The organism is Hymenobacter sediminis, assembly GCF_003231285.1.
Taxonomy (GTDB): domain Bacteria; phylum Bacteroidota; class Bacteroidia; order Cytophagales; family Hymenobacteraceae; genus Hymenobacter; species Hymenobacter sediminis.
In genome coordinates this window covers 627,513-742,855 of sequence record NZ_QKNS01000001.1, presented here as the reverse complement: position 1 = coordinate 742,855, position 115,343 = coordinate 627,513, and the positions used below count along the sequence as shown (strand labels likewise).

Here is a 115,343-nt window from a genome sequence, read left to right as displayed (position 1 = left end):
AGTAGCAATAGTTTCACGCGGAATCAGGGGGTAGAATAAGGTACGCCGTGAGCAGAAGCGAGCAACCTGATAATCAGCCGAAGCCAGGGCTACCCTCCTTCTTTCACTGGGTGAAATATAACCACAAATCGTGATGTACCTTTACGCCCTCGTAAACACCGAAACCCCATGAAAGTAGCCGTAGTAGGCGCCACCGGCCTGGTCGGGGGCGAAATGCTGAAAGTACTGGCCGAGCGCAACTTCCCGGTCACTGAACTCCTGCCCGTAGCCTCCGAGCGTTCGGTAGGCCAGGAAATTGAATTCCAGGGCAAGAAATACAAGGTGGTGAGCATGGACGACGCCATTGCGGCCCGGCCGGCCGTGGCCATCTTCTCGGCCGGCGGCTCTATTTCCAAGGAGCAGGCCCCGCGCTTCGCCGAAGTTGGCACCGTGGTTATCGATAACTCCTCGGCCTGGCGCATGGACCCCACCAAGAAGCTGGTGGTACCCGAAATCAACGCCAAGGAAATTACCGCCGACGATAAAATCATTGCCAACCCCAACTGCTCCACTATTCAGATGGTGGTGGCTCTCAACAAGCTGCACGAAACCTACAAGGTGCAGCGCATTGTGGTGAGCACCTACCAAAGCGTGACGGGCACCGGCAAGAAAGCCGTGGACCAGCTCATGCAGGAGCGCTCTGGCCAGGAGGTAACAAGCCAGGCCTACCCCCACCCCATCGACCTGAACGTGCTGCCCCACATCGACGTGTTCGAAGACAATGGCTACACTAAAGAGGAGATGAAGATGGTGAAGGAAACCAAGAAAATCCTCGGCGACGACAGCATTCGGGTAACGGCTACTACCGTGCGCATTCCGGTAGTAGGCGGCCACTCCGAAGCCGTAAACGTGGAGTTTGAGCAGGAATTCGAGTTGGAAGACGTGCTCCGCATCCTGCGCGAAACTGAAGGTGTGGAAGTGGTGGACGACGTGAAGAACAACGTGTACCCCATGCCCAAAGACGCCCATGGCAAGGATGCCGTGCTCGTTGGCCGCCTCCGCCGCGACGAAACCCAGCCCCGCACCCTCAACATGTGGGTAGTGGCCGATAACCTGCGCAAAGGCGCCGCCACCAATGCTGTGCAAATCGCCGAGAAGATGCTACAGATGGGCTTGTTACAAGCGTAGCCAGCAATTCTTATTCTACCTGTTATAGTTGATTATATGTTTTTTGGATTTCGGCAGCTGATTGTCAGCGGCCTTATACTAACGGCATGTGGTACTGCTCAGGCCCAAGCGCCTGAGCAGGCTCCCACCAATGGCGCAGTATACACCTATGTAGAAAAGATGCCTGTATTCCCTGGTGGACAAACCGCGCTATATCAGGCTATTGGCCAGTCTATTATTTACCCTACGGAAGCGTTACAGCAACGTCTACAGGGACGAGTATTCGTAAAGTTTGTAGTAGCGGCCTCAGGTAAGGTGCAAGGGGCAGAAGTAGTAAAAAGCTTACATCCGCTTCTCGATGCAGAGGCAGTCAGGGCCATTACCAGCCTTCCAGCTTGGGAGCCAGGTAGGCAAGTAGGCCGTCCCGTGGCAGTGTCTTATACTGTGCCTATCACCTTCCGGCTTCCCTTAAATGTAGAGGAGATTCTAGCTGAGCGGCTTGGTAAAGCACCAATCCAGCCTGAAAAGAGACATGCCCAATTTCCTGGCGGCCCGGAGGCCTTATATTCTTACTTGCGTAAGGCTCCCTACCCCGAAACGGCCCGTTCCGGCAAAATTGAAGGAAAGGTATTTGTGACGGTTGACCTTGATGCGGCCGGCCGAGTAACGAAGGCTACGGCTATTCTTCCTTCAGGCAAAGGCAAAAAGTTGAATGCTGCGTCAGCAACTCTATACGCAGCCGCTCAGGAATATCTAAGCCAAATGCCTACTTGGGAGCCAGCTTTTGCCAATGGTCAGCCAACAGCCAGCACGATTACTTTGCCTATCAACTACCAAGAAGACTCTGCTGATCTTTTAGTACAGCTTCTGGCACAGCCCATTTATCCGTACTTGGATGAGATGCCCGTTCCGCTGAAGCAAGACCTGATCAGCAGTTCATCTCACCATATCAAATACCCCGTTTCGGCCTTGCGTAACCAAATTCAAGGGGAAGTACTCGTGTACTTCGTCGTGAATGAACAAGGAAAAGTTACACAACCAACTGTCATCCGCTCTGTAGACCCTGCTCTCGATGAGGAGGCTTTGCGCGTAGTAGCCGGAATTGCTGATTTCACCCCAGGCCGCCAAAACGGCAAACCAGCTAGCATGTTTTTTATCATTCCAGTAACGTTTGCCATTAGATAGCCATCCTCAACTTTAGCAACTTCCTCTGTCTGAAAACAACGAATAAGTGGGTATAGAGGCTTCGTTGAAGGAAGGCTAGTTATCATAAACTCTTTGAAGCAACAACGCTGAGGCTAGAATGGCCTCAGCGTTGTTGCTTCAAAGAGTTTATGATAACTCAGCGTGCTACCTGTCTACCAAATACTAACTCCGCAAAGCCTTCAATAGCCTTGCGCGTATCGGTGGGGCGCTCCAGAAACCCTACGTGCCCTACGCTAGCCAACCAAAGCACCGTAGAATGATCGGGCAGCAGGCTTTCCTCGTGCGTTTTTTCCAGGGGCACAGCTTTGTCGTCCTTGCCAGCGATGAAGAGAACAGGATAAGTAGCCTTTTCCAGCACCGGACGCCGGTCGGGGCGGCGGGCCATAGCATCCATACTACCTAAGGCCGTTTCCAGGGGTACAGCAGCGCCAATGCGTTGCAGCATTTCCACATGGTGTTCCATAGACTCGCGGTGAGCAGCGGAAAATTGTGGCTTCAGAAAATCTTCAGTGAAAGCTGCTACCCCATTTTGCTCCAGAAACTCCCGGTTACGCTGCCGCCTCCCCTGGTCCTCTTCTGAATCGGGGAGGGAGGAAGAATGAAACAGGCACAAGCCTGCTACCTGAGCCGGAAACTTCTCGGCAAATGCCAGGGCCACGTAGCCCCCCATGCTATGGCCAACCAACAGCACCTGATGCACATTTTCAGACTTCAACTGGGCCTGCACGTAGTCGGCAGCAGCTTCAAAAGAATAGTCGATGTCAGTTGGCGGCTCCGGGCCGTAGCCGGGCAGGTTGAGCCGAAGGGTATGGTAGTGAGGCGGAAAGTCGCGCAGAAATTCGTCCCATATTTCAGCACTTTCCAAAAAGCCGTGCAGAAATACCAAGGTAGGCAAGGAAGTGCTCATAGGGTACAGGAAAAAACAGGGCCGCCCTGTAGTAGGGCAGCCCTGCTTTCTTTACGGCCTGAGCTGATTCGCGTTAAAGCTGAGCTACTTCGCTGCGGCACGAAATACTACCCCCGCAAAATTCTGCAACGCCCGGCGCGTCAGCTCAGGGGCCTCCAGGTAACCCAAGTGCCCAACGTTGCTGAGGAGCAGGGCGTGGCTTTGGGTTGGCAGAGCCATCTGGGGTAGGAGGCTTTCAGTGGACACAGCTACGTCGTCTTTGCCGGCAATGAACAGCACGGGGAACGTTGCTTCCTGAAGAACCTTGGTGCGGTCGGGGCGGTTTTTCATGGCCTCCAACCCGCCAAGTACGGTTGCTTCTGGCGTGGCGCGGCCAATGGCTTCCAGTTGCTCGCGCTGGTCCCGCATGGTGTCGCGGTTAGCGGGCGCAAACAGGGGCCGGATAAATGAATCCATGAACTTCCCTACCCCATGGCGGCGCACGAAGTCCTGGTTTTTGTCGCGGTTGGCCTTCTTCTCGTCCGTATCAGGAAGGGCGGTGGAGTGGAACAGCACCAATCCGGCTACCAGGTTGGGGTAGCGCTCCGCGAAAGCCAGGGCCACGTAGCCCCCCATACTGTGCCCCACCACCAAAACCTGGTCGGCAACCTCCTCGCGCAACTGTTCTGCCACATATTCTGCCTGAGCTTCCATGCTGTAGTCCTGCATGTTGTGCACGTTGGCACCGTGGCCAGGTAGGTCCAGCACCAGCAAGCGGTAGCCTTCGGGAAACTCACGGATGAATTCAGTCCAGATTTCCCGGCTTTCGGCGAAGCCGTGCAGGAAGAGAATGGTAGGAGATGAAGAAGGCATAAGAGCAGCGACAGTAGGTATCCTAGTTGAATGGGCCCAATTACGCACTTTTGCTTGGTTCATTTGGCTTACTTCCTCCCCTGCCTGCCCTCTATTCAGCTACAGCATCAGCACTACATCATTGCCGCTCCGACAGGGCTGTTCGGGGCTGTGCTAGGCCGGTTTGTGTTTGCCAGCAACAGCCTCAACGATGGCGAGACGAGTTGCTAATGCTCTGCTTTCTGATGTTGATTATCTCGCCACTTCTCTTAACCTCCTGACTGGGCGCATTCTTTGGGTTATGCTCACTAAAAACGAAGAGCCAGCTAACCACAGGGGCAGCCGGCTCTTCGTTTGAGCGCAATAGGCGTGTGGCAGATGCTGCTTATGCAGCTACTTCTTCTTTCTGCTTGATGAGCTGCACGCTGGCCGAGAGCTTCACATCGTCGCCCAGGACGATGGAACCAGCTTCGGTTACAGCGTGGAAGGTCAGGCCGAACTCTTTGCGGTTGATTTTGCCGCTGATTTCAAAGCCAGCCTTTTCGTTGCCGTAGAAGTCGGTAGCCACGCCGCCAAACTCCACATCAAGGGTTACAGGCTTGGTCACGTCCTTAATGGTCATGTTGCCTGCCAGCTTGTACTCGTCGTCGCCAGTTTTGGTCAGCGAAGTCGAAGTAAAGGTGATTTGGGGGTAGGTAGCGGCGTCGAAGAAGTCGTTGTTACGCAGGTGCTCATCGCGCTGCTCCTGGTTCGTGTCGATGCTGTTTACATCCAGGGCAAACGTTACCTGGGCGTTTTCGAAGCTGTCGTTTTCGGTTACGGCCTGGCCTTCAAACTTCTTGAACGAGCCCGTAACGGTAGAAATAACGAGGTGCTTGATTTTGAACTGTACTTCGGAGTGGGTGGGGTCAATTGCCCAAGTGGTAGTAGCCATAGTAGTAGGCGTTGCGGTTAGTAACACTGAAAGACTCTGGAGCATCTGCCCCGCTGAATCCGGAACAAATGTAGAGACATTTTTTAATTGATGTACCTACACGAATAAATATTTTTTCGTTCCCATATTCTACTAGATCCTGCGAGGGCAAACAACTGTGGCTAGCTCGGTTTACAGCATGACAGCGTCAGGGGAATTGTAGTGGGTAGAGTACGGAAGGCCATAGTGTTGGTCAGTATCAATGTAAGAAGCCCCACCAGACGAATCCAGCGGGGCTTTTCTATACCATCAGCTCCAGCTTATAGCAGCACCGTTTCTACCGAAGCCTGGGCAGCTACTTTGCCGGCCATTTCGCGCAGGGCGGTGGCAATACCGTCGGCGTCGAAGCCGCATTCTTTGTAGAGTTCGTCCTGGGTGCCGTGCTCCACGATGCGGTCCGGGATGCCGAGGCGGCGCACGGGTAGGGCGTAGCCGTGGTCGGCGAGGAACTCCAGCACGGCGGCCCCAAAGCCACCCTGCAGGCAACCATCTTCTACAGTTACAATGGCCTTGTACTGGCGGGCAATGCGGTGCAGCATTTCCTCGTCCAGGGGCTTGCAGAAGCGCATGTCGTAGTGACCGGGGTTGAGTCCTTCGGCGAGCAGTTTATCGGTAGCCTTCACGGCGTAGTTGCCGATGTGCCCGATGCTAAGTACTGCCACGCCTTCACCTTCGCGCACCACCCGGCCCGTGCCAATGGTGAGCTTCTTCAGAGGCTTGCGCCACTCCGGCATTACGCCTTCGCCGCGGGGGTAGCGGATGCTGAACGGACCGGCGTTTTCCGGTAGGGTAGCCGTGTACATTAGGTTGCGCAGCTCATCCTCGTTCATAGGGGCCGAAACCACCATGTTCGGGATGCAACGCATATAGGCCAGGTCGTAGCAGCCGTGGTGGGTAGCGCCGTCGGCGCCGGCGAAACCGGCGCGGTCGAGGCAGAACACGACGTGTAGGTTCTGCAGGGCCACGTCGTGCACTACCTGGTCGTAGGCGCGCTGCATGAACGAGGAGTAAATGTTGCAGAACGGCACCAGCCCTTGCGTGGCCAGGCCCGCCGAGAAGGTTACGGCGTGCTGCTCGGCAATGCCCACGTCGAAGGCGCGGGTGGGCATTTGCTTCATCATGATGTTGAGCGAGCAGCCCGAAGGCATGGCCGGCGTCACACCCATGATCTTGTCGTTCTGCTCGGCCAGCTCCACGATGGTTTCGCCAAATACATCCTGGTACTTGGGCGGCTGGGGCTTCTCGTAAGTTTTCTTGTGGATTTCGCCCGTCACCTTATCAAACAGGCCCGGGGCGTGCCACAGGGTCTGGTCCTTTTCGGCCAGAGCGTAGCCTTTGCCCTTTACCGTCACGCAGTGCAGGATTTTCGGGCCGGGAATGCTCTTTAGGTCGTTGAGGATGGTAGCGAGGTGCTGTACATCGTGGCCGTCCACGGGGCCGAAGTAGCGGAAGTTCAGGGCTTCGAACAGGTTGCTCTGCTTGAGCAGGGTAGCCTTCATGGCTGACTCTACCTTGCGGGCAATCTGCTGGGGGTTGGGGCCGAACTTGCTGAGCTTGCCCAGCACATTCCACAGCTCGTCGCGCACCTTGTTGTAGGTGCGGGAGGTAGTAATGTCGGTGAGGTATTCCTTGAGCGCGCCCACGTTGGGGTCAATGCTCATGCAGTTGTCGTTGAGGATAACCAGCAGGTTGGATTTCTCCACCCCGGCGTGGTTGAGGGCCTCGAAGGCCATACCGGCCGTCATGGCTCCGTCGCCAATCACGGCAATGTGCTGGCGGTCAAACTCCTTCTTGTAGTCGGAAGCCACGGCCATGCCCAGGGCGGCCCCGATGCTGGTGGAACTGTGGCCTACCCCAAAGGCGTCGTACTCACTTTCGCTGCGCTTCGGAAACCCCGACATGCCTTTGTAGCGGCGGTTGGTCGGGAACCGGTCGCGGCGGCCGGTGAGGATTTTGTGGCCGTAGGCCTGGTGCCCCACATCCCATACCAGCTGGTCGTAGGGCGTGTTGAAGACATAGTGGAGGGCCACCGTCAATTCTACTACCCCCAGCGAAGCTCCAAAGTGCCCGCCATAAATTGATACAGAATCGATGATAAACTGCCGCAGCTCCTGGCTAACCTGAACCAACTGGTCCGGGCTGAGCTTCTTCAGGTCGTCGGGGGAATTAATCTCCGCCAGCAGGGCACCAGGTTCAACAATCATGTGCGGGGGTAGAAAAAGAGGATAAGTAGCAAGGCAACAGGTAGCTGAGGCAAAAGGTTAAGCTTGCATTAGACTACCTGCACGTACAGTCAACAAAGTTACGGCTTTTCCGGTCGAGCGGTTGAACTGTCGAGTTACGAAATTCAGTGCTGAATGTTGAGGGGCAGGGCGACGGGTAAATGGTGATACACAATTCATCTGTTACTACCCCTTCTCACCTATTAACTACACTTTAACATCCTCCCCTACCCGAATCCGTACCTTTACTGTTCTTACCACCCCCTTCCGCCGCATGCCTCAACTCACCGAAACCCAGACCGAAGACCAACAACTGCTGGATAAGCTCCGTCCTTCGCGGATTATTCTGCCGGTACTGATTGGGTTAGGGGTGGTGGGGTTTATGTTCTGGCGCAGCTACAAGCCCGGCGACCTGGCTCCGCTGGCCGATGCCAAGCCCGAGTGGCTGCTCGTTATGCTGGCCGTGCTGGTGGCCCGCGACGCCGGCTACGTGTACCGCATCCGCTACCTTACTCAAAAAGTACTGAGCTGGCGGGCGGCCCTGGATGTAATTATGCTCTGGGAATTCTCCTCGTGCGTACTACCCTCGGCGGTGGGCGGAACGGCTGTGGCGCCGGTGCTGCTACACAAGGAAGGAATTCCGCTGGGCAAATCGGTGGCTTATATTATGGCCACAGCCATGCTCGACAACCTGTATTATGTGCTGACCGTGCCGCTAGTAGTGCTCGTTGGGGGCGACGCCCTCTACCCCCACGAAGCCCTACAAGGTGGGTTGGTGGCTACTCTTAGGGTAGGGTTCATCCTGAGCTACGTGTTCGTGACGGTGTATGCTTTGCTGATGATGTACGCCATTTTCATCAACCCACAAGCTGTGAAGCGGCTGTTGGTGCGCTTGTTCTCAGTACGTGGCATCCGGCGCTTCCGCAGCAAGGCCTATAAAATGGGCAACGAAATGGTGTTGGCCTCGGCGGAGTTGCGTGGCAACGGCCTGGCCTACTGGCTGCGCGCCTCCTTAAGCACAGCCTTCGTCTGGACGGCGCGCTACTTGGTTATCGGGTGCCTGATTGCGGCGTTTATCAACGTGACGTGGCCAGAGTTCTGGCTGATTTTCGGGCGCAACCTCACCTACAAGGTTATTCTGCTGATTGCCATTACGCCGGGCGGCGCGGGCATTGCCGAGGGTGCCTTCCCTACCTTCTTCGGTAAGTTCATCGGCACACCCACCATGACCAACTTCATGGTGCTGCTCTACCGCGTGGTAACCTACTACCTCTACTTAGTGCTGGGCGCGGTGTTCCTACCCCGCTGGGTAGCCCGCATCTTCGGCAAGCGCAAGGTAGAGCAGGTCATGCAGTCCTAAAGCACAGCCCAACCGTATGTCAGCTAAAGCGCCTTCCTGATAACTCCGGAAGGCGCTTTTCTTTTTACCGATCAGGGCCTAATGGCTTTCAATTCCTGGCTGGGCTGAGCAGGCATAGGGCGCTGGTAGGTTTGCCAGAACTCGGGGCGGCCTGGGGTAGCGGATACCTCCCAGGCACCGGTGCCAGTGCCGCGCAGCTCCGGATGCGCCCTGATGTTTTCTACCTCAGTAGCCGGCACCACTATGGGCGGTGTATAGTATACGTCGCAGGTTTTCTGATTATAGAACGGACTGCGGCCTAACACATGGCCCACCTCCACGGCTTGGGCTATACTAGCGGCAGCGTAGTAGCGGCCGTTGCTGGCTTGCTGGTACGTTACGACATGAGTGGTGCGGTGGTCCTGATATACAGCCGGGAAGTAGTGGCGCAGGTTGCTCCTGGTACCATAGTATTTGTGCGCTATGGCGTTTACTTCTGCCGTGTCGTGCTGCCAGAGGCTTTCATAGCGCACTACCGCATAATCCTGCTGCCGCACGTAAATTCTGCCAGAGTAGCCCTGAACGAAACCCATTCCGGTAGCTCGTTGGCTGGCCCGCTTGGCCGCGAAGCTAAGGACGTAATAGGCCTCTCCGCCGCGCTGCTCAATGCTATCCAGCTGCAACCGGAATTTGGTAAGGGTAGCGTCTTTGAAAAGGGGAGAAATCCGCACCGGGTCGAAGCCGCCCGAGAAACCATAGCCCGGCTCACTATAAACGCGGCCGTCACTATTCCCGGCCAGTATCTGCTTTTCCAGCACCCGCAGTACTGGACGCTTTTCCAGCATCAGGAAGCCGCCCGCCCAGTGATGATAACCGGCGGGGGTCCACTGCTGACCGGTATATTCTACCTCGTGGCGCAACGTATCGAACCCCATAATGCGGCGGTGCGTGTACGTTTGCTGGGTATAATCCTGCCGCTCATAATTGGTTTCAATGGCCTTAATTACCTTCTTCATGATGCGCTTTGGGTCCTGCGACTGAGCACTCACGCGCACGTTGGCCAAGGCAAAGGCGGCGGGCATGAGCCGCACACTCAGGGCGGTAGTTCGCTGGGCTGGCAACGTAGCAGGCTCATATCCAATGCTGCTCACCTGCACCACCTCTCCCAGGCGCGCCTGCAGCCGGAAACGCCCCTGCGCATCGGTGATAGTGCCCGCGCTCCGAGCCGGAATGGCTACGGTAGCAAAAGGTATCGGCTGCCCGGTTTTACGGTCGAGCACCGTGCCGCTGAGTGAGAGAGTAGCGCCACTTTGGGCCGCCAGGCGCGTGGCGGCGTTCGGCCGCCCCAGCACGGCTGGCGGGGCCAATGCTGTTGCCGGCTCTGCTATTGCAGCAACCGCCTCTTTTGCGGCAGATTGAGGTGGCGCTATGGTTTTCAGGTACAGCAGGCCATCTATTGCTTCGCTCCAGGGTCCGGAAATTGGCAGAAATTCAAAAGCGTACGTAGTGAGCCGGCGGCCCCGGGCATCGTGTTTCAAACTCACAAAGCTGTAGGGCTGGCCCAGCGCTAGTAAATCGGCTTCCAGGGAACCCGCAATAGGCGAGGGCACCAACTGATGCTTGCCCCAGTAGCCAAACCCATGCGTGCCGCCCCCGGCTAGTGTACTAAGCACATACACTGCATCCTCTCCCAGGGCTTCCTTTACCGTTTGTCCCATGGGCCGAAACCCGTTAAGCTCGGGGCTTTCCAGTCCGGCTGTCTTATCAGACAGGTGCCCGATGGCGCCCCAGCAAATCACCTTCTCCCGCGGATGTTTCCGCAGATACCACAGCAGATTATCGGCCATTTGGGCGTCACGCGCGTTGCTGTCGGCAGCCTTGAAACTAGCCGAATCCTTAGCGCCTGGGTCGTTGGTGGCATAATCCTGGGCTAGGGCCTGTATACTGCGCAGCTGCTGCAGCCAGAACTCGGCCCGCTCCCGGCGCGGGTTAGCGGCGCTGCCGACTACTTTCTCCAATATCTTACGCGCCTTCCCCAACTGCATATTGAACAACACCCGCTGATGTGAAGGCGGGAATATGTTATGCTCTCCCATGGTGCTTATGCACTCATCCAGGTAATCATAGGCAATATCACTACTGCCTTTTTCCGGCTTCAGAAAGGTTTCCAGCTCCTCCAGCATATCATCGTCGCCCCAGCCGACCTGGGAGTCGAAGCCCGCCACGTGCATCTTCCCTTTACCCAGCAGGGGTAGCAGGGGCTGAAACTCCTTTGTCTCCGTCCAGACCGGATAGACCGAGGCAGAAATAGCCGCCTGCACCGGAGCTCCGGCCTGAATTTCCCGCTCCGCGTGGTTTAGGGCATAAAAGCCGCTTTCAAAGGCCACGGTGTTAAAGCCCATCTGCTCCTTCAGAAACCGTATCAGCCGGATTTTGGCCTCGGTGGCAGTACCCACGCCGTGGGTAGGCTCCCCCAGCATTACCACCCGTGCGCCACCAATTTCCCGCCGCAGAAACTCCAGATCCTGGAAGCTGGTGTCAGCAGCAGAAATGGTTCGGATAGAATGAACGGGCCATTTTGGAGCCGGCACTTGCGCAAACAGGCCAAGAGGCACTACAACAACCAACAGCAACAGGCTGACTACCACAAAACACAGACGGAACATAGCAAGAGAATAGAGTAACCGTTACCGACGGTAATCTACATAGATCATCCGTGTAGCGCGACATTTTCCCTGTGAGCCCCTCCCTACCCCTCACTGCTTGTAAAAGGTGACACCCTCTACATTTCCGGCACCTTCCAGCTGGAGGTAGTACACGCCCGGTTTCAACTGCCGCACATCCAAACGGGTGGTGCTTGGTGCTGTCTGGCCGCGGAGTACTACCTGGCCCAGTGGGCTCAGCACGCGGTACTGTAGCCCCGCGGCTGCCTGAATGGTAAGCTCCTCCTGTACTGGATTGGGATAGAACGTAGCAATTGCCCGTTCCTGAATTACTGCTACCCCCGACCACTGGCTGGAACCGTTGGTATCTATCTGCCGCAGGCGGTAGTATACTGTGCCTTTGGGTGGCGCAGCATCCAGCCAGGTGTAGGCACGCGAGGTAGTGCTAGTGCCTTGCCCCAGCTGTGTAGCTACGGTAGCAAACTCCCGACCATCGAGGCTACGCTGAATTTCGAAGCGCGCGTTGTTCAGTTCAGTAGCGGTTGCCCAACTCAGGCGTACACCTTCGGGCTTACCTTCGGCCCGGAAGTGCAGCAGCGTCACGGGCAACGGGTTGGGGGTAGCTGCCGCGTCGGTGCTGGCTAGAGCGAATTGGCTAAAGGAAGTAAACGTGCCCGAAGTAAGGGTGCCCGCTACAAAGCTGCCGGTACTTGTGGAGCCGGAGCTGGCGCTCCGCCCGATATTCACCCAGCCGTTGCCGTCGTTTTTGGCAACTACCAGGGTGCTGGCACCGGGGTCCGCTGCTGAGGGTAATGGTACCGCTGAACCCATCGGAGCTGGTGAGGGCTGGTGTGGGCGTCACCGTGAAATACCGGGTAGCGTTCAGGCGGCGCAGGTCACCGGTCAGGGCCTTGGTGGCAAATCCGCCCTCGGTCTGGGTGGCCGTGAACGTGGTGGCCCGGCTGAGGCTACTGATGTTGAGCGTCAGGGGGCGGTAGGCGGGGCCCTGCGCATCTGTGCGGCCCAGGGGAAATGTAAGGGTAGCAGCTCCACTAGCTGCGCGAGCTACAGGGCCATTCACGAAGCTGTTATCGGAGCCGCCGCTAGGCTGGTTAAGCAGGGTCAGGATGTTAATTGCATCTGTGTTGAGCCGCCCTGCTGTCAGTTGCAACACATTGTTCACCGTAACGGGAGTAGCCAGCGTGACACCCTCGGGGCTGGTGTTATTGATTTGCAGGGGCACATCGGCAGCCAAGTACCCACCTGTTGGGGTAGTAGGAACCGTGCTACCCCAGGCTACTCCACTAATACGCTGGGGCCGGGTGCCATTTAACACCATTCGTACAGTAGTGCTACCGGGAGTTTGAGGTACGAAGCGAAAAGAACCCTGCACAACAATGTCGCCCGCCACCCGAACTTCGCTGGTCGTGGAGGCATTAAATATAGCTGCTGGCCCAATAATCAGGTTACCTCGAACTGTTAATGGATTGGACCCGCTGCCAGTGTAATTCGTAAAAGGCTGCCCTAATCGATTCCGAAAGATGAGATTTGGGTAAGTCCGTCCGGCAATAGAAGGAGTACTGCTAGTTTGGTTTTTAGCCCTAAACTCCCAGTTACCCGCCTCCGTGCCGGCTACGGCAGCTATGTTTTCCAGCAAGCCTACGTGGGGTCGGTCAGTGTAATGGCGGTAAGTACCACCATTGTATAGATAGAAGGTAGATGCCGTCCCTAAAGCGTCAATGCTACCGGCATCACTGCCGTTCGTCAACACACCTTTGTTATAGATGGCTAAAGCAGTTTCCACAGCTCCAGTCCGGTTCAACCGCAGTGGAGTAGTAGCCGTATTCAGCGCCGAAATTTCTACCAGAATAGAGTCGCCGGCGGCCGGGTTGATGGTCAGAGACCGAACTTCAGCTGTAGGGGTTACAGCCGGTGCTACGGCTCCGCCCGCATCCAGCACTACGGTGTAGCGACCCGCAACGGTGGCGTGGTCCAGCAACACGTCGTCGGTGGTAGTCGGAACCGCATCGGTGTCCCAGTTGCGGGCATCAAACCAGCTGCTAGTACCCGCGCCACCGTCCCAACGTACTACGGGCGTTACCACAAAATTGACGCTGCCCGAGGTGCCACCGCCCGGCGAGGGGTTTGCCACCGTTACGGGGTAGGAACCAGCCTGTATTACATCGGTAGCCGAAATGGTGGCTGTTAGTTGAGTAGCGCTTACAAATGTGGTAGGCCGGTCAGCACCATTGAAACGCACTACGCTGCCGCTAATAAACCCGCTGCCCGTTATGGTTAGCACAAAGCCGTTGCTGCCAGCCGCAATGCTAGTTGGGCTTACGCCCGTGAGGACGGGGGTAGGGTTCAAGGACGAAGTAGCTTGAACTTGAAAATTATCCAGCCGAAATGTGCCGCTAGTGGTGGTTGCTCCGCTTAATGACAACCTGAAAATTATGCTGCCTTTATTGTTCAGTGCCGTTACACCCGATAAATCAAGTAGCCGCTCACCAAAGCTGCTTTCAGGCACAGAGACGGAATTAGCTAGAGCAGTAAAGGTACTACCCCCATCAGTGCTATAAGACACCGTAATAGTAGTGGCACCACTGGCAGAGCGCTGTGTTTGCAGATATAGCTTATAAGCTGAGTAATTACTCAGATTGCTGCCACCCAGGGTAAATTGGTAGTATTTAACGTTGGCACCGCTGGAGTTGGCTATGGAAAGAGCTGGCCCTATTGCAGCTGCCACAAATGCCCCGGGGCCAGTTGCAGTGCCAGTGCTGGTTGCAAATGCGTCAGACGACGATGCTCTAGCAGTAATTCCCGTGGCAAGCACCGGCGTCAGGGTTTCGTAACTGGTACCCGCGTTAAAGTCGAAGGCAGCGATGGTGCCAACTGTCTGTGCCCAGCCCCACAGGGGAAGCATCAGAAGCATAAGCATGCTACAAAGCGACGCCCTTTGGCGCGCTGGTATAGTTGGTATCATATGCACGAAAAATGAGTAAGCTTAATACAGCCTGATCTTCCTCAGGCCCAAACAAAAATAAATATATCACCAACATATCCTACTATATTATCATAATCCTCAAGTAAGCTGTGTAAGAAGCTTACACCTCATTTGAGCATTCTGCCGTCCAATCAGGCTTGTAGAACATTTTAACCTGTGTTAAACCTGCATAGCCCACATGCTTGCAACACTCCTATAATCGCCTGAAATAAAAAAGCCCTTTCGCAGCTAAGCGAAAGGGCTTCTTTCTAGTGTTCGGATGGATTACTCTTTTTCCAGGCGCAGCTCAGCACCTTGGGGGCTACGCAGCGTGAGCTTGTCATCGGTGAGGGTCACTACATCGAAGGTATTGCTCTGGGAAGCGCCGTCGGGCGTCATCGTGATTTTCTTGCCAGCTTGGTCGAACTCGTACTTACCGTTTACAGCACCGGCGGGCGAGGTCATGTTGTACTGCTTGTTGGCGAAGAAGGTGATGCGCTCATCTTCCTGGGCATCGGTCTGCTTTACCTTATCACCAGCAGAATCCAGTTCCTTATCGGTTTTCCAGACTTTGCTTTCGGTGCCGTAAAGCATGTTTACGCCTTCTACTTTGCCTTCTTTGCTGCCGCAGGAGGCCGCAAAAAGGGTCACAAACAGGAGCAGGCTGGCCAGATAGCGCAAGGGGGAAGCGTGAGTTTTCATGGGGTAGGGAGAATGAGTAAAAGAGAGAAAAGTGGCCGACCGAACGGCTGACCTTGGGCTTCTTACGCGCCCTTAACGCAAGATGTTCAGCCTACCCCCAGTTGAGCTTCAACCCTATAACTTATTGCTGGCCTTGGCGTAATAACCGAAACCAATGCCCGGTATCTACCCCTTAGCGGGCGCTTTCCTCCACACTTACTTGACTTTACTGCCATGGGACTGTTTGATTTCCTCTCTAACGACGGCGAAAAAAAGCCTGTTCAACCTGCTGCTAAACCGGCTGCCGGCGGCGCTACTGATTTTTTTGGCAACGCTAACCAGCCCGCGGGCGCTCCGGCTGCTGCTCAGGGCGAAACCTATACGGTAGTGAGCGGCGACTCGCTTTCCAAAATTGCCAAGCATCATTACGGCGATGCTGCCAAATGGCACCAGATTTATGATGCCAACAAAAACATCATCGGCTCTAACCCCGACCACATCGAAGTAGGCCAGGTGCTGACGCTGCCCAAGTTATAAGCCTTAACCTCAGCTTCGAAATATCCTAAAAAAGCCACTCTACCTAGAGTGGCTTTTTTGCTTTTTAGCAGTCAGTTTTTGCAAACACCGAGTACTCAGATTGAGTACCGAGGGCAATTATTTTCATCAATGGGCAAGGGCCTACCCCTTAGCTCAGACTTAAACCCTGCTGATCTTTCACAGAATTTATCCATTGAAAACCAATCTATTAAATACAACAATCTACTGCCCTCAAACTCCACAGTAACCATAGCAAGCGGAAATAATATTTTTCAGCCACCTATTGCATATATCAAAAACAGCACTATACCTTTGCAATACCAACTCGGTACTCTCCCGCTCGCGGCGGGATAGTTTTCATAAGATTTATACAGAAGCGGCGAGAGAACAGGCTCCGTGACCCGCTGGCAACCTTCGACCGCGCGAAAGGTGCCAATTCCTGCCCGACCAAGCTTTTGCTGGCGGGGCATATAACTCAGGAGTACCATGGAAAACACTCTCGCTTTCGCCCTCTTCACCCCCACTGCCCCGGTCGCTTTGCCGCGTATCGCCTCGCCGTGGGGTTTCTGCGTTTCGGTAGCTGCTCCAGCTACTGCCGCAAACCGGCGAATTCGAATGCGCTGCTGTAGCGCCTGTTGTTGCTGTTGCTAGCCCTGAGCGGCTAGCCAACATCCCTACCCCTTCTTCCGGCTTGAACCCTCGGTGACCCACAACGGCACCCGGATTCTGCGCATCCCAACTGGCTTTCGGAGCAACTCCATGCTGGTTCGGGTGCGGCCCCCGCTACGCCTTGTCGTGGCTCTTCTTCAGCGTTTTCGCTCCCTCTTCCATACCCAAACGGCCTTTAACCCTGCCCTGCCATGTCCACGCAGAACCTCCACTTCGAGACCCTCCAACTCCACGCCGGCCAGCAACCCGACCCCGTAACCGGTTCCCGCGCCGTGCCGCTGTACCAGACCACCAGCTATGTGTTCAAGAACGCCGAACATGGAGCTAATCTGTTTGCGCTGAAGGAGTTTGGCAACATCTACACCCGCCTCATGAACCCGACCACCGACGTGTTCGAGCAGCGGGTAGCGGCGCTGGAAGGTGGCGTAGCGGCCTTGGCCGTTTCCTCTGGGCAGGCCGCGCAATTCATTGCCCTGAACAACATTCTGCAGGCTGGCGACAATTTTGTGAGCACCACCCACCTGTATGGCGGCACTTACAACCAGTTCAAGGTGGCGTTCAAGCGCCTGGGCATTGAGGTGCGCTTTGCCGACGGCGACCAGCCCGAGAAGTTTGAGGCCCTGATTGATGAGAACACCAAGGCCCTTTACCTGGAAACCATCGGCAACCCCAGCTTCAGCATTCCGGACTTTGAGCGCATTGCCGCCATTGCCAACAAGCACGACCTTCCCCTGATTGTAGACAATACCTTTGGGGCCGGGGGCTACCTTTTCCGCCCCTTGGAGCACGGCGCACACATTGTGGTAGAATCGGCCACGAAGTGGATTGGCGGCCACGGCACCAGCATTGGGGGCGTGATTGTGGACGGCGGCACCTATGACTTTGGTAACGGCAAGTTCCCGCAGTTCACGGAGCCCTCGGAAGGTTACCACGGGCTGGTGTTTAATGACGTGTTCGGGAAAGGCGGACCGTTCGGCAACATTGCCTTCATCATTCGGGCGCGGGTAGAGGGCCTGCGCGACTTTGGTCCCTCTCAGAGCCCATTCAACGCCTGGCAGCTGATTCAGGGGCTGGAAACGCTGAGCCTGCGCGTAGACCGCACCGTGGAAAACGCCCTGCGCGTGGCTACCTGGCTGGAACAGCATCCGCAGGTAGAGGCCGTGAACTACCCCGGCCTCAAGAGCAGCCCTTACCACACCCTGGCTCAGAAATACCTGAAGCGCGGCTATGGCGGGGTGCTCACCTTCGCCATCAAAGGCAGCAAGGAAACGGCCACCCAGTTTATTGATAACCTGAAGCTGATAAGCCACTTGGCAAACGTAGGCGATGCTAAGACGCTGATCATTCAGCCCTCGGCCACTACCCACCAGCAACTCTCCGACGAGGAGCAGCGCGCGGCCGGCGTAACGCCTACCCTGCTGCGCCTCTCGGTAGGCATTGAGCACTTCGAGGACATCCGGGCCGATCTGGCGCAAGCATTTGATGCTGTACGCAACGCGGCCTCGGTTTCCTCTGAGGATAACGGCAGCACCCTGCTGCCCGAACCAGAACCCGAACACGCCGCTACGCTGGAAGTCTAGCACTTGAGAGGGGTTGATTGATGCCTGGCGGCAGGTGAGAGAGCCGCCAGGTAGCAGCTTCCAGCACCGCGGTAAGCGGGTAGGCGCTGAAGTTTTTTGTGAGAAAGGAATCTTCAGCAGACAGCCGCCCGCGCTTAGCCGGGGCGGAGCCGGGCAGAATCGGCTCCGCCCGCGGGCTAGGTTTTAGCGCATTACTACCACCATGCGTCAGGATGACGCGGCAAGGATTTTCTCCTGTGAAGACGATTGATACTCCCGCGGCTCCTGTGAGAAGCTCCCTGGCGCCGCTTCGGCTGACAGACGCTCCTATTATGGCTGAGCCCGAAGAACCACACCTGTTCCGCCTACCCCGTCCTCTGCGACTGGAAAGCGGGGCCACGCTGCCCCGGGTAGAAGTTACCTATCATACTTACGGCCGCCTCAATGCCGCCCGCGACAATGTGGTGTGGGTGTGCCATGCCCTTACGGCTAATGCCGATGTGCTAAGTTGGTGGCCCGGCTTGTTTGGCGCCGGCTGCCATTTTGATCCGGCCGACTGGTTCATTGTGTGCGCTAATGTGCTAGGCTCCTGCTACGGCACTACGGGCCCGCTTACCCCCGACCCGCTGACCGAACAGGTAGCGTACGACGAGTTTCCGCTACTCACCATCCGCGACATGGTAGCGGCTCACGAAGCTCTGCGCGAGCACCTGGCCCTGACCTCTATTCATACCTTGATTGGGGGCTCTCTGGGGGGGCAGCAGGCCGTGGAATGGGCAGTGCAACGGCCCGAGTTGTTCGAGAACTTAGTGCTATTGGCTACCAACGCCCGGCACTCGGCCTGGGGTATTGCCTTCAACGAGGCCCAGCGCCTGGCCATCTTCGCCGACCCCTCCTACCCCACCGCCACGCCCGAAGGCGGTGCGGCGGGCCTGCGGGCAGCCCGGGCCCTGGCCCTGCTCAGCTACCGCAGCTACCAAGCCTACGGCCAAACCCAGACGGACACCGACGACACGAAACTGACGGACTACCTCGCCAGCTCTTACCAGCGCTACCAAGGCGATAAGCTAGTGAACCGCTTCAATGCCTACAGCTACGTCACGCTGTCAAGAGCCATGGATAGCCACCATGTGGGCCGGGGCCGGGGAAGCGTGAAAGCCGCTCTGGACCGCATCCGGGCCCGCACGCTGGTTATTGGTATTACCTCCGATGTGTTGTTCCCGACCTCCGAGCAGCAACTGCTAGCCCGCCACATCCGGGGAGCCATGTACGCTGAAATGGACTCGCACTATGGCCACGACGGCTTCCTGATTGAAACTGCCCAGATCACTCATTTCCTCGACCGATTCTACGTTCAGAGCTATGCCCACTAACGCTGCCCCCGCTTCTGCTTCCTTTGTTGCCCGGCCCTGGCGGGTAGGCCTGATTGGGTTTGGCTGCGTAGGCCAGGGCCTCTACGATATTCTGGATCAGCAGCCCGACGCTGGTTTCTACATAGCCCGCATTGTGGTAAAAACGCCGGACAAAATTCGGCCACTACCGGCTGAGCGGTTTGAGTTCGATGCGGAAGCCCTATTGAACGACGACACGCTGGACGTGCTGGTAGAAGTAATCGACGATGCTGACGCAGCGTTCCGGCTGGTAGCTGAGGCCTTGCGCCGCGGCCGCCGGGTAGTAACGGCCAACAAAGCCATGCTGGCCCGCCACCTCCCCGAGCTGGTGCAACTGCAGCGCGAAGGCCAGGGCACCTTATTATATGAGGCCGCCGTGTGCGGCAGCATTCCTATTATCCGGACGCTGGATGCCTATTTCAGCGCAGAGCCTTTAAGCCGCCTGACGGGCATCCTCAATGGCTCCTCCAACTACGTGCTTACGCGCATGGGCGAGGAAGGCTCGGAGTACTCATCAGCCCTGGCCGAAGCTCAGGAACGGGGTTTTGCTGAAACTGACCCCAGCCTGGACATGGGCGCTTTCGACCCGCGCTCCAAGGCCGTGTTGCTGGCCGCGCACGCCTACGGCGCGTTTCTGCAGCCGGAGCAAGTGCTTAACCTGGGTATTGAGGGAATTAATGCCGTTGATATTGCCTTTGCCGCCAGCCAGGGCCAGAAAATAAAGGTAGTGGCCGGCCTGCAACGCCTGCCCGATGGCCGCGTGACGGTGTTGGTAACGCCCCAGCTTGTCGGCCCTGAGTCGCCGCTCTACGCCGTAGACCACGAGTTTAACGGGGTAGTAATTGAAGCCGATTTTGCCGGTGAGCAGTTTCTGCGCGGCCGCGGTGCCGGCGGGCACCCCACTGGCTCGGCCGTGCTGGCTGACCTGGCGGCCCTCCGGCAAGGCTTCACGTATCAGTATTCCAAAGCGGCGAACCCGCCTACCTATGCCTCCGATCTGGAAGTGGAAATCTACCTCCGCACCGACGAAGACCGCATTATCGACCTGCTCGATTTCAGCGAGATTTCCGAAGAAGCCGATGAGGATGAATACGTAGTGGGCTACGTAGCCCTGGAGAACCTCATCCGTCACCGCGACACCCTGCGCAAATACGGCGCCTTCATTGTCCGGACCGGCCGCCTGCGCCCTATCAGCGTAGCGTCTCTCGCCGAGGAAATTTCGGCGTAGTAGCGCTGATCAAGAACCGAAAACCCCACCTGGCTGCGTCAGGTGGGGTTTTCTGGTTTAGGAAGTAAGCCCCGGCTTTTCCCTAGCGCTCTTGCTCTGATTTGCTACCCCTTGGAGGAGCAGAAACCGCCGGAGCGGCAGGAACTGCATCAGCAGCCGGTAGTGAGGGAGCTGGTGCAGTTGCACGTTGGGTTGAATCGGGTACGGCTTTTAGCAGATCCGGCCGCCAGGTTATTTCGGCGGGAGCAGGTAAGCCTTGCAAACCGATTCGGCGAGGCAGCAGCAAGGCGGTTACTTGTGCGGTGCGGCGGGGGTTAAGGGCAGCGGCCAGCAGAGGGCCAGGGGCTCCTACCCCTAGTAAAGGGCGCAGAAAGTCACGCATGGCAAAGAAGGCAGAATCAAGGTAAGTCGGCTCGAACGAGTACGGTACATGACCGGCCCCGCGCAGTCGGCGCAACACATTGGGCACGCCCACGGCATTGGCCCGAGCGCGGAGGGCGCCGCTGCCATACACCAGTTGCGGGGGTAGGGCCGAGCCTACTGTGCCCCGCCCATACGGCACTAACCCGTCGCGGGTGCCATGCACGCTACAAAGGGGCACGTCGCCGGCTTCCAGCCAGGAGGCTCGGGCCAAAGCGCCACACAGGTTAATAACCCCGCGGGGCCGACTGCTATACCCAGGATGGCCGCCGCTGCCTTCCAGGCCACCCAGGGCTTTCAGATCAAGGTAGGCGGGCACTTCAGCCGCTTTGTTGAGGTAGCCGGTTTGCAGGGCCATAAAGCCCCCGGCGGAGGAGCCGCCCACGAACACGTAGCCCGGATGCACTCGAAATTTCTTAGCCGTGGCCGCATCGTGCCGGAAAAACCGCACCGCCGCCCGCATGTCCTGCGTGGCGCGAATGGCCGCGCGCCCAATGCCCACGGTATCAAACGGAAAGAAGTACAGGCGATAATCAATGGTAGCCGCCACGTAGCCCAGCCGCGCCAGCCGGTTGCAGAGGGCCGTCATGACAGCATCGTCGCGGGTGCCGGTCAGGAAGCCGCCTTCATGGGCCAGCACCACCAGCGGCCGGCGGCGCACGGTATCGCCGGCCGGCTCATACACATCCATGTACAACGTTTGCGAGAGGCCGAGCAAGGTAGTAGCCTGCCCAAATTCTACGTTGCGCCGCACATTCACCTGCCGGAATACCGGCCGATGGTAGCGGCCCCGGGTGGTATCGGGGGCTACCTGGGCCCGCAGGCTGGCCGGCCACAGGCTCAGGCAAAGAAGGAGCAACAGAAGGTAAAATTTCATACGCAAGAGGGCACGAGCTACGCCCGCCACCACAAAGATACCACCAGCCCTACCCCCGCCCTTGCGTTGAGGTAGCGTTTTTGGCGCTGGGTTTATTTAGGTTTGTGGCGTCTGAATTCCCTACCTGCCTTATGCCTACCACTGCCCCCGCTCCCCTCCGCCCCGGCGACCAGGTTGCTATTGTCTGTCCTGCCCGCAAAGCCTCGCACGAGGAACTGGCGGCGGCTGTTGCCACGCTGGAAAGCTGGGGGCTGCGGGTCGTATTAGGAGCCAGCACCAACGTAGCGCATCACCAGTTTGGCGGCGATGATGATGTACGCCGCCAAGACTTTCAGCAGCAGCTCGACAACCCCGGCATCCGGGCTATTCTGTGCGCCCGCGGCGGCTACGGCACCCCACGCATCATCGATGGCCTCGACTTTTCACGCTTCGCGCAGGACCCCAAATGGATTGTTGGCTTCTCCGACATTACCACTCTGCATTGCCATTTGCTGAAGCTCGGGCACCAAAGTATTCATGGCGTAATGCCGCTGCTGTTTCATCAGGAAGAAGGAGCTGAATCCGTGGAAAGCCTGCGGAAGACATTGTTTGGGGAAGCGCTTCGCTACACGTTGCCAGCCCATCCGCTCAACCAGCTTGGCACCGCTACCGGCGAGCTGATTGGCGGCAACCTGAGCCTGCTACAAACCCTCACCGGCACCGCCTCCGACTGCCCCACCAACGGCCGCATCCTATTCCTGGAGGATATCGACGAATACCTCTACGCCATCGACCGGATGATGCTGCACCTGGACCGCACCGGCAAGCTGCGCAACTTAACGGGCCTGCTGGTAGGGCATTTCACCAACCCCCAGGACAACGCCGTGCCCTACGGCCAGACACCCAACGAAATCATTCAGCACTACGCCGGCAAGTACGGCTTCCCGATTGCGCACGGCTTCCCTGTCGGCCACGAGCCCCAGAACATGGCCCTAATCGTGGGTCGGCAGGCTCGCTTGTCGGTTGATGAGGCCGGCGCCCGCCTGGAATATCTGTAATCCCTACCCCTGTCTGGTATGTCTATCGTCCTTCGTCTTTTATCAGCCGCTGAGTTTCCGCCCTACCTCCCTGGCCTGACCGAACTGCTGCAGGACGCCGTTGATGCAGGCGCCTCGGTAGGGTTTCTGCTGCCCCTGGCTGCTGCTGAGGCCCGTGAGTATTGGCAGGAGATTGAAGCGCTGCTGCCGTCGGGCAACGTACTGCTGGTAGTAGCGGAACAGAATGGAGAGCTGGTTGGCACCGTACAACTGCACCTAGTTCGGAAAGCTAATGGGCTACACCGCGCCGAGGTAGCCAAGTTACTGGTGCATAGCAAAGCCCAGCGCCAAGGCATTGGCCGCCAGCTTATGCAGGAGGTGGAGCGCGTAGCACGGCAACACCACCGCACTACGCTGGTGTTGGACACCTTACAGGGTGCCCCCTCAGAGCAACTGTACCAGGGCCTCGGCTACGTACCAGTAGGCGCCATTCCTAACTTTGTGTATAACGAGAAAGGCGAACAGCTCGCCACTGTGTATTACTATAAGCTGTTGAGCTACTAAGTGCCTACCCCTACCAGAACGCAAAAGCCCTGACAATGCATATTGTCAGGGCTTTTGCGTTCTGGTAGGGGTAGGCTACTCGGCGTAAATAGTCGTCAGGAGAGTTTGGCCCACGGCCTTGAGCGTCCGCTTGTCGATGATGCTCATATTGTCCTGGGTAGTGTGGTGGTAGGGCTGAAACTCCCCGTTAGGCAGGAAGTCGATAACATCGATGGTGCGTACGCCGGCCTGGTTCGTGAACACGTGGTCGTCGGTGAGGCCGTAGCCATCCGTGAACAGGAAGTAGTCGGAAAAGCCAAGCTGGGCGGCGTTATTCCACACTTTCTCTACCACGTCGGCGGCTTTTTCGCGGGAAAGCTGCTCGCGGGTGAACTTGGCGTTTTTGGCGCCCACCATGTCCAGCAGAATGCCATAGTTAGGCTTGTAGTTGGTGGGTACCATGTTTTTGGCCCAGTGCTGCGAGCCTAGGCACCAAGTTTCCTGCTGGCCCAATAGGTTCTTTTTCTCGCTTTGGGTGCTGCCGTCGTAGCCATAGTCTTCTGAGTCGAAAAGAATAAAATCTACCCCAACTCCGGGTGCGGCCGCGTCCTTCTGCTGAGAAAGAATTCGAGCCATTTCGAGGGCAATGCCTACCCCGCTGGCGCCATCGGAAGCACCATCGAGGGGTTGGTTTTTGTGCTCCTTGTCTTTATCGGCGAAGGGGCGGGTATCCCAGTGAGTGAAGATGGCAATGCGGCGAGGCGCCTGCGGCATATACTGGGCAATGATGTTGCGTGATTTCAGCATTTTCCCATCAAACGCCATAGCCTCAAACGGCTGCTCCTTTACCGTCAGCCCGGCCTCCTTGAACTTGCCGATAATCCAGTCGCCAGTTTGTACGTGGGCCTTGGTATTGGGCACGCGCGGACCAAAAGCTACTTGCTTGGCCGTATAGGCATAGGCCGAGTCCGGATTGAAGTCCGGTGCCTTGGGTAGGGTAGGCTGACTGGCCGCGGAGGTTTCGGCTTCGGTAGTTTCCTTTTTAGAGGGGCAGGCCGTGAGCAGCAGCAAGGCTACCATTGCGGCCGGAGCAAGACGAGAAAGAAGGTTCATTCGGGGAGCATTACCAGCGGCACAAAGCTCCAGCTTCGTACCTCGTTGAACAGTCGGGGTTACTGCCGCCCGCACTCAGCGCGGGCACGCCGCGAAGCTGGAGCTTCGCGCTACTGCTTATTCTTCGCTATATGCCCAATCTACGCCGGCTTTGGTGTCTTTCACCACAATGCCCTGGTCTTTCAGAGCCGCTCGGATACGGTCGATTTCACCATAGTGCTTGGTAGCCTCTTCCATGTTGCCTTCTTCGCGGGCCTGAGTGGCGCTTTGCTTGGCAATTTTGTAGAAGTCGAGGGTCAGGCCCAACAGGTCCTCTACATTGGCGCGCGGCTCATCCTGCAGGCCCAGCACGTCCTGCACCAGCGTCCGGAACGTGGTGGTGGCTTCGGTCAGCGCCTCGGCGCTAACCTGCGCCAGCGTGGCTAGGTTGGCAGCGTAGGCGTTGAGTTTGCGCAGCAGGTTAAACAGGCTCGCAATAGTACGGGCCGTGTTCAGGTCATCGTTAATACCCGTGAAGCAGTCGGCCGAAAGCTTGCGCAGTTCCGCGTCAGCGGCGGCTGTGTCGGCGGTTTGCTCGGTTCCCTGGGGTAGCACTAGCTTATCGAGCAGGCGCAGGCCGTTCATAAGCTTACGGTACCCTTTGCGGGCTGCCTGCAGGGCATCATCGGTAATATCAATGGTGCTGCGGTAGTGCGCCTGCAACAGAAAGAAGCGCACCGTCATGGGCGAATAGGCCTGGGAGAGTGTACTGTTGGTGCCTTCGAAAAGCTGACTAATGGTGATGAAATTGCCGAGAGACTTGCTCATCTTCTGGCCATTCACCGTAATCATATTGTTGTGCATCCACACCTGAGCCTCGTTGGTAGGGTGGTTGCACGCCTGACTTTGGGCAATTTCGCACTCGTGGTGGGGGAACATCAAGTCTAGCCCGCCACCATGAATGTCGAACTCAGCGCCGAGGTATTTACGGCTCATAGCCGAGCATTCCAGGTGCCAGCCCGGAAACCCTTCGCTCCAGGGCGAGGGCCAGTGCATGAGGTGACGCTCATCGGCTTTTTTCCAGAGGGCAAAATCCAGGGGGCTGCGCTTCTCATCCTGGCCCGCTAGGTTGTCACGGGAGCCGGCCAGCAACTCCTCTACTACTCGGTTCGAGAGCTTGCCATATCCCCTACCTGCCGCGTTATAGGCTGGTACATCAAAGTACACTGAGCCGTTGATTTCGTAGCCAAAGCCGTTGTCGATGATCTGCTGGATCATGTCAATCTGCTCCGTGATGTGGCCACTGGCCCGGGGGGTAATATCGGGGGGTAGGCAGCCCAGAGCCTCCATGTGGTTCTGGTAGAGGTTGGTGTACTGCTCGGCTACCTGCATGGGCTCCAGCTGCTGAGCGCGGGCGCGTTTGCTGATTTTGTCCTCGCCCTCGTCAGCATCACCTTCCAGGTGGCCTACATCCGTGATGTTGCGCACGTAGCGTACGGTGTAGCCTAAGTGGCGGAGGTAGCGCGTGAGCACATCAAAAACCACCGGGCCGCGGGCATTGCCCACGTGCGCCTCGCTGTAAACGGTAGGTCCGCAGAGGTACACGCCTACAAAAGGCGCGTTAAGGGGCTGAAACGGGGCTTTGCGGCGGGTAAGCGTGTTGTAGAGCGAGAAGGTAGGCTGCATGAATACAAAAGTAACCGCAGATTCTGCAGAGTAAGCGGATTGCACAGATTTTGTAACCTGCGCGCTACCACCCATTCTAGGTTGCGGGCAGTACTAACAGAGAAGGATGGAAAATGGCTGCATCTGGCCCTTATTTTTCAGCAACTAAGTACAAACCCCATCCCAAACGGCACAAAAGCAGAGCAGAGTAGTCTATAAAGTTCCCCAGCCAGTTTATGAAGCAAGCTTTGTAGTATAAAACTACTCAGGGTCTCCGTCGCCGCGCAACTGGTAGGTAGCGGTGCTGGGGAAATGGTCGGAGTAAGGAATATTGTAGTGTATTTGAAAGTCCTCTATCCGCCACTGCGGCCCAGCAAACTGGTTATCGATGCGCACGAAGGGTAGGCGGCCATTGTAAGTGCTGCCCACGCCGTTGCCCACAGCAGCCCAAGCATTCTGGAAGTGGTCGGCCAATTGGTCGTAGCTGTAGCTGTAGGGCACGTCGTTGAGGTCGGCGCACAGCAGCAGGGGGTAGCGGCTGCGCTCAAAGCGGCGGACCAGGGTATCTACCTGCCAGTGTCGGGCCACGGCCCCGCGCTTAAAGCGGCGTAGTAGCCCCAGCCCTTTCTGCTTGAGACCGGCCTTGCTAGAGTAGCTGTCTACAATGTCTTTTTCCTCCATGCTCATGCTCTGCAGGTGGAAGCTGAACACCCGAATGGTATCCTGGGAAGGCAGACGAATATCGGCCCACATGGCGTGGTTCTGGGTGAGCTTGCCGAAGCTGATGGTACCCTTCCCCACAATCGGGAACCGGCTAAAAATAGCCATGCCAAACTCCGCACCGGCGCTGTTGGTCAGCGTCTTCGATAAGAAAACCTGCCGGCCCGACTTTCGCCCGATCTGGTCCACTGTGCGGAACACGTTGCCGTCAGGGGAGCGGGTGCCTACGGGCTCATTATAGAACTCCTGAAGGCAGAGAATGTCGGCGGGGTTTTCGGCCAGCCAACGTACCATCTCCCGCGAGGAGTTTAAATCGGCGTCGCGCAATTGCGGATACACATTGAAAATGCGCACGTTGGCCGACAGCAGTTTTACAATTGGCCCGCCGGCATTCTCTTCGACCGCAGAGGCCAGGTGGAAGGGGTGCACGGCTAGCCCCCGTTGGAAATGCGGCCAAGTAAGCACCGCCAGCCCCAAGGGCAATAGGGCCACTAGCCAGCGCCGCAACAGCCAGTACAAACCCGCCAGCAGGTTTAGCCCCAAGGCAAGGGGTAGGGTGAGGGCGCCGAAAATGGCAGGCCAGAAGGTGTAAGCCGGAATCTGGGCGCAGGCAATAGCTGCCAGCACCCACAGCATCAGCAACACGGTACACTTGAAGGCAAACGAACGACGCACAGGCAACCTTTTTCCAGCAACAGGATCAGGCACAAAGGTAGCCGTTCCGCACAACCTGCCCGCGTCTGGAAACGCATGGGTTTTGCGGCTGCTTTCCGTACCTTTCTTCCCTCTTATTTCTTTTGCCGATGACAATACGTATTACCCTCATTCTCTTATCCTTACTCCTTTCTCTTACAACCCAGGCTCTACCGCCCGGCAGGCCGCTTGTGCGTACTGCGTCGCCCGCTCCTACGCCTACCCTGGAGTTTGTGGAAAACCGGGGCCAGTGGGATGCCCGGGCCCGCTACATGGCCGAGCTACCCGCTGGCCGGCTCTTCCTGACCTCTACCGGCTTCACCTACACCCTCGCTGACCCGGCCGCGCTGCAGGCGGCCCACGAGCACACCACCGGTACGCCTGCCCCTACCCTGCGCAGCCACGCCTATGCTATGCTGTTTGAGGGCGGCAACTCACGCGCCACGGTGCAAGGAAACAAGCCCACCGCCGAAGTGCGCAACTACTACCTCGGCAAAGACCCCAGCCACTGGGCCAGCAAGGTTCCCGGCTTTCGGGAAGTGACCTATACCAATGTGTACCCCGGCATTGGGATTAAGCTGTACGAAAACGCGGCGGCCCTATTGGAGTACGATTTCACGGTGGCCCCTGGCGCCCGTCCCGACCAGATCCGGTTGCGCTACCAAGGAGCCGGCGCGGTTGAGCTGCGGGAGGGTATGTTGCGCATCAAGACTTCGGTAGGAGAAGTAATAGAGCAGGCTCCTAAAGCCTGGCAGGAAGCTCCCGGTGGCCAGCGCCAGGCCGTCAGCTGCCAGTATGAGCTGCGCAATGGGGTAGTAAGCTTCCGCCTTGGCACGTACGACGTGCGCCGGCCGCTTGTAATTGACCCAACCGTAGTCTTCTCCTCTTACACTGGCTCTACGGCCGACAACTGGGGCTACACGGCTACTTACGATGAGGACGGCAACATGTATTCGGGCGGGGTAGCCTTCGGGCCGGGCTTTCCTACCTCCCTGGGTGCCTTCGACCAGTCGTTTGCAGCGGCCATGGACATAGCCATTATCAAGTATGACACTCGTAAACAAGGTACCGCCGCACGGCTGTATGCTACCTACTTGGGTGGCGAGGCAGCCGACGCTCCGCACAGCCTTGTGGTAAACGCCCTCGACCAGCTGGTTATTCTGGGTAGCACCAGCTCGCGCAACTTCCCTACCTCCCGTAGCGCCTACGATGCCAGCTTCAACGGGGGCGCGGCTGTTGATCCGCTTAACGGCAATTTCGACAGCCCTACCTACTACCAAAACGGCTCCGACTTGGTGGTTTCTATTCTGAGCCCTCAGGGTAATGCGCTGGTGGCATCTACCTATCTGGGGGGTAGCGGCAACGATGGCCTCACGCTCCGGGCGGGCCTGCAGAACAACTACGGAGATGCCTTCCGGGGCGACATCATTACCGATGGAGCCAACAATGTGTACCTAGTTTCTACCACCCAGAGCACCAATTTTCCGGTTGGAGGCGGAGGTCGGGGTACGCTGCGCGGCGCCGCCGATGCCGTGGTAGCCAAACTCAACGCCAACCTCAGCAGCTTGCTCTGGAGTACCCTACTGGGTGGCTCCGCCGATGAAGGAGCCTGCTCCATTCAGCTCAGCACCGATCAGGCCGTGTACGTGGCCGGCAGCAGCACCAGCTCCGACTTTCCGGTAACCTCCGGTGCCTTCCTGACAACTACCCCAACAGGAACGAATGGATTTGTGGCGCGCTTTGCCACCAGCGGCAGCACCGTGCAGGCCGCCACGCTGCTCGGCACCGCCGAAAACGACCTTGCCTATTTCGTGCAGCTCGATGGCGCCAATAACGTGTATGTGCTGGGCCAGACGGACGGCCGCTACCCCATTACGCCGGGGCTATATGGTGTGGCTGGTGGGCAGCAGTTTATTCAAAAACTGACTCCTGATCTGAAAACCGGGCTATACTCTACAGCTTTTGGCAGTGGGCAGCCCCAAGCCCACGACCTCTCCCCCACCGCTTTTCTAGTTGATGATTGTGAGCGGGTGTACCTGTGCGGCTGGGGTGGCAGTACCAACCGCGGCTACGGGCCCTCCTTCATGGGTCGGCTGCCAGTAACGCCCAATGCCATCAAACCTTCCTCCGATGGCTCCGATTTTTACCTGGTGCAGTTCGGAGCGGGTTTGCGCAACATTGAGTACGCTACCTTCTACGGCGAAAACGGCGGCGCCGGGGAGCACGTCGATGGGGGCACCTCCCGCTTTGATAAGCGCGGTATGGTGTACCAAGCAGTGTGTGGCAGCTGCCGCGGCACCGGCGGGTTCCCTACCCCTCCGGGGGCCAATTACTTCTCGAAAACCAACGGCAGCATCAACTGCAATAACGCAGCCTTCAAAATTGACTTTGGTATTATCGTAGCCGACCCAGGCCCTACCCGCTACGTGTGCGCCGACAATGGCCCCATTGTATTGGGCGGACAGCCTGCGGGTGGCACCTGGCAGGGCCCAGGCGTAAGCCGCCTGCCTAATGGATCTTACCAATTCCTACCTTCTGCTGAGCTAGTAGGCCGCAACGTGCTGTACTACACAGCCACCACCACGGGCGTTTGCCAAAGCACCCGCCCCCTGCGCATGATTGTTACGCCAGTTCGCACTATTACCATTCCTCCAGTGCCAGCACTTTGCGCCGATGGCGCTCCGGTGACGCTGCAAGTGACGCCGGCAGGCGGCACCTGGAGTCAGGTGAAGGGCCTTACAGGCAATGTATTCAACCCTCGGCAGGCCGGGCCAGGCACTTACACGCTCACCTATTCCCTCTCCGATTCGCTGGGCTGTGGCAGCGCTACCCGCGTCATCACGGTGAATGCGCCGCCTACCCCTGTAGCGGGCCCCAACCTCACGCTGTGTGCTTACGAAACCCAGACTATTACCCTGACGGGGGCCAGCCCGGCCGGGGGCGTCTGGAGCGGTCCTGGCGTCACGGCTGATGGCCACTTCACCCCGCCCGACACCAAGCTGCGCGGAGGCATTTTCACGCTCACTTACACAGTCACGGCCAATGGCTGCCCAGCCACTGCTACCCGGCAGGTATTGTTGGCGCCTTCCCCTACCGTCAATTTTCCTCTGAGCGTGCCCGAATGCGCCATAGCTCCGCGCTACCCCGGCCAGCCGGTGCCTACTGGGCTAGCTCCCTTTTCTTGCCCGTTCGAGCCCGTACTAACCGGCGGCACCTACGAGTGGGACTTTGGCGACGGCAGCCCAATTTCGAAGGAAGAGAAACCTGTGCACATATTTACTACCCCCGGTACCTACCTGGTAAAGCTCACGGCCCGCTACTCTAATTGCACCGTGGAAACCAGCTTTGCCCCGGTAGTAGTCGGTGAGGTTTTCGTGCCCAACATTATCACGCCCAATGGCGATACTAAAAACGAGACCTTCATTCCGCACTTCAGCTGCCAGCCGGCTAGTCTGCGTGTGTTCAGTCGTTGGGGCGCAAAAGTGTACGAAACTACCACTTACCGCAACGATTGGAGCGGCGCCAACCTACCCGATGGCACCTATTACTACCATCTGCAAGACACGGAAGGCCGCACTGCCAAAGGCTGGCTCACGGTTCAGCGCTAACCCGCACGCAAGGCTTGTTTTGGGGGTAAAATTGTAGTATCTTTGCGCTTGCAAACTACAACACGTGAAGAGGGGACGGATAGTCCCCTCTTTCTTTTATCACCTGGTGCCTCGCTTATGAAACTTGACCGTGCCCGCCTCGCGGAACTGCTACAAGACAGCTTGCCTACCGATGGCAGCCTGTTCGTGGTGGACCTGACCGTTTCGGATGCCATCCGTCCTAAAGTTACCGTCACTCTCGACGGTGAACAGGGGGTAGGCATTGATGAGTGCGCCCAAGTTAGCCGTCGTTTGGCTCGCCGCGTTGATGAGGAGTACGGCGAAGACGCCAGCTATACCTTGGAAGTAACCTCGCCGGGTGCCGACCAGCCCCTGCGCGACCCGCGCCAGTACACCCGCCACGTAGGCCGCAACCTGAGCCTTAAACTCACCGACGGCAGCGAGAAAACTGGCGCTCTGGAAGCCGTTGAAGCCGATGGCATTCAACTGGCGGAGGAAGTAAAAGAGAAAAATAAAAAGAAAACCCTGCCAGCCGCCCTGGTGCCTTTCACTAGCATTCAGGAAGCCAAAGTGGTCATCTCCTTTAAGTAAGTCACTGATTTTCCTTGATCAGTTGGTCTGCTCTGTCAGCAACTGCGGTGCGCCGCTTGTTCTCAGAGTAGTTCAAAATCAACAGAATCAGCGTTAATCAGTGATTCAAAAACATCAGCTTAAATCAGCGTTTTATGAACAGCAACGTCCTGATTGAATCGTTTGCCGAATTCGCCCGGTCGAAGAACATCGACCGCCCCACGATGATGAGCATCCTGGAGGAGGTGTTCCGCACGATGATTCGGAAGAAGTACGATGATGACTCGAACTTCGACGTCATCCTGAACGTGGACAAGGGCGACCTAGAAATCTATCGGAACCGCGAAATCGTGGACGATAACTCGGAAGATATTTGGGACCTCGACAAAATTCCGCTGGCGGAAGCTCAGAAGATTGAGCCTGATTATGAGGTAGGCGAATCGGTAGCCGAAGAAATCAAGCTCGAAGACTTTGGTCGCCGGGCTGTGCTCATGGCCCGTCAAACGCTGATTCAGCGTGTGAAAGACTTGGAGCGCGACAATCTTTACCAGGCTTACAAAGACCAGGTTGGCGAAATTGTAGTTGGTGAGGTGTACCAGGTGTGGGGCCGTGAGGCACTCATCTTGGACAAAGACGAAAACGAGTTGGTGCTGCCCAAGGGTGAGCAAATCCCGAAGGACCGCTACCGCAAAGGCGACACCATCCGGGCCGTAGTACACCGCGTAGACGTGCTGAATGGCACTCCCAAAATCATTCTGTCGCGGGCCGCGCCGGCTTTTCTGGAGCGCCTCATGGAGCAGGAAGTGCCCGAAATCTTCGATGGCCTCATCACCATCAAGAATATCGTGCGCGAGCCGGGCGAGCGCGCCAAAGTAGCCGTAGAAAGCTACGACGACCGTATTGACCCCGTAGGTGCTTGCGTAGGGATGAAGGGTTCTCGTATTCACGCTGTTGTGCGTGAATTAGAAAACGAGAACATTGATATCATCAATTACACCGACAACCTGGAGCTCTACATTGCCCGGGCCTTGTCGCCGGCCAAACTGACGTCGATGAAAATCAACGAACAAACTGGACGGGTTTCGGTGTTCTTAAAGCCAGACCAGGTTTCACTGGCTATCGGCCGCGGAGGCGCCAACATTAAACTGGCTTCCCGCCTCGTAGGCATGGAAATCGACGTATTCCGGGATGCCGGCGACTTCGAGGAAGATATTGCTCTGGATGAATTCCAGGACGAAATCGAAGGTTGGATTCTCGATGAATTAAAGAAAATCGGCCTCGACACGGGCCGCGCCGTATTGGCAGTCAGCAAGGAAGACATCGTTCGTCGGACGGAGCTGGAAGAAGAAACCGTTGAGGAGCTTTTCCGCGTAATCCGTCACGAATTCGAAGACAACGAAAGCGACGAGCCAGAGGGCACCGAAACACAAAATTCCGGCGGCGCGCAATGAGTGCGCGGCGGCCGGTACGGCAAGGGAGTTAAAATCAGGCCGGGTGGCTTGATTTTGACCCCGCCCGGCAAGATTTAATATAGTACCTTTGCAACTGAATAAGAGTATCGTTCGCGAGCATAGAATGGCGGAAGCAGCAACCAAACGGCTGAATCAGGCGGCCAAAGACCTGAACGTTGGACTTTCTACGATTGTAGATTTTCTGGCGGGAAAAGGGCATAACATCGAAAACAAACCGACGACCAAGCTGACGTCGGAGCAGGTTTCCCTGCTCGAAAAGGCGTTTGCATCGTCGGCGCAGGACAAGATGGAAGCCGCAAAGCTCAGCCAGGCCAAGCGCCAAAGCGAGCTGGAAGCTGCGGCGGTGCAGGCTGCTCAGGCCCGGGCAGCCGAAACGGCTACGCCCAAACCTGCCGCTCCTGCTGCGCCGGCTCCCAAGCCCGCTGCTCCGCAAGCCCCTACCCCCGCTCCCGCCGCCGAGGCGCCCAAACCCGCTACGCCAGCTGAAGAGCCGGCTCGGGTTCCGGGCCTGAAGGTGTTGGGTAAAATCGAGCTTGACTCGAAAGGGCGTCCCGTGCCACCCCGGCCCGTTGCGCCTGCTCCTACCCCGGCTCCGGCTGCGGAAGCTCCTAAGCCTGCTGCGCCAGTAGCACCAGCTGCTCCCGCTCCTAAGCCCGCGCCCGTGGCAGAAACTCCTAAGCCTGCTACTCCGCAAGCTCCTACCCCAGCTCCGGCTGCTGAGGCTCCCAAACCTGCTGCGCCAGCTCCGGCTCCTCAGCCGGCTCCGGTTGCACCCAAGCCCGCGCCCGTGGCAGAAGCACCTAAGCCAGCACCGGCCCCTACTCCAGCTCCGGTCGCCGAGGCTCCTAAGCCGGCGGCACCAGTAGCACCTGCTGCTCCTGCCGAAGCTACCCCGGAAGCTCCAGCTACTGAGGAAGGCACTATCGTTGCGAAGGCAGATCAGCTCAAAGGCCTAACGGTACTGGGCAAGATTGAGCTTCCGCTCGATTCGTCCCGGCGTGGTGGCGGTGGCCGTGGGGCTCGTCCTGTGGCTTCGTCTGATGTTCGCAAGAGCGGCATCAGCCCTGATAAGAAAAAGCGCCAGCGTATTCCCATGAGCGGTCCGGGCCAGCCCGGTCAGCAAGGTGGGCAGGGCGGCCAAACGGGTCAGCAAGGTGGCAACCGCCAAGGTGGCCCCGGCCAGCAAGGTGGAGGCAACCGGCCCGGTGGGCAAGGTGGCAACCGTCCGGGCCAGCAGGGTGGTAACCGCCAGGGCCAAGGCCAGAACCAAGGCGGCAACCGCCAGCCGGCTCCGGCACTTACCCCTGAGCAAAACGACAAGCAGATTCAGGAGCAGATCAAAGCGACGCTTGCTAAACTCAGCGGCGGCCGTGGTGGTCAGCAACAGAATCGAGCAAAGTACCGCCGCGACAAGCGGAACATGGCAGCCGAAGACCGTGAGGCTCTGCGTGCTCAGAACGAACTGGACGCCAAAACGCTTAAAGTAACCGAGTTCATTTCTGCCAACGACCTCGCGTCGTTCATGGATGTATCGGTGAACGAAGTAATCAAGGTGTGCCTTAACATGGGCATGTTCGTTTCCATCAACCAGCGCCTCGATGCCGAAGCCATCACCGTTATTGCGGATGAGTTTGGCTACGACGTGGAATTCCTGAGCGCGGAGGAAGAGGAAACAACCATCGATATTGAGGACGCACCGGAAGATCTGCAGCCGCGGGCTCCTATCGTGACCATCATGGGTCACGTTGACCACGGTAAGACCTCGCTGCTTGACTATATCCGCAACGCGAGCGTAGCGAAAGGTGAAGCCGGCGGTATCACGCAGCACATTGGTGCTTACGACGTGATGACCAAATCGGGCAAGCGCGTAACCTTCCTTGACACCCCAGGTCACGAAGCGTTTACCGCTATGCGTGCCCGTGGTGCTAAAGTGACTGATATTGCCATCATTGTGGTAGCTGCCGACGACTCGGTAATGCCGCAAACCAAGGAAGCCATCAACCACGCGCAGGCAGCCGGTGTACCGATTGTAATTGCGCTGAACAAGATTGATAAGCCTGGCGCTAACCCCGACAAAGTGCGGGAAGAGCTGTCGGCTATTAATATTCTGGTGGAAGAATGGGGCGGTAAATACCAGTCCCAGGAAGTGTCGGCCAAGACTGGTCTGGGCATCGACGATCTGCTAGAGAAGGTTCTGCTGGAAGCTGAGATTCTTGAGCTGACAGCAAACCCCGACCGTCATGCCGTGGGTACGGTTATTGAAGCCTCCCTCGACAAAGGTCGTGGCTATGTGACTACCGTACTGGTACAGACAGGTACCATGGAAGTTGGCGACATCGTGCTGGCAGGTCCGCACTTCGGCCGCGTAAAGGCCATGACGGACCACCGCGGTAAGAAAATGAAGAAAGCTGGTCCGGCTACCCCCGTACAGGTGCTGGGTCTCACTGGCGCTCCTCAGGCCGGCGACAAGATTCAGGTGATGGAAACGGAGCGTGAAGCCCGCGAACTGGCCACCCAGCGTCAGCAGCTGGCCCGTGAGCAGAGCCTGCGCACCAAGAAGCACATCACCCTCGACGAAATTGGTCGCCGTTTGGCTATCGGTTCGTTCAAGGAGCTCAACGTTATTGTGAAGGGCGACGTGGATGGTTCGGTAGAAGCACTGGCCGACTCCCTGCTGAAGCTGAGCACGCCGGAAGTGGCCGTGAACATCCTCAACAAAGGGGTAGGTGCCATTTCGGAATCCGACGTGCTGCTGGCTTCGGCCTCCGATGCCATCATCATTGGCTTCCAGGTGCGGCCTTCGCAGAGCGCCCGTAAGCTGGCGGAGCAGGAGCAGATTGATATCCGCCTCTACTCTATCATCTACAATGCCATCAATGAAGTGAAGGATGCCATGGAAGGCATGCTTGCTCCAACGGTGCAGGAGGTGGTAGTCGCCAATGCCGAAGTTCGCCAGGTGTTCAACATTACCAAGGTGGGCACTATTGCCGGCTGTATGGTAACAGATGGCACTTTCACCCGCAAAACCAAAGTCCGCCTGGTGCGCGACGGGATTGTGGTGTACTCTGGCGAAATTCAGGACCTCAAGCGCTACAAAGACGACGTGTCGGAAGTACGCCAAGGGTACGAATGCGGTATTTCGCTGAAAGGCTTCAACGACCTGCGTGAAGGTGACAACATTGAAGGTTTTGAAGAGAAAGAAGTAAAGCGGACCCTGTAATACACCGCTTTGCTATACATGAGAAGGGCCCGCGCTTAGTAAGCGCGGGCCCTTCTCATGTATAGTAGGACTGATACCACCAACCCCTACCCTATTTGGATTGCTCAATCAACTTTTCTTGCTCCCATCTATTAACGGTGTGTTAATGGTACTACACTACCTTCTGATATCTAATTATTCTTACTTTAGACGCGAAGCTGTAGCAGCTTAAGCTGTTGGGTGGCGCTGTTGAAGACTGTAATACGCCCGGGTGGGTGCAAACAAACGTAGATTTCCTCTTTATAGAGGATTGGGCGTTTGACCTCGCATCTCCGAGCCATCCATGGTGGGCTACCATACGAGATAGTAGGCTTTTGCAAAACGGCATGCTACCTAGTATGAGCGGCTTAACCTCTTGTATATGAAGCGAGCGTTACTTCTTCTGGTTCTGCTTTCCGGCTTGGCTTCCTGCGCCTTGGTGCCAGAGTTCGGCCGGCAGGCGCGCGGCGCGGCTGGCAACAGCCAAGCCAAAGACCTGCTTTCAGAAGTGCGCCCCTTGGCACAAAATGACTCAGCCGCCGTTCGCTCATCAATTGCGGCGGTGCTTTACTGGCCCTCACTTATCCGCTTACGACACTAAGTAGGGTAATTCTATCCAACTAAATACAAAAGCAAAAGCCGTGACGCAGTGCGTCACGGCTTTTGCTTTTGTATTTAGTTGGATAGAACAGGTTTAAAAGAAAAGAAAGTGCTTTTTCTTTTTGTGACTTAATGGCTTGCCTTTAGGATCCACGAAACCTGCGGGGCGGGTCTGCCCTCGCTTCTGCCGGGCGGTACCAATGCGGCTATCTTTAAACTTACGGACAGTGAAACCTCCCGAGCCTTTTTCAAACTGACGCGCTGGGCCCGATGAGCGGCCGAAGCTGGTGTTGGCCGTACTCATGCCTGAGCGAGCCTCAAGAATCTCCATTTGCTGGTCGCGCTTTACCTCATCGGGATTCATGCTCATGCGTTGTTGCATGCGGGCGATGTCGGTGGCAGAGGCTTGCCGCTTTTTACGTTGCCCTTGCTCAGCCCGCTTCGCCTGCCCGGAGTAAGCCGCACTGGCAGTGGTTTGCGCCTTAACAGCGGGAGCCGCCAGCAAACTAACAGAGGCCAGGAGTACAGCAGAAAGCAACTTCTTCATAATGCAAGACGGCAAAAAAACAGGGTTGTAAACCGTTGCAATTCAAGGCAAACGCAAACGATTTTGAGCGCCCAACGGGAGGCCGACAAAGTTAGTTCAAATCAGGTGGAAAGTGGCATTTGCACCTGATCCGCTGACCATATCAGCTTCTTCAAGAAGGGGTAGGGAATTGCCTGAGCGGCTCCTACGCGAAGTACGTTTCTTAAAGCCGAATGGATGGGGTAGACTACGTTTCAGGTTATGCGCTACACCGTGACTATTTGCGCAAAGCGTCCCGGATTTCCATAAGGAGCTGCTGATCTTTGGTTGGGCCGAGGTCAGCAACGGGAATAACCTCTTGAGGTCTTTTGAAGCGGTTGGCAATCTTAACCAGCCAGAAAATAGCAAAAGCCATCAACAGGAAGGTGATAACCGCATTCAAAAACAAGCCATAATTAACTGTAGCTGCTCCCGCTTTCTTCGCTTCTTCCAGCGTTTTGTAGGTCGAGCCATCAAGGGCCAGAAACCAATCTTTAAAATCGAGCCCCCCGGTTAATAGGGTCAGCACTGGCATCAATACATCATCAGTCAGCGACTTAACGATATTGCCAAAGGCCCCTCCGATGATAACCCCCACCGCGAGGTCGAGGACATTACCTTTAGAGATGAACTCTTTGAATTCAGATACAAAACCCATAGACCGGAACCAGTTGATAGTGAAGATGAAACAAGGAGAAGGCTAAATATATAAATTTATCAATTTAATTATCCACCTCATCAATTACCCAAAATCACCTCGCTCCACTTCCATAGTGAGCCCAGCCGTTACGCGAGCCGCGGCCTTGGCAATGCTACTGGGGGTAGGGGCCATTGGGCCGAAGAACACTAGCGGCGCAATTCGTTTTATCTTTACCGCTGTTCTCTGAGCCCTACCCCTTCTACCAACCATGACCTTTACCAACCTGCTCTATCAGCTGGAAGCCGAAACTGGCATCCTGACCATCACCATTAACCGCCCGGATAAGCTGAACGCGCTGAATGCGGCTACCATTGAGGAAATCAGGAAGGCTGCTCAGCAGGCTCTCGACGATCCGTCTGTGCGCGGCATTATCCTGACGGGCAGCGGGGAGAAGTCGTTTGTGGCCGGGGCCGATATTGCGGAGTTGACCCAACTGGATGAAATTTCGGCTCGGCGTGCGGCAGAACGAGGCCAGGAAGCATTTTGCCTGCTAGAAGAAAGCCCGAAGCCGGTTATTGCGGCTGTAAACGGGTTTGCCCTCGGTGGAGGCTGCGAACTGGCTATGGCCTGCCACATGCGTATTGCTTCCGAAAATGCCCGGTTTGGGCAACCAGAAGTAAATCTGGGCCTGATTCCGGGTTACGGGGGTACCCAGCGCCTAACCCAGCTGATTGGCAAGGGCAAAGCCATTGAACTACTACTCACGGCCGACATGATAAAGGCCGACGAGGCCCTACGCCTTGGGCTGGTAAATCACGTAGTGCCCCAGGCAGAGCTACTTAGCTTTACCAAGCAACTGCTCACGCGCATCCTGACCAAAGCTCCCCTGGCCCTGGGCCTGTGCATCGACAGCGTAAATGCCTTCTATGATAAGGACCGGCACGGCTACCAGGCCGAAGCCAATGCCTTCGCCCGCTGCTTTGATTCGGAGGATTTCCGGGAAGGCACTTCGGCTTTTCTGGAGAAGCGTCCTGCAGTATTCACGGGTAAGTAGCCTGCCTACCCCTTTCCAGAACGTCATGCTGCGCACCTGCTGCAGCATGACGTTCTGCTGTTCGGCGGGGCGTTTTCTGTATCATTTCTGAGAGGTTTCCTACATGAGTATAGCCAAGCGACTGGCTTCCCAGACGGCCGTGTACGGCATCAGCAGCATTGTTGGGCGGGTATTGAATACGCTGCTGGTGCCCATTTACACCAAGCGGTTTGCGGCGGCACAGTACGGTATCGTAACAGGGCTGTACGCCTATGTGTCGTTTCTGAATGTGCTGTTCACCTACGGCATGGAAACTACCTATTTCCGCTTTGCCAACCGCCCCGGCACCGACCGGCAAGAGCTGTATAACCGGGTGATGACATTGCTCATACTCACCAGCATTTTGCTAACCATAGCCTTAGGATTGCTGGCTCGGCCGCTGATGAGCTTGCTAAGCCTGCCACCAGGCCACGAGCGGTTTGCCATCTGGATTGCCGTAATTCTGGGGCTGGATGCGGTGGCAGCCATTCCGTTTGCGCGGCTCCGATTAGAGAATAAAGCCAAGAAGTTTGCGGCTATCCGGTTAGCTAATATTGTGCTGAACGTGGGGCTGAACCTGTTCTTCATCGTGTTCTGCCCCGATGTGCTGGCCGGTGACTACCTCACAGGTTTGCGCCCGTTTATTGAAAAGGCTTATGACCCCAGTATAGGGGTAGGGTACGTGTTTATCTCCAACTTGGCGGCCAGTGCGTTTACCTTGCTGCTGCTGAGCCGGGAGTTGCTAGATTTCAGGCCGAGCCTGAGCCTGGAGCCCCTACGCCCACTTTTGCGCTACGCCTACCCTATCATGCTGATGGGACTTGCGGGCATGGTTAACGAAACCCTGGACCGAATCCTGCTCCCCCGCTGGCTACCCGAAAACTTCTACCCTGGCCAAAGCAACCTGGCGGCCGTGGGTATCTACGGGGCTTGCTACAAAATCAGCATCTTGATGAGCTTGGTTATTCAAGCCTTTCGGTATGCCGCCGAGCCGTTCTTTTTCGCCCAAAGCAACGATAAAAACTCGCCCCGCACCTTTGCCCTGGTTCTTAAGTGGTTTACCCTGTGCTGCGCCATGCTGTTCGTAGGCGTAAGCGTGAACGTGGATATTGTGGCCCAGCTATTTCTGCGGCGGCCCGAGTACTTGCAGGGGCTAGCCGTCGTGCCGGTTCTGCTGCTGGCCAACCTTTTTCTGGGCGTGTACTGGAACCTCTCGGTATGGTTTAAGCTGACTGACAAAACCTACTACGGCACCTACATCGGGTTTGCCGGCGCGGTGCTCACAGTGGCCCTCAACTTTCTGCTGATTCCGGTGCTGGGCTACATGGGCTCGGCCATTGCTACCCTGGCCTGCTATTTCCTAATGGCTGCGCTGTGCTGGTGGCTGGGCGAGCGGCACTTCCCAGTTCCCTACCCTGTGCTAAAGCTCCTGGGCTGGTTGAGCCTTGCAGTGGGGGTAGTAGCCTTGAGTTGGTGGCTGCCGGTAACCGCAGGTTGGCCGCGCTACGGTTTTCACGCTTTGCTTACACTGGGGTTTGTAGGGGCTGTAGCGCTAATAGAAGGTCGCAGGCTGCGCTCCATCTGATGCAGGGTACCTCCAATAAATGAGTTGCTGGAAAATAGCTCTGCATCGGAATCATCCAGTAATTCCTCGTAATCCGGCAAAATAGTACCACAACCCATTCTTCCTTTTCTACCTTTGCTGCTGGCAAATGCCTGTGGCTCCTCTTGCTCATGCTGATTTCTGTTATCAACACTTCCCGCCACCCGTTGCCCGAATATCAGACAGCCCATGCCGCCGGAATGGACGTGCGGGCCAACCTCCCGGAGCCCGTTACGTTGAAGCCCCTGCAACGCGCCCTCATCCCTACTGGCTTATTTCTCGAAATTCCGGTAGGCTACGAGATGCAGGTGCGCCCCCGCAGTGGCTTGGCCTTCAAACACGGAATTGGCTTGGTCAACAGTCCCGGCACCATCGATGCTGATTACCGGGGCGAGCTGAAAGTTCTGCTCGTAAACCTCTCCGATGCGGAGTTTGTGGTGCAGGATGGGGAGCGTATCGCGCAGCTGGTAGTGGCCCGCCACGAAACCGTGGAATGGCAACCGGTAACTGCCCTGAGCGAAACCTCACGCGGCACCGGCGGCTACGGCAGCACCGGGGTACAGTAAAAGTTGCTACCTACATACCAGAGTTTACCTTTTCCTTCGCTATTTACCAATCGGCCCTTCGCGCCTCCGCTCCACCCTCTCACTTCTACATTTACCTTTCACGACTACACCTGTATGAAAATCATCGTCCCGATGGCTGGCATGGGCAAGCGTATGCGCCCCCACACTCTCACCGTTCCTAAGCCCCTGATTCCAATTGCCGGCAAGCCCATCGTGCAGCGTCTGGTAGAAGACATTGCCAAAGTATGCGGCGAGCCCGTGGAAGAAGTGGCCTTCATCATCGGGCGCTTCGGGGCGGAGGTTGAGAAAAACCTCGTACAGATTGCGGAGTCAGTAGGTGCCAAAGGCACTATTCACTACCAGGACGAACCTCTGGGTACGGCCCACGCTATTCTGTGCGCCCAATCGGCCCTTAATGGTCCGGTGGTAGTAGCTTTTGCCGACACCCTGTTCAAAGCTGACTTTGTGCTAGATTCTTCCGCCGAAGGCACCATCTGGGTACAGCGCGTAGAAGACCCCAAGCCGTTCGGAGTAGTAAAGCTGAACGAGCAAGGTCAGATTACCGACTTTGTGGAGAAGCCCGAAACCTTTGTTTCTGACTTGGCCATCATCGGCATCTATTACTTTAAAGACGGCGAGTACCTGCGCAGTGAGCTGCAATACCTACTCGACAATGACATCAAGGACAAAGGCGAGTATCAGCTCACCAATGCTCTGGAGAACATGAAGAATAAGGGCACCACGTTCGTGCCTGGCCGCGTAACTGAGTGGCTCGACTGCGGCAACAAAGATGCTACCGTGTACACCAACCAGCGCTACCTCGAGTATCTGCAGGAACGCGGCGAGAACCTGGTAGCCGAATCCGCCAAGGTGACCAATTCCGTACTGATTCCGCCCGTATACATCGGCGAGGGCGTAGTGATTACGGATTCGGTGGTAGGTCCGCACGTTTCACTGGGCAACCATACCAACGTACGCGCGTCCATCGTTTCAAACTCCATCGTGCAGCAGTCGGCCACGGTGTTGCACGCCAACCTGACCAACTCCATGGTAGGTAGCCACGCCACGGTAGCCAGCACCCCCAACGACCTAAGCCTCGGCGACTACAACACGCTGCGCGTGTGATATTTTTGCGTCTCCTGACGTTTCAGTGGCGCGGACCTTTGTTGGGCTCCGTCGTGTTGGGGTTAGGTTTCCTCTTTTCCAAACCGCGGCCATCAGGGTCCGCGCTACTGTTTTCATGAGTCGATTTGGTATTTTCTCCGTGCTTCTGCTGGGCCTGCTGTTGGCTGGGCCGACGTACGCCCAACAGGCAAAACCAGCCCCGGCCACTACCCCGGCCCCTGAGAAAAAGGCCCGCAAGCTCACGCGTAAGGAGCGAAAAGAGCTGGCCCGGCGGGCGGCCGTAGATGCTGCCGCCCGACAACGCAGTCCGCTTTCCGAGAAGGACCGTGAAATCAGCGAAGCATATTTCGTGGACGGGGTGCGGTTCGTGTTGCTGGAAGATTACAACAAGGCCCTAGAGCGCCTGCTGAAAGCTTACGCGCTGAACCCTACCAATGCGGCCGTTAACTACAAGATTGCCGAAACAAACCTCCTGAGTGGCAATCTGCAGGATGCTACCAACTTTGGGCAGGCGGCCGTGAAGCTGGATCCGCAGAATGCTTACTACTACCTGTTGCTGGCGCAGATTTATGCCTCCCAGAAGCAGTTCGACCAAGCCATTGGGGTGTATAACACCTTAATTAAACAGGTGCCTAACTCAGGGTACTACCTCTTCAATTTGGCTGACCTGTACATGGCGCAGGGCAAGCTGAACGAGGCACTGGCCACCTTTGACCAAGCCGAAAAGCAGTTCGGACCGCTGGATGAGGTTTCCTTTAAAAAGCAGCAGATTTACCTCAAGCAGAATAACCTGGACAAGGCACTGCAGGAAGGCGAGGTACTGATTGCCACTAACCCAGACGAAGTGCGCTACGTGCTGGCCCAGGCCCAGATGTACGCCGTGAACAACCGCTTCCCCGACGCCATCCGGGTATCAAACCAAGCGTTAAAGCTAGACCCCGACAACCCGCGGGCCCGTATGATTCTGGCCGATGTGTATCGGCAGCAGAACAACCCACAGGAATCAGAAAAGCAAATCAAGCTGGCCTTCGAAAGCCCGGCCTTAGATGTGGATGATAAAGTTCGCATCCTGATTGACTACATCAAGCAACTGCCTAACCCGGCTCTGAATCAAACCGCGCAGGATCTGGCTGGTATTACTACCCGGGTACACCCCCAAGAAGCCAAAGCCTTTTCCATTGCCGGCGACATTCAGACCGTGACTGGCAACCGCACCGCCGCCAGGGCCAACTATCTGAAAGCCATCAAGCTTGATAACTCCCGCTACCAGATTTGGCAGCAGGTAGTGCTGATTGATGCTGAGCTAAACCAGGTAGACTCGTTGCTTACCCACACAGAGCAAGCCTTGGAGCTGTTCCCGAACCAGGCACCTTTGTGGTTCTATAACGGGGTAGGGCATCAACTGAAAAAGCAGCCTACCAAAGCCATCAAATCGTTGGAATATGGCCGCAAGCTGGCCACCGATAACCCGGAGCTGCTCGCGCAATTTGATACCCAGCTCGGCGACACTTACCACGAGTTGAAGGACTACCCTAAGTCGGACGCCGCTTACGAGGCAGCCCTTACCTTTGACGCCAACAACGCCCAGGCGCTAAATAACTACAGTTACTACCTCTCTCTGCGAGGTGAGAAGTTGGACAAGGCTCGGGAAATGTCGGCTAAGCTGGTAAAACAGTACCCCGATAACGACACGTACCTAGATACGCACGGCTGGGTGCTGTACCGCATGAAAGACTATGCCGGCGCCCGCCAGCAGTTGGAAAAGGCCTTGAAAACCTCTTCCGACGCCACCGTGATAGAGCACTACGGCGACGTGCTGTACCAACTCGGCGAACCGGACAAGGCCCTGCTGGAATGGCAGCGAGCCAAAAAAACAGGCGGTGCTTCCCCGCTCATCGACCGGAAGATTAAAGACAAGAAATTATATGAGTAACCGCCTTTTGCTGGTGTTGCTAAGCGCCACCTTACTGTTGGGCAGCTGCAGCCGCAAACTTGTTTCTATCGGCTCCAAATCACCCAAGCCAACGGCGGCCATCCCGGAGTCAGTGAAGGCGGCTAACGTTGATTTCCGATTTCTGGCGGCGAAAGGCAAGGCGCAGTTTGATCAGCAGAGCGGCAACATCAACGTGCGCATTCGCAAAGACAGCGTTATCTGGATTTCGGCGTCTCTGATTGGGGTAGAAGGCGGCCGCATCTACATTACCCGCGACTCGGTACAGGTTCTAGACAAATTGCACCGCGAGTACTACGCCGGCGACTTCGCCTACCTCAGTCAGCGGCTGAATGTGCCCGTCACCTTTGATATGATTCAGGCCCTGTTGCTAGGCAACTACTTAGCGCCGCTGAACGCCGCCACCCAGCCCACGGTAGTTACCGAGGGTCCTGTGCAACGCGTAAACTATGAGCAGGCCGGCCTGTTGGTGCAGCAGCTCATCAACCTTGATCGTGGCCGGATTCAGCAGCTGCAAGTGCAGGCACCGGCCAGCACGAACAAGCTCACTGTCGATTACGCCGACTTCCGAGTATTGGAGCGCACACCCCAAGCCTTTGCCTACAGCAGCCTCGTGCAGATTCAGCAGGGCCAGACGCCCCCTACTACCCTCACTATCACCTACCGCTCCGTAGACATCGATAAGGAGCGTCTGCAGTTTCCGTTCTCGGTACCTAAGGGATATGCGCGGAAAAAATAAGGGCTGCCTGCTACTGCTCTCTGGCCTGCTGGTGCTAGGCAGTATTGATGCAGCGTGGGCTCAGCGAAGTGGCTCAGGAACGCGTAAAACCAAAGCCCAGTTGGAGCGCGAGCGGCGCCTGACGCTTAGCCGCATCAAAGAAACCAGCCGCATTCTGGAGCAAACCCAGCAGCAGAAACAAGCTTCTGTGGGCCAGCTAAATGCGTTAAAGGAAAAGTTAACGGCGCAGCAGGGCATCATCAAGAACATTAGCAGCGAGCTGCGCTATCTGGAAACCGACGTTCGGCAGACGGAAAATCAGGTGCAGCAAACCCGCCAAAGTTTAGAGCAGCTTAAGGCTGAATATGCCCGTTTGATATACACCGGCTCCAAAACTGCCAACGGGTATAATCGAGTGATGTTCTTGTTCGCCTCGGAATCGTTTAACCAGTTTATGTTACGTCTGCGCTACATCCGTCAGTACACGGAAGTGCGCAAGGCCCAAGCGGCCCAAATTACCCACACCCAGCAGCGCCTAAGCAACCAACTCAGCGGCCTTAAGGAAAAGCAGGAGGAGAAAGGCACCCTGCTCAACAACCAGCTTTCCGAAAAAAAGAACCTGCTCACCCTGAAAACTCAGCAGGATCAGGTGGTTACCAAACTTACGCAACAGGAGCAAACCCTCCGGCAAGAGCTAGCGGCCCGTCAGCAAGCCGTGGGTCGGCTTGATAACCTGATTGCTCAGCGCGTACGAGAAGAAATTGCCCGTGCCGCCCGTCTGGCCGCCCGCCGCGCCGCCGCGAAGGCAGCCGCTGAGCGGGCCAGTGCTGGGGCCACAGCTCCGGCCCGTAGCCCCGGCGCTACCTCCCGCACCAGCAGCACTGCTGCTACAGAAGCAGCAGCGGAGGCCGCTGCCGAACGGGTTGACCGCGTGACAATGACTCCGGAAGGCGCTGAGCTAGCAGCTTCCTTCCACGATAACAGAGGCCGCCTACCCTGGCCCGTGGGCCGGGGCTTTATCAGCCAGCACTTCGGGCGGCACAACCACCCGGTACTTAAGAACGTGGTAGTAGAAAACCGGGGCGTTGATATTCAAACCAACGCTGGTGAGCCAGTGCGGGCTGTGTTTAGTGGCAAGGTGCTTACCGTAGCCAGCGTGCCGGGCATGAACACCATTGTAATGGTCCAGCACGGCGACTACTTTACGGTATATGCCAAGCTGCGGAGCGTGAGTGTGAGTGAAGGCCAGACTGTAAGTGCTCGTCAAACTATTGGTACCGTTTCCACGGATGCGGAGGGCACTTCGGAGGTTCAGTTTCAGGTGTGGCACAACAGCGCTAACCTGAACCCCGAGAACTGGCTGGGTCGCAAGTAGGTCAGGGAGCAAAAAAAACACCGCACAGCATGCGGTGTCTTTCTGAGCTATGAAAACAAACTTAGCTATCAGAATCCCTCCCCCGGCCACCAATGTCAGGATAGGCATTGGCAACTGGGGTCATTCCCGATAACATGGCGAAAGATACACGCCGAATTATATCTGGCTTCCGCAAATTCGCTGAATAGGTTTTTTCCCTCGGCGAATCGCAGCATTCTGAACACTGCAGCTCACTGTTGAGCTTAAATCAGATTCAGGCGGCTCAGCAATCCTGCTTTGTAGGAGTTGCCAATAGGCACGGGCAATACACTGGTAGCCTGCTCAGCACTGCGCCCCGCTTCTACAATCACGGCATCGTTCTCAATGGCAATGATGCGGTCAAGCCGCACAATATACTTGCGGTGTACCCGTGCAAAATCCCGGATGGGCAGCTTAGCCTCCAGTTCTTTCATGGTGCTGTACACGGTGTACCGCTCCCGTCCAGAGTAAATATTCACGTAGTCGCCAAGAGCCTCCACGTAGCGGATATCGGCCGTGCTTACGCGCAGTAGCTTGTGGTCCTGCTTGATAAAAATTTCATTTTGCCCTCCGTTCAGGTAAAATGATTCGGCTGTATCGTTAGCCATTCGTAGTAACCCCTCCAACTTGTGTTTCTCCTCTTCTAATTGAATGCGGGCCCGCCGCAGCTCCAAGTGCGACACTACCTCCCGGGCCAAAATGCGCAGCGCATCGCGTTGTTCTTCCGTCAGACGGCGAGGCACTGTATCAATGGTGCAAATGGTGCCCAGGGCTTGTCCGTCGGGTGTGATAAGGGGAGCACCGGCATAGAACCGGATGTTAGGCTCACCCGTAACCAAGTCGTTTTGTTGAAATAAAGGATCCTGGGTGGCATCCTCCACTTCATAAACCTGATCCGAAAGAATAGCGTGCTGGCAAAAGGCCAGATTGCGGGCCGTGCTCTGAACATCGAGCCCTACGCGGGCTTTAAACCACTGACGCTCGGCATCAATCAACGATACCAAGGAAATAGGTGTGCCACAGATATAGGCGGCCAGGCGCACTAAGTCATCAAACGCCGTTTCAGACGGCGTGTCCAGAATTTGGTAGTTGCGCAGAGCTTCTAACCGCGCAGCTTCCTCAGCTCGACGTAGCGCGGGCTTGACGGGGCGGTCAGGGGCAGACAGGTTAAATGGCATTGGGACTAATGCAGGTGACAAGGCGCGTTACACTATAGTAGTTGTAAAGCACCTTCTAAATAGCGTATATAGACTCGAATTTCTCCTACTGACCCGCTAAGTGGCGTTGTTTACGGGCTAAAAGGCCCGATTCGCTGGGTAGGGTTATAGGAGATTTACGGTTCAGCACGCCCAAGTTAGCTCGGTGGCAGCGCACATCAGCAAGTTGACAGGGAACTGATTTTGAAATTATGCGGTACCTTTACAACCCTGATGCATACAAAGCTGCGTATATGGAGCTTTGCCACTTCATTTTCTGGCCTAACGGCTTCTTCTTATGAACTTTGCCACCCTCTTGCTTGGTATTGGCGGCCTTGGCGGTACTGAGCTTCTCCTGATCGGTCTCGCTATCATTCTGTTATTTGGAGCCAAGCGTATTCCCGAACTGTTCCGGGGCATGGGCCAGGGTATCCGTGAATTTAAGGACGCTTCTAAAGAGGAGAAGCCGGAATTCCGCGACCAGTCTGTAAATCCGAATGATCCTACGGCTCCGCGCCGTTAAGCCTTTTCTACCATGAACACTCCTCTCTTTCTTTTCCTGGGGGATTTAGGCGGTGGTGAGATTATGCTCATCATGGTCGTCATCCTGATTTTCTTCGGCGCCAACAAGATTCCTGAGCTGGCGCGCGGTCTGGGCAAAGGCATTCGGGAATTCAAGGACGCTTCGCGGGAAATCCGGAGCGAAATTGAAAACGCCGGTCAACCCCAGCATCCGCAGCAGCCTTACCAGCAGCAGTTCAATCAGCAGCCTTACCAGGCGCCTACCCCTACTCCGGTAGCTGAAGCCCCGGTTGCTACGTCCGTGGCTCCGCCCATGGATGGCGGCATTACTCCACCGGTTACGCCTACCTCTGAGGAGCGCCCCCGCCTCGACCAAACGCACTAAGTAGCAGGTGTTAGGTAGTAGGATATAAGAGTCAATCCTTCATCTTACTACCCACTACCGACTACCTTGTACCTACTCAAACCCTTTTCGTCTTGAGACGCTTCAACTCCCTCACGGAAGTTCGCCACGAGCTGACGGCAGGCACCACGTCCTGCCGTCAGCTCGTGGAGTATTATCTGGATAATATCCGCCGCAAAGAAAACCTCAACGCTTTTCTGGAAGTGTGGCCTGAAGAGGCCCTGGCCCAGGCCGATGCCGTGGACGCCAAGCTGGCAGCCGGCACGGCTGGTAAGCTGGCTGGTATGGTTATCGGCTTGAAAGATGTGCTGGCTTACGAAGGGCACACGCTGCAGAGCAGCAGCCACATTCTGGAAGGCTTCAAGTCGTTGTTTACGGGTACGGCTGTGCAGCGCCTGCTCGATGAGGATGCCATCCTGATTGGCCGCCAGAACTGCGACGAGTTTGCCATGGGTGCTTCCAACGAAACGTCGTACTTCGGCCCGTCGCGCAATGAAATTGACCCTGAGCGGGTGCCCGGCGGCTCTTCGGGTGGCTCGGCAGTGGCCGTGCAAGCCGATATGTGCTTGGCCTCTATTGGCTCCGACACGGGTGGCTCGGTGCGCCAGCCGGCGGCTTTTTGCGGCATTGTAGGCTTTAAGCCGACTTACTCGCGCATTTCGCGCTACGGCCTGATTGCCTACGCTTCATCCTTTGACCAGATTGGAACGCTTACCCGTTCGGTAGAAGACGCGGCCTTGCTGCTGGAAGTAATGGCCGGCCCTGATAATTTCGACAGCACCGCTAGCAAGCGCGAAGTGCCTGCCTACAGCCAACACTTGGCGCCGGCTCCGCACTACCGCATTGGCTACATCAAAGACTGCCTGGAGCGCCCTGGTCTAAACCCAGAAATCAAGGCTGCAACGGAGCAGGCGCTGGAGCAATTCCGGGGGCAGGGGCATGTAGTAGAGTCGGTGGATTTTCCCTACCTCGACTTTATAGTGCCAACCTACTATATCTTGACTACCGCCGAAGCCAGCTCAAACCTGAGCCGCTACGATGGGGTGAAGTTTGGCTACCGCGCCCCCGACGCCACAGATCTGGAGTCGCTATACAAGAAAACACGTTCTCAGGGCTTCGGGCCGGAGGTACAGCGCCGGATTCTGCTGGGTACTTTTGTACTGAGCGCCAGCTACTACGACGCTTACTATACCAAGGCCCAGCGTGTGCGCCGTCTCATCAAGGAGAAAACCGATGAATTGCTGCGTGAGTACGACTTTCTGGTGCTGCCGACCACCCCTACTACGGCCTTCCGTATTGGGGATGTGAATAAGGACACGCTGGCGATGTATTTAGCAGATATTTTCACGGTGCAGGCTTCTCTGGCAGGCGTACCGGCTATTTCGGTGCCGGCCGGGAAGGATTCGCAAGGTCTGCCTATTGGATTGCAGATTCTGAGCGGGGCTTTCCGTGAGGAGCACTTGCTTGCCTTTGCTAACTCGGTTACGGAGACACTGGCTCCGGTAGAGGCCTAGTCAGGCCCAAGAGTTCAGATACCCCGGAGTACCACTCCGGTCTTGGCGGATGGCTGCTTTCGGGCAGCTGCCTAGTGCCGGACCCAAGTGGAACTTCGGGGTTCTTATTCGCAGCAGGGGTAGCGTTTTAGCTACTTCGTGCTATTTTTGAAAACGTGCCGCGCTGAGGCACAGTATTTTGAGCATTCGGCTTACCTGCCCGTTTCCATGTAAGTATGAAGAAGTCGTTGCTGCGTGTTGCTGTTCCGGTGTTGTTTGCTGCTGCGGTAGCGCGGCCGACAGCCGCTCAGGTTCAGCCCTCTCTGCCGCCGGCCCCTCAGCCGCTGCCAGCCTCCGATGACTCCCTGCGCGTAAACCTGGAGCTCCTGCCCGACACGCTGGTGGCGGCGCCTACCCCCGTGGACTCCGTGAAACTGGTTTGGCTCCGGACGCCGCCCGAACTCCGCGACTTGGTCGGGGACCGAGTCAACTGCTTCGAGACGGATGTACCTCACGTTTTCAACTCGCACGTCATGGCTTTTGTGCGGCTGTTTACGGAACGGCAGCGCAGCTATACCCAGCGGGTACTGGAACGAGAAAACCTGTATTTCCCACTTTTTGAGAAGTACCTCGCCAAATACAACTTGCCCACTGACCTCAAGTACCTGGCGGTGGTAGAGTCGGCCCTGATTCCGACGGCTAAATCCAGGGTAGGCGCCACCGGCCTCTGGCAGTTTATGGGGCCGACGGCCAACGACCTGCGCCTGCGCCGCGACGATTGGGTGGATGAGCGCATGAACCCTGAGAAGGCCACGGAAGCTGCCTGCAAGCACCTGCGCTACCTTTACGGAGTGTTCCATGACTGGGAAATGGTGCTGGCGGCCTACAATTGGGGGGCGGGCAACATGCAGAAAGTAGTGCGGCGTACTGGCAAGAAAACTTATTGGGAAGTACACCCCCATCTGCCGGCCGAAACGCGCAACTATGTGCCCACCTTCACGGCCATCATGTACACCATGAAGTACGCGCAGGAGCATCAGTTGCACTCCCCTACCCTGCGCTACCAGTACGCCGAGGCGATGGACACGCTGCAGCTAGGTGGTCGCGCCTTCGATCTGACCCGTCTGGCCCGCGCCTGTGGCTACACCGATTCTATGGCTTTGGTGCGGCTGAACCCAGAGCTGCGTAAGCCGTGGCTGCCTCAGGGCTACCGCCCTTACGCCGTGCAACTTCCCGCCGCTGCCCGCCCGGCACTTGCCGTGGTAGATCGGGAAACGCTGTTTACTTATTGCCGACCTGTAGCGGAACTGCCGCAACAGCTACTACCCCGTCCGGTAATGCTAACTGGTGTCGAGCCTTTCCCGACCCGTAGTTTGGTGGCGGAAGGCAGTCCGAGAGAGAAAGCACGGGAAGCCCAGCCCCGGTTTCGTCGCGTGCGCCATACCGTTAAACGCGGTGAAACGGTAGCATCTGTAGCCGCTCGCTATGAGGTAAGCCCCGCCCAACTGCGTCGCTGGAATGGCCTAGGCAAAAGCGCAGGCTTGACTCCACGCCGGCAGTTGGTTGTATTCGTGCCTGTGCCCGCTATTCATACGCCTACCCCTTCTGCTGCTCCAGAAACCAAAACGGTATTGGCAACAAGCAATGGTCGGCCTGCGCCCGCTCCAGTGGTGCAGGCTGCTGCGGTAAAATCGCGGCCAGTAGCCAAGGCGGAGCAAGTTGAGGAAGCAGAGACGTCAGGACGGACGCCAGTTGCGCGGCAGGCTGTTCCACGGTCTGCGGCATCTTCCGAGCCCCCTACCCCCTCTGCAACGGCCGATGATTCAGTGCCGGCTACCTACGTTGTCCGGCGCGGCGACTTCCTGGAGAAAGTGGCCCGCACCCATGGCCTAACGGTAGCTCAGCTTATGGCCCGTAATAAGCTTACTTCCGTTGCCCTTACACCGGGTCAGCAACTAAACCTGCGCGAGATAGAAGAAACTGCCAGTGAAGTAGCGGCTGCAACCCGTGAAACCGCCGCGGCTGCTCAGGAGCCTGTGCGCCGGGCCGTACGCTCCGCTTCGCGCCCAACTATACCAACGCCACAGGTCCATTTGGTACAACCCGGCGACACCCTCTATAATATTTCGCGCCGCTACCAGGGCCTGACGGTGGAAAAGCTGCGGGAGCTAAACAACTTACAATCGGATGAGGTGAAGCCAGGCCAGAAGCTCATCGTAAAGAGTTAGTGCCCTACATCCTCTAGAAACCAGCAAGTGCAGAGCAAATCTCTGCACTTTTTTTATGCATGATAGTCAGATACATGAAAAAATAATCACACATAGGGAGGGCTCAAGGGAACTATTTCGAATGAGGTTGGCACAAGGCTTGACTTATGTCGCCTGCTCTAGTTCCTATTATCCTTTCCTACCATGTTGAAATCAGTACATATCCTTTCCAGCATCTTTCTTTTTGCCATTGCCACCGCCTGCCAGAAGGATAAAGAAATGGCAGAGCCCACCGTAGCGCCGCCCGTGCAGGAAGCCAATATCAGCTTTACGTACACGTATCCGGCAGCAGAAGCCGAAAATAAAGGGCAGACGTTTCTGGCGAAAGAACCAGCTGGCAAGCTTACAACTCAAAAGCTAACACTGGTGTTCGAGAAAGAGTCCCGCGCTGCTGGTGCGGGCACCGACGAGCACCTGGAATTTGTGCTACCAAGCAGTAAACAAACGCCAGGATTTGTGGGCTCATACACCATTGCGACGCAGCCAGACCCCGGCCAGGGCGACGTGCTGGCTACGTATGAGCGCCCCTTCTACGGTACAGGAGCCTATTTGAACCGATACTCGGGCAATACTGATGCAATGGATGGCAGCCTAACTATTACCGAATACAATGCCGAGCGCCAGCTAATCAGTGGTTCCTACTCCTTCTTGTTGAAGAACATAAAAGACCCTTTTAAATTTCTGGGCGTTGGCTCCCAATCCGATAGTCGCCCTGCCTGCGAGGTGAAATGCTACGGCACTTTCAAGGAAATTCCATTGCTGTAGTGCTTCTGAGTTCCTACCCCTTTGTGCGCCTCAAACCTTAGCTGGGTTTGGGGCCTTTTTTCTATCCGGGCGGGGGCTCGTACCTTTGTCGCGGGTTGATTTTGCCCCATCCCGCTTTCTTGCCGTTTAAAGGAAGCTCCACCCTAGCATTGTAGCATGCTGAAAATAAACAAACAGGACGCGCTCAACTACCACGCCCAGAATCCGGCAGGTAAAATTGAAGTCATTCCGACCAAGCCCGTCAGCACCCAGCTGGACCTGGCCTTGGCCTACTCGCCAGGGGTAGCTGAGCCCTGCAAAGCCATTGCCGCCAACAAGGACGATGTGTATAAGTACACTGCCAAGGGCAACCTGGTAGGCGTTATCAGCAACGGTACCGCCGTGCTGGGCCTGGGCAACATCGGTCCTGATGCCTCCAAGCCAGTAATGGAAGGTAAAGGCGTACTGTTCAAGAAGTTTGCGGGTATAGACTGCTTCGACATTGAAATTGACGCCACCGACCCCGAGGAGTTTATCCGCATCGTGAAGTCGCTGGAGCCTACGTTCGGCGGTATTAACCTGGAGGACATCAAAGCCCCCGAGTGCTTCCCCATTGAGACGGCTTTGCGCGAGCAGATGAACATTCCGCTCATGCACGACGACCAGCACGGCACGGCTATCATTTCGTCGGCCGCTTTGCTGAATGCCCTAGAGGTAGTAGGCAAGAAAATAGGCGAAATTCAGGTGGTAGTAAGCGGGGCCGGAGCGGCCGCCATCAGCTGCCTGCGCCTCTACCTGGAACTGGGCCTGAAGCGCGAAAATGTGGTAGTGTTCGATAAGGACGGCATCATCAATCCCCAGCGCACCGACTTGGCAGCCCTGCAGATGCAGTTTGCTACCCAACGCGACATCACTAGCCTTGCTCAGGCTATGGAGGGCGCCGACTTCTTCCTGGGCCTTTCAGCAGCCAACGTGCTAGCTCCTGAACTGCTGTTGAAGATGGCCGACAACCCTATTGTGTTTGCTCTGGCCAACCCTGACCCGGAAATTGCCTACGATGTGGCTCTGGCTACCCGCCACGACATCATTATGGCTACTGGCCGCTCCGACCACCCCAACCAAGTAAACAACGTACTCGGCTTCCCTTACATCTTCCGGGGAGCTCTGGACGTGCGGGCTACCGAAATCAACGAGGCCATGAAGCTGGCCGCCGTGCACGCCCTGGCCGAGCTGGCCAAGGAGCCTGTGCCCGATATGGTAAACAAGGCCTACGGCGACAACACCCTGTCATTCGGCCGTACCTACTTGATTCCTAAGCCCCTTGACCCCCGCCTGATTACTACTGTGAGTCCGGCCGTAGCCAAGGCTGCCATGGAAAGCGGCGTGGCCCGCACCCAAATCGACGACTGGTTTGCTTACGAGGACGAGCTGCGCGCCCGCCTCGGCGTGAACCAGAAGCTGATGAACCGCATTACGCAAGCGGCCCGCAGCAACCCTAAGCGGGTAGTATTTGCCGAGGGCGACACGTACAAAATTCTTAAGGCCGCCCAGATTCTGCACGATGAAGGCATTGCCCAGCCCATTCTGCTCGGCAACCGCGAGAAAATTGCGCGTATCGCCGCCGAGAACAGCCTGGACCTGGAAGGCTGCCAGATCATCGACATTCTGCAGGACGAAGCCAAGCGCGAGGAGTACGCTCAGAAACTGTACGAGAAGCGCCAGCGCCGCGGCATTACCCTGTACGAAGGCCGCCGCTTGCTGCGCGAGCGGAACTACTTCGGCAGCATGATGCTGGAAACCGGTGAGGCTGATGCTTTCATTACCGGTCTGAGCAAGGATTACGGCAAGAGCATTGTGCCTTCCCTGCAGGTGATTGGGGTAGCCGACGACGTGAAGCGCGTAGCTTCCATGTACATCATCCAGCACAAGAAAGGCCCGTATTTCTTCGCCGATACTACCGTAAACATCGACCCCTCGGCCGAAGAAATGGTGGAAATTATTGGTCTGACATCGCGGGCCGTGAAGTTCTTTGACACGGAGCCGCGGGTAGGCGTCATCAGCTATTCCAACTTCGGCTCGAACCCCGGCGAACTGCCCGACAAAGCCCGCCGTGCCACCGAACTGGCCAAGCAACGTTACCCCGACCTGATTCTGGACGGCGAGATGCAAGCCAACACAGCCCTGAACCCGGAGCTGCTGCGCGAGCAGTACCCCTTCTCGCCCCTGGCTGACAAAGGCGGCGCCAACACACTCATCTTCCCGAATGTAATTAGCGGCAACATTGCCTATAAAGTCATTCAGGAAATTGGCGGGGCCGAAGTAATTGGGCCCATTCTGATGGGTATGCGCAAGCCGGTGCACATCCTGCAGTTGGGTGCTTCCGTCCGCGAAATCGTGAACATCGCCTCCATTGCCGTGGTAGATGCCCAACATCCGGACGGCAAAGGGCTCTAAGCCTTCTTCGCTCCTGCGTACACAAAAAGCCTAGCTTCAGTCCGAAGCTGGGCTTTTTGCTTTTATGACCTTTAAGGTGTGGGTTTTGATTCCGGGCAAATTCGCGCCAACTTGCTTGTATCCCCGACCAGCGCACCCTGAGCTGGCTAATTTGATTAGAACGCCTAAGTTAATTGGCACAAAACCTCGTTTGGGGTTGTTCTGCCCGTTCTAACAACTACTTTAACCACCCCGCATGATTGCCTACGTTGACGGTAAACTCGCTTACAAAGACCCCACCCAGGCCATTCTTGATGTAAATGGCATCGGCTATGAAATCCGGATTTCCCTGGCTACCTACTCCAAGCTGCCCGCTGACGGAGAGAAGGCTAAGCTCTATACGTATCAGCACATTAAGGAAGACGCGCAGGCGCTGTACGGCTTTCTAGACCCCAACGAAAAAGCCTTGTTCATGCAGCTGATTTCGGTGTCAGGCATTGGGCCAGGCACGGGCATCGTGATGGTGTCGTCTATGTCGGTGGGCGAAATCCGCCAGGCCATCGTGAATGAGGATGTCCGCTCTATTCAGGCCATCAAAGGGGTAGGACCCAAAACGGCCCAGCGCGTGGTGCTGGAGCTGAAGGACAAACTGCGCAAAGATGAACTACTGGCCAAAGCCGGAATTGATACTGTTCCGCTGGCTAAAGCGCACAATACCAACCGCAGCGAAGCGTTAGCGGCTCTGGTAACGCTAGGCTTTGCGCGGGCCGCGGCCGAGAAAACCCTCGACCAAATCCAGCATAAGCACGGCAACGACCTGAGCGTGGAGGAATTGATTAAATTCGCTCTTAAGTCTCATTAGAAGCGTAGGTGCCCATTGGTTGAATCAGCCGGTTTTGCCCAGCGTGAGTTGAGCAATTCTTGGCTGGTTTACCGGGTGCGGCCTACGTGCAGTAGTATCCTCCGCCTTTCCCGACGATTATTGACGCTTGAATACCGGTAAGAAGTCCCTGGCCGCCTCCCTGGCAGCCGTTGTATCGTTGGTGACCTGGTGGTCGCAGGCAAAGCCGGTTGGAGGCATGGGCGCCCCATTTACCATGCAGCAGCTCTGGTCAGACTGGCTGCCTGCTTCCGCGCCCAAGCCGCATCTGTCGCTAGGCTTTTCCCCCGATACTCCGCGCATTGATACCACCCGTTATCGGTCCAGCACCCGCCCTCGGGTGGCTCCGCAGGACCGGCTGGGTACGCCGTTTTCGCCGCAGCGCCGCCGGTCTCCGCTGGTGCTACCCCTCCCCTCTAACGTAGAACTCGATGTGCAGGCTGACGACAGCCTGAAAAATTTCGATGTGCGCGAGAAATTGGGCTCGGACCTCGACTACCGCGACCCAAGCCGCATGACGTTTGAGGAGTACTCACGCTGGCAGCAACAGCAAGCCGTGCGCAACTACTTCCGTCAGCGCTCTGCCGGGGGGGTAGCGGGCAGCCCCAATACGCCCGCAGTTCAACGTTTGATCCCGAAAATCTACCTAGGCCCGATGGCTGACCGGATTTTTGGGGGTAGCTACGTAGACATTCGGCCCCAGGGCGCCGTGACGCTGCGCATGGGCGCCCGCTTCAACCGCAACGAAAACCCTACCCTCACCTTGCGCCAGCAACGGGTAGGCGACTTCCAGTACGACCAGAACCTCAACCTGAACCTGACCGGGCAGATTGGCGAGAAGCTCAAGCTGACCTTTAACTACGACACCCGCGCGGCCTTCGATTTCGAGAACAACATGAAGCTCGATTACACGGGCTACGAAACCGATATCATCCGCAAAGTAGAGCTGGGCAACGTTTCCCTACCCCTCAACAACTCGCTAATAACGGGCGGCCAGAACCTGTTTGGCATTAAGGCGCAATTTCAGTTTGGGCGCCTGGGTATTACCACCATTGCCAGTACCCTGCGTGGCCAGGCCGATGAAGTACGGATTCAGAATGGTGGGCAGAGCCGGCAGTTTGAGCTGAAAGCCAGCCAGTACGAGCGGGACCGGCACTTCTTCCTGTCGCAGGCCTTCCGCGACCAGTACGACGCAGCCCTGCGCAACTTGCCTACGGTGCAGAGTGGGGTTGAAATCAACAACCTGGAGGTGTACGTCACAAACGACAACCGCCAGAGCGACAACCTGCGCAACGTGGTGGCCCTGATGGACTTGGGCGAACCGAAGCGTCTGTACCGCAGAACCTTCCTGAAGCCCGCCGGCCCTAACGCCTTACCCGATAACAACGCCAATACTCTGCTGAGCCAAGTGTTAGCGGGGGGCGCACAGGCCCGCACCGAGCAAACGGTGGATGATTACCTGTCGGGGCCTGCAGGGTTGGCGCTACAGCGCAGCGTGGATTACGAGCACATCCGGGCCCGTAAGCTGGACCCGCGCGAGTACACCTACAACGCGCAGTTGGGCTACATCTCGCTGAACACGCAGTTGCTACCCGAGCAGGTGCTGGCTGTATCCTACCAGTATATCGACAACCGCTCCGCTCGTTCCTCCCGCACGGAGGGAAACCGGCCCAAGCAGGTAGGCGAAATAACCAACGACTATGGCTCGCGGGGGCAGAACGAGGTTATTTTCCTGAAGCTGCTGAAGGCGACCAATCCGGGGGTAGGCCTGGCCGACCCGAACCAGAACCCCAGCAACGAGAACCTGCAGACGCGCAACCTGCCGACTTGGGATTTGATGATGAAAAACATCTATCCCCTGAACGCCTCGCAACTTAACCGCGACAATTTCCAGCTTCAGGTAGTCTATAAGGACGATGTAACGGGGGTAGACTTGATTTCCTTGAAGGAAGGGCAGCGCATTGCTAACCGGCCGCTGATTGAGGTGCTCAACCTCGACAATGTAAACCCAAACAACGACCGGAACCCCGACGGCAACTTCGACTTTTTCCCCGGTATCACTATTGACACCGAACAAGGCCGCATCATCTTCCCGGAGGTGCAGCCGTTCGGCAATTACCTAGCGGCCCAGTTTGACACGGCTACCTCTACTACCGAGTTGGAGCTAGCGCGCAAATACGTGTACCGCGAACTGTACACCCAGGTGCAGAGCGATGCCCAACAGCGCCAGGAGAAAGACAAGTTCTTCTTGCGGGGCCGCTTTCAGGCTACCTCCACCGACGAAATCAACCTGCCCGGCATTGGCATTGCCGAGGGCTCGGTTCGGGTTCGGGCCGGTAGCACGCTGCTTCAGGAAGGGGTAGACTACCAAGTTTTCTACGACCAAGCTAAAGTAAAAATCCTCAACCCCAGCTACCTCAACTCGGCCAACGAGTTGCGGGTAGAATTCGAGAAGAACGCCCTGGTGCAGGTGCAGCCCCGCAAGCTACTGGGCGCCCGCTTCGATTACCGCGTTTCGCCGGACCTGTACTTTGGGGCTACCGTGCTGCACCTGCGCGAAAACCAGGCGCCCGGCATCAACCGCGTAAACATCGGCGACGAGCCGGGCAACAATACCATCTACGGCTTCGACGTGAACATGCGGCGCGAGTCGCGGGCCCTGACCAAGTACTTGGACATGCTCCCCCTGATTTCGACCAAAGAGGTTTCCTCGGTGGCGTTCAGTGGAGAATTCGCGCAGTTGCTGCCGGGCCAGTCGAGGCTGGGCAATGGTGACAGTGGGGGCGAAAACGGTGTTTCCTACCTCGATGATTTCGAGAATGCCCGCACGCCCTACACCCTGGGCGGCATCAACTCGGCCACTACTTGGCGGCTGGCTGCTACTCCGGCTCCGCTGGGCGGCAACGTACAGGGCCTAAAAGCCGGCTACCAGCGGGCTAAGCTGGCTTGGTACACCATCGACCAGACCTATTACACCAACGGTCAGAGCAAACCCCAGAATATTGGGGTTAACGATGTCAAGAACCACTATGTACGGGGCATCAAGCGCACGGAAATCTTCCCGAACCGCGACGTAGGTACTACTGGCAACTCCTTCGAGACGACGTTTGACTTGGCCTACTTCCCCAACGAGCGGGGCCAGTACAACTACAACCCCAACGTCAACCCGAACAACCCGCGTCAGTTCCTGAGCAACACGCCCACAGAACGCGCAGCCCGCTACGGAGGTATTTCCCGCGAAATCACCTTCGACACGGACTTCGACAACGCCAACGTGGAGTACTTGGAGTTCTGGATGATGGACCCATTCATCAGCGACGGCCCTAGCGGCAATAACTACAACGTCATCGACGACGGCCAGAACCAGACGCGGGCCTCGAATAACCGGGGGGGCGACCTGTACATCAACCTAGGCTCGGTTTCTGAGGACGTGCTCAAGGACAACAACCGGTACGAGTTTGAAAACGGCCTACCCGTAGAAGATGCCAACATCGACCTAGACGCGGAGCCAACAATTTATGGCCGCGTATCGCGCCAGCCCTTCCTGACGGATGCTTTCAACGCTACCCCCGGCGCCCGCGCCCGCCAGGACGTAGGCCTCGACGGGGTAAACGACGACGAGGAACGGGCCCTGCCCACCCGGCCCCAGTCAGAGGTTGCGCCCGTGTACGGCACACTTGCTGACCCTGCCGCCGACAACTTCCGCCACCACCTCGACCCTAGCTACGACCAGGCCGACGCCAAGCTACTGGCCCGTTACAAAGATTTCAACGGCATGCAGGGCAACTCGCCCGAAGGCAGCCAGCTCAGCTCCACCGCCTTTCCCGATAAGGAAGATCTGAACCGGGACAACGTACTCAACGACACGGAGCGCTACTACGAGTACCGCATGCAGATTCGGCCGGGTCAGATGGAAATCGGCCAGAACTTCATCGTGGATAAGGTTACAAACACTAATTCTGATACCAACAACGAACCCGTAACCTGGTATCAGTTCCGGATTCCGGTGCGACAGCCCACGGGCATTGTGGACCCAGCCCAGGGCCAAAGTGCTCAGGATTTCGGTTTTAAGTCGATTCGATTCTTGCGCATGTACCTGACGCAGTGGGAGCAGCCGGTGGTACTACGCCTAGTGCAGCCCCAGTTTGTGGCTAACCAATGGCGCCGCTACCTCACCAAGATTGCTGATCCTACCCAAGTGATTATCGGCGCCGATACGGATGCCGACGCTTTCAACATCTCCACCGTTAGCATCGAGGAAAACGGACTGACCAGCACGGCCGGTGCCGATGCTATTCCGTATGTGCTACCCCCCAACATCCGCCGTGACCGGGAGTACGGTTCCAGCACCGTAAACCGCCAACAGAACGAGCAGAGCCTCCGCCTGGTGGTAGAAGGCCTGCGCGACGGTTTTGCCAAGGCTGCCTACAAAAATGTGAGCATCAACATGCTGCGCTATAAGCGCCTGAAGATGTTCCTGCACGCCGAAAGCCAGGATGGCCGAGTTCTAGACAACCAGCTGCGGGGCTTTGTGCGCATCGGCACCGACTATACCCAGAACTACTACGAATACTCTAAGCCCCTTATCTTGACAAAACGCGGCGAGAGCAAAGTTGAGCAGGTATGGCCCGAGGCCAACCGCATCGACTTGAAGCTGCAGGACTTTGTGGATGCCAAGGCCCGGCGCAACCAGCAGGCCACGGGCAGCGCCGACTACAGCAAGCCTTTCGTAGTAACCCTCCCCGACAACTCAACCATTACGGTAGTGGGCAACCCCGATTTGTCGGCGGTGCAGGGCGTAATGATTGGTATTCTGAACCCCCGCGACGACAACGCTTCCAAGAGCCTGACGTTGTGGGCTGATGAGCTGCGGGTATCGGAGTTTGACACGGAAAATGGCTGGGCTGCTACAGCTCGCTTCAATGCCAAGCTGGCCGACATTGCCAACATCACGGCCACGGGCAGCTACGTCACCACGGGCTTCGGTGGCCTGCAGGACCGGGCCCAGCAACGCTCCCTTGACAATATTGCCCGCGGTGACGTGAATGCCACGGTGGCCGCCGAGAAGTTCTTCCCCGAGAAGCTCGGTCTGCGCATTCCGGTGCTGGTGCAAGCTGGCGTGGAAAGCCGCGCCCCCAAGTATGACCCGCTTGACCCCGATACGGAGCTAACCCAGTCGCTGCAGAAGTTCAAGACCGACGCGGAAAAGGCTGCCTACCGCAAGGAGGTTATCGACCAGACCAGCCAGCGTAGCATTTCGGTGCTCAACGTGCGCAAGGAGCGCACCAATCCCGAGAAGAAAGTACGGCCTTACGATGTGGAGAACTTCGCCCTGAGCTACTCGCTCACGGAGCGCCTGCACACCGACATCCGGACCGACCGGGACTACACCCGCACCTACACCGGGGCCCTGGCCTACGTGTACCAGGCAACCCCGCGCAACTACACCCCGCTGGCCAAGGTGAAGGCGTTCGACTCGCCCTACCTGAAGATGCTGCAGGAAGTCAACTTCACGCCCCTGCCCTCCCGCTTCTCTTTCCGCGCCGACCTGGACCGCCGCTACAATGAGCGGTTCTTGCAGCGCACCCTGGAGCCCGGTCAGGTGCCCGTAACGGCCGGCATTCCCGGTGTGTTCCAGAAGGCTTTCTTCTTCAACCGCATCTACGACCTACGCTGGGATTTGACCAAAGCCCTGGCCATCGACTACACTGCTACCAACCGGGCCGTGGTGGATGAAGGACCAGGCCGCAGCATCGGCGACGACGCTATTGCTCAGCAAAACCGGGAACTACTGCGCCGCAACCTGCTACGCGGCGGCCGGAACACCAACTTCAACCAGACGCTGGCCTTCACCTACCGCCTACCTCTCGACAAGTTCCCCCTCACCGACTGGCTCTCGGCAGATGCGCGCTACGCGGCCAACTACACCTGGCAGGCGGCTTCCACTGCCCTGACCGCTCCCGTGAATCCTGCCGACCCGAACAGCGAGGTAGTGCCTCTTAACCTGGGCAACACCATCCAGAACAACGGGGAGTTGAGCACCAACGGCCGGATTGATTTAGTGAAGCTCTACAACAAAGTGCGCTTCCTCAACATCATCAACAACGCCCCGCCGCCCCAGCCGCGCCCCAACCCGAAAGATGCGGCGGGCACAGCCGACCGCAAGCAGCCCGGCACCGATGCCGTAGCCGCCGCCGACTCGGCAAAAGGCCCGGAGCTGCGGGCACTGAAGGCCGTACTTCGGTCGCTGATGACGGCCCGCTCCCTCAACTTCACCTACACCCGCTCCAACGGCACCCTCCTACCCGGCTACTTGCCCGGAACCCGCTTGTTTGGCTTGAACAGTGACTTTGACGCTCCTGGTATTCCGTTCCTGCTGGGCCGCCAGGAAGACCTCGACGGTCTTTTCCGCCGCGCCTACGACCGGAACTGGTACACTCCCAGCAGCCAATACCTGAACACCCCGCTCAGTTCTCTGCTCACAGAGGCCCTGACCCTGCGCACGACCCTCGAGCCCTTCCGCGACTTCAACATTCAGCTGGATGCCCGCCGTAATAAGGTGTCAAACAGAGAAGTGTTTTACCGCTTGGCCGTGGATACCGTAACCCTGGCGCCTATCCCGAACACGGAGCCGCTGGCGAGCAATGCGCTGGGCTCGGGCACCTTCAGCACTTCGTTTATCTCCATCCAAACTTTGTTCGGCGACCTGGGCAACCGGGGTGAGACGTCCAAAGCCTTCCAGCGCTTTATTGAAAACCGCGTGTTTGTACAGCAGCGGCTGGCAACCGATAACCAGAACACGGATCCGGAGAATGGCAAAAGAGGCACTTACAGCTATAACTCTCAGGATGTGCTGCTGCCGGCTTTCCTGGATGCATACCGGGGCAAGTCGTCAAGCGGCTATACATCCAAGAAGTTTAACCCCTTCTCGATGCTCCCCATCCCGAACTGGAATATCGCCTATAATGGGTTGGCTCAGTTGCCCTTTATTCAGCGCTACTTCCGGTCTATTACTTTGAACCACGCTTACTCCTCGAACTACAATATCAACAGCTTCACCACCAACGCCATTTATACCCGGGAGCCCGGCAAAAATGAGTTACCTAACCGTGTAAACGCACAGACCAACCAATACCTGCCTTACTACATTCTGGGTCAGGTGACTATTGCCGAGCGCCTGGCTCCGCTGATCGGGTTGAACTTCCAGACCAGCGGCAACCTCACGGGCCGCCTGGAGTACCGCATCGACCGTAATATTGGCCTCAACATCCCAACTGCCCAGGTGACGGAGCTGCACTCTACGGAAATGATTATCGGGTTTGGCTTCGCTACTAACCGCCTAAAGCTGCCCTTCCGGATTGGGGGTGAGCAGCGCGTACTGCGCAACGAGCTCAACGCCCGCCTCGACCTGAGCATCCGCGACAACTTCACCATTCAGCGCACCATTTTGGATGTAGTTGATCCCGATGGTACGGTTGCCGGTTCTCAAGGGCGCGCCTCCAGCCAGGTTACCAATGGTACCCGCCAGGTACAGCTCCGCCCTACCGTCGATTACGTGCTGAACCAGCGCCTGAACCTGCAGTTCTTCTTCACCCAGAACATTACTGCTCCGCGGGTACAGAACGCTTTCCGTAATACGTCCACCGAGGGCGGCATCCAGCTTCGCTATAGCCTTTCACAGTAGAAGTAAAATAGTGAGATAGAGAAAGGGGAAGTTTTTGTTCGCGCTGCCAAAACTGCACGAACAAAAACTCCCCCTTTCTCTATCTCACTATTTCACCTTTAACCTGTACTTTTGGCCCGCGCACCTCGGTGCCCTCTATCTAATTCTCAAAACCGCACCCCATGAATCTGCCCGCCAGCCTGAAGTACACGAAAGAGCACGAATGGATCCGTGTAGAAGGTGACGTTGCCTTCATCGGCATCACCGACCACGCTCAGAAAGAACTCGGCGACATTGTGTACGTGGACATTGACACCCTCGACAAGGAAGTAGCTCAGAACGAAGTGTTTGGTACGGTAGAAGCTGTTAAAACGGTTTCGGACCTATTCAGCCCCATCAGCGGCACTGTACTGGAAGTAAACAGCGCCTTGGATGGTAGCCCCGAACTGGTAAACTCCGACCCCTACGGCGAAGGCTGGATGGTGAAAATGAGCATTTCCAACCCTGCTGAGTTGGAAGGCCTTTTGTCGGCCGAAGTATATGGTGAGCTGGTAGGCGCTTAGCCTACCCTTTGTATTTGGCCGTGTCTTCTACCGCGCCGCTCTCGTCTCGTCGTCGGGCCTTTGTGGTCCTGCCGCTGGCGTGGGCGGCGCTGGTATTTGTAATGACCCTTACCCCGGCCCAGGAAATGCCCCGCACTCCCCATTGGGAGCTGCTGGCTTTCGACACGGCAGCCCACGCCTTTGTATTTCTGGTGCAGGCGGTATTAGCCGTTTTTTCTGCTCGCCGTCAATCTTGGTTTCCTGCCTTAAAAGCTCAGGCGTTTCGTGTTGTGTTGCTGCTGACCGTGGGCATGGGTGCCCTCATTGAGTTACTGCAGATGACTATGAACCTAGGCCGCCAGGGCGAGTGGTCGGACCTGCTCAGCGATTCGCTGGGGGTAGTAGCTGGCTTGCTCCTGATGTGGCCGACCCGTCGTTTCTGGCAATGAAGCGTGGTAGTCACCAAAGGGAGTTCCGGCATCAACTATTTGCTGGGGCCTTGTACCTAACAGGTTTCCTACCCCCTTTAGCCACGCAAGCCCAAGACATGCCCAGGGTCCGGCAGACTATTGCTACCCTGGCCTCCCCCGCAATGCACGGCCGAGGCTACGTAAATCAAGGCGAGCAAAAAGCGGCCCGCTACCTGCAACAACGCTTTGAGGCCTTGGGGCTGCAGCCCTTATCATCCGGCTTTCAGCAACCCTTCAGCCTACCCATCAATACTTTTCCGGGTACGCTCAAGCTCCGGCTTAACCGGGCGCTGTTCCCGTTTCCGCTTCTGGGCAACCAGCTACGCCTGCAGCCCGGCCTCGATTTTATTGCGGCTCCCGACTGCGGCCCCGGCCGCTTAGGAATTGGTCGGAGCCTCGCTTACTTAGACAGCACGGTTCTTACGGATGAAACTGCTCGGCGGCAGTTTCTGCACCTGACCAGCTTCCCAAGCACGATTGTCTTATCGGCCCGCACCAAAGCCAGGCTAGCGCACTACCCATCGGATATCCGTCAGCGCCTCGACTCGGCCGCAGCTGTTATTACGTTGGTGCCGAAACTGACGGCATCGTTGGCAGCTACTCAAAGCCACCAGATCCGGCTGGAGGCACTGCCTCACCCTTGGCTAACAGGGGCCAACCATTACGCCAAGCTTCCGCCTGCCGCTACGGCCAAAATTCGGGTGGATGCCCAGCTGATCCCAGCCTACCCCACCCAAAACGTTATCGGCTACTTACCCGGCCGGGTCCAACCCGATTCGTTCCTGATAGTCACAGCCCACTATGACCACCTAGGTCGCCTAGGCCGGCAAACGTACTTTCCCGGTGCCAACGATAATGCCAGCGGCGTTGCCATGCTCCTGGAACTTGCTGCCTACTATGCCGCACCAGAGAACCGGCCAGCTTACTCCATGGTATTCATTGCTTTTGGAGCGGAAGAAGCCGGGCTGGTAGGCTCCCGTTACTATGTGGAACATCCGCTAGTCCCTCTGAACCGCATCCGATTCCTTCTTAACCTTGACTTAGTAGGCACCGGTGAGGAAGGCATTACCGTAGTGAATGGGCGCGTATTTGAACAAGCCTTTCAACAGCTAGTTCAGTTGAACACCGCGGGTCGTTACGTTCCATCGGTAGCAGCCCGGGGCCGCGCAGCCAATTCCGACCACTACCCCTTCTCCGAACGCGGAGTGTCAGCCTTCTTTATCTACGCCCGAGGCGGAAGCAGCGCCTACCACGATGTAGCTGATCAACCCACTCAGCTTTCCCTGAGTGGCTTCTCCGGTATTTTCAAACTAATCACCCATTTTTTAGCACAGCAATCTGGACATTAAGCTAGGAATTGACTTTGGCATCCTTCTACCTGACCAAAATGAAAAAAGCCCGGAGCAACTCAGTTGAGTGCTCCGGGCTTTTTTATAATTCAATCTACCCTCTGAATGGGTAAGTATTAGCTGTTGGCTTTAAACGAGCTCATGATCTGCTTGGCTACGTTTTCCCACTCAGGCTTCTGGCGGTCAGCGCAGGTAAACGTGCACATTAGAAGTTTACCTTCTACATCGGTGAAGAAGATGAGGGTATAAACCTCGTGGCCCAGCTCAGGCTTCATCAACTCCATGTAGCCAACCTTGCGGCTGTTCACTTCCTTCACACCGTGACCAAACCACTTCGCTTCTTTGAATTGCTTAGTGTAGGTTTTGTAGAAGTTGGCCGAATACATTTCGATCATGTCCTGATCGGCTGTGTTGTCGGTGTAGGAGAAAGCAATGCTGGCCTCTTTGTTATTCGTGTAGATAACGCTAGGACGGCTCTGGGCTTTAGCGTAGTTAAAGTCCATTTGCTGTTCGCTCATCACCTCGAAGCCCTTGGGGATGAGAATTTCCACCCGCTCGCTTAGAACGCGCTTTTTGATCAGCTCCACTTCGGCGAAGGGACGGGCAGCCATCAGCAACAGCATCAGGCAGAAGAAGGGGGCAGCTAGTAATACTTTTTTCATAAGTATGGACTGAAAAAAGGTGGAATTCAAAGTCAGGCTATTGGTCCGAAAAGCGAAGAGTCACTCTGTTTGGATAACACAAATTACGCACATTTTTTTAAGCCGCAAGTATTTTACAATAAAATAATTTTTAACCTCAGTAGCATATGTGCCAATACGGGGCTAAAAAGCGGCTTTTTGATGCATTAAAGTGCATTATCTAAAAAATAGAGCTTTACAGATACTGTTGTCCTACCCCTGAAAAATCCCAATAATACATTGGGAATAGCCTATACGAAATACTAGCGGCAAAGTTCAATTCTGGCTTTGCTACAGTCCGAAAATCGGCTTATGGTACTTAGAGAATGTTGTTGATCTGTTCCTTGATCTTTTCGAGCTCTTCCTTCATCCCCACCACCAGATGTTGGATGGTGGAATCGTTGGCTTTGGACCCGATGGTATTGATTTCCCGCCCAATTTCCTGCGAAATAAAGGCTAATTTTTTTCCAGTGGGCTCCGGCAGACCTGCCGTCTCGGCGAAGTAGTGCAAATGATTGACTAACCTCACTTTTTCCTCGGCAATGTCTAGCTTCTCAATGTAATAGAGAATTTCCTGCTCGAACCGGATAGGGTTGAAATGCTCACTGCTGGTTATCTCCGACAGGTGGTTCTGCAGGCGCTGCCGGACCTGCTCAATGCGGGTAGGGTCGTGGCGCTCTACTTCGGCCAATAGAATACGAATCCGATCCACATATCCCAGGATTTCTGAAGTCAGTGCTTGGCCTTCATCGCGCCGGAACTGGTTCACGCGGTCAAGGGCTTCCTGTAGCAGGGGCAGCAATTCTTCCCAGGGGGTTTCTTCCTCTTCTTCGGTGGCAGCGGTAGCATCAGCAGGAATGCGCAGAGCGCCAGGCAGCGCATGGGCCACGGCGGCTAGTTGCTTCAGCGACAGACCCACTATTTGGCTCAGTTCGCGTAACTCCTGGCAGGCTACCGTAAGGGCCTCCTTGTTAACAATAGAACCCTGCGCACCCGTAGCGCGCGGGCGCGCGAAGTCTAAGTTCAGGTTGACCTTCCCCCGAATAAGGCTTTTGGTAACCAGATTACGGATTTCCAACTCCCGGTCCATTAGGAAGCGGGGCAGACGCAAACTCAGGTCAAGAGTCTTAGAATTGAGAGACTTAATCTCGACGGTAGCGGAGTAGCGGTCGGTTTCGCGGTGTGCGATTCCGTAGCCGGTCATGGACAGCAACATGGGCAGAAATGGGCAAAGTGGGCGCAAAAGTAAAGGTTTCCCGCAGGAAGTGAGCCTGTTACCGAGGCAGTAACACAAGCATAACATGGCGGCAATATTAGCATAACAAGGCCAGTCTAGCTTTGTGAAACCTTTTTATTATTCGGCTATGCGTCGCTCAGCTTTACTGCTTTTCTTCCTGACAATAAGCCACTTGCTCCTTGCGCAGCAAGGTACTTTAACGGGAAAAGTAACAGACAAAAAAACCGGAGAAGGCGCCATTGGCGCTACCGTGCTGGTAACGGGCACTACCCAGGCAGCACCAGTAGATCTAGATGGCTCATATTCTTTGAAGCTGGCTCCTGGCACCTACGGAATCACCATCCAATCTATTGGTTACAAGCCGCTCACGTTTACCGGCATCAGTATCCAAGCGGATCAGCAGACTACCCTAAATGGGGTGCTAGAAGAGAATGCGCAGGCTCTGAAGGAAGTAGTGGTGACGGGCCAGAAGCAAACCGGCACGGAGGTGGCTATGATTCAGGACCTGAAAAAGGCCGAGGTGGTAGTAAGTGGCATGAGCAACGACCAGATTGTAAAAAGCCTGGACCGGGATGCCGCCGAAGTCGTAAAGCGTATTCCAGGCGTTACCATCCAGAATAACAACTTTATTGTGATTCGCGGCCTAGCCGAACGCTACAATACGGTATTGCTCAACGAAGCCCTTACACCTTCAGCAGAAGTAGATACCCGCTCTTTTTCGTTTGATATTTTGCCCTCGTCTGTAATTGATCGGGTACTGATTTTCAAATCGGGAGCTCCTGAGCTACCTGGCGAATTCGGTGGAGGTGTCGTAGAGGTATTTACCAGGAACTCGGTACTGGAAAATTCCACTAACATCAATATAACTGGCGGCTACCGCAGCGGAACCACGTTCACGAACAATTATCAGACAACCAACCATAGCTCTACCGATTGGCTGGGCTTTGATAGCGGTGACCGGGCTTTGCCTAACGCACTCCCTGGCTTTGGAAATGGCAACGACTTAAATAATCTGCCAGACGACCGGCTCAAACAGGTTGGCAACCAGTTGCGTAACGAATGGAAGCCAAGTTTAATAACGGCCCGACCAGATCTACGTCTTTCGCTAGGTTTAACACGCAAATTTGAGCTCGGCAAGCTGTACCTCAGCAATGTTACGTCGGTTTCCTATACCAACACGCTACAGCAATATGATACCCGGCGTAGCCGATATCAATCCTACGATACACTGAGACAGTCGGCCTCGCTGTTGACCGACTACAATGACCAGCGGACATTAAGCACTGCGCGCCTAGGTGTTATCCATAACTGGCAGGCCCGCTTCAATGACTATAACCGTCTAGATTTTCGCAACTTCCTTAATCAGTATGGTACCGACGAAGTTGTTCACCGTACTGGACCAAGCTATGAACAAGGTGGTCCTGGCCAAGGCCAAGACTTCGACAACTATTCACTGCACTACCAAAGCCGCACTATTTACTCCGGTCAGTTGCAGGGTACCCATGAAACAGGTGCTAACAAACGCAACACCTTCGTATGGGCAGGGGGCTACAACTATGTATTCCGTGATGAGCCCGACTACCGTCGTTTCCGTACTCAACGCTCGCAGGAGACCGATCCGGCTACCACGCCATTTGAAGTAGTAGTTCCTTTGACAGGCTCCCAACTAGATGCTTCGCACTATTTCTCCAAACTGACCGAAAATACTTACATGGGTCGGGGGCAATGGGAGAGACGCATACAGGGCCGTGACACTACCCAAGCCAACGAATACAAGCTGCGTGCTGGCTTCTATACCGAGTATAAAAGCCGCGACTACGACAGCCGTTACTTCTCATTCGTACGAACACCCGATACCGACCCGCGACTACGCAAGCTACCTATCGAAACCATCTTTAACCCGGAAAACATCAACAATCAGGATGGGTTCCGGCTGGATGAGGGTACCCAGGCTAACGACCGTTACTCAGCTAACAACCTGCTCGCGGCAGGCTATCTGAGCACCGTACTGCCTATATCAGACAAGTTTAATGTATCGGGCGGTGTACGCGTAGAGTATAACCGGCGCCAGCTGGAGAGCGGCGATATAGCCGTAGCTCCTTACGAGGAAAAGCGCACCTTTGTACTACCTTCCTTCAACGCTGCTTACAACTTCAACTTGCGCTCACTGGTGCGCTTGGCTAGCAGCATATCGGTGAACCGGCCCGAGTTTCGGGAATTGGCTCAATACCAGTACTACGACTTTGCTAACAGCTATTTCTTAGAAGGTAATCCTAACCTTCGCACGGCCAAAATCTATAACGCTGACCTGCGTTACGAATTTTATCCTACTCGCTCTGAAATGCTCTCGATTGGTGTGTTCTATAAACACTTCCAAAATGCTATTGAGCAAACTACCACTTCTACTGGCGGCTTGAACCTGTACCTGACCTACCAGAACGCCAAGAGTGCTTACGACATGGGCGTAGAAGTAGAAGCCCGCAAGTCGCTAGCCGAGCTAACAGGCAGTGGATTCATTGACCGCCTTTCGCTGGTAATGAATGCATCCTTAATCCGCAGCCGGGTGCAGTTGGAAGACAACGAGCGTAACCGCAACTTCGCCATCACTGATCGACCACTCCAAGGTCAGTCGCCCTACGTAGTTAACCTAGGCCTCTTTTATCAAGACAACGACCACGGCTGGCAAGCCTCAGCCCAGTACAACGTAATTGGGCCGCGCATCATGTTCGTTGGCGACCGAGGCACCAACTTCTCGGTGATTGAGTTGCCCCGTCACGTAGTAGACTTATCAGTTACTAAGAGTGTAGGCAAGCACTTACAGGTTAAAGCGGGCATACAAGATGCCTTTAACCAACTAGTACGTCAGTACTACGACTTCAACGGCAATAACAAGATTGACTCATTTGAAACCGGCGCGTTTGCTCGCTACAAGCGTGGTCAATACTCTTCGCTTGGCCTGACTTGGAATTTCTAAGTTGCTTTTACTTTGCTTGACGAAAGCTCCCTACATCACTGTTGTAGGGAGCTTTTGCATTTAGGGTCATTTCGAAACTAAACATTAAGGAAACATAACCCTAACAGAAGCACAACATTGAATTGTAGTACCGCATACAGCCGGTCCTGACCTTTGCCGTACCATTCTCATTCGCCCAACTCATTAGCTCTTGCCTATTATGAAAAAGATTTTACTCCCCGTGCTTCTGGCTTGCGCTACGCTGGTAGCTCCAGCGACTTTCACTAAAGCTCAGGCCCAAACGCCTTGTCCAGCAGCTCCTGCTACCGTGATAGCACCCAGCGAAATTACTGGTAAGGTTACTTGGACCAGCGATAAAATCTACCAGCTTAATGGCAACGTGTTTGTGCGTTCGAATGCTGAACTCATCATTGAACCTGGCACTATCATCAAGGGCAATGACCCAGCTAACCCAACGGGTGCAAAAGGATCTTTGATTGTGCAACAAGGCGGTAAACTGACCGCAAACGGCACGGCAGCCAAGCCTATTGTATTTACTTCGGGTAGCAATAACGACCAGCGTAAAGCTGGCGACTGGGGTGGAATAATCCTACTAGGACGCGCGCCCATCAACAATGCCGGTGGTACAGCCAACGTAGAAGGTATCCCGCAGGGTAACGGTACCTATGGTGGCACCGACCCAAACGACAATTCGGGCACACTGCGTTATGTGCGCATTGAGTTTCCTGGCATTGACTTTGGCAACGGCAACGAAATCAACGGTCTGACGATGGCAGGCGTGGGCTCGGGCACCACGATTGAGTACATTCAAGTTTCCTATGCTAACGACGACTCCTACGAGTGGTTTGGTGGCACAGTGAATGCGAAGTACCTGATTGCTTTCCGTGGTCTTGATGACGACTTCGACACCGACAATGGTTATTCGGGCAAGGTACAATACGCTGTATCGCTCCGTGACCCCAAGGTAGCCGATATATCGGGCTCTAATGGTTTCGAGTCGGACAATGACGCTACAGGCACCACTAACTCGCCGAAGACCTCCGCTGTATTCTCTAACGTGAGCATATTCTTGCCCGGTCCAGCTACTGGCCTCGATACTAACTACAGAAGGGGAATGCACATTCGCCGTAACTCGGCTCAATCAATATTTAACACGGTAATAAGCGGCTATCCTACGGGCATTTTGCTTGATGGCGCAGCTACTGAGGCCAACGCAACTTCTGGCTCGCTAGTGCTCAAGAACAATGTGTTTGCTGACATGGCCAGCAACTTTGCAACTGTTACGGGCAGCACATTTGATCTTGCTGGCTACTTCAACGCTACAGACCGGAGCAATACGCTTACTACGGTATCAGCGCTCAACCTGAATGCCGACAACTTCAATCTGACCAATCCAAAATTCCTACCTCAGAGCACTTCACCCTTGCTCACTGGCGCTGCCTTCACTGATGCTAAGCTAGCTGATAGCTTTTTCGAGAAGACCGGCACCTTCCGTGGAGCTTTTGGCACTACCGATTGGACTGCAGGCTGGGCAAACTTTAATCCCAAAATCACTTGCTACAACGCACCTGGCTTGACGCTTTCCAACAAAAAGTCAGACCAAGTGCAGCAACTTGCCGTTGTGCCTAACCCCTCTGCCGGTGCTGCTACGCTCTCTTTCGAACTGAAGCGTAGCGGTGCTACTACGGTGCAAGTACGTGACCTAACTGGGCGTCAGGTAGCATCTGTAATAAATGCAGGCAAGCTGGCTGCTGGCTCACATCGCGTAGCACTACCTGCTACCCTCAAGGCTGGCGTGTATACAGTTACTGTAACCACTCCTGAAACCAGCCAGTCGGTACGCTTTGTAGTGTCTAAGTAATTATCTATAGCTCGTGAAAATATCAGCCGGGTGCCGTAGGCATCCGGCTTTTTTTCTGCACTATCGGGAAGGCTTTCTGCCCGGCCCTAGTTGCCCTACCCCCACCTAGGCTGCTAAACCTGCCAGTAGTATTTTAGCTTTTCCTTTCACTGTTTCTGCTTTTGATGCGCATCCTGCACCTGCCCAAGTGGTACCCCAACCGCTATGACGACCAGGATGGTGACTTTGTAGCCCGGCATATTGCAGCTATTGCCCAAACGGCTACCCCCACCGAACCTCTGGAAACGGCCGTTCTGTTTGCCGCCGTGGCCCGAGGCCCCATTCCCTCGCTTATTAGCCTCGAGGCTGACCTGACCGGTGCTGTACCGACATGGCGCTACTATTACCGCGCACGCCTGACCGGTTTCGCTCCGCTGGATAAGCTCCTGAAGCTGGGGCTGTGGCTGGAATGCATGCGCCGAGGCCTGCGTGCTGTGCACTGGCACTGGCAGGGCCACCGCCCCGATATTATTCACGCGCATATCCTCTTTCGCACGGGTGTGCTGGCGCTGTGGCTGAAATACTGGCACCGCATTCCTTACCTCATTACCGAGAATTGGACCGTTTTTCTACCTGCTAACTCGGGGCGCCTGGGTTGGCTCCGGGGCAAGCTGGCAGGGCTGCTGGTCCGGCAAGCCGCCGCCTATACTCCCGTTTCGGAAGACTTGCGCCAAGCCCTGGCGCAGTTGGGCGGCCTCAGCCCGCATACGGTCATCATTCCGAATGTGGTAGACACGGACTTGTTCCATCCTCCTACCCCTCCGGCTCAGCGCAAGGGCCTCTTGAATGTAGCCGCCTTTAACGAAGCCGCGAAAAACCTCAGTGGCACCCTGCGCACCATCGCCCGGCTGCGCATCAGTGACCCTGAGTTAAATATTCATCTGCGCATTGCTGGCTACGGCCCGGCCCAGGCGCAGTTGCAACAATTGGCGGCGGAACTAGGGTTGTTGGCCGATGGTACCGTAGAGTTTTTGGGTAAGCTACCCCTACCCCAGGTGGCAGAGGAAATGCGGCGAGCCCAGGCCTTCGTGCTATTTTCAAATTACGAGAACCTACCCTGCGTGCTGATTGAGGCGCAAGCCAGTGGGTTGCCCGTGGTGGCCACCCGCGTGAACGGGGTGCCGGAACTGGTGCCCGCAGATGGCTCCCGCGGTTTGCTGGTTCCTCCCCGCGATGAAGAGGCACTGGGGCAAGCCCTTCGGGAAGTACTGCAGGCCCCGCCTGGTCGCTTCCCGGAGAGTGTGCTCCGTGCCGAGGCAGTGGCCCGCTTTAGCTACCCGGCGGTAGGGGCAGCTTTCCGGCGTGTTTATCAGCATATTCTGGCACACCGCTTTTAGCACCGGCCCTATGCTCCGCCGCATTGTCCATAATTTTGCTACCCGCCTGGGTACGGCCTTACTCAGCTTCGGAGTTGTTTGGCTGACAGCGCGCTACCTAGGCGCGGCAGGCCGGGGTGCCGTGAGCCTCTTCACGACGGATTGCGCGGCGATATTGCTCTTTCTTGGCCTGGTAGGCGGTTCGTCATTGATTTACCTGGCTCCACGCCGCAACCTCTGGCACCTACTGCTTCCCTCCTACGTGTGGGCAGTGGCGGTTTGCACGCTCGGAACAGTAGTAGTTGGGGTAGTACGCCATCCTGGCTCAGCGTACCTAGTGCATTTGGCTGGGCTTAGTACCCTACAAGCCTTTCTATCGATTAATACGCTGCTGGTACTGGGCCGTCGCCGCGAATCGGCTTATAACTTACTCACCATAAGCCAGGTAGGCTTACTGGCCGGCGGACTACTGCTATCTTTCTGGGCTGGAGGACGCTGGCTTTCGGTCCAGACATACTATCAGGTCTCCTACTTGGCGTTCGGGCTGCCGCTGTTGCTGAGCTTCATTCCTATACTCCAACAACCCGACCAGCACCGACACCTAGGTCGGCGGCTGCGCGCCACTACCCGCGAACTGGCCCGGCACAGTCGGGGGGCGCACTTCTCCAACATCTTAGCCTTCGCCAACTACCGCCTCAGCTACTACTTTGTCGTCCATTACGCTGATGTTCGGTCTATGGGCATCCTTTCGGTAGGGGTAGCATTGGTAGAGGCAGTTTGGCTGATTCCACGCAGCACGGCTCTGATTCAATACGTCGATCTGGTGCATGCTGCCGACGCAGGCAATCTTTCTGATGCAACGCTACGAGTAGCTCGCCTCACGGTGCTAGGTACAGGGGTAGCGCTGGGCACACTGGTTGCCTTACCCACCGAGTGGCTCACAACTTTGTTCGGCCCTGAGTTTGGCCCAGCCCGACCAGTTATGTTGTTGCTGGCCCCCGGAGCCGTCATTATGGCTACCCAAATGATGATGAGCAGTTACTTTTCTGGTGTGGCACGCTACAACATCAACAACCTGGCTTCAGTGGTAGGGCTCGGCGTTACTCTGCTAGCCTGTACCCTGCTGATTCCGCGCTTTGGCATTCAGGGGGCTGCTCTGGCCGCTACACTCTCGTATACGGCCTCTACCTTATTCCTCCTGCCTCGCTTCCTAAAGGCTACCGGAGCGTCCTTTGTGGCCCTGCTTCCCCAACCAGCCGATGCGCTTTACTTCTGGCAGCTACTGCGGCAGCGGCTAGGATAGCAATTGCTTCTAGCTGATAGGCACCTTGCGCAGAATGGCTTCAATCATGTCCTGGGTGCGGATGCCGTCGGCCTCGGCTTCGTAGTTGAGTAGGATGCGGTGGTTCAAGACATCGGTGGCTACCTCCTTAATGTCTTCGGGTAGCACGTAATCGCGTTCGTCCAGGAAGGCTACGGCTTTGGCCGCCCGGTGCAGGGCAATGCTGGCGCGGGGGCTCACTCCGAATTGCACGTACTGCTGAAACTCCGTTAGGTCGTACTCGGCGGGCTTGCGGGTAGCAAAAACCAGCTCAATGATGTATTTCTCCAGCGTCTCGGAAATCTGCACCTGATTGATTTGGTGGCGGATTCCGAAAATATCTTCCTTGGTCAGAACTGGGCTTACTTCGCCCACATAGCTCATGTTGGCCATGCGGCGCATTACTTCCAGTTCGTCGGTTTTCTTGAGGTAGTCCACGTACACCTTCATCATAAACCGGTCAACCTGGGCTTCGGGCAAGGGGTAGGTACCTTCCTGCTCCACCGGGTTTTGCGTGGCCAGTACCAGAAAAGGTAAATCCAGCGGATAGGTGGTTTCGCCAATGGTTACCTGCTTTTCCTGCATAGCTTCCAGCAGAGCGCTCTGAACCTTGGCCGGGGAGCGGTTCACCTCGTCGGCTAGTACCAAGTTGGCGAAAATAGGACCTTTCTTGACCTCGAATTCTGACTGATTCTGGTTGTAAATCATAGTGCCTACTAAGTCAGAGGGCAGCAGGTCGGGCGTAAACTGTACGCGCTGAAAATGCAGGTGCAGCACCTTAGACAGTGTGCTAATCGTCAGGGTTTTAGCCAAGCCCGGCACACCTTCCAGCAGAATGTGCCCGCCGGTAAACAGCCCAATCAGCAGCCGGTTCAGCATGTAGTGCTGGCCCACCACCACTTTGCCCACCTCGGCAAATACTTGCTTTATTTTCTGCTGGTAATCGGGAGCCGAAGCAGGCTGCGGAGGCATCATACGAAAGCAAAACGGGTGTAAGAAGCTTAAAGGTAGAGAAACCGGTGCATTACCGCTACCCCCTGGCCGGTGCTCAAAGCTTTCGGTGCGGCGAGTACAGCCTGAGGCTGCCTTTTTTAATACGCTAATTCTCCACTAGTATTTCTCTATTACATCCAAATATCTCACAACTAATTTCTATATTCATCTACCTGAAGCTGTTGATATTCTGTGCTGCCCCAGCCCTTCGTGCTGACCACCCCTTTTTGCCTGTTGCTACCCCTGCTTTTTAACCGAAGGCCAACTCTGCTTTGAGTTCTGGCCCTGGTTACTGCTGGGTTCGCCCTTCTGCTGCTTTTCCACCCATTTTCTGCCACCCGCATGAAAACACTTCTTCTATTTCTGTTACTATTAGGCTGTTACCCTACCGTTGCCCAAATAAACGGCCCATGGGTTCAGCAACTTACCGGTCCTGCGGCCACCGTTTCGGCCAATAACATTATCACTGATGCCGTAGGCAACAGCTACGTGACCGGCACCTTTACAGGCACAGCGAATTTCGGCAGCATCAGCCTGAGCAGTCGTGGCACCACCGATTTGTTCTTGGCCAAATACACGCCCGCCGGCCAGGCTGTATGGGCCACCCAAATTGGGCGCGACCCCAAAACAACTTCTTTCTACAATTCCCTGGCTATTGGCACCGACGTGTCGTTGGATGCAGCCGGTAACGTGTACGTGGTAGGCAGTTTTGCTGGGGTGGTATCCTACGGCAACGGCGGCAGCATTAGCAGCTTCGACGAAGCCTTCAACTCGGGCTTACTGGTCAAATTCGGCTCGAATGGACAGGTAAAGTGGCTGCAGCGCTTCGGGATTGACCAATATTCCTGCAACGGCCGGGCCATTGCCACCGATGCCGCTGGCAATAGCTACATAACCGGCTCCTCCGACTACGGTGGCATTCATTTCGGCAACCAGACCGTGGGGGGCAGCCGGCGGGTCATGTACGTGGCTTGTTATACCACCAACGGAGCCGTGGCGTGGGCCAAAGTATCGGGTAATTACTCGTCTTTCGGGGCCAGTGGCGCCGACGTAGCACTGGATGGTCGTAATAACTGCCTGGTAGGTGGCACGTTCACGAATGACATAACTCTGGGAGGCAAAGAACTAACTACCAGTGGTACCGACTGTTACCTCGCCAGCTTCAATGCCAAATCTGGCAGCCTGCAGTGGCTACGGCAAGGCGGTGGAGCAGGCAGAGTAGCCATGCGTATTCAAAGCTTGAGCACCGATGCTCAGGGCAATATTTACGTAGCGGGTGATTATTCGGGTGCTGCCTCACTGGGAGGCCAGCCGCTTATAAGCAATGGTGGCACTGACCAGTTTCTGGCTCGCTACACCCGCACGGGCACCTTGCAGTGGGTTGAGGGGGTAGGCACCAGCGCCCCTGAGTATAGCAGCTCCCTCGTGACCACCCTCACGGGCTCTGGCACCTTAGTCGGGCAGCGCTTGAACGTCGCCAACGAACCCAAAATCCTGCTCCATCATTTTCGGCCCGATGGCTCTATATACGCCTCAGAAACCTATGGTACCAGCGGGAGTTGCCGCCCCGGTGGCATTGCTCAGGACTGGATAGGCCGGCTGTACCTAGCCGGTACGCTCACCGGCACGGCCTCATTCGGCCGGATTACAGTGGCAACCGGTACCCGCACTAGCGGCTTCGTAGCAAGACTCAATGCTTCCCCTGTCCCGCCTGATCGAGCGAGCTCCGGTCTGCCTACCCTCGAAGTTTACCCCAACCCTGTGCATGGCCAGCTCACGGCCCGCCTCCCTTGGCCCCGGAATGGAATGCTCGTTACTGGCAAGGCATCTTTACACAACGCATTCGGCACGTTAGTAGCTACACAGCCGGTTCTTGCCACCGACCAAGCCCACGTACAGGCTACCTTCAACTGCGCCCAGCTTCCGCCGGGCATCTACGCCCTCAAACTATCCACCCCCGATGGTACTACCTACTCGCAGAGCGTGGAGGTGAAATAGCTTGATATAAACGAAAAAGCCTCTTAGCATACTTGCTAGGAGGCTTTTTTGTACCAGAGACGGGACTCGAACCCGTACGTCCGTGAAGACAAGGGATTTTAAGTCCCTCGTGGCTACCATTACACCACTCTGGCTTGTGGCTGGCTTGCGGCCAACACCGCAGTGCAACAAAGTAACTGCAAAATCAGCAAATGCGGAAGGCAGCTTACCCTTTTATGCACAAGTAAGTACCAAAGCTAATCTTAATGCACTAACTGAGTGGCTAAAATAAGTTTGAAGCAAACCTTAATATAAAGCAAAAGACCCTGCCGTTTAGCAGGGTCTTTTTTGGAGCGGGAGACGAGGTTCGAACTCGCGACCTCGACCTTGGCAAGGTCGCGCTCTACCAACTGAGCTACTCTCGCTTTCGATCTTGGCGCCGTAGTGGCGTTTTGATGTGACAAAGGTAGTACAGGAAATCCTGAAGTCAAGAGGTGCCCTCAAAAAAAACCGCACTTTTTCTGTCCATCGAAGCTTTTTTACTGATTTTCAGGCAGAAAAATTTTACTTGAAAAGTCTGTTTTTCCACGACTCAACTTCTTTCCACGAAGCAGACCGAAGAAAAAGCCCTACCCCCACCACCTTCAGAAAGGCAACGGGGGTAGGGCTTTGGTGAGAAGACAGTCTTTTATCGAGGGGCTATGGTTAGCTTCAGCTCATTGAGTTTAAGCAGCGCCTCAATGGGCGTGAGCGTATTTACATCCAGCTTCTCCAGCAGCTCCCGGATGCGCTCCAGAGCCGGATCAGCGGGCTCAAACATGCTGAGCTGAAGGCTGGGGCGCGGGGCATTATGTACGGCAGCCGCCGGCTGGGCCTTGGGTCCGCGCCGAGTTGCCTCTGCAGAAGCAGGCAGTACACCATTTAGGGGCAACACTTTGCCACCTACTGAGTGCTCATCCAAACCAGCCAACACTTCGTCGAACTCCGTGGGCACATCGATTTCAGCGCCCGTAGAAGTGCGCTCCTGCTCCAGGTGATGCATAATTTCGTTGGCGCGCAGCACGACAGAGGTAGGCATGCCGGCCATACGGGCTACGTGAATACCAAAGGAATGCTCCGAGCCACCTTCGCGCAGCTTGCGCAGAAACAGAATGCGGCCGTCGGCTTCCTTCACAGCTACGTTGTAGTTGCGCACCCGCGAGCAGTCGTCGGCTAACTGGTTTAGCTCGTGGTAATGGGTAGCGAAAAGTGTTTTGGCCCGCGCCTTGGGGTTGTTGTGCAGGTGCTCTACAATGGCCCAGGCAATGCTGATGCCGTCGTAGGTGCTGGTACCCCGTCCGATTTCGTCCATCAGAACCAAGCTTCTATCCGAGAGATTGTTCAGAATAGAGGCCGTTTCGGTCATCTCCACCATAAAGGTGCTTTCGCCCTTGCTCAGGTTATCGGAGGCACCTACGCGGGTAAAGATCTTGTCGATAACGCCAACGTGGGCTGCATCAGCCGGCACGAAGGACCCGATTTGGGCTAGTAGCACAATCAGGGCCGTTTGGCGCAGTAGTGCCGATTTGCCGGCCATATTCGGCCCTGTAATCACCACAATCTGCTGATCTTCCTGGTCCAGGCGAATGTCGTTGGGGATGTACTGCTCGCCGGGGGGTAACTGGCGCTCAATAACGGGGTGGCGGCCAGCCGTAATATCGAGGGTGGTAGAGTCATCAACTACGGGCTTAACATAGCGGTGCTGGCGGGCAGTAGCGGCAAAGGACGCCAGGCAGTCGGCCACGCCAATAGCGCGGGCGTTCTGCTGAATCTGGGCTACGTACTCGGCAGCGAACAGCACCAGGTCGTTGTAGATGTTCTGCTCAATGACGAACAGGCGCTCCTCGGCGTGCAGAATTTTCTCCTCGTAGGTTTTCAGCTCCTCCGTGATGTAGCGCTCCGCATTGACCAGGGTCTGCTTCCGAATCCAGGAGGCGGGCACCTTGTCCTTGTGGGCATTCGTCACCTCCAGATAGTAGCCGAACACCTTGTTGTAAGCTACTTTTAGGGAGCCAATGCCGGTTTCCTGAATGGCACGTTGCTGCAACTGGAAGAGGTAGTCTTTGCCCGAAAAAGCCATCTGGCGCAGCTCATCCAGCTCTTTATCCACTCCGTCATTCAGCACGCCGCCCTGGTTGGTCAGGATGGGAGCGTCTTCCTTAATCTTCGTGCGGATTTCCTCGCGTAGGGCGGCGCAGGGGTTAAGTTGGTCAGCCAGCTTCTGCAGGGCCCGGATACCCGAAGCGGCCAATTGCTCCCGGATGGGCCCGATGGCTTCGAGGGCCCGGGCCAACTGCAGCAGTTCACGCGGGTTGATGCGGCGCACGGCCACCTTGGAAATCAGGCGCTCCAGGTCGTTGATCTGGCGCAGGTGCTGCAAGAGGTTTTCCAGCAACTCAGGCGTTTGCAGCAGAGCATCTACCGTGTCGAGGCGGCGCTGAATCTGGGCGGGCTCCTTCAGAGGCAGCACTACCCATTTGCGCAGCAGACGCGCCCCCATGGGCGTCACGGTCTGATCCAGAATATCAATGAGAGGCACGCCGCCGGGGTGCTGGGGCTGCACAAGTTCTAGGTTGCGCACGGTGAACCGGTCGAGCCACACGTACTTGTCTTCCTCCAAACGCCCGATGCTACCGATATGGCCCACATCAGTATGCTTGGTTTCAGCGAGGTAGTGCAGGATGCAGCCCGCCGCCGTAATGCCCTCGCGTAGCCCATCAATGCCAAAGCCTTTGAGGGAGGTAGTATTGAAATGACGAGTAAGCGTATCGTGGCCGTAGTCGAAGCCGAAAACCCACTCATCGAGGGCGTAGTGGCAGAAATCGGGGCCAAAGTGCTCCTCGAACTCGCGACGGCTTTTCTTGCAGAACAGCACCTCGGCGGGCTGGAAGTTCTGGAGCAGCTTGCCCAGGTAGTCCACTGTGCCCTGAGCTACCAGAAACTCGCCGGTGCTGATGTCCAGAAACGAAATACCAGCCTCCTGCTTGCCGAAATGCACGGCGCAGAGGTAGTTGTTGCTTTTGCGCTCCAGCACGTTGTCGTGCAGGCTCACGCCGGGCGTCACCAGCTCAGTAATGCCGCGCTTCACAAGGCCCTTGGCCTGCTTGGGGTCTTCGAGCTGGTCGCAGATGGCCACGCGCTGCCCGGCGCGTACCAGCTTAGGCAGGTAGTTGTCGAGGGCGTGGTGGGGGAAACCGGCCAGGGGAGTTTCAGAAGCGGTGCCGGCGCCGCGCTTGGTCAGGGTAATATCAAGGATGCGGGAGGCCGTGACGGCATCCTCGCCGAAGGTTTCGTAGAAGTCACCCACCCGGAACAGCAGCACCGCACCGGGGTGGGCCTGCTTGAGCTGGTAGTACTGCTTCATCAGCGGCGTATCGACTACGGGCGCGGGGCCGAGGGAGCCGTGCGTGCGGATGGGCTTTTTGTTGGGGTCGGCAACTTTGGTTTTCACGGAAGGCGGTATGTAGCCCGAAGCTCCAGCATCGGGTATTGGTGGGCGGAGTGGCCGCGGTGAGGCACTAAATGCTGCGTGCCAGCCTGCGAGCTGGAGCTTCGCTTTGGGGGCTAGACAGAAGGCCAACAGCTGATGCGCGGCGGCGCGTTCCTACCTTTGCCGTCATGCGCAAACTCTCCATGGAAGAGCTGAACCGGCTGACGGTGGCAGACTTCAAAAATACGCGAAAATTCCCCCTCACCCTAGTGCTCGACAACGTGCGCAGCCTGCATAACGTGGGAGCCGCTTTCCGCACCGCCGACGCTTTTGCCGTTGAGAAAATCTGGCTCTGCGGTATCACTGGCCGCCCGCCCCAGCGCGAAATCACGAAGACCGCCCTAGGCTCTACGGAGTCGGTAGCCTGGGAATATACCCCTACCACCGTAGCAGCCATCGAGCAACTGAAAGCGGCTGGTTACATCGTCGTGGCCGTAGAGCAGACCACCGGCAGCCAGCCCCTACCCTCCTTTCAGCCCGAAACCGGCCGCCCCTACGCGCTGGTAATGGGCAACGAAGTATTTGGGGTGGACGACGACGTGCTGGCCCTGTGTGACGCGGCCGTAGAAATCCCGCAGTTTGGCACCAAGCACAGCCTGAACGTAAGCGTAGCCGCCGGAGTAGTGCTGTGGGATTTCATCAGCAAGCTAGGATGGAGTAGTGCTCAGTAATGCGCATTGCGGAATACAATGCTGGCAACTATCTGATTATTTACTTGCAAATACTCGCGCGAAATCAGCATTTTGTTATGTAGATTTGAACGGGCCACCCACTTAGGTGGCCTCTTTCATCTGCCCTTATCCTCATTTTACAACTCTACCCCTTCTTAATGAAGTCAACCTTTACTCCTACAGCACGGGCATTGGCGGCGGCCGCACTGCTGGCTGTTCCGGGTCTGGCCGCTGCTCAGTCTTCGGTGCTGCTCGATCAGGCCCGTAATGCCCTGCAGGCCCGTACCTCTGCTCTTGGTCTGAAGAAGACCGATGTGGCTGACCCGGTGGTGACCAGCTCGTTTACCGATGAGCACAACGGCATCACGCACGTTTATTTTCGGCAGCGCCACCAAGGGGTAGAAATTTATAACGCCGTAGCCGATGTGCACCTGAACGCTACGGGCAAGGTAGCCAGCCTGCACAGCAGCTTCGTGGCCAACACAGCTGATCAGGCCCGGCCTGCTACCCCTGGTCTTTCGGCCGAGCAGGCCGTATCGGCGGCAGCCCGCGCCCTGAAACTGCCGGCGCCCCAAGGGCTGCGGGTAGAGAAGCAGGGCACGGCAGCTACCGGCATCGAGTTTTCAACCGGCGGCATCTCCCTGGAAACCATCCCGGTTAAGCTCATGTACCTGCCCATGCCCACCGGCGAGTTGCGCCTGGTGTGGGATGTAACCATTTACCCCAAAGACGCTCGCAACTATTGGAGCGTGCGCGTGGATGCCGCCTCGGGGGCATTGCTCGATCAGCATGATCTGGTAATTCACGATGACTTTAGCCTGGCTCCGCTCACCGCGCCCATGGCTTATGTGACTACTCCTACCCCGGCCCCGGCTGCCCGCCCCACGGCGCCTAACAGCTACAACGTGTGGCCCATTACGGTGGAAAGCCCTAACCACGGTGCCCGCCAGGTAGTAACAGACCCCGCCGACCCGGCCGTGTCGCCCTACGGCTGGCACGATGTGGATGGGAAGCCCGGCGCCGACTCCCTACGCACGGCCGGTAACAACGTGTACGCCTACGAGGACCGCAATAACCGTAACAACTCCACCACAGAGCTGTGGCGCGGCGGCTACGCCCCGAAGGGTGGTCCTACCCAAATCTTTGACGCACCGTTCAACAACAGCGTAACGACTGCTCCTACCGCCAACCTCGACGCGGCCATCATCAACCTGTTCTATTGGAACAATATGATGCACGACGTAATGGCCCGTAAGGGCTTCGACGAGGCCAGCGGCAACTTCCAGACCACCAACTACAGCGGTAAAGGCCGGGGCAACGACGCCGTGTTTGCGGAAGCCCAAGACGCCATCATTGCGCTTTCGGTTGGGTTGAATAATGCCAACTTTGCTACCCCTGCTGAAGGCCGCAACCCCCGGATGCAGATGTATTTGTGGGACCAGAACATCACCACAGCCAGCGTGACGGCACCTGCCGACCTGGCCGGGCCCATTACAGCAGCTGAGGGCGTATTTACTCGCCGCCTCTCCATCAGTGGCCCTATCAGCGGCAACCTGGTGCTGGTAAACGACGGCACGGCTACGCCTACACTTGGCTGCGCTACCTACACCAACGCGGCGGCCGTGAAAGGCAACATTGCTTTGGTTGACCGCGGCGACTGCACCTTCGCAATTAAGGTCCAACAGGCGCAAGCCGCTGGGGCTCGAATGGTAGTTATTGTTAATAATAATGCAACGCAGGGTGCTGTTTCGTTTGGTGCCGCGGCTGATACTGTAGGCATCCGGATTCCAGGTGTGATGGTTTCTACGGCCGATGGCAACAAGCTGAAGGCTGCGCTGCAGGCTGGTACGCCGGTTACCTTCTCAGCTAGCGGCATTACCAACTACCGCGACGGTGATTTCGACAATGGTATTATCGCCCACGAATACGGCCACGGTATTTCTACCCGCCTGACGGGCGGCGCCTCGGCCCCCAACTGCCTGCGCAGTGCTGAGCAGATGGGTGAAGGCTGGAGCGACTTCTTTGCCCTCTGGATGACCTCTAAGCCAACTGACGTGGAAACGACTCCCCGTGGCATTGGTACATATGCTTCCTTCGAAGGAATTGACGGCGGTGGCATCCGTCCAACCCGTTACAGCACCAATATGACCATTAACCCCTCTACGTTTGCTTATGTAGGCAAAACTGTGAGCGGCAGTGATTATACTGGGGTGCACAACATCGGTTATGTGTGGGCTTCCATGCTGTGGGACCTGAACTGGGCTCTTATCAACAAGTACGGCTACAACGCCGACCTGCGCGGCTCTACTGGCGGCAATAACATTGCCCTGCAGCTGGTGATGGATGGTCTGAAGCTGCAAGCCTGCAACCCGGGCTTTGTAGATGGCCGTAACGCCATTCTGAAGGCTGACTCCCTGAACAACAAAGCAGCCAACTCCGGCCTGATCTGGCGCGTATTCGCCCGCCGTGGGCTGGGCTTCAGTGCCAAGCAGGGCAGCTCCCAAAGCCTCGCTGACCAAACCGCTGCCTTCGACCTGCCTGCTGCCGTGCTGAGCAGCCGTCAGCCCCTCAGTGAGAAGCTGCTGGAAGTAGCTCCGAACCCGGCTAACGGCCAAGTGCGCATCCGCACCCAGGTAAGCAGCTCCACGCTAGTACAGGTTGAGCTGATTTCGTTGCTGGGCCAGCGCGTGCAAATGCAGCAGGTAGCCGCTAACCGCCTGCAAGAAGGCGTAGAAATTAATACCGCCAGCGTCACGAATGGCGTATATATGGTGCGCCTGACCACGTCGGAAGGCACCATCACGAAGAAGGTAGTAGTGCAGCACTAACCCTTTGGCGTGGATGAGGTAGCCCTTCGGCGGCCCACTCCGACAACCAAATGCCCGTCTGGCCCCCTGGCCGGGCGGGCATTTTTTACTTCTCTCGCAGCGTAATTCGCTGTTTTGCTATGCCTGATTCTTCTACCCCCCTTACCGCCCCCGATGCCGCGCTGCTAGCGCTACGCCCAGCATTATCTATTACATCCCTCGATGCGGCCGACACCGTCGGCAGCTTTCTGCACCTGACGCTGCGGCCGGTACTGAAGCTGCAAAATCAGCGGCTGCTGTTGGTAGTAGCCGATTTCGTGCAGGACCATCACATACCCTTCCGGGGAGCCAATGCCACCGAACAGCAGCGGATGGTGCTGGAGCTGCTTACTCGCAACACTAAGTTGCGCTATACCATTATCGGGCTGATGGTGGGTATGTTCACGACGCCTGAACTAGCCTTTTACCGTGAGCATCGGGCCGAGCTGAACCGGCGTCTGCTGGAGTTGGCAGTGCGCCGGGTACAGGACCAAACCCCGGAGGTGGCTCAGTTACTTACTCCGGCATGAGTACATTTTACGCTACGCTGGAAGTAAGTGAGCAGGCTACCCCCGAAGAAATCCGCAGGGCCTACCGCCGCCTAGTGCTGCTCACCCACCCCGACCGTACTCCGGACCCCGCGGCTCACGAGCGGTACCTGGCCATAAACGCCGCGTATGATGTGCTGAGCCAGCCGGCGCGCCGCCAGCTCTACGATGCAGCCCTGGCCATTCGCCGCCGGCCACCGGAGCAGGCTTCGGCCCTACCCCCTACTCCGGCTCCAACCCGTGCGCAGGCCGAAGTCCGGCACCGGCGGGCAGCCGCGCGGCGCCGGGGCCCCGCGCCCGACCCGTACGCAGCCTTGTATGCTCGTTATGCACCTTGGGGCAGGCGGTTTTGCCAATTAATGCTCGTGTTTTGTGCGCTGCTGGTGCTGGACTTCTGCTGGACGCGGGAGTATCAGCGGGAGCCAGTCCAGAGCGTGGAGCGGCATTCCATGTCCTCGCGCCGGAGCGGGTCCGTGACCTACTATATCATTCGCACACCCCACCTCAGCTTCCGCAACTACGATTACAACTGGGAAGTTGGCACACGGCTTACCATCAGGGCCAGCGCCTTGTTCGGGCAGGTGCGGGCCATAGCTGTCAGTGGCCAGATGCTTGAGCGTGCGGACGAAGTCACCATTTACGGCAACTTCGTGTTCGCGCCTCTGCTCCTCTTGCTGATGGCAGCCTTGGGGGCCCGCAAACACAGCGCCCCAGGTTTGGCCCTCAACTGTGGGGTAGGGTGCGCCCTTCTGCTAATTGTAATCCTCTACTTTATGCGGAGCGCCTAGCTTAATATAAACGAAAAGCGCCCGGAACCTGCGTTCCGGGCGCTTTTGCCTGATAAGAGCAGGTAGGGCAGTTGTTAATCGAACTGGGAGTCGCGGAGATTAACTGGCGTGGTTTTCTTCCGCAGGCGCATGTTCAGCACTTCTACTACCAGCGAGAAGAACATAGCGAAGTAGATGTAGCCCTTCTCAATTTCCTTATGGAAGGCCTCCATCACCAGCATCACCCCAATCATAATCAGGAACGACAAGGCCAGCATTTTGATGGTGGGGTTGCGGTTCACGAAATCGGCTACGATGCCGCTGAAGGCCAGCATAACGCCCATGGAAAGAATAACGGCCAGAATCATAATCAGCACGTTATCCACAAGGCCCACGGCCGTGAGAATGGAATCAAAGCTGAACACAATATCAATGAGAACGATCTGCACGATAACGCTCCCCATTGTGGCGGCGCCTTTCGAGCCGTGTTCCCCCTCTTCCTCGCCTTGCAGCTTGGTGTGAATTTCGGTGGTGCTTTTGCCAATCAGGAACAAGCCGCCGCCCAGCAAAATCAGGTCGCGGCCCGTCACGTTCCAGCCATCAGCCATCCAGGGCACGGGCAAGGTGAAGAGCGGCGCCTTCAGGCCCACAATCCAGGAAATGCTCAGCAGCAGCCCAATGCGGAACAGCAGCGCCAGCAACAAGCCTATAGTGCGGCCCCGACTGTGCTGCTCCTGCGGCAGGCGATTTACGATGATGGAAATAAAGATGATGTTATCAATCCCCAGCACTATCTCCATGAATGTGAGCGTCAGCAGGCTCACCCAGGTTTGGGGGTCGGAGAAAACGGAGAAGTCGAAATTCATGGTCTGGCAAAGGGAGGGATGAGGTGAAGCAGTAGGGAGAGAGAAGTAAGGGGTACCCAGTGAGAGGTGGCAGCAGTTTTCGGGAGAGGCAGGGGGTAGCAGTCCGGCTACTATTTTCCTGCCCCTTGGTCCCTGTTGCTATTCACCTCGCCACCTTACTTCCCTACGATTTCATGTTCACAAACTGCAGGGGCTGGCCTACGTCGGCGCGGCGGACCAAGGCAATGGCGGTCTGCAGCTCGTCGATTTTCTTGGCCGTGACGCGCACCTGGTCGTCCTGCATCTGGGCTTCTACCTTGGCTTTGCCGTCTTTGATGGCTTTGATGATTTTGCGGCCTACCTCCTTATCGACGCCGGCCCGCACCTTTACCACTTTCTTGACCAAAGCACCGCTAGCCTGCTCCTCGGCCGTGAAATCGAGGGCCGTGCCATCAATGCCCTGCTTCACGATTCGGGCCAGCAGAATGTCTTCCAGGGCCTTGATGCGCATGGAATTTTCGGAGCTGAGCGTGATGGTATTGGCTTTCTTATCCAGCTCGATGCCGCCCTTGGTGTCGCGCAGGTCGTAGCGGGTCTGGAGTTCTTTTTTGGCTGTGTTCACCGCATTTTCAAGGGTTTGCGGATCTACTTTGCTGACAATATCAAACGAGGCCATGGGAGAAAAATGGGGAGAAATGTAGAGTAGGCTACGTGAGGCAGCCGCGCAGGTTAGGCTCAAAGATAAGGAGGCCCTGAAATGCTGAAACTGCCGAGCCATGAGTTGCCGGCGGCTTCTGGGTATCTTGGCGGCAGTCATCTGCTCCCTACCCATGCCAGCCATTACTACCCCCCAAACTCCAGCCGAATGGGCCGCCTACTACCGCCTCCGCTACGAAGTGCTCCGCCAGCCCTGGCAGCAGCCCGAGGGCTCAGAGCAAGCCAACGATGACCAGGACCCTACCACCACTCATGCCTTGCTCCTGGCCCCGGAAGGCTTCGCGGCGGGGGTAGGGCGGCTGCACCCATCCGGCCCCGGCCAGGGGCAGGTTCGGTTTATGGCCGTGCACCCCGCCTGGCAAGGGCGCGGCGTGGGGCGGCAGGTGCTGGAGTATCTGGAAACCGCTGCCCGTGGCCAGGGCTTTACTGAGGTGGTTTTGCACGCCCGTGAGCAGGCTGTACCGTTTTACCAGCGCCTGGGCTATGCGGTGGTGGCGCCCTCCCACACGCTGTTCGGCACTATTCCACACTTCCTGATGCGGCGGGCGCTGTAGCCGCGCGGGGCTGCCAGTCAGAATTTCTCCTTGCCCCGCAGCAAATCCCAGTACAGCTGAAAGTCGCCGCGCAGGGAAAGCCAGGGGTGCTGGAAGGTGGCCGGGCGGTTATGCTCTACAAAGAAGTGCCCCACCCAGGCAAACCCATAAGCCGCTACTACCCCCGCCAACACCAGCAATGGCCTAGCCCACACCAGCGCCAGCCCTACCCCCACCAGAAACAGCGAGGTGCCAATAAAATGCAGAATGCGAGTGCCGCGCTGCTGATGCTCGCGCAGATAGTAGGGGTAGAAGTCGGCGAAGGAGGCGTAGGTAGGCATGGTCGTGGGGTTTCTCTAAAGTACTTTACCTTTTACGGCTATTCCAACTCTTCCTCTCTCCATGCAGCCCACCCCCGATGTACCTGCCCTTATTGCCATCTACAACCAAATGAACCACTACGGCCGCACCAATGGCATGGACCTAGCCGTAGACCAGCCCGGCGACGTGCGCTACACCATGACCGTGCGCGACGAGCATCTTTCCTCACCAGGCACCTGCCACGGCGGGGTGCTGGCCGGGCTAATGGATGCTACTCTAGGCGCGGCGGCTTTGTCTTTGGCTTTTACTGCTGGCGAGTTGGTATCGACTGTGGAGTTCAAAATCAACTACCTCCACCCCGTACGCCTGCACGATGCGCTGGTGGCCCACGGGGTAGTAGAGCACAACGGCAAAACGCTCATCGTAAGTAGTGCCTTCATCACCTGCCCCACCCGCGACAACCTGTTGGTGGCCCGCGGCATGGGCACCTTCAACCGCTACCCCGCCACCAAGCGCGACTTCCACAACCTGCTGTTTCCTGCCGAGAAGTAAGATGGTGAGCTTGCCGTTCAGAGTCTCCGGTGGGGTGTGGCATTGGTAGCTGGCCTACCCCTGTTATCTGCTCAAACCCTTAATAAGGCAATGCCTGTCATTGAACGGCAAATGTTGCCTTGTTAAGGGTTTAATCATTATCGCCACGTCTCCACCTACCGGCGTGCCGCTCCGCCGGGCTTGCTTGCGCCACTCGCGCCGTCTGAATGGAAGTTTACCGTTTCACCGCTTCCCCTAAAACGGAAGCCGCCGAACAGCCCGACTCACAAGCGGGCTGTCCGGCGGCTTTGGAGCGACCGAACCGAAAAACTAAAGGGTATTAGAGGCGTTCGGGCGAGCTGGCCGACTCGTGTTCGTGCTCGTCGTATTCATCTCCTTCCTCCATCTCGGGGGCTTCTACTTTGCGTACGTTGCGGGCGCAGTCTTCGTCGCGGTGATTACGGCCCACCGTAAACTCTACCCAGTCGCCTTCACGCAGGTCGTTGAAGTCACCTTCGGCCATATCAGCGTAGCTGAAGAACAGGTTGTTCGGGGGCATTACCACGAAACCGAAGCCGTTCTTCAGGTTTTTGATGGTGCTGATGCCTACCGTGCCTACTGGGCCAGCTGCCGTGGGGCCAGTGGGGCGCACGGGCTTAGGAGCAGCGGGGAAAGCAGCCGGCTCGGGCGTATTCACGAACATGGCCTCAATCAGCTCGTCGCCGGCGTTGATGCCCTGATCGATGATGTCGTGCATCTGCACGGGGTAGGTAGCCTGCTCCAGCAGCTGCTGCGAAGCACGGGTTACGCGGTTTTCGCCTTTGAAGTCGGTGTATTTGAAGTCCCAGTTCAGCAGCATCACGCGGGTGCCCACGGTGTTCAGCTTCTTGATCAGGGGAGCGTAGTCAGAGTCGCCAGCAATAAGCACTACCACATCGAAGCTCTTGTGGATAGCTAGTTCCAGAGCTTCCAGAGACAGCCACACATCAATGCCTTTTTCCTGCAAACGGCCATCGCGCGTTTTCAGGGGCATGTAGTGGGTGGTAATGCCCATGTTCATCAGAATATCATCGAGCAGACGGTCGTGGAACAGACGGTCTTTGTCGCGGGCTTCGGTGGCAGATAAACGGCCGCGGAAGAAGTGTGAGTCGATAATTTGGCTCAGACGCAGATCTACGTCTTCTTCTTCAGCTACTTGGTGACGGATAAATTCATGGAGACCTTCCAGGCTAATACGGGCCTTACGGTCATGCTGGAAGTAGTAGTAATCACTGATCTTTAGGAAATAATTGCCGTCATAGAAGACGCCGATCCTAATCAGGGGGCTATTCATCTGGTTCATACAGGAAACGGGTTGAGCGCAAAAAGGTGTGTGTGAGTAAGAGCGGGTAGGTTGGTTCGGTAGGATACACGCAGGGCGTGGTCCAGTCCAAAGATACAAGTTGTCGGTTTTACAGAAGTGCAATATTCGGGATAGGCACAGGTTTTATAGCATGGCGTTATGAGGGGTTAATGGATAGAAATATAGACGAAGAATGCAATAACACTATCCGGCCTAATTTCCGGATCAGAAGAGTGCAGGAATAACCTATGGCTTCTTACAGTCAAGCCTTTACTTGCTTGACGAGCTCGGAAGGCTGACGATATGTTGCTACAATATTATGATATATATATGCTTTATACGAATCCGATAAGTACAAATTTTAGCCCTTGTTGCCAAAGTTGAGGTGCTGCACCAGGCAGACCAACCAGACTTCTTAGGTAGCAGGCTTCTTTTATAAATCCTACAACACAATTGGAGTTGGTATACGCCAAAGGTAACCAGGAAGCGGTACCGGGCGCGGTAATTTCGTCTGACAAGACCCGCACATCGCTCAAGCTAATCATATAACAGACAAACTACAGCACGTAAGGGTTGCCAGACGGCTACTTAAACCTAAAAACTTAGCTTGCCTACTACCAGCCCCAGCACCAGCAGCCCATAGCCCACGCAAATAGCTACCTCCAGAAAGTTGCCGCTTTTGGAGCCCGTCCGGATCAGTGGGATTTTCAGCGTCAGGTCGGTGAGGGGCATCAGCCATTTCACGCCAGCTTTGGTCAGCGTATCGGCTAGCAGGTGCGACACGTATCCGCCGCCCGCAAACCAAGCCACGCCGTGCCAGCCCAAGCCCTGGTTGGCCAGATGCCCAATGTAGGTCCAGAAGCCGGCAGCCCAGAGCGTGTGCGTCCAGGAGCGGTGGGAGGTGTAGGGGGCTACGGCCACAAACAGGCCCAACATACTCAGCCACACAAAGCCGGTGTACAGGCCGGCTACTACCGTGCACAGGCCCGTGAACATAAGTGCCAGCTTGCGGGTAGAGTCGCCCTGCATGGCAGCCCCAATGAGGCCGAACGCTAGCGCCGCCGTGAAACCCATGCGCCGGTCGGGTCCGGGCGGGAGCTGAAAGTGAGTGTACAGGGCTAGTCCGGCCGCTACTGCTACAAAAGCCCAGCGCACGTAGTTCTGGGCAAACCCCAGGCGTTTGCTAAGGCGGGAACCGGGGTGGTCGAGGTCAGGAGCAAGGGACGAGAAGCCCGCCAGGGCAATACCTGCCGGCGAAAACGCTATACCCGGCACAAGGCCTGCTACGGCCACACCGGTAATTAAGCCAATGGCCAAGTGAGAAGAACCGCGCACTAGAAAAAGATAGAAGAGAATAAGCTGCGAAGATACCGCCGCCGGTAGCGTGAATGCACCATTCCTGCTAATTCTTCTGACTACCTAACTACAACCAGAACTCAGCTCCCTTCCTCAGATGATTCCGGGCCTCAGTCGGCGTGGGGTAGAAGGTGGTTGAAGATTAGAACTAGCACCTATAGTCAATAGGTCGTTTCTACCCCATCAACCAGCCCCAACCCCTCCTTATCCAAAGAAGGAAGCTAGCTCTGACTTGTTCTGCCCAACTTCCTACCCCTCACCACCGGCCGGAACTGCCCCGCAGGCCGCCCTCCATATCACGAACCTGGTTTTCCAGCAGCTCCAGGCCGCGGTGAAAAGCGTTGGTAATTTCCTGTTTCTCGTGGTCGGGTAAGGGGCCTTGCTGGCGCACTTGTTCCCGAATCTGGCGCAGATGGCTCAGGAGGTTGTCCCACTCCTCCGAGCCACTGTCCTGTTGCTTGTCCGTCATAGCCTTACACCCACCGGGGCTACTTGTACTGCGTGAAGTGGGAAGATACGGGAGTGTTACCAAAATGTGTCGGAAACTTTCAGGGCGCGGCGGCGGTATTGACTAGCGCGGCTTCTTAAGCCCCGTGCTCAGACTTCGCCCGACCGGATTTTCATTCGGCCGGGCTTCTACCTTTGCCTCCCTCCCTAGCCGATACCCGTTTTGAAAGTCTCCGATTTCCTTCGTCTATACCGCCTCGATACCGACGTACAGATTCTGTCGGCTCGCTTGCACGGGGCAGCCAAACCCGCCGCTACCCCCGACCAAAGCCGCAGCGCCGACCTGCGCCTGCAACTGCGCGGCCTGGTAGGCAGCCAGGATGCGGTGGTGGCGGCGGCCGTCACGCACGGGCCGCTTTCTCACCTGTTCATTCTGCACGATAAGGAGGAAGCCGCCTACTTCCTGGCCGACCTGCAAAGCCTGCTCCCCGACGGGCCCGAGGTGTTGCTGTTCCCGAGCTCCTACAAGCATCCCTACCGCTTCGACGAGACGGAAAACGCCAACGTGTTGATGCGGGCTGAAGTGCTCAACCGCCTGAACACGGCCCGGCGGGAAGCGGCGGCCGCAGCCGGCACTACGCCGGTTTCGCCGCTGGCTGGCCTGGGCTCCGGCGACTCAGGCGAAGCGGAGGACGCTGCCCCCCGGCCGGTGCCGGGTACGGGCGGAGCGCTTATCGTGACCTACCCCGAGGCGCTGTTCGAGAAGGTTATCAACAAGAAAAGCCTGGTGGCCAACACCTTTGTGGTGAAAGTGGGCGACAAGCTGGACGTGAACTTCATCAGCGACATGCTGGCGGAGTACGACTTTGACCGGACGGACTTTGTGTATGAGGCGGGACAGTTTGCGGTGCGCGGCGGCATCGTGGATATTTTCTCCTACGCCAACGAGCTGCCTTACCGCATCGAGCTGTTCGGGGATGAGGTGGAAACCATCCGGACATTTGACCCGGAAAGCCAGCTCTCGGTAGAGAAGCGCCAGCAGGTGAGCATCATCCCGAACGTGCAAACCAAGCTGCTGCAGGAAACGCGGGAGGCCTTCCTGGACTTCATCCCGAAGAACACCTGCATCTGGGCCAAGGACGTGCGCCAGACCCTGGATGTGGTGGATGAGTCGTTTGACAAGGCCGAAGCGGGTTTCAAGGAACTGCTGGAGGTAGCGGGCGGCACCCAGGTAGTGAGCAAGCCCGCCGATTTGTTTGAATCGGGCAAGACGTTCAAGAAGCTGCTGGAGGGTTTTCCGGTGGTGGAGTTTGGCAAGCGGTTTTACTTCAAGGGCGCTGAGGAATTCCAGTTCACTACCAAGCCACAGCCCAGCTTCAACAAGGACTTCAACCGCATCGTCAAGAACCTGCACGACAACCAGGCGAAGGGCTACACCAATATTATTGCCGCCGAGCAGGTCCGCCAGGCCGACCGCCTGCGCACCATCTTCGATGAGCTGGACAACAACGTGCAGTTTCAGCACATGCTGCTGGGCTTGCGCGAGGGCTTCATCGACGAAAACCTGAAACTGGTGGTGTACACCGACCACCAGCTGTTCGAGCGGTTTTACCGCGCCCAAGAGGGTAGGAAGTTCTCGAAGAAAAAGGCCCTGACCCTGAAGGAGCTGCGCACCCTGGTACCCGGCGACTACGTGGTGCACCAGGACTACGGCATTGCGCGCTTTGCGGGCCTCACGCAGGTAGAAATCAACGACCGGGTGCAGGAAGCCATCCGGCTGGTGTACCGCGACGACGACGTGCTGACGGTGAGCATCCACGCCCTGCACAAAATTGCCAAGTACAGCGGGGCCGAGGGTACGCCGCCCACCATGAGCAAGCTGGGCTCGCCGGAGTGGGAAAACAAGAAGAAGTCGGTAAAGAAGAAGGTGAAGGACATTGCGGCCGAGCTGATCCGGCTGTACGCCAAGCGCAAAACCGCGCCCGGCCACGCCTTCGCTCACGACTCGTTTATGCAGGCCGAGCTGGAGTCGTCGTTCATCTACGAGGACACCCCCGACCAGGCCAAGGCCACCGAAGATGTGAAGCGCGACATGGAGGTGCCCCACCCCATGGACCGCCTCGTGTGCGGCGACGTGGGCTTCGGCAAGACGGAAGTAGCCATTCGGGCGGCGTTTAAGGCCGTAGCCGATGGCAAGCAGGTAGCCGTGCTGGTGCCTACCACCATTCTGGCCATGCAGCACTACAAAACCTTCCGGGAGCGGCTCAGCAACCTGCCCGTGACGGTGGAGTACGTGAACCGCTTCAAGACCACCAAGCAGATCAAGGAAACCCTGGGCCGCGTGGCGGAGGGCAAAACCGACATCCTCATCGGTACGCACCGCCTCACGAACAAGGATGTGAAGTTCAAGGACCTGGGCCTGCTCATCATCGACGAGGAGCAGAAGTTCGGGGTGAAAACCAAGGACAAGCTTAAGGAGCTGAAGGTGAACGTGGACACGCTGACCCTGTCGGCCACGCCTATTCCGCGTACCCTGCACTTCTCGCTCATGGGCGCCCGCGACCTGTCGGTTATTGCTACCCCCCCACCCAACCGCCAGCCGGTGCAAACCGAGTTGCACGTCTTCGATGAGGCCCTGGTGCGCGACGCCATTGCCCGCGAGCTAAAGCGGGGCGGGCAGGTGTTTTATGTGCACAACCGCGTGAAGGACATTGAGGAGCAGGCCAACCTGATTCTGCGCCTAGTGCCCGATGCCCGCGTGACCTACGTGCACGGCCAAATGGACGGCGACTTGCTGGAAAAGCGCATGATGAAATTCGTGGACGGCGACTACGATGTGCTGGTGAGCACCACCCTCATTGAGAGCGGCCTGGATATCCCGAACGCCAACACCATTATCATCAACCGGGCCCACATGCACGGCCTTTCTGACCTGCACCAGATGCGGGGCCGGGTGGGCCGCTCCAACAAGAAGGCCTATTGCTACCTGCTCACGCCTCCGGTGGCTGGCCTGCCTTCCGACGCCCGCAAGCGCCTGAGCACCCTGGAGGAATTCTCGGACCTGGGCGCGGGCTTCAACGTGGCCATGCGCGACCTGGACATCCGGGGGGCGGGCAACCTGCTGGGTGGCGAGCAGTCGGGCTTTATCAACGACCTGGGCTTCGAGACCTACCACCAGATCCTGGACGAGGCGGTGCAGGAGCTGAAGGAAACCGAGTTCCGCGACCTGTTCCTCGGCGACCCCACCCAGCGCCTGCAGGAAGCGGCCGGCACCAGCGGCCCCAAGGAGTGCAACATTGAAACGGACCTGCAAATCCTCATCCCCGATTCCTACGTGAGCAGCGTATCGGAGCGCCTGCAGCTGTATAGCAAGCTGGATAGGGCCAAAAGCCCCGAGGACCTGCGCAAAATCCTTACGGGCATGACGGACCGCTTCGGCCCCCTACCCCAGGAAGTGGAGCAACTGGCCGACATTGTGCGCCTGCGCTGGCAAGCCTGCCAGGTGGGCTTCGAGAAGTTGACGCTAAAGAAGGGCCTGCTGAAAGGTTTCATCCCGGCCAACAACAACGAGCGGTACTTCCAGAGCGACACCTTCGGCAACATCCTCAGCTACGTGCAAACCCACCCCCGCTCCGCCTCCATGAAGGAGCGCAAGGAGCAGCTCATCCTCTCCGTGGAGGAAGTGAAAAACGTCCAGGCCGCCAAGCGCATCCTGAGCGAGTTGGGCAGTGAGGAGAAGGTAGGGGTATAAATCCTATGAGTGCTAAATAAGCAAAAAGCCCGCTCGGCAAAGAGCGGGCTTTTTACTTATTTAAGCCGGTAGCTAACCGGTAGCTGACATTCGGCGGCTACCGGCTTGCCATTGGCTGAGGCAGGAATCCAGTTACTAGTCATCAGCTTCACCACTCGTAGGGCCTCTTCGTCGCAGCCGTAGCCCAGGCCCTGCACCACCCGGTAGTTGGAGGCATTTCCGTCTTTATCAATGATGAAGCCTACGCGCACATCACCCATTATCTGGTTGCGCAAGGCCGCGGCGGGGTAGCGAACTGATATCCCTATGTTCCTCATCAACAACGCCTCACCGCCGATGTATACGGGCGGACAGGTAATTTCTTCTTCGCTCAATGCCTGAAACGTTGCGCGCATCGAGTGGGGCGTTGGTAGGCTGAAAACTAGCTTGCCGCTACTATGGTCGTACTGCTGGGTCAGTTTGCCTTCCGAACTGTAGTAGTCCCACACCCCGACTTTCTGCCCCTGACGGTAGCGGCCTTTCCACCGTAGCGTTTTGCCGTTGTCGGCGTAGGCCGTCCACAAGCTGTCTTGCTGGCCGGCAATGTAGAAGCCATTCATAACCAGTGTTGTGCCTTTTCGACCACCGTAGGATCGGTACGCTCCCTCCTTGATTTTAGAATCGGCTTTTAGAACAGAATACTCCTCCCGGCCGGGCGAGCCTTGCCGGGGCACGGTCACCGGCTCTGTATCCTGTGCTTGGCTTACCAATGGCAGAGCCAGCAATAGCGGCCCCAATAGAAACTGCAAAAGCTTGAGCATACACTTGAATAGTAGGGTATTAGGCATACCCCTAAAGACGAATTAAAGGCATAAAGATACGGCCTCTCCCCTACTCAACTACCATAAAAGCGCCCCGATACCCGCGCCGACTCAAGGGTATGTAACCATACCCAGTGTGCTTGAGGCAAGGTCTACTTGGTTCTCGTATTTACAACACCCTAAGCCCCCGCCGAAAATACTGGAAGCTGGCCGAGGTATTCCGCGCTGGCTCCAGATGCGGGGCAATGGTTTCGGCCCACTCTACTTTGGCCTTGCCAGTGGGGTAGTATTTGCCTTGCTGCAACACGCGCCACAGAGTTTCCCAGGTGTCGGCAATGGTGTCAGGGTCATGCGGGAGGCCGCTGAAGTGTTGGGGGCGTACGCGGGGGTAGGCGGCTTGGATAGCGGCTCGGTCGCCGAGAAACCACGCTTCCAGTTCCTGCACGGCTAGTCGAGTGATGATGCGGAAGGGCTGCCCAGCAGCGGTGGTTTTGGTAAGCAAGCCGGCTTCGGCTACTACCTGTTCCAACTCGGCCTTGCGGCGACGACAGTCGGTGTCAGCATCCATCAGGATGACCACGCGTAATTCCGGCTGGTGCGGAAACTGGCGGGCGTAGGTTTTCAGGCGGCCGGGCAGACGCTGGAACAAATCCGTTTTGCCGCGGTGCGGGTGGCAACTCCAGGTTACGGACGGGGGTAGCAGCTTGGGCAGCAGCAGATTCAGCGCGGCCTCCGCCGAGGGTTCTTCCAGTAGGAACTCGATGTGCATACTACCGGTCGGCGGGGGTGCGGGGCGCCAGGGGGTCGCCGAGGCGGAAGAAGTTGCTGGTCCAGAGGTAGCCCAGCGGGGAGCCGTCTTCCACCAGTTCCTTCACCTGCGGAATATCGGCCGTGCGGGTGGCCTGGGTGTAGCCATCGGCGCCCCGGTCCAGTATCCAGACCTGCTCCGGCTCCAAGGCATCCAGCAGGAAAGGCGAGTGAGTAGCCACCAGCAGCTGCCGCGTTTCGGTGGCTTTGCTCAACTCCTCGGCTAGGCGGGGCAGCAGGCGCGGATGCAGCTCGTTTTCCGGTTCCTCGATACCTAGCAGCCCGGTAGCATTAGGCTCGTAGAGCAGGGTCAGCAGGGCCGCCAGTCGCATCGTACCATCCGACATATACTGGGCCGGCAGCGGCTTCTCAAACGGCGCATCCCGGAAGCGCAGCAGCAGGCGCTCGTCAGAAGTTATTTCCGTTACTACCTCCGCTAACCCTGGTACCCAGCGCCGTAGCTTCTCGCTGATACGCGCCAGCGCTTCTGGGTGCTTGGTGTGCAAATAGTACAGCACGTTGGGCAGGTTGTCCCCATTGGCTGACAGCTTCTCCCGCGGTCCGGCATCGGAGTAGCCCTTCAGGTGGTCGTCAGTGAGGTGGATGTAGCGGTAGGAGTTTAGAAGATTTAAAATGCTTAAAGCACTGGATTGTAATTCTTCTGAGTAAGGGGAATTTAATCCATTAATCATCCCTAGAAAGGGATGATCGGGAGTAGCAAACATATGTGCTACCTCATTTTTTTCTATGCAGTAGCCGTTTACAAAAGGAGCACCAGAGTAAGTATGAGTAAAACCTATTTCTTCTCCTTTGCTACATATCTTGAACCAAGTCTTTGCTGGCTCTTTCCCTTCTAATCTCTCATCCCTCACAAAAGCTTTCATCTGCATTACCATTTCCTTCTCCTCGAAAGAAATGGTATAGCGAAGTTGTTCAAAGTCACTATTTACTTCCACCTCAAACTCAATTGGCCCCTCCTGCCCACGTGTCCTCATACCGGTAAACCGGTTCCGCTTTTCCCAGGCTTGTTGCAGGTTGCCGCTTACGGCTTCGGCCAGAAACGCCAGGGCGTCGAGGATGGTGGATTTGCCGCTGCCGTTGGGGCCAATGAACACTGTCAGCGGCGTCAGGTCGCGCAGCTCCACGTCGCGCAATGCACGGTAGTTTTTGATGCGCAGATAGGTAAGGCGGGGGTAGCCGGGGGCGGCGGCAGCGTCAGGCATGGAGTAGCGAGGTAGTTGCTACAAAGTACGTGGGTTTGCCAGAATGTATGTAAAACGCTTACGCTCGACGTAACAGGTGTCCTAAGAAATTACCGGCGCTACTGCGCTCGGATACCAGGTTTGCGCTTAGGCCAGCAGGAAGTTGCTTTATTTACATCACTATACATTTACCAAACACATGGCTTTTCGCCTGAAAAGAATCAACTGGCGCTTATTAGGCCTGCATTTATTGAGCGTGCCGTTCATAGTGCTAGGGTTGCGGCAACTGCTCTTCATACGACATGTAAAGATTGTCCGCTTACGCCTGCTCTACGGAGATGAGTTCTGGCGTCACATCGACCTCAAGGCTACGAATAGTACGCTAAGTAGTCTAGTGTCTGAGCTTTATCTATTTAAACCCCTTGCTTTCTTATTTGCTATTCTAATAGCCTGCTCGCTGCTGGGACTAATAGCATGGCGCCGCAGGGAAAGCCTGTTACTTCCCTTTCTGCTTTTCGTAGGTGGTGTATTACTTAACTGGACTGGATTATACAGCACCCCTTTTGTCCTTGGTTTTCAAAGGTTGCTGACCGGAGATGCAATGGCAGCAAGCATTTATTACAGACTGGCTATATCGGGCAGCTTATTAGTTCTAATAGGCATGTTCCCGTTGTTATACACGTGGCGCAGACCTGATGAGAGTGCAGAGTCAGATCCACATCTAACTTTCTCTTAAGGTAGCAACCAACTTGTATGGAGCTCTATTTACAACACCATGAATCACCCTTTAGCCGGGGCACCACTTTTAAGATTTTAGCTTCGAGACTGGCCTAGCAGCGGGCAGCTACCACTCTGCTTTCAGCAACGACATGATGAGTTTATCGTGGAACCTGCCGTTGCGCAGGCAGGCTTCGCGCAGGCGGCCTTCCAGTTTGAAGCCGGCCTTGGCATAGGCTTTTACCCCGCCTACGTTGGGCTCCGAGACGGTGAGCATAATGCGGTTGAGGCCAAGTTCGGTGAAACCCAGGGCCAGCACTTGCTTCGTGACCTCGGTGCCCACGCCCCGGCCCCAGTAGGCTTTCTCCCCGATAAAGATGAAATACTCGCCCGATTGGTTGAGCCGGGAAATGCCGGAGATGCCCGCGTAGCCAATCAGCTCCTGGGTATCGGTGGTGAAGATGCCCCGGTTGAGGCTGCTCTCGTCGCGGAGGGTGCGGGCATACCATGCGTCAATCTGGGCCTCGGTGGTCATGGTCTGGAACGCCGACAGGGAATACTCGATGACTTCGGGGTCGGCAATCCACCGGTAGAAGTGCGTTACGTGTTCGGGTTGCAGGTGGCCTAGCGTAATCATCGAGCAGTTTTAGGCGAAGGTAACGCCCGGCGCTTCTCGGGGCGAGGTAGCCTAGCGGGCTGGGCAGTACGAGTTTTCCGTATATCTTGGCTACCGTTATATATCCTATTCGTGCATGCCTATTTTACACGCTGAGATTCAAGTAGGAGGCCAACAAGTGCCTTTTGCGGCTGGCTCGTTCTCTTTTCGACAAGCTACCGACTACGAAGGTCGCCCAGCACCGACGTGCGCCTAGGCCTGATTGAGCTCATGCTGGTGGGCGAGGCCGCCACCTGGGGCTTCTGGGAGAGTTGGATGCTCGATGCCCACCGCCGCCACAGTGGCCGCCTGATCTTCTACCAGAACGAAGACCAAAAAGCTAAAACTGTAGTATTCTACGATGCCTTCTGCATGCACTACACCTGCCGCTTCGATGCACGCGGCCACAATGGGCAGGGCTCGTTTGAAGTAGAGCTTAACCTCTCGGCTGCCGCCAAGGAAGTACAGGGTCTGTTCTCGGAAGCCCACAGCGTCATCCCCTGGGATGCCGACAAAGACACCCGCTACCGCGCCCTAAGCAAGCCGGCAGAGTACCTGCCCTCGTCGGCATTAGCAGTAGAAAGGCAACTTGATAAAGCGCTCAAAGCTCCGACTGAGCAAAAGAAAAAGCCTTTCGTTTTGTACAGGCAAGACGAAGGACTTGAGGGCGTTGAGTTAGCAAGTGTCGCTTTAATAGCAAAAGTAGCATCGAAGCGTAATCTGCATTTTGCTCGTACAGAAGATGAACTTCGTTACCTGGAATATGTAGGAGCAGAAGCCAATGTTGGAGGGGAACACATGGATCATATTTTGATGAAAGACCCACCCAGCAAGGCTGCTTTGCTTGAAGAATTCCTACATGGTACTCAATATGCTCTTGGCCTCTTAAAAGGACCGCATGACATTCCTTTTGCCGAATGGCATGTGAAGGACTTTATGGTGCGACACTGCAAGTTCCTCGGCTTAGGCGTTGAAGACGTAGCTATTCTGAAACAACTACGTGATAGGGATTACCAAGCCTGGAAAAGCATTTCCTAATACAAGATGAGTATGAAAGCTGTCTTCATAAAAGTTTCAGACATTTTCAACATGTCGTTCGACCAAGTTTTTATCGCTGGACAATTAGAAGGGCAAACCGACTTTGTGACTTCTGGCAAATGGAAGCTCTTCGTAAACGGCAGCGCAACTGCCGATCTTGAGGCACTTGGAGAAAGAAGAGTTGGTAATAAGGCTCTTACGGATAGAGTCGTTGCGTTCAAAGGCCAACTTGACAAAACCTTATTTGACTTAAATAAGGACGAGGTAGTGTTAGTGCAACAATAAACCATCAAGCTGCCTGACGCACTCAGCGCTTGTATTAATGGCCATCAACACTAGAAAGAAAAGTGTATTTTAGAGGGCCATTGCACAGATACTATTGATGACACAACCACAATGGCGCATCGCTGCCGCGCGCCCTGGGGAGTGGCATGTGTTAGGTTTTCGTGTGGAAGACCTTACTGCACCACAGGCAATATGGCCCTCCTTCTTTAGTGGTATGCCAGCTGCTTGCTACCCGGAGGTAATAGAAGCTGCCGTACGAGGAGTAGGCTCGGGCTCAAACGCCGTGGGAGTAACGTTCCCCGGTGATTTGGACGAGTTTGATTTGACCGAGCGGAGCCCAATTCACGCAGACGCAGTAGAAATTTATTGCCATTCCTTTCCCGACGAGGTATTACTGCGGGCTACCTTTTACCACGTGTTGTTAGCTGTTGGCGAGCAATTACTGGAGTGTCACAGCCAGCCAGCGGAGTGGCGCACTGCCTTGCGTGCCGCCTTACAGAAGCTGCGCGCCAAAATAGACCAGGAGTTATTCAGTTAGTGAATTGTCTTCTAACAACTGTTCTGGTAAAAATCGGTTCTGTCAGGATTGTTTCTATCTTATATCAGGAACTAGTGCGTTGGATTCAGTTTCCTTCTGGTAGGCTCACAATTGCAACGCCCACCTTGGCATTACTGTTCAACGCGTATGCTTACCCAACAACAAGCTCATGCCATTGCTCTTAGTTTCATCACGGACCTCGCGCAGCAAGCGAATCGGCAGTATGTCATTCTGGAAGATAAGATTATCGAGAAGCCATACGCTTGGCTATTCCCGTTCAACACCCGCGAATATGCCGAGACGGGCAACATTCGGGCAATGGTTTTGGGCACTGGCCCAGTTGTAGTGAACCGGCAGACTGGCACAGCTCTCATGGCGCCCCCTATGCCCATTCAGCAGTACTTGGCGCAATACGAAGCCTCCTTGCCGCCTAACCCCAATTCGCCTGTTGAATAGGCATGGAGAACCTGGGCCCACTAAACATCTTACGCATTCCCTTATCTAACCTCTGGGACGTGCCGGCCGTTCGGCAAAATGCAACACCCTGACTATGACTTCAAGAATATCCTCATCAATGTAAAAACCTCCAACGAGGACATTCTTTTCTATTTTACCTACTTGCTAGGGCTGATTGAGCAAGGAGAATGTACACCGGAAGAATAAGCAGCAGCAAGTATAGCCTTGCCTGAATCCGCCCGGAGTAGCTGAATCTACTTTCTGGCCAATTCGGGTGAGGCGGCGGGCGTCAGGAAGCGTCGCTTCAGCCAGGCGCGCACCGGCTCATCGTAGAGCTTGAGGGCAGCATAGCCTAGCAAGAGCACAAATACGAACAGGCCCAGGGCCACGGGCGCGGCCTCGGCGGGCGTGGGTTTGTGGTTGATCAGCCAGTTGGTATAGAGGTACATGAAGGGGTAGTGGGTGATGTAGAGGGGGTAGGACAAGTCGCCGAGGAACTTGCACACCTTGGCCCCGGCCCCGCTTACTTGCCCGCCGGCCCCGGCTGCCACTATCAGTGGAAACGCAAACAGGATGCAGGCCGCCTCATAGAGCCCATTGATAGGGAAGTAGGGTAGGCAGAACAGCGCCACCAGCGCCAGGGAGCACAGCGGAAACGCAAACGGCACCCGCACCAACCGCCCCGCCCGAAACAGCAGCAGCCCGGCGAAGAAGGGGTACATCATCCGAATAACAGCAATCCAGATGTTGGAGTGAGCCCAGCCGGTGGCAATGTCGCCGCGGGCCACGGCTACCCAGGTAAGTGCTACCCCACTAACGATGGCCAACGCCCAGAGCCCACGCTGGCTGAGCTTGCGGCCCCATACAGCATAGAGCAGGTTAGCCAGGTATTCCTGCAGCAACGACCACAGCGGCCCGTTCAGGGAGTGGGTTTCGCCCCAGCCGCGCAGGTCGGGGGCGGGCAGCAGGGTAGCGGTAAGCAGCATGATGCCCAGCAGCTTCAGCAGGCCCACTTGCTCGGCAATATGCATGTAGGGGTCGAGCCAGATGCAAACGCCGCCAATGACCACACTGAGCAGAATAAGCGGGTGCAGGCGCACCAGCCGGATCTTGAAGAAGTCCCAGGTGCTCATGCGCGGCCACCGGTCGTCGTAGGCGTAGCCCACCACAAAGCCCGAGAGCAGGAAAAAGAAATCCACGGCCAGATAACCATGGTGGACAGGGTGCTGGGCGAAGTTGGGGAAGTGGCCTTCGAAGACGTGAAAGATGACTACCAGAATAGCGGCCACGCCGCGGAGGCCGTCGAGGATGGGATAGTGCGGTTTCATAGCTGGAGAGGAAAGGGGCACAAAGAAAGTCACCGCCTCCAACTTACATGGCTTCCTACCGCTGGTTACAGCGTCGCCGCTTGCAGGAAACTCACTCGTTTTCCCAAAGACCACAGCCCGCCAGATGTGTACTGGTAGCTGAGCTCTGGAAGTTTTTCACACTTTTCTTGTGGTTTCGGGAAAGCACAGCAGCGCCGTTCCGTCCTAGTTATAACGCCCAGCAGCCGGCGGCAGCACTTGGGAAAGCTTTATCTTGGCCGGGTTAAGACGATGCTATGAACCTGCTCATTGTAAAAGCCTTGATTGCCTTTGCTGGCGTAGCCCTCGCCGTTGGGGGCTGGTACTTCGACGCCATCAAGAAGCCCTACACTCACTTGTTTAACCCCCATTGGCTGCCGCATGCACGCTACCATAGCGCGTTGTGGCTGTTTGCCATTACCCTGGCCTGCGCCGCATCACTAGTGCTGCTGTGGGGTCACTACCCCGGCCACGACACACAACTGGCCATCTGGATGGCGGCCTTTCTGCCCGGGCTGTTTTACCTCTCTTTCTATCCGTCGCTGCTGTTTCGGAACACGTCTTCCTGGGACGACGGCGAGACGCCTTTTATGCCCGTGGCCCCGCAGCTGGTAGTAGCCACGGTCATGCTTCTGGTGCTGGCCGGTGCCCTCTGGCTCGATACTCACCTTCGACAGGCTGTTTGACCCCGGCACTTACCCGAACCCTAAGGGGTAGCAGGCCAGCTACTTCTTCTGCTTGCGCTGACGGTTTTCCTGCTTAATACGCTTTTTCACGCCATCGTCCACGCCCTGGCCGGTAGGTACGGGTTGGTACAAGGAGCTGGGGGTAGCCGGGGCCGGCGGCGCAGTTTTCATCTGGTAGCGGTGCACGATGTTGGCCGAAATCCGGTCGGTGAAGTGGGGTAGCACCTGGTGAGAGAACGAGGCGCCGCGGGCTTTCCAGCCTACCGGCAACTCTTGCCGGGGCCGCACCGAGGAGCGCACCATGGCATTTACCACCTTGCTGGGCGGATCCATGGCGGCCATGCGGGGCGTGCCGCCGCTGTAGTTGGCCGCGTGCCCCCAAAACGGGGTATCCACGGCCCAGGGCTCAATGGTTACTACCTTGATGTTCTGGTAGCCCTGCAGGCGCAACTCATGATGCAGGGCGCGGTCCATGTTCCGGATGGCACCTTTGGTGGCGGCGTACACGGCGTGGTAGGCCAGGGGCACCTTGCTTTCCACGGAGCCCAGGTTCATGAGCGTACCGTTGCCCTGCTTCTGAAAAATCTTGATGGCGACCTGGCTGCCGTACACAATGCCTTTCAGGTTGACATCAATCAGGCGGGAGTAGTCGGCCAAGGGAATATCCCAGAACCGCCCGATGCCGCCTACCCCTACATCGTTCACCCACACATCTACGCGCCCAAACTGCTGCAAGGCAGCATCGGCGAGGCGCTGCACTTGCTCAGGCTGACTGATATCGGTGGTTACCACCAAGGCCTGGCCCCCGGCCGCGCGGATTTTGCCGGCTACTTCTTCCAGCACCTCGGTGCGGCGGGCCGCCAGCACTACGTTGGCTTTCATGGCGCCGAGCTGCTCGGCCATGCCGCGGCCAAAACCGCTCGAAGCCCCAATAATCACGTAGGTCTTGCCTTGTACTTTCTTCTGCACTGCGGCGCCGGGCCGGGAGGTAGCGCAGCTCCCGAGCAGCAGCACCAGGCACAAGCACAACAGCAAACGAAGCGGGGCAAACGGGCGGCCAGAAGCAACAGCGGCAGCCAGGCGTGGTAGGAAGCAGATCATACGGAACAAGGGGTCAGGCGGGAAGACTTAGCTCCTACCCCCTACGGCAGCCGCAACCCTTCGGATATTGCTCAGCTTGCTGCAAACCGCCTTTTTCAAGGAGTTGCACGGCCTGCCCTACCCCTGTTCCCAGCCCCAAAGCACTTCGCCCCCGGGCGGCAAAACCTGTTGGTCTGCCGCCCGGAGGCGAAGTGCTTGGTAAAGGTCAGTTACACCTGCCAAACCCGTAAGTGGCAGCCAGAAGCCTGGGCTATGGGTTTATACGTGCGGGCGGCGCTCCAGCCACTCGGTTGCCTCGCGGCCTACCAAGGCCTGGAAAGCTTCCATATCGGCGGGCTGCAGCTTCTCGCCCGATGACTTCTCGTAGATGTCGCGGATTTTGGTAGCCAAGTGCTTGGTTTTCTTGGGCAGGTCTTCGAGCTGAATATTTTCTTCATCCAGCACGCGGAAGAGCTCTTCCTTGGGAATGGGCGACAGGCCGCCGGGAGATGCCCAGCCGGACTCGGAGTTGGAATTTTGTGCTTGAGCCATAGGAAGGAGGTGCTAGGGTAGTGAAATACAAATCCTCTTCCTACGTAGGAAGAAAAGTCCGCGTTGGCTCTGCTACGGGTTGGGCTGCTCGGGAGGGGTAGCACGGTCGGGGAAGTGCTTCTGCAGAATGGCCTGCACCTTTTGCTCCGTGAGGGGCTTGCTTACGAACCCGGCCACGGGCAACTCCTCGGCCCGGCGCAGGTCGCGGGAGTGCAGGGAGGTAGTCAGCATCACAATAATAGTGGTGCGCTGCTGGATCCAGGGAAGCTGGCTGTAGGCATCCAGAAATTCAAACCCGTTCATCACGGGCATGTTGATATCCAGAAAGATAAGCACCGGGCAACTGGACGCACTCTGGGCGCAGTGCTCCTGCAGTATCTGCAGGGCTTCCTGGCCGTTCAGAGCCACTAACAGCTTGTCGGCCACGTCCAGTTTGCGCAGCATCAGCTCATTAAGAAAATTGGTCGTCTTATCGTCATCAACCAGAAGAATACTGGAAAGCTTGCTCATGCGGAGGGGAGTAGAAAAAGCGGCACCGATAGCCGGATTGGTTGGTCGGCTTCGGAGCAGGGAACTGCTACACGTACGAAAACTGTGGTAAAAATAGCCAACAACGCTTATCAGCGGGGTTTATCTAGGCAGGCTGCCCCACCGTCCAGCCCGCGCGGGGCACAGCCTCACGAGGCGGACCCACCACCAGCCGGTCGGCCACAAGGCCCGCCACAAAGGCATAAATTCCTTTGTGCACCAAGTCTATAACTTGTTCGTCGCGGGGCCACGTCCAGGGCAAAGCTCCTACGCCGGTGGCATTTTCCAGGGTTTGGTCGTTGAGCAGGCGCAGGTTCAGGAACAGGAAGGAGCCCACGGGTCCGCGCACGCCTTTGGCGGCCATTAGCCCGCGCACAGCACCTAGCACAATGCCCTGGCCCCAGTGCATGGTCCAGTTCATGCCCAATCGCTCCTCATCGGGCTTATGGGGTAGCCCCAGCAGGCGCTCCAGCGTGTGAGCAGGCACGTAGGAATTGGGGCGGCGGGTGAAGCGCTGCTCCACTTTCTCGGCCAGGGTCATGGCGGCTACTCCGGCCGCGCCGGCTAACACGCCCCACAGGGCAGCTTGCGTTGTTTTCATGGGTAGGGATTGTAGCGTAGCCTGGCGGCTACCCAATGGCAGATGGCGGCAAACCGCACTTTAGTATCTACGTGCTAGTCAGTGGCCTGTTATGCATGAGCTCGGGGGCGGCTTCGCAGAACGGCCCGCTACCAATAGTGCCGGCCCCCGAGGCTGTGCCACGCAACCAAACTGCTTCCGACGAGTTTTCCTTTTGAGATACAAGCTGCACCATATCAGGACGAGCTTGTATCTTGCCAAGCATTGGGCTCCTTTCGCTCCCCTCATCTGTGCTTTAAAACCTGTTACACCATCTAAGAAAGGCGCCCTTTTTGTTTCGTATGAATCATATTGTGTACATGAGCCGGGCTGTCCGGCCCCTGTCGGATCAGGATCTGAAAGAACTGCTGGACCAATGTCGCCGCGACAATGCCCTGCATGATGTAACGGGCATTCTGTTTTACAGCCACGGCAATATTGCCCAGCTGATTGAGGGTGCTCCGGAGATTATTGAGCCCCTCTTCGAAAAGATTTCCCGCGACGGCCGCCATTCCCACGTAGTGCGGTTGGTGAATAAACCTATTGCCGCGCGCAGTTTCCCCGATTGGTCCATGGCATTTCACCCGCTGGAACACGAAGGCTTCCAGGCCCTGGAGGGCTTCTTCCTGCCTGATCAGCTGCCCCCTACCCCTACCTCCATGACCATTGCGGATGCCCTGATAGTGGATCTGGTGCGGCAAGCTGTACTAGGGGCTCCCGGCCAATCGGAGCTGTAGCCCGTAGGTATCTGCCTACTTCATCTGCCTCCCGGCTTTCCTTATTCAATGCGCGAACAGCAACTCCAACACATTCTTCGGTACATGCCTGCGGGCATTGGCACCCTGCTGGGGCCGGAGTTGCGCTTTGGCTTCCTGAACGAAGCCATGCAGAACCTGCTGGGCGGCACTACGCCCGCCGGCGAGCCGCTAACTGCGTATCCGGGGCCGCTTACTACCGATCTGCTGGAGGTTATGAAGCAGGTGTATGAAGCCGGGCGGCCATTTGTGGCCAAAGCCTACCCCCTGCTGCTCCCTATATCCGAGGAAGAAGAAAAGATCCGGCATTACTTCGACCTGACCTTGGAGCCCCTGCAGGACGACGATGACCAGCCATTGGGGCTGCTGGTGTTTGCCGTGGATGTAACCGCCCAGGAAGAAGCCCGGCAGCGCGCCCACGAGCTTTCCCTGGAAACCCGCCGCCTCGATGCCCGCTTGCGTGTGCTTACGGAAACGGCCCCACAAATTACCTTCAGCCTGAACGCCGACGGTCGGTTTGAGTACGTGAGTCCTCAGTGGTACTATTTCACTGGGCAGCCACCCACGGCCGACCTGAACGCTATCTGGCCTCTGCTAATACATCCAGATGACCGGTTGCGCGTGCTTTACCAGTCAGATACGGCGCGCACCATGGGGGTAGGCTGGAACTACGAATACCGTTTGCGCCGCCACGATGGGCAGTACCGCTGGATGTTAAGCCGGGCCCTGCCCGAACTGCACGCCCCGGACAAGCCCGTATCCTGGCACGGTGCCGTTACGGAAGTGCACGACCAGCGCGAGCTGTCCGAGGCGTTGCGCCGGGGCGAAGCAGAGCTGCGCTTCCTGGCCGACAGTATTCCGCAGCTGATCTGGACCGCATCAAGAGTCGGGTTTATCGAATACTACAACAAGCACACGGCCGAATACACAGGCCTCTCGGAGCAGGAGCTGGGCCCCACCGGTTGGATAGCCCTGCTAGAGACAGCGGAGCAGGCCCCGGCGGCCCGGCGCTGGGTACAGTGCGTGGCCACCGGCGAAGACTTCGAAGGGCTTTACCAGATGCGCCGTCACGATGGGCAGTTCCGTTGGCACATCATTCGGGCCCGGCAGCTCACGGACAGCAACGGCCCGCGCTGGTTTGGGGCCTGTACCGACGTAGACGACCAGCACCGGCTGCGGGAAGTACTTCAAACCCAGTACGACGAGCTGGCCCGCACCAACCGCGACCTGGACACGTTTGTGTACACCGCCTCCCACGACTTAAAGCAGCCCTTGTTTAACCTGCGGGGTTTGTTTGATGAGCTGCGCCGTACTGCCACCTTCCACGATGCGGAGCAAGACATTTTACTCCAAATGGTGGACGAAGCCCTGGGCCAGCTAGATGGTACCCTCCAGGAACTGGCCGCTACCGTGCAGGACCAGCGGGAGCTGGCCGCGCCCACCGAGGAGCTTGACCTGCGTAGTGTAGCCGAAGAAGTATTGCTGGGGCTGCGGGCACAGGTGCAGGAAACGCAAGCGGTTGTTGAGCTGGATATGGCGGCGTCCCCTACTCTGCTGTACGGTCGGGCCAACCTGCGCTCCGTGCTGCACAACCTACTAAGCAACGCCATTAAGTTTGCCCACCCTGAGCGCGCCCCGCACATTGTGGCACGCAGCCAAGTTTCCGATACCGGCCAGCCCTTGCTGATAGTGCAGGATAACGGCCTGGGCATGAGCATCAGTTCGGAATCCGACCCGATGTTCCATACGTTTGAGCGCCAGCACCCCCACGTGGTTGGGGCGGGGGTAGGGCTTTACCTGGTACAGCGGATTATTAACAGCCGGGGAGGTCATCTGGCCGTAACCAGCACCTTGGGCGAAGGCACCACTTTCACGGTGCATTGGTTTGAGTAGAAGGCTGCTACCTGCCAGTTCAGCCTAAACGTACCACACCTTGCCGGGAGCCAGCGCCAGCTGCACCGGCGCACCCGGCACCAGTCCGGCTTCCGTAGTCCGGACGGTAACCTGGCCGCCCGGCACCTCCACTGTCAACTCGTAATAGCTCCCGAAGTACCGGATACTGGCAATGGTACCCCTCAGGCCGCCGAGGCCCGGCGCTACCAGCTGCAGGTTTTCGGGCCGTACCAGCAATTGCTTTCCAGCCGGTTTACGGCCTTTGCCTGCTAAGGCCGTAGCAGCCGGGCCGCTCAGGAGGCTGTAGCCGCCGAAAAGCGCTGCCACATATTCCGAGGTTGGCTGCTGATAAATTTGCGCGGGTGGGCCCTGCTGCACCAGGTGGCCGCCTTGCATTACCAGAATTTCATCGGCCCAGGAAAGCGTATCCAGGGGGTCGTGGGAGATGAGCGTGCAGGTAATGCCTAGCTGGTCGCCGATGTCCTGCACCACGGCTTTCAGCACCCGCTTGTGCACCATATCCAGGTTGGAATACGGCTCGTCGAGAAGGAGGAGCTTGGGAGAAGAAAGCAGCAGGCGGGCCAGGGCAATCCGCTGCCGCTCGCCGCCTGAAAGCTCATCGGTGCGGCGCTGAGCCAAGTGGCTGATGCGGCAAACCTCATAAAGTTGCTCGGCGGCTCCGGCGCGCAGCTTGTTGGCGTAGCGCAGCACCTGCTCTACCCGCAGAAACCGAGGAAGTTCGAACTGCTGCGAGAGGTAGGCAATGCCAGGGTGGCCGGGCATCAGTTGTTCGGCCGGGCCTTTTACGCGCCGGTCCTCCAGCCACACCTCCCCGGCCGTGGGCTGCACCAGCCCCGCAATAATTTGTAACAGGGTGCTCTTGCCGGCCCCGGTTTCGGCGGCAATAGCCAGCTTCTGAAACGGCTGCTGGGTGAAGCTGATGTTGCGCACGGCAAACCGCTCCTTCTCCCACAAACTAACTTCCGAAACGCGTAGTAAACTCATCTAATCAGAACAAACGTGAGTGCAGAAGTGCTACCCCCGAAATCTGCCGGAACCCGGCCGGCCTTGGGCCGCCAGACGGGGGTAGGCCCATGGAGCCGCCGCCTCTGCCAGCGGCCGAAGATACGGCAGGACTACCCAGCCCCTGACCAGAAACAAAAAAGCGCCCAACTAACGTCGGGCGCTTTTCTAATATACTATCGTTTGTCAGCAGCTTAGATAGAGCGCTGATTGTAGTCGGTATCGGTATTGGTGTTGGTGCGGCCACCATCCAGGCGTTCCACGTCAACTTCGGTTTTGCGCACGGTGTCGCGGATGGTTTCTTCCCGCTCGGTTACTTCTTTACCCAGCGAAACTTCTTCTACCACGCGGGCTTCTTTGCCCACTACGGCCCGCTCAGCGCTTTCCGTAATTTCAATGTCACCCTCCTTGAAGGCAGCAAAGTCAGCTTCGGTAGCGGGGCGGTCAACAGGGCGGCGCTCCACGTTTACGTGCTCCTCGCGCAAACGCACGCTGGCTTCTACGGGGCGCTCCACAATGCGGCTGCGCAGGCGGGCACCGCCTGTTTGCTCTACTCGCTTGCCTACCTGCAGGTTTTCTTCGATTACCTGGGCCGTGGCGCCGGTATCGGTAGTGCTAGCAGCCGTAGCGCCGGTGGCACCATAGCTGTTGCCGTATTGGTAGCCTGTCTGGCTGGCGCGCTCATCTACGTCAACGGCACCGGCTTCGTCCAGAATTTCGGCGGCGCGGTGGGCATTTTCCTCGGAGTGAGCGTGTACCGTTACCACGGAGCCGCTGTTGCGAGCAACGTGCGAGTAGCGCTGAGCGTCATCGGAGTCGTCGCTGCCGAACAGGTTGCTGAAGAAGTTGCTGATACCGTCGCCGGCTTTATCGGCCGTACGACCGGCCACATCGGCTGCGCCTTCTACGGCCGTGCCGCTGTTGTTTTGGTAATTGCTGCCGGAGCCCTGGCTGCTATAGCTATTGTAGCTGCTGCTAGAAGCTACATCTACATTTTCGGTGGTGAAGCCGGCGGCGGCGAGGCGCTGGACGGCCTGCTGCGCTTGGTCAGCATTTTCGAAGATTCCTACTACGGTCTGGTTCATAGCTGTCAGAGAAAGGTTAGGTGAAAAAGGGAACTAAGGGGTAAGGGGGGTAGCCGGCTGTGTGCCGGCGTTGGTTGGCGCTATCGGCTCGTGGGTAACCTGCACCACTTCCTGGCGCAGCACTACCTGGTGGCTTTCCTGGGTGGGTACCTGGTGCTTGGTTACGTGCAGTTCTTCTACCACCAGCATGCGCTTTACCACTACCTCGCGCACCACCGGAATAACCATGGTGTCGCCCTCATAGCGGACGCCGGGCAGGGTAGCGCCATCGGCTACATACTGGTTGATGGGTACGCGCTCCACCTGCACTTCATCGTGCAGCAGCGTGAAGGTGAGGTCTTCCGCATGCTCTTGCACCGTTTTGGTCAGGCGCACCCGGCCGGTTTCTACCACCTCCCGCCTAACAACGGCCTGTTCTTCTATTACAGGCAGCACCAACGGGGCAGCAGCTTGGTCCGATAGCCGGGAAGTTGATTCAGAAGGGGAAGAGAGGTTCGTATTCATAGCGAGTCTCTTTACGCCCCTGCCCTGGCGGCGTTCCTTCTTACACGCTAATTATCAGCTACATAATTTCGCCTTTTATAACTATTTCAAACATAGGCAGCGCATTATATATCAGCGCTTTACTACCCCCTCAATGCCCTTGAACCCCTATTTCCTTGGCTAGTTGTCCAGCTTTCCAATTGAAGGAAACCGACAATAATTTAATGTGTTCTTTCCCTATCAGGCAGCAAAAAGCCCCGCCGTTCGGGCGAGGCTTTGGGTTGAGGCTTGGGGTAGCCAGCGCACTACTGCTTTTCAGCCACCGGAAATTTCTCCAGAATGTCTTTCGCAGCCTTGGCAAACTCCTCGCCGAGGCGAGCCGGGTTGCCCACTGGGTCGGCCACGGAGCCGCGCCACACCAGGTTGTGGCTGCGGGCGTCCACAATGTCCAGAATCATGGTGCCTTCGTTGTAGGTTTCGGTACGGTAGCCAGTGTTGTAGTAGGGCGAGGTGTACCAGTAGCCGTAGTTGATGGGCAGCAGCCGGCCGCGGTAGCTCATGGCGTAGGGGAAGGCGTAGCCCGGCGCGGGTGGGTTGGCCACGGTGCGCTCGGCCTCTTCAATGTAGAGGTGATAGGTCAGGTAGAAATCGGGCTTGGCATTGCCGGCTACTGGCCGGATGCCACGCTTAGCCATTTCGCTGTTGATGGCGCCCTGAATGATTTCGTCGTTGAGGGAGCTTTTGTAGATGGGGTTCTGCGAGTCGGCCGATTTTACATCGGTTTTGGCCCAGGCGTAGGTGTGGTAGCGGCTAAAATCGACGCCGGGCTTTTGCTGCACAGCTACCGACGAGGAACAACTACTGACCAGGGTTATGAGCAGCAACAGGGCTGCGGTGAGGGTGGCTTTCATCAGGTTTTGGAGTAGAATGGAGGGATAGTTCTTAGCTTCTATACCTGCCAGACAGAGCGGAAGTTACGCGAGGCAGGTATGTTGCACACCCCGCCCTGGGCCCAGGCTGAACGGTAGAAATGCCCTACCCCCCGCTGGCAGCTGAACCCTTAAATGCGCATCTTGGGGCCCCAAGCGCGGCTGTTATTTCTGACCTCCTACCCCTCTGCTGTATGTCTAGGCTGTTTATTGGCTTCCTGCTTCTACTCATGGCGTGCGCTCCGGCCGCTCACTTCTCTTCCCGCACTCTGGAAGCCTCCGTGCTTTCAGCCCACCGGACGGTAGCCATTCTGCCCTTCGAAGTAACCCAGGACCGCATCCGCCTCAGCGACATTCGCTACACCGGCACCGACACCTCAAGGGCCACCCTGCAGCGGGTGCAGCAGGAGTGGTACGACAAGCAGGCCCGGGAAAGCCAGGCGGTAGCGTACCAGTTGCAGGCGCTGCTGCAGGCTCAGCTACGCGAGCAGCATCCCAAAGCCGGTTACTCGGTGCAGTTTCAGGAAGTAGCCGAAACCAACCGCCGCCTGCAGCAAGCCGGCATTACCTTCGCTACGCTCCCTGAGCAGTCGATGAGTGAGCTGCAGCGCGTGCTGGGGGTTGATGCCATCCTTTCGGGCCAGACGGATTTGTACCAGCCTCTGCCCGCTGGCATGGGCTTGGCCGCACGCATGCTCCTGAACGAGCCCCTGCTGGGCTCCACTGAGCCATCAGCTATACCCAGCAGCCAGGCCACCACCAACCTCACGCTGCACGACTGCCGCAGCGGACAGCTGGTGTGGCGCTTTGATTTTGAGCG

Annotated in this window: 92 protein-coding genes, 2 tRNA genes, 1 pseudogene and 1 riboswitch (2 of these 96 cut by a window edge); of the genes and pseudogenes, 54 read left to right on the top strand and 41 right to left on the bottom strand. The window is 56.8% G+C overall.

Annotated features, from left to right (window positions below):
- On the bottom strand, positions 1-17 hold the 5' portion of the coding sequence (locus tag DNI29_RS03125; RefSeq protein WP_123823047.1) for a lamin tail domain-containing protein. Its footprint begins 2,596 nt before the window's first position; only the first 17 of its 2,613 coding nucleotides appear in the window; its start codon is at positions 15-17; its stop codon lies beyond the left edge, outside the window.
- A 151-nt stretch (positions 18-168) separates the two neighbouring features.
- On the opposite strand from DNI29_RS03125, the gene DNI29_RS03120 reads away from it, so the two are divergent.
- Positions 169-1,167, top strand: a complete 999-nt coding sequence (locus tag DNI29_RS03120; protein WP_110976598.1) for an aspartate-semialdehyde dehydrogenase — start codon at positions 169-171, stop codon at positions 1,165-1,167.
- 36 nt (positions 1,168-1,203) lie between these two features.
- Positions 1,204-2,331, top strand: a complete 1,128-nt coding sequence (locus DNI29_RS03115) for a TonB family protein (RefSeq protein ID WP_110976597.1) — start codon at positions 1,204-1,206, stop codon at positions 2,329-2,331.
- A gap of 157 nt (positions 2,332-2,488) precedes the next feature.
- On the opposite strand, the gene DNI29_RS03110 is transcribed toward DNI29_RS03115, so the two are convergent.
- Together DNI29_RS03110 and DNI29_RS03105 are read right to left on the bottom strand one after the other, a co-directional pair.
- A complete protein-coding gene (locus DNI29_RS03110; protein ID WP_110976596.1) occupies positions 2,489-3,259 on the bottom strand; it encodes an alpha/beta fold hydrolase in 771 nt (256 codons plus the stop codon).
- A gap of 84 nt (positions 3,260-3,343) precedes the next feature.
- Complete coding sequence (locus DNI29_RS03105) at positions 3,344-4,111, bottom strand: alpha/beta fold hydrolase (RefSeq protein ID WP_162303489.1); 768 nt, start codon at positions 4,109-4,111, stop codon at positions 3,344-3,346.
- Between the two features lie 63 nt (positions 4,112-4,174).
- Here DNI29_RS03105 and DNI29_RS24410 point away from each other — a divergent pair, with 63 nt between their 5' ends.
- Entirely contained in the window at positions 4,175-4,321 is a 147-nt protein-coding gene (locus DNI29_RS24410) for a hypothetical protein (RefSeq protein WP_162303488.1), read from the top strand.
- Positions 4,322-4,475: 154 nt separating this feature from the next.
- On the opposite strand, the gene DNI29_RS03100 is transcribed toward DNI29_RS24410, so the two are convergent.
- Entirely contained in the window at positions 4,476-5,024 is a 549-nt protein-coding gene (locus tag DNI29_RS03100) for a YceI family protein (RefSeq protein WP_110976594.1), read from the bottom strand.
- 299 nt (positions 5,025-5,323) lie between these two features.
- A complete protein-coding gene (gene dxs / locus DNI29_RS03095; protein ID WP_110976593.1) occupies positions 5,324-7,267 on the bottom strand; it encodes a 1-deoxy-D-xylulose-5-phosphate synthase in 1,944 nt (647 codons plus the stop codon).
- 292 nt (positions 7,268-7,559) lie between these two features.
- Between dxs and DNI29_RS03090 the strand changes: the two genes are divergently transcribed.
- On the top strand, positions 7,560-8,645 hold the full coding sequence (locus DNI29_RS03090) for a lysylphosphatidylglycerol synthase transmembrane domain-containing protein (RefSeq protein ID WP_110976592.1): 1,086 nt from the start codon (positions 7,560-7,562) through the stop codon (positions 8,643-8,645).
- Between the two features lie 71 nt (positions 8,646-8,716).
- On the opposite strand, the gene DNI29_RS03085 is transcribed toward DNI29_RS03090, so the two are convergent.
- The 4 genes from DNI29_RS03085 to DNI29_RS03075 form a co-directional block, all read right to left on the bottom strand.
- Positions 8,717-11,290 (bottom strand): erythromycin esterase family protein, encoded by a 2,574-nt coding sequence (locus tag DNI29_RS03085; protein ID WP_110976591.1) that lies wholly within the window; start codon positions 11,288-11,290, stop codon positions 8,717-8,719.
- 90 nt (positions 11,291-11,380) lie between these two features.
- Positions 11,381-11,890, bottom strand: coding sequence for a T9SS type A sorting domain-containing protein (locus tag DNI29_RS03080; RefSeq protein WP_162303487.1), 510 nt, complete (start codon positions 11,888-11,890; stop codon positions 11,381-11,383).
- Positions 11,891-11,942: 52 nt separating this feature from the next.
- Positions 11,943-13,655, bottom strand: a complete 1,713-nt coding sequence (locus DNI29_RS24405; RefSeq protein WP_162303486.1) for an IPT/TIG domain-containing protein — start codon at positions 13,653-13,655, stop codon at positions 11,943-11,945.
- Between the two features lie 900 nt (positions 13,656-14,555).
- Positions 14,556-14,972 carry a lipocalin family protein gene (locus DNI29_RS03075; RefSeq protein ID WP_110976589.1) on the bottom strand — a complete coding sequence of 139 codons (417 nt, stop codon included), beginning with the start codon at positions 14,970-14,972 and terminating at the stop codon, positions 14,556-14,558.
- A gap of 213 nt (positions 14,973-15,185) precedes the next feature.
- Between DNI29_RS03075 and DNI29_RS03070 the strand changes: the two genes are divergently transcribed.
- From DNI29_RS03070 to DNI29_RS03055, 4 genes are all read left to right on the top strand, one after another.
- A complete protein-coding gene (locus tag DNI29_RS03070; protein ID WP_110976588.1) occupies positions 15,186-15,488 on the top strand; it encodes a LysM peptidoglycan-binding domain-containing protein in 303 nt (100 codons plus the stop codon).
- Between the two features lie 363 nt (positions 15,489-15,851).
- A riboswitch (SAM riboswitch) is annotated at positions 15,852-15,965 on the top strand.
- A gap of 383 nt (positions 15,966-16,348) precedes the next feature.
- Positions 16,349-17,737: an O-acetylhomoserine aminocarboxypropyltransferase/cysteine synthase family protein gene (locus tag DNI29_RS03065; RefSeq protein ID WP_110976587.1), complete on the top strand. Its 1,389-nt coding sequence runs from the start codon at positions 16,349-16,351 to the stop codon at positions 17,735-17,737.
- Positions 17,738-18,048: 311 nt separating this feature from the next.
- Complete coding sequence (locus DNI29_RS03060) at positions 18,049-19,089, top strand: homoserine O-acetyltransferase family protein (RefSeq protein ID WP_110976586.1); 1,041 nt, start codon at positions 18,049-18,051, stop codon at positions 19,087-19,089.
- A complete protein-coding gene (locus DNI29_RS03055) occupies positions 19,079-20,335 on the top strand; it encodes a homoserine dehydrogenase (protein ID WP_110976585.1) in 1,257 nt (418 codons plus the stop codon). The genes DNI29_RS03060 and DNI29_RS03055 overlap by 11 nt, the downstream gene beginning before the upstream one ends.
- Positions 20,336-20,417: 82 nt before the next feature.
- Here the strand turns inward: DNI29_RS03055 and DNI29_RS03050 are convergent, their stop codons facing one another.
- Positions 20,418-21,632, bottom strand: coding sequence for an alpha/beta hydrolase (locus tag DNI29_RS03050; protein WP_110976584.1), 1,215 nt, complete (start codon positions 21,630-21,632; stop codon positions 20,418-20,420).
- 131 nt (positions 21,633-21,763) lie between these two features.
- Here DNI29_RS03050 and DNI29_RS03045 point away from each other — a divergent pair, with 131 nt between their 5' ends.
- Together DNI29_RS03045 and DNI29_RS03040 are read left to right on the top strand one after the other, a co-directional pair.
- A complete protein-coding gene (locus DNI29_RS03045; RefSeq protein WP_110976583.1) occupies positions 21,764-22,669 on the top strand; it encodes a S66 peptidase family protein in 906 nt (301 codons plus the stop codon).
- Positions 22,670-22,687: 18 nt separating this feature from the next.
- Positions 22,688-23,212: a GNAT family N-acetyltransferase gene (locus tag DNI29_RS03040; protein WP_110976582.1), complete on the top strand. Its 525-nt coding sequence runs from the start codon at positions 22,688-22,690 to the stop codon at positions 23,210-23,212.
- A gap of 75 nt (positions 23,213-23,287) precedes the next feature.
- Here the strand turns inward: DNI29_RS03040 and DNI29_RS03035 are convergent, their stop codons facing one another.
- The 3 genes from DNI29_RS03035 to DNI29_RS03025 form a co-directional block, all read right to left on the bottom strand.
- Complete coding sequence (locus tag DNI29_RS03035; protein WP_110976581.1) at positions 23,288-24,304, bottom strand: M28 family peptidase; 1,017 nt, start codon at positions 24,302-24,304, stop codon at positions 23,288-23,290.
- Between the two features lie 117 nt (positions 24,305-24,421).
- Positions 24,422-25,969 (bottom strand): cysteine--tRNA ligase, encoded by a 1,548-nt coding sequence (gene cysS, locus DNI29_RS03030; RefSeq protein ID WP_110976580.1) that lies wholly within the window; start codon positions 25,967-25,969, stop codon positions 24,422-24,424.
- 240 nt (positions 25,970-26,209) lie between these two features.
- On the bottom strand, positions 26,210-27,343 hold the full coding sequence (locus DNI29_RS03025) for an endonuclease/exonuclease/phosphatase family protein (RefSeq protein ID WP_123823046.1): 1,134 nt from the start codon (positions 27,341-27,343) through the stop codon (positions 26,210-26,212).
- Between the two features lie 209 nt (positions 27,344-27,552).
- Between DNI29_RS03025 and DNI29_RS03020 the strand changes: the two genes are divergently transcribed.
- From DNI29_RS03020 to DNI29_RS24025, 5 genes are all read left to right on the top strand, one after another.
- Entirely contained in the window at positions 27,553-30,969 is a 3,417-nt protein-coding gene (locus tag DNI29_RS03020) for a DUF7948 domain-containing protein (protein WP_162303485.1), read from the top strand.
- A gap of 117 nt (positions 30,970-31,086) precedes the next feature.
- On the top strand, positions 31,087-31,560 hold the full coding sequence (gene rimP / locus DNI29_RS03015; protein ID WP_202910362.1) for a ribosome maturation factor RimP: 474 nt from the start codon (positions 31,087-31,089) through the stop codon (positions 31,558-31,560).
- A gap of 134 nt (positions 31,561-31,694) precedes the next feature.
- Positions 31,695-32,990, top strand: coding sequence for a transcription termination factor NusA (gene nusA / locus DNI29_RS03010; RefSeq protein WP_110976577.1), 1,296 nt, complete (start codon positions 31,695-31,697; stop codon positions 32,988-32,990).
- 124 nt (positions 32,991-33,114) lie between these two features.
- Positions 33,115-36,231, top strand: a complete 3,117-nt coding sequence (gene infB / locus DNI29_RS03005) for a translation initiation factor IF-2 (protein ID WP_110976576.1) — start codon at positions 33,115-33,117, stop codon at positions 36,229-36,231.
- A gap of 400 nt (positions 36,232-36,631) precedes the next feature.
- Positions 36,632-36,850, top strand: a complete 219-nt coding sequence (locus DNI29_RS24025) for a hypothetical protein (protein ID WP_123823045.1) — start codon at positions 36,632-36,634, stop codon at positions 36,848-36,850.
- A 93-nt stretch (positions 36,851-36,943) separates the two neighbouring features.
- On the opposite strand, the gene DNI29_RS03000 is transcribed toward DNI29_RS24025, so the two are convergent.
- Together DNI29_RS03000 and mscL are read right to left on the bottom strand one after the other, a co-directional pair.
- Positions 36,944-37,396: a hypothetical protein gene (locus tag DNI29_RS03000; RefSeq protein ID WP_110976575.1), complete on the bottom strand. Its 453-nt coding sequence runs from the start codon at positions 37,394-37,396 to the stop codon at positions 36,944-36,946.
- A 256-nt stretch (positions 37,397-37,652) separates the two neighbouring features.
- The gene (gene mscL / locus DNI29_RS02995) at positions 37,653-38,072 is read right to left on the bottom strand and encodes a large conductance mechanosensitive channel protein MscL (RefSeq protein WP_110976574.1); all 420 of its coding nucleotides are present in this window, start codon (positions 38,070-38,072) and stop codon (positions 37,653-37,655) included.
- A gap of 250 nt (positions 38,073-38,322) precedes the next feature.
- On the opposite strand from mscL, the gene DNI29_RS02990 reads away from it, so the two are divergent.
- The 7 genes from DNI29_RS02990 (at position 38,323) to DNI29_RS02960 (ending at position 46,464) form a co-directional block, all read left to right on the top strand.
- Positions 38,323-39,108, top strand: coding sequence for an enoyl-CoA hydratase/isomerase family protein (locus DNI29_RS02990; protein ID WP_110976573.1), 786 nt, complete (start codon positions 38,323-38,325; stop codon positions 39,106-39,108).
- Positions 39,109-39,211: 103 nt separating this feature from the next.
- Positions 39,212-40,711: a polysaccharide biosynthesis C-terminal domain-containing protein gene (locus DNI29_RS02985; RefSeq protein ID WP_110976572.1), complete on the top strand. Its 1,500-nt coding sequence runs from the start codon at positions 39,212-39,214 to the stop codon at positions 40,709-40,711.
- Positions 40,712-40,860: 149 nt separating this feature from the next.
- Positions 40,861-41,295 carry a dUTP diphosphatase gene (gene dut / locus DNI29_RS02980; RefSeq protein WP_110976571.1) on the top strand — a complete coding sequence of 145 codons (435 nt, stop codon included), beginning with the start codon at positions 40,861-40,863 and terminating at the stop codon, positions 41,293-41,295.
- Positions 41,296-41,409: 114 nt separating this feature from the next.
- On the top strand, positions 41,410-42,420 hold the full coding sequence (locus DNI29_RS02975) for a sugar phosphate nucleotidyltransferase (RefSeq protein ID WP_110976570.1): 1,011 nt from the start codon (positions 41,410-41,412) through the stop codon (positions 42,418-42,420).
- A gap of 115 nt (positions 42,421-42,535) precedes the next feature.
- The gene (locus DNI29_RS02970; RefSeq protein ID WP_110976569.1) at positions 42,536-44,353 is read left to right on the top strand and encodes a tetratricopeptide repeat protein; all 1,818 of its coding nucleotides are present in this window, start codon (positions 42,536-42,538) and stop codon (positions 44,351-44,353) included.
- Positions 44,346-45,110 carry a lipoprotein insertase outer membrane protein LolB1 gene (gene lolB1, locus DNI29_RS02965; protein ID WP_110976568.1) on the top strand — a complete coding sequence of 255 codons (765 nt, stop codon included), beginning with the start codon at positions 44,346-44,348 and terminating at the stop codon, positions 45,108-45,110. The genes DNI29_RS02970 and lolB1 overlap by 8 nt, the downstream gene beginning before the upstream one ends.
- Positions 45,094-46,464 carry a murein hydrolase activator EnvC family protein gene (locus tag DNI29_RS02960; RefSeq protein WP_110976567.1) on the top strand — a complete coding sequence of 457 codons (1,371 nt, stop codon included), beginning with the start codon at positions 45,094-45,096 and terminating at the stop codon, positions 46,462-46,464. The genes lolB1 and DNI29_RS02960 overlap by 17 nt, the downstream gene beginning before the upstream one ends.
- A 242-nt stretch (positions 46,465-46,706) precedes the next feature.
- Here DNI29_RS02960 and DNI29_RS02955 read toward each other — a convergent pair whose 3' ends face one another.
- The gene (locus tag DNI29_RS02955; protein ID WP_110976566.1) at positions 46,707-47,660 is read right to left on the bottom strand and encodes a GAF domain-containing DNA-binding protein; all 954 of its coding nucleotides are present in this window, start codon (positions 47,658-47,660) and stop codon (positions 46,707-46,709) included.
- 316 nt (positions 47,661-47,976) lie between these two features.
- Between DNI29_RS02955 and DNI29_RS02950 the strand changes: the two genes are divergently transcribed.
- The 11 genes from DNI29_RS02950 (at position 47,977) to DNI29_RS02900 (ending at position 66,444) form a co-directional block, all read left to right on the top strand.
- Positions 47,977-48,201, top strand: coding sequence for a twin-arginine translocase TatA/TatE family subunit (locus tag DNI29_RS02950; RefSeq protein WP_110976565.1), 225 nt, complete (start codon positions 47,977-47,979; stop codon positions 48,199-48,201).
- Positions 48,202-48,213: 12 nt separating this feature from the next.
- A complete protein-coding gene (tatA, locus tag DNI29_RS25230) occupies positions 48,214-48,585 on the top strand; it encodes a twin-arginine translocase TatA/TatE family subunit (RefSeq protein ID WP_110976564.1) in 372 nt (123 codons plus the stop codon).
- A 92-nt stretch (positions 48,586-48,677) separates the two neighbouring features.
- Complete coding sequence (gene gatA, locus DNI29_RS02940) at positions 48,678-50,117, top strand: Asp-tRNA(Asn)/Glu-tRNA(Gln) amidotransferase subunit GatA (protein WP_110976563.1); 1,440 nt, start codon at positions 48,678-48,680, stop codon at positions 50,115-50,117.
- A gap of 215 nt (positions 50,118-50,332) precedes the next feature.
- A complete protein-coding gene (locus tag DNI29_RS02935; RefSeq protein WP_110976562.1) occupies positions 50,333-52,324 on the top strand; it encodes a LysM peptidoglycan-binding domain-containing protein in 1,992 nt (663 codons plus the stop codon).
- Positions 52,325-52,507: 183 nt separating this feature from the next.
- Positions 52,508-53,128: a hypothetical protein gene (locus tag DNI29_RS02930; RefSeq protein WP_110976561.1), complete on the top strand. Its 621-nt coding sequence runs from the start codon at positions 52,508-52,510 to the stop codon at positions 53,126-53,128.
- A gap of 156 nt (positions 53,129-53,284) precedes the next feature.
- Complete coding sequence (locus DNI29_RS02925) at positions 53,285-55,561, top strand: NADP-dependent malic enzyme (protein WP_202910361.1); 2,277 nt, start codon at positions 53,285-53,287, stop codon at positions 55,559-55,561.
- 235 nt (positions 55,562-55,796) lie between these two features.
- On the top strand, positions 55,797-56,402 hold the full coding sequence (gene ruvA / locus DNI29_RS02920; RefSeq protein WP_110976560.1) for a Holliday junction branch migration protein RuvA: 606 nt from the start codon (positions 55,797-55,799) through the stop codon (positions 56,400-56,402).
- A gap of 127 nt (positions 56,403-56,529) precedes the next feature.
- Entirely contained in the window at positions 56,530-64,104 is a 7,575-nt protein-coding gene (gene sov / locus DNI29_RS02915) for a T9SS outer membrane translocon Sov/SprA (RefSeq protein ID WP_238387985.1), read from the top strand.
- A gap of 161 nt (positions 64,105-64,265) precedes the next feature.
- The gene (gene gcvH / locus DNI29_RS02910; protein ID WP_110976559.1) at positions 64,266-64,646 is read left to right on the top strand and encodes a glycine cleavage system protein GcvH; all 381 of its coding nucleotides are present in this window, start codon (positions 64,266-64,268) and stop codon (positions 64,644-64,646) included.
- Positions 64,647-64,666: 20 nt separating this feature from the next.
- A complete protein-coding gene (locus tag DNI29_RS02905; protein WP_238388030.1) occupies positions 64,667-65,074 on the top strand; it encodes a VanZ family protein in 408 nt (135 codons plus the stop codon).
- Between the two features lie 98 nt (positions 65,075-65,172).
- The gene (locus DNI29_RS02900; protein ID WP_202910360.1) at positions 65,173-66,444 is read left to right on the top strand and encodes a M28 family metallopeptidase; all 1,272 of its coding nucleotides are present in this window, start codon (positions 65,173-65,175) and stop codon (positions 66,442-66,444) included.
- A gap of 116 nt (positions 66,445-66,560) precedes the next feature.
- On the opposite strand, the gene DNI29_RS02895 is transcribed toward DNI29_RS02900, so the two are convergent.
- Complete coding sequence (locus tag DNI29_RS02895; RefSeq protein WP_110976556.1) at positions 66,561-67,106, bottom strand: hypothetical protein; 546 nt, start codon at positions 67,104-67,106, stop codon at positions 66,561-66,563.
- Positions 67,107-67,443: 337 nt separating this feature from the next.
- A complete protein-coding gene (locus tag DNI29_RS02890) occupies positions 67,444-68,340 on the bottom strand; it encodes a YicC/YloC family endoribonuclease (RefSeq protein ID WP_110976555.1) in 897 nt (298 codons plus the stop codon).
- Between the two features lie 148 nt (positions 68,341-68,488).
- On the opposite strand from DNI29_RS02890, the gene DNI29_RS02885 reads away from it, so the two are divergent.
- From DNI29_RS02885 to DNI29_RS02870, 4 genes are all read left to right on the top strand, one after another.
- Positions 68,489-71,335: a TonB-dependent receptor gene (locus DNI29_RS02885; protein WP_110976554.1), complete on the top strand. Its 2,847-nt coding sequence runs from the start codon at positions 68,489-68,491 to the stop codon at positions 71,333-71,335.
- A 199-nt stretch (positions 71,336-71,534) separates the two neighbouring features.
- Positions 71,535-73,196 (top strand): T9SS type A sorting domain-containing protein, encoded by a 1,662-nt coding sequence (locus DNI29_RS02880; RefSeq protein ID WP_110976553.1) that lies wholly within the window; start codon positions 71,535-71,537, stop codon positions 73,194-73,196.
- A 164-nt stretch (positions 73,197-73,360) separates the two neighbouring features.
- Positions 73,361-74,572, top strand: a complete 1,212-nt coding sequence (locus DNI29_RS02875) for a glycosyltransferase (protein ID WP_110976552.1) — start codon at positions 73,361-73,363, stop codon at positions 74,570-74,572.
- A gap of 10 nt (positions 74,573-74,582) precedes the next feature.
- The gene (locus DNI29_RS02870) at positions 74,583-75,854 is read left to right on the top strand and encodes a lipopolysaccharide biosynthesis protein (RefSeq protein WP_123823043.1); all 1,272 of its coding nucleotides are present in this window, start codon (positions 74,583-74,585) and stop codon (positions 75,852-75,854) included.
- 9 nt (positions 75,855-75,863) lie between these two features.
- Here DNI29_RS02870 and DNI29_RS02865 read toward each other — a convergent pair whose 3' ends face one another.
- A complete protein-coding gene (locus DNI29_RS02865) occupies positions 75,864-76,847 on the bottom strand; it encodes an AAA family ATPase (RefSeq protein ID WP_238387984.1) in 984 nt (327 codons plus the stop codon).
- A 360-nt stretch (positions 76,848-77,207) separates the two neighbouring features.
- Here DNI29_RS02865 and DNI29_RS02860 point away from each other — a divergent pair, with 360 nt between their 5' ends.
- The gene (locus tag DNI29_RS02860; protein WP_110976550.1) at positions 77,208-78,863 is read left to right on the top strand and encodes an SBBP repeat-containing protein; all 1,656 of its coding nucleotides are present in this window, start codon (positions 77,208-77,210) and stop codon (positions 78,861-78,863) included.
- A 51-nt stretch (positions 78,864-78,914) separates the two neighbouring features.
- Here DNI29_RS02860 and DNI29_RS02855 read toward each other — a convergent pair.
- From DNI29_RS02855 to mutS, 3 genes are all read right to left on the bottom strand, one after another.
- Positions 78,915-78,997 (bottom strand) — tRNA-Leu (locus tag DNI29_RS02855).
- Positions 78,998-79,191: 194 nt separating this feature from the next.
- Positions 79,192-79,267, bottom strand: a tRNA-Gly gene (locus tag DNI29_RS02850).
- Positions 79,268-79,530: 263 nt separating this feature from the next.
- Positions 79,531-82,245: a DNA mismatch repair protein MutS gene (gene mutS / locus DNI29_RS02845; RefSeq protein WP_110977271.1), complete on the bottom strand. Its 2,715-nt coding sequence runs from the start codon at positions 82,243-82,245 to the stop codon at positions 79,531-79,533.
- Between the two features lie 254 nt (positions 82,246-82,499).
- Between mutS and DNI29_RS02840 the strand changes: the two genes are divergently transcribed.
- From DNI29_RS02840 to DNI29_RS02825, 4 genes are all read left to right on the top strand, one after another.
- Positions 82,500-83,042, top strand: coding sequence for an RNA methyltransferase (locus DNI29_RS02840; protein ID WP_110976549.1), 543 nt, complete (start codon positions 82,500-82,502; stop codon positions 83,040-83,042).
- Between the two features lie 158 nt (positions 83,043-83,200).
- Complete coding sequence (locus DNI29_RS02835; protein WP_110976548.1) at positions 83,201-85,870, top strand: T9SS-dependent M36 family metallopeptidase; 2,670 nt, start codon at positions 83,201-83,203, stop codon at positions 85,868-85,870.
- Between the two features lie 119 nt (positions 85,871-85,989).
- On the top strand, positions 85,990-86,418 hold the full coding sequence (locus tag DNI29_RS02830) for a hypothetical protein (protein WP_110976547.1): 429 nt from the start codon (positions 85,990-85,992) through the stop codon (positions 86,416-86,418).
- Positions 86,415-87,224, top strand: coding sequence for a J domain-containing protein (locus DNI29_RS02825; RefSeq protein ID WP_110976546.1), 810 nt, complete (start codon positions 86,415-86,417; stop codon positions 87,222-87,224). The genes DNI29_RS02830 and DNI29_RS02825 overlap by 4 nt, the downstream gene beginning before the upstream one ends.
- A 74-nt stretch (positions 87,225-87,298) precedes the next feature.
- On the opposite strand, the gene DNI29_RS02820 is transcribed toward DNI29_RS02825, so the two are convergent.
- The gene (locus DNI29_RS02820; RefSeq protein ID WP_110976545.1) at positions 87,299-88,069 is read right to left on the bottom strand and encodes a TerC family protein; all 771 of its coding nucleotides are present in this window, start codon (positions 88,067-88,069) and stop codon (positions 87,299-87,301) included.
- 163 nt (positions 88,070-88,232) lie between these two features.
- Positions 88,233-88,724, bottom strand: a complete 492-nt coding sequence (locus DNI29_RS02815) for a YajQ family cyclic di-GMP-binding protein (RefSeq protein ID WP_110976544.1) — start codon at positions 88,722-88,724, stop codon at positions 88,233-88,235.
- Positions 88,725-88,878: 154 nt separating this feature from the next.
- Between DNI29_RS02815 and DNI29_RS02810 the strand changes: the two genes are divergently transcribed.
- Positions 88,879-89,319: a GNAT family N-acetyltransferase gene (locus DNI29_RS02810; RefSeq protein WP_110976543.1), complete on the top strand. Its 441-nt coding sequence runs from the start codon at positions 88,879-88,881 to the stop codon at positions 89,317-89,319.
- Between the two features lie 17 nt (positions 89,320-89,336).
- Here DNI29_RS02810 and DNI29_RS02805 read toward each other — a convergent pair whose 3' ends face one another.
- On the bottom strand, positions 89,337-89,639 hold the full coding sequence (locus DNI29_RS02805) for an Mpo1-like protein (protein WP_110976542.1): 303 nt from the start codon (positions 89,637-89,639) through the stop codon (positions 89,337-89,339).
- 61 nt (positions 89,640-89,700) lie between these two features.
- Between DNI29_RS02805 and DNI29_RS02800 the strand changes: the two genes are divergently transcribed.
- Positions 89,701-90,171, top strand: coding sequence for a PaaI family thioesterase (locus DNI29_RS02800; protein ID WP_110976541.1), 471 nt, complete (start codon positions 89,701-89,703; stop codon positions 90,169-90,171).
- Between the two features lie 319 nt (positions 90,172-90,490).
- On the opposite strand, the gene DNI29_RS02795 is transcribed toward DNI29_RS02800, so the two are convergent.
- From DNI29_RS02795 to DNI29_RS02785, 3 genes are all read right to left on the bottom strand, one after another.
- Complete coding sequence (locus DNI29_RS02795) at positions 90,491-91,492, bottom strand: NYN domain-containing protein (RefSeq protein ID WP_110976540.1); 1,002 nt, start codon at positions 91,490-91,492, stop codon at positions 90,491-90,493.
- A gap of 594 nt (positions 91,493-92,086) precedes the next feature.
- Complete coding sequence (locus tag DNI29_RS02790; protein WP_162303484.1) at positions 92,087-92,827, bottom strand: metal-dependent hydrolase; 741 nt, start codon at positions 92,825-92,827, stop codon at positions 92,087-92,089.
- Positions 92,828-93,104: 277 nt separating this feature from the next.
- Positions 93,105-93,317, bottom strand: a complete 213-nt coding sequence (locus tag DNI29_RS02785) for a hypothetical protein (protein WP_110976538.1) — start codon at positions 93,315-93,317, stop codon at positions 93,105-93,107.
- A 201-nt stretch (positions 93,318-93,518) separates the two neighbouring features.
- Here DNI29_RS02785 and mfd point away from each other — a divergent pair, with 201 nt between their 5' ends.
- Entirely contained in the window at positions 93,519-97,046 is a 3,528-nt protein-coding gene (mfd, locus tag DNI29_RS02780; protein ID WP_110976537.1) for a transcription-repair coupling factor, read from the top strand.
- Positions 97,047-97,102: 56 nt separating this feature from the next.
- Here the strand turns inward: mfd and DNI29_RS02775 are convergent, their stop codons facing one another.
- The 3 genes from DNI29_RS02775 to DNI29_RS02765 form a co-directional block, all read right to left on the bottom strand.
- Positions 97,103-97,846 carry an energy transducer TonB gene (locus DNI29_RS02775; protein WP_162303483.1) on the bottom strand — a complete coding sequence of 248 codons (744 nt, stop codon included), beginning with the start codon at positions 97,844-97,846 and terminating at the stop codon, positions 97,103-97,105.
- A gap of 169 nt (positions 97,847-98,015) precedes the next feature.
- Positions 98,016-98,615 carry a DUF4276 family protein gene (locus tag DNI29_RS02770; RefSeq protein WP_110976535.1) on the bottom strand — a complete coding sequence of 200 codons (600 nt, stop codon included), beginning with the start codon at positions 98,613-98,615 and terminating at the stop codon, positions 98,016-98,018.
- Position 98,616: 1 nt separating this feature from the next.
- Positions 98,617-99,876, bottom strand: coding sequence for an AAA family ATPase (locus DNI29_RS02765; protein WP_110976534.1), 1,260 nt, complete (start codon positions 99,874-99,876; stop codon positions 98,617-98,619).
- A gap of 178 nt (positions 99,877-100,054) precedes the next feature.
- Between DNI29_RS02765 and DNI29_RS02760 the strand changes: the two genes are divergently transcribed.
- Positions 100,055-100,591, top strand: a complete 537-nt coding sequence (locus DNI29_RS02760; RefSeq protein ID WP_110976533.1) for a hypothetical protein — start codon at positions 100,055-100,057, stop codon at positions 100,589-100,591.
- Between the two features lie 108 nt (positions 100,592-100,699).
- Here the strand turns inward: DNI29_RS02760 and DNI29_RS02755 are convergent, their stop codons facing one another.
- Positions 100,700-101,209 carry a GNAT family N-acetyltransferase gene (locus tag DNI29_RS02755; protein ID WP_110976532.1) on the bottom strand — a complete coding sequence of 170 codons (510 nt, stop codon included), beginning with the start codon at positions 101,207-101,209 and terminating at the stop codon, positions 100,700-100,702.
- 222 nt (positions 101,210-101,431) lie between these two features.
- Here DNI29_RS02755 and tssD point away from each other — a divergent pair.
- The 4 genes and pseudogenes from tssD to DNI29_RS02735 form a co-directional block, all read left to right on the top strand.
- A pseudogene (gene tssD / locus DNI29_RS24400) lies at positions 101,432-102,265 on the top strand (type VI secretion system tube protein TssD); the annotation flags it as partial.
- Between the two features lie 12 nt (positions 102,266-102,277).
- On the top strand, positions 102,278-102,550 hold the full coding sequence (locus tag DNI29_RS02745; RefSeq protein WP_123823042.1) for a hypothetical protein: 273 nt from the start codon (positions 102,278-102,280) through the stop codon (positions 102,548-102,550).
- A gap of 214 nt (positions 102,551-102,764) precedes the next feature.
- Positions 102,765-103,088, top strand: a complete 324-nt coding sequence (locus DNI29_RS02740; protein WP_110976530.1) for a hypothetical protein — start codon at positions 102,765-102,767, stop codon at positions 103,086-103,088.
- A 147-nt stretch (positions 103,089-103,235) separates the two neighbouring features.
- Entirely contained in the window at positions 103,236-103,544 is a 309-nt protein-coding gene (locus tag DNI29_RS02735) for a YrhB domain-containing protein (protein ID WP_110976529.1), read from the top strand.
- A 254-nt stretch (positions 103,545-103,798) separates the two neighbouring features.
- Here DNI29_RS02735 and DNI29_RS02730 read toward each other — a convergent pair whose 3' ends face one another.
- A complete protein-coding gene (locus DNI29_RS02730) occupies positions 103,799-104,872 on the bottom strand; it encodes an acyltransferase family protein (protein ID WP_110976528.1) in 1,074 nt (357 codons plus the stop codon).
- A gap of 275 nt (positions 104,873-105,147) precedes the next feature.
- Between DNI29_RS02730 and DNI29_RS02725 the strand changes: the two genes are divergently transcribed.
- Positions 105,148-105,576, top strand: a complete 429-nt coding sequence (locus DNI29_RS02725) for a hypothetical protein (protein WP_110976527.1) — start codon at positions 105,148-105,150, stop codon at positions 105,574-105,576.
- 39 nt (positions 105,577-105,615) lie between these two features.
- Here the strand turns inward: DNI29_RS02725 and DNI29_RS02720 are convergent, their stop codons facing one another.
- The 4 genes from DNI29_RS02720 to DNI29_RS02705 all read right to left on the bottom strand — a co-directional run bounded on the left by DNI29_RS02720 (position 105,616) and on the right by DNI29_RS02705 (position 108,337).
- Positions 105,616-106,677: an SDR family NAD(P)-dependent oxidoreductase gene (locus tag DNI29_RS02720; protein WP_110976526.1), complete on the bottom strand. Its 1,062-nt coding sequence runs from the start codon at positions 106,675-106,677 to the stop codon at positions 105,616-105,618.
- 258 nt (positions 106,678-106,935) lie between these two features.
- Positions 106,936-107,208 carry a hypothetical protein gene (locus tag DNI29_RS02715; RefSeq protein ID WP_110976525.1) on the bottom strand — a complete coding sequence of 91 codons (273 nt, stop codon included), beginning with the start codon at positions 107,206-107,208 and terminating at the stop codon, positions 106,936-106,938.
- A 72-nt stretch (positions 107,209-107,280) separates the two neighbouring features.
- A complete protein-coding gene (locus tag DNI29_RS02710) occupies positions 107,281-107,718 on the bottom strand; it encodes a response regulator (protein WP_110976524.1) in 438 nt (145 codons plus the stop codon).
- Between the two features lie 124 nt (positions 107,719-107,842).
- Positions 107,843-108,337 carry a hypothetical protein gene (locus DNI29_RS02705; protein WP_202910359.1) on the bottom strand — a complete coding sequence of 165 codons (495 nt, stop codon included), beginning with the start codon at positions 108,335-108,337 and terminating at the stop codon, positions 107,843-107,845.
- 320 nt (positions 108,338-108,657) lie between these two features.
- Between DNI29_RS02705 and DNI29_RS02700 the strand changes: the two genes are divergently transcribed.
- Both DNI29_RS02700 and DNI29_RS02695 read left to right on the top strand, forming a co-directional pair.
- Entirely contained in the window at positions 108,658-109,092 is a 435-nt protein-coding gene (locus DNI29_RS02700) for a BLUF domain-containing protein (protein WP_110976523.1), read from the top strand.
- 84 nt (positions 109,093-109,176) lie between these two features.
- Positions 109,177-111,003, top strand: coding sequence for a PAS domain-containing sensor histidine kinase (locus DNI29_RS02695; RefSeq protein WP_162303481.1), 1,827 nt, complete (start codon positions 109,177-109,179; stop codon positions 111,001-111,003).
- Between the two features lie 24 nt (positions 111,004-111,027).
- Here DNI29_RS02695 and DNI29_RS02690 read toward each other — a convergent pair whose 3' ends face one another.
- The 4 genes from DNI29_RS02690 to DNI29_RS02675 all read right to left on the bottom strand — a co-directional run bounded on the left by DNI29_RS02690 (position 111,028) and on the right by DNI29_RS02675 (position 114,505).
- Positions 111,028-112,008 (bottom strand): ABC transporter ATP-binding protein, encoded by a 981-nt coding sequence (locus tag DNI29_RS02690; protein WP_110976521.1) that lies wholly within the window; start codon positions 112,006-112,008, stop codon positions 111,028-111,030.
- A 212-nt stretch (positions 112,009-112,220) separates the two neighbouring features.
- Complete coding sequence (locus DNI29_RS02685) at positions 112,221-113,111, bottom strand: YsnF/AvaK domain-containing protein (RefSeq protein WP_110976520.1); 891 nt, start codon at positions 113,109-113,111, stop codon at positions 112,221-112,223.
- A gap of 33 nt (positions 113,112-113,144) precedes the next feature.
- Entirely contained in the window at positions 113,145-113,615 is a 471-nt protein-coding gene (locus DNI29_RS02680; protein WP_110976519.1) for a YsnF/AvaK domain-containing protein, read from the bottom strand.
- Between the two features lie 284 nt (positions 113,616-113,899).
- Complete coding sequence (locus DNI29_RS02675; RefSeq protein WP_110976518.1) at positions 113,900-114,505, bottom strand: DUF4136 domain-containing protein; 606 nt, start codon at positions 114,503-114,505, stop codon at positions 113,900-113,902.
- A 212-nt stretch (positions 114,506-114,717) separates the two neighbouring features.
- Between DNI29_RS02675 and DNI29_RS02670 the strand changes: the two genes are divergently transcribed.
- Positions 114,718-115,343, top strand: partial view of a hypothetical protein gene (locus DNI29_RS02670; protein WP_110976517.1) — the 5' portion only. It continues 88 nt past the right edge of the window; only the first 626 of its 714 coding nucleotides appear in the window; it begins with the start codon at positions 114,718-114,720; its stop codon lies off the right edge, out of view.

Excerpts from the sequence above, each read along its gene's own strand:
- DNI29_RS03120 (WP_110976598.1), top strand. The coding sequence starts at position 169 with ATGAAAGTAGCCGTAGTAGGCGCCACCGGCCTGGTCGGGGGCGAAATG.
- DNI29_RS03115 (WP_110976597.1), top strand. The coding sequence starts at position 1,204 with ATGTTTTTTGGATTTCGGCAGCTGATTGTCAGCGGCCTTATACTAACG.
- DNI29_RS03110 (WP_110976596.1), bottom strand. The coding sequence starts at position 3,259 with ATGAGCACTTCCTTGCCTACCTTGGTATTTCTGCACGGCTTTTTGGAA.
- DNI29_RS03105 (WP_162303489.1), bottom strand. The coding sequence starts at position 4,111 with ATGCCTTCTTCATCTCCTACCATTCTCTTCCTGCACGGCTTCGCCGAA.
- DNI29_RS03100 (WP_110976594.1), bottom strand. The coding sequence starts at position 5,024 with ATGGCTACTACCACTTGGGCAATTGACCCCACCCACTCCGAAGTACAG.
- dxs (WP_110976593.1), bottom strand. The coding sequence starts at position 7,267 with ATGATTGTTGAACCTGGTGCCCTGCTGGCGGAGATTAATTCCCCCGAC.
- DNI29_RS03090 (WP_110976592.1), top strand. The coding sequence starts at position 7,560 with ATGCCTCAACTCACCGAAACCCAGACCGAAGACCAACAACTGCTGGAT.
- DNI29_RS03085 (WP_110976591.1), bottom strand. The coding sequence starts at position 11,290 with ATGTTCCGTCTGTGTTTTGTGGTAGTCAGCCTGTTGCTGTTGGTTGTT.
- DNI29_RS03075 (WP_110976589.1), bottom strand. The coding sequence starts at position 14,972 with ATGAAAACTCACGCTTCCCCCTTGCGCTATCTGGCCAGCCTGCTCCTG.
- DNI29_RS03070 (WP_110976588.1), top strand. The coding sequence starts at position 15,186 with ATGGGACTGTTTGATTTCCTCTCTAACGACGGCGAAAAAAAGCCTGTT.
- DNI29_RS03065 (WP_110976587.1), top strand. The coding sequence starts at position 16,349 with ATGTCCACGCAGAACCTCCACTTCGAGACCCTCCAACTCCACGCCGGC.
- DNI29_RS03060 (WP_110976586.1), top strand. The coding sequence starts at position 18,049 with ATGGCTGAGCCCGAAGAACCACACCTGTTCCGCCTACCCCGTCCTCTG.
- DNI29_RS03055 (WP_110976585.1), top strand. The coding sequence starts at position 19,079 with ATGCCCACTAACGCTGCCCCCGCTTCTGCTTCCTTTGTTGCCCGGCCC.
- DNI29_RS03050 (WP_110976584.1), bottom strand. The coding sequence starts at position 21,632 with ATGAAATTTTACCTTCTGTTGCTCCTTCTTTGCCTGAGCCTGTGGCCG.
- DNI29_RS03045 (WP_110976583.1), top strand. The coding sequence starts at position 21,764 with ATGCCTACCACTGCCCCCGCTCCCCTCCGCCCCGGCGACCAGGTTGCT.
- DNI29_RS03040 (WP_110976582.1), top strand. The coding sequence starts at position 22,688 with ATGTCTATCGTCCTTCGTCTTTTATCAGCCGCTGAGTTTCCGCCCTAC.
- DNI29_RS03035 (WP_110976581.1), bottom strand. The coding sequence starts at position 24,304 with ATGAACCTTCTTTCTCGTCTTGCTCCGGCCGCAATGGTAGCCTTGCTG.
- cysS (WP_110976580.1), bottom strand. The coding sequence starts at position 25,969 with ATGCAGCCTACCTTCTCGCTCTACAACACGCTTACCCGCCGCAAAGCC.
- rimP (WP_202910362.1), top strand. The coding sequence starts at position 31,087 with ATGAAACTTGACCGTGCCCGCCTCGCGGAACTGCTACAAGACAGCTTG.
- nusA (WP_110976577.1), top strand. The coding sequence starts at position 31,695 with ATGAACAGCAACGTCCTGATTGAATCGTTTGCCGAATTCGCCCGGTCG.
- infB (WP_110976576.1), top strand. The coding sequence starts at position 33,115 with ATGGCGGAAGCAGCAACCAAACGGCTGAATCAGGCGGCCAAAGACCTG.
- DNI29_RS24025 (WP_123823045.1), top strand. The coding sequence starts at position 36,632 with ATGAAGCGAGCGTTACTTCTTCTGGTTCTGCTTTCCGGCTTGGCTTCC.
- DNI29_RS03000 (WP_110976575.1), bottom strand. The coding sequence starts at position 37,396 with ATGAAGAAGTTGCTTTCTGCTGTACTCCTGGCCTCTGTTAGTTTGCTG.
- mscL (WP_110976574.1), bottom strand. The coding sequence starts at position 38,072 with ATGGGTTTTGTATCTGAATTCAAAGAGTTCATCTCTAAAGGTAATGTC.
- DNI29_RS02990 (WP_110976573.1), top strand. The coding sequence starts at position 38,323 with ATGACCTTTACCAACCTGCTCTATCAGCTGGAAGCCGAAACTGGCATC.
- DNI29_RS02985 (WP_110976572.1), top strand. The coding sequence starts at position 39,212 with ATGAGTATAGCCAAGCGACTGGCTTCCCAGACGGCCGTGTACGGCATC.
- dut (WP_110976571.1), top strand. The coding sequence starts at position 40,861 with ATGCTGATTTCTGTTATCAACACTTCCCGCCACCCGTTGCCCGAATAT.
- DNI29_RS02975 (WP_110976570.1), top strand. The coding sequence starts at position 41,410 with ATGAAAATCATCGTCCCGATGGCTGGCATGGGCAAGCGTATGCGCCCC.
- DNI29_RS02970 (WP_110976569.1), top strand. The coding sequence starts at position 42,536 with ATGAGTCGATTTGGTATTTTCTCCGTGCTTCTGCTGGGCCTGCTGTTG.
- lolB1 (WP_110976568.1), top strand. The coding sequence starts at position 44,346 with ATGAGTAACCGCCTTTTGCTGGTGTTGCTAAGCGCCACCTTACTGTTG.
- DNI29_RS02960 (WP_110976567.1), top strand. The coding sequence starts at position 45,094 with ATGCGCGGAAAAAATAAGGGCTGCCTGCTACTGCTCTCTGGCCTGCTG.
- DNI29_RS02955 (WP_110976566.1), bottom strand. The coding sequence starts at position 47,660 with ATGCCATTTAACCTGTCTGCCCCTGACCGCCCCGTCAAGCCCGCGCTA.
- DNI29_RS02950 (WP_110976565.1), top strand. The coding sequence starts at position 47,977 with ATGAACTTTGCCACCCTCTTGCTTGGTATTGGCGGCCTTGGCGGTACT.
- tatA (WP_110976564.1), top strand. The coding sequence starts at position 48,214 with ATGAACACTCCTCTCTTTCTTTTCCTGGGGGATTTAGGCGGTGGTGAG.
- DNI29_RS02935 (WP_110976562.1), top strand. The coding sequence starts at position 50,333 with ATGAAGAAGTCGTTGCTGCGTGTTGCTGTTCCGGTGTTGTTTGCTGCT.
- DNI29_RS02930 (WP_110976561.1), top strand. The coding sequence starts at position 52,508 with ATGTTGAAATCAGTACATATCCTTTCCAGCATCTTTCTTTTTGCCATT.
- DNI29_RS02925 (WP_202910361.1), top strand. The coding sequence starts at position 53,285 with ATGCTGAAAATAAACAAACAGGACGCGCTCAACTACCACGCCCAGAAT.
- ruvA (WP_110976560.1), top strand. The coding sequence starts at position 55,797 with ATGATTGCCTACGTTGACGGTAAACTCGCTTACAAAGACCCCACCCAG.
- gcvH (WP_110976559.1), top strand. The coding sequence starts at position 64,266 with ATGAATCTGCCCGCCAGCCTGAAGTACACGAAAGAGCACGAATGGATC.
- DNI29_RS02900 (WP_202910360.1), top strand. The coding sequence starts at position 65,173 with ATGCCCAGGGTCCGGCAGACTATTGCTACCCTGGCCTCCCCCGCAATG.
- DNI29_RS02895 (WP_110976556.1), bottom strand. The coding sequence starts at position 67,106 with ATGAAAAAAGTATTACTAGCTGCCCCCTTCTTCTGCCTGATGCTGTTG.
- DNI29_RS02890 (WP_110976555.1), bottom strand. The coding sequence starts at position 68,340 with ATGTTGCTGTCCATGACCGGCTACGGAATCGCACACCGCGAAACCGAC.
- DNI29_RS02885 (WP_110976554.1), top strand. The coding sequence starts at position 68,489 with ATGCGTCGCTCAGCTTTACTGCTTTTCTTCCTGACAATAAGCCACTTG.
- DNI29_RS02880 (WP_110976553.1), top strand. The coding sequence starts at position 71,535 with ATGAAAAAGATTTTACTCCCCGTGCTTCTGGCTTGCGCTACGCTGGTA.
- DNI29_RS02875 (WP_110976552.1), top strand. The coding sequence starts at position 73,361 with ATGCGCATCCTGCACCTGCCCAAGTGGTACCCCAACCGCTATGACGAC.
- DNI29_RS02870 (WP_123823043.1), top strand. The coding sequence starts at position 74,583 with ATGCTCCGCCGCATTGTCCATAATTTTGCTACCCGCCTGGGTACGGCC.
- DNI29_RS02865 (WP_238387984.1), bottom strand. The coding sequence starts at position 76,847 with ATGATGCCTCCGCAGCCTGCTTCGGCTCCCGATTACCAGCAGAAAATA.
- DNI29_RS02860 (WP_110976550.1), top strand. The coding sequence starts at position 77,208 with ATGAAAACACTTCTTCTATTTCTGTTACTATTAGGCTGTTACCCTACC.
- mutS (WP_110977271.1), bottom strand. The coding sequence starts at position 82,245 with ATGAAGCAGTACTACCAGCTCAAGCAGGCCCACCCCGGTGCGGTGCTG.
- DNI29_RS02840 (WP_110976549.1), top strand. The coding sequence starts at position 82,500 with ATGCGCAAACTCTCCATGGAAGAGCTGAACCGGCTGACGGTGGCAGAC.
- DNI29_RS02835 (WP_110976548.1), top strand. The coding sequence starts at position 83,201 with ATGAAGTCAACCTTTACTCCTACAGCACGGGCATTGGCGGCGGCCGCA.
- DNI29_RS02830 (WP_110976547.1), top strand. The coding sequence starts at position 85,990 with ATGCCTGATTCTTCTACCCCCCTTACCGCCCCCGATGCCGCGCTGCTA.
- DNI29_RS02825 (WP_110976546.1), top strand. The coding sequence starts at position 86,415 with ATGAGTACATTTTACGCTACGCTGGAAGTAAGTGAGCAGGCTACCCCC.
- DNI29_RS02820 (WP_110976545.1), bottom strand. The coding sequence starts at position 88,069 with ATGAATTTCGACTTCTCCGTTTTCTCCGACCCCCAAACCTGGGTGAGC.
- DNI29_RS02815 (WP_110976544.1), bottom strand. The coding sequence starts at position 88,724 with ATGGCCTCGTTTGATATTGTCAGCAAAGTAGATCCGCAAACCCTTGAA.
- DNI29_RS02810 (WP_110976543.1), top strand. The coding sequence starts at position 88,879 with ATGCCAGCCATTACTACCCCCCAAACTCCAGCCGAATGGGCCGCCTAC.
- DNI29_RS02805 (WP_110976542.1), bottom strand. The coding sequence starts at position 89,639 with ATGCCTACCTACGCCTCCTTCGCCGACTTCTACCCCTACTATCTGCGC.
- DNI29_RS02800 (WP_110976541.1), top strand. The coding sequence starts at position 89,701 with ATGCAGCCCACCCCCGATGTACCTGCCCTTATTGCCATCTACAACCAA.
- DNI29_RS02795 (WP_110976540.1), bottom strand. The coding sequence starts at position 91,492 with ATGAACCAGATGAATAGCCCCCTGATTAGGATCGGCGTCTTCTATGAC.
- DNI29_RS02785 (WP_110976538.1), bottom strand. The coding sequence starts at position 93,317 with ATGACGGACAAGCAACAGGACAGTGGCTCGGAGGAGTGGGACAACCTC.
- DNI29_RS02775 (WP_162303483.1), bottom strand. The coding sequence starts at position 97,846 with ATGCTCAAGCTTTTGCAGTTTCTATTGGGGCCGCTATTGCTGGCTCTG.
- DNI29_RS02770 (WP_110976535.1), bottom strand. The coding sequence starts at position 98,615 with ATGCACATCGAGTTCCTACTGGAAGAACCCTCGGCGGAGGCCGCGCTG.
- DNI29_RS02765 (WP_110976534.1), bottom strand. The coding sequence starts at position 99,876 with ATGCCTGACGCTGCCGCCGCCCCCGGCTACCCCCGCCTTACCTATCTG.
- DNI29_RS02760 (WP_110976533.1), top strand. The coding sequence starts at position 100,055 with ATGGCTTTTCGCCTGAAAAGAATCAACTGGCGCTTATTAGGCCTGCAT.
- DNI29_RS02755 (WP_110976532.1), bottom strand. The coding sequence starts at position 101,209 with ATGATTACGCTAGGCCACCTGCAACCCGAACACGTAACGCACTTCTAC.
- DNI29_RS02745 (WP_123823042.1), top strand. The coding sequence starts at position 102,278 with ATGAAAGCTGTCTTCATAAAAGTTTCAGACATTTTCAACATGTCGTTC.
- DNI29_RS02740 (WP_110976530.1), top strand. The coding sequence starts at position 102,765 with ATGCCAGCTGCTTGCTACCCGGAGGTAATAGAAGCTGCCGTACGAGGA.
- DNI29_RS02735 (WP_110976529.1), top strand. The coding sequence starts at position 103,236 with ATGCTTACCCAACAACAAGCTCATGCCATTGCTCTTAGTTTCATCACG.
- DNI29_RS02730 (WP_110976528.1), bottom strand. The coding sequence starts at position 104,872 with ATGAAACCGCACTATCCCATCCTCGACGGCCTCCGCGGCGTGGCCGCT.
- DNI29_RS02725 (WP_110976527.1), top strand. The coding sequence starts at position 105,148 with ATGAACCTGCTCATTGTAAAAGCCTTGATTGCCTTTGCTGGCGTAGCC.
- DNI29_RS02720 (WP_110976526.1), bottom strand. The coding sequence starts at position 106,677 with ATGATCTGCTTCCTACCACGCCTGGCTGCCGCTGTTGCTTCTGGCCGC.
- DNI29_RS02715 (WP_110976525.1), bottom strand. The coding sequence starts at position 107,208 with ATGGCTCAAGCACAAAATTCCAACTCCGAGTCCGGCTGGGCATCTCCC.
- DNI29_RS02710 (WP_110976524.1), bottom strand. The coding sequence starts at position 107,718 with ATGAGCAAGCTTTCCAGTATTCTTCTGGTTGATGACGATAAGACGACC.
- DNI29_RS02705 (WP_202910359.1), bottom strand. The coding sequence starts at position 108,337 with ATGAAAACAACGCAAGCTGCCCTGTGGGGCGTGTTAGCCGGCGCGGCC.
- DNI29_RS02700 (WP_110976523.1), top strand. The coding sequence starts at position 108,658 with ATGAATCATATTGTGTACATGAGCCGGGCTGTCCGGCCCCTGTCGGAT.
- DNI29_RS02695 (WP_162303481.1), top strand. The coding sequence starts at position 109,177 with ATGCCTGCGGGCATTGGCACCCTGCTGGGGCCGGAGTTGCGCTTTGGC.
- DNI29_RS02690 (WP_110976521.1), bottom strand. The coding sequence starts at position 112,008 with ATGAGTTTACTACGCGTTTCGGAAGTTAGTTTGTGGGAGAAGGAGCGG.
- DNI29_RS02685 (WP_110976520.1), bottom strand. The coding sequence starts at position 113,111 with ATGAACCAGACCGTAGTAGGAATCTTCGAAAATGCTGACCAAGCGCAG.
- DNI29_RS02680 (WP_110976519.1), bottom strand. The coding sequence starts at position 113,615 with ATGAATACGAACCTCTCTTCCCCTTCTGAATCAACTTCCCGGCTATCG.
- DNI29_RS02675 (WP_110976518.1), bottom strand. The coding sequence starts at position 114,505 with ATGAAAGCCACCCTCACCGCAGCCCTGTTGCTGCTCATAACCCTGGTC.